The 115,343-nt window shown below is 38.7% G+C and carries 98 protein-coding genes, 1 tRNA gene, 5 pseudogenes and 1 CRISPR repeat array; of the genes and pseudogenes, 39 read left to right on the plus strand and 65 right to left on the minus strand.

The window, feature by feature from the left end; genetic code table 11:
• Positions 1-90: 90 nt before the first annotated feature.
• Both rcbX and ACM03V_RS02635 read right to left on the minus strand, forming a co-directional pair.
• Positions 91-495 carry a RuBisCO chaperone RbcX gene (gene rcbX / locus ACM03V_RS02630; protein ID WP_414619203.1) on the minus strand — a complete coding sequence of 135 codons (405 nt, stop codon included), beginning with the start codon at positions 493-495 and terminating at the stop codon, positions 91-93.
• A gap of 103 nt (positions 496-598) precedes the next feature.
• Positions 599-2,029 (minus strand): form I ribulose bisphosphate carboxylase large subunit, encoded by a 1,431-nt coding sequence (locus ACM03V_RS02635; protein WP_414619204.1) that lies wholly within the window; start codon positions 2,027-2,029, stop codon positions 599-601.
• A 608-nt stretch (positions 2,030-2,637) separates the two neighbouring features.
• Here ACM03V_RS02635 and ACM03V_RS02640 point away from each other — a divergent pair.
• From ACM03V_RS02640 to prmA, 4 genes are all read left to right on the plus strand, one after another.
• A complete protein-coding gene (locus ACM03V_RS02640) occupies positions 2,638-3,717 on the plus strand; it encodes a two-component regulator propeller domain-containing protein (protein ID WP_414619205.1) in 1,080 nt (359 codons plus the stop codon).
• Between the two features lie 91 nt (positions 3,718-3,808).
• Positions 3,809-4,576: a 3-methyl-2-oxobutanoate hydroxymethyltransferase gene (gene panB, locus ACM03V_RS02645; protein WP_414619206.1), complete on the plus strand. Its 768-nt coding sequence runs from the start codon at positions 3,809-3,811 to the stop codon at positions 4,574-4,576.
• Positions 4,577-5,253: 677 nt separating this feature from the next.
• A complete protein-coding gene (gene serA / locus ACM03V_RS02650) occupies positions 5,254-6,834 on the plus strand; it encodes a phosphoglycerate dehydrogenase (protein ID WP_414619207.1) in 1,581 nt (526 codons plus the stop codon).
• A 202-nt stretch (positions 6,835-7,036) separates the two neighbouring features.
• The gene (gene prmA / locus ACM03V_RS02655) at positions 7,037-7,957 is read left to right on the plus strand and encodes a 50S ribosomal protein L11 methyltransferase (protein WP_414619208.1); all 921 of its coding nucleotides are present in this window, start codon (positions 7,037-7,039) and stop codon (positions 7,955-7,957) included.
• Positions 7,958-8,733: 776 nt separating this feature from the next.
• On the opposite strand, the gene trxA is transcribed toward prmA, so the two are convergent.
• Positions 8,734-9,051, minus strand: coding sequence for a thioredoxin (trxA, locus tag ACM03V_RS02660; RefSeq protein WP_414619209.1), 318 nt, complete (start codon positions 9,049-9,051; stop codon positions 8,734-8,736).
• A gap of 133 nt (positions 9,052-9,184) precedes the next feature.
• On the opposite strand from trxA, the gene fabG reads away from it, so the two are divergent.
• Entirely contained in the window at positions 9,185-9,949 is a 765-nt protein-coding gene (gene fabG, locus ACM03V_RS02665; RefSeq protein WP_414619210.1) for a 3-oxoacyl-[acyl-carrier-protein] reductase, read from the plus strand.
• Between the two features lie 190 nt (positions 9,950-10,139).
• Here fabG and ACM03V_RS02670 read toward each other — a convergent pair whose 3' ends face one another.
• Together ACM03V_RS02670 and ACM03V_RS02675 are read right to left on the minus strand one after the other, a co-directional pair.
• A complete protein-coding gene (locus tag ACM03V_RS02670; RefSeq protein ID WP_414619211.1) occupies positions 10,140-11,099 on the minus strand; it encodes a stage II sporulation protein M in 960 nt (319 codons plus the stop codon).
• 278 nt (positions 11,100-11,377) lie between these two features.
• Positions 11,378-12,175 carry a DUF1868 domain-containing protein gene (locus tag ACM03V_RS02675; RefSeq protein WP_414619212.1) on the minus strand — a complete coding sequence of 266 codons (798 nt, stop codon included), beginning with the start codon at positions 12,173-12,175 and terminating at the stop codon, positions 11,378-11,380.
• Positions 12,176-12,388: 213 nt separating this feature from the next.
• Here ACM03V_RS02675 and holA point away from each other — a divergent pair, with 213 nt between their 5' ends.
• Together holA and ACM03V_RS02685 are read left to right on the plus strand one after the other, a co-directional pair.
• Positions 12,389-13,381 carry a DNA polymerase III subunit delta gene (holA, locus tag ACM03V_RS02680; protein ID WP_414619213.1) on the plus strand — a complete coding sequence of 331 codons (993 nt, stop codon included), beginning with the start codon at positions 12,389-12,391 and terminating at the stop codon, positions 13,379-13,381.
• Positions 13,382-13,495: 114 nt separating this feature from the next.
• Entirely contained in the window at positions 13,496-13,975 is a 480-nt protein-coding gene (locus ACM03V_RS02685; protein ID WP_414619214.1) for a DUF4168 domain-containing protein, read from the plus strand.
• A 235-nt stretch (positions 13,976-14,210) separates the two neighbouring features.
• Here the strand turns inward: ACM03V_RS02685 and ACM03V_RS02690 are convergent, their stop codons facing one another.
• From ACM03V_RS02690 to ACM03V_RS02735, 10 genes and pseudogenes are all read right to left on the minus strand, one after another.
• Positions 14,211-14,786, minus strand: coding sequence for a LuxR C-terminal-related transcriptional regulator (locus ACM03V_RS02690; RefSeq protein WP_414619215.1), 576 nt, complete (start codon positions 14,784-14,786; stop codon positions 14,211-14,213).
• A gap of 369 nt (positions 14,787-15,155) precedes the next feature.
• The gene (locus ACM03V_RS02695) at positions 15,156-16,814 is read right to left on the minus strand and encodes an alpha-amylase family glycosyl hydrolase (protein ID WP_414619216.1); all 1,659 of its coding nucleotides are present in this window, start codon (positions 16,812-16,814) and stop codon (positions 15,156-15,158) included.
• 628 nt (positions 16,815-17,442) lie between these two features.
• Positions 17,443-18,342, minus strand: coding sequence for a glycosyltransferase family 4 protein (locus tag ACM03V_RS02700; protein WP_414619217.1), 900 nt, complete (start codon positions 18,340-18,342; stop codon positions 17,443-17,445).
• A 45-nt stretch (positions 18,343-18,387) separates the two neighbouring features.
• Positions 18,388-18,639 (minus strand): hypothetical protein, encoded by a 252-nt coding sequence (locus ACM03V_RS02705; protein ID WP_414619218.1) that lies wholly within the window; start codon positions 18,637-18,639, stop codon positions 18,388-18,390.
• A gap of 34 nt (positions 18,640-18,673) precedes the next feature.
• Positions 18,674-20,017: an oligosaccharide flippase family protein gene (locus ACM03V_RS02710; protein WP_414619219.1), complete on the minus strand. Its 1,344-nt coding sequence runs from the start codon at positions 20,015-20,017 to the stop codon at positions 18,674-18,676.
• Between the two features lie 194 nt (positions 20,018-20,211).
• The gene (locus tag ACM03V_RS02715; RefSeq protein ID WP_414619220.1) at positions 20,212-20,655 is read right to left on the minus strand and encodes an acyltransferase; all 444 of its coding nucleotides are present in this window, start codon (positions 20,653-20,655) and stop codon (positions 20,212-20,214) included.
• 46 nt (positions 20,656-20,701) lie between these two features.
• Positions 20,702-21,070, minus strand: a pseudogene (locus ACM03V_RS02720) (colanic acid biosynthesis glycosyltransferase WcaL); the annotation flags it as partial.
• A gap of 100 nt (positions 21,071-21,170) precedes the next feature.
• Positions 21,171-21,854, minus strand: coding sequence for an NAD-dependent epimerase/dehydratase family protein (locus ACM03V_RS02725; RefSeq protein WP_414619221.1), 684 nt, complete (start codon positions 21,852-21,854; stop codon positions 21,171-21,173).
• Positions 21,855-21,894: 40 nt separating this feature from the next.
• Positions 21,895-22,716, minus strand: a pseudogene (locus ACM03V_RS02730) (GNVR domain-containing protein); the annotation flags it as partial.
• A 219-nt stretch (positions 22,717-22,935) separates the two neighbouring features.
• Entirely contained in the window at positions 22,936-23,724 is a 789-nt protein-coding gene (locus tag ACM03V_RS02735; protein ID WP_414619222.1) for a WecB/TagA/CpsF family glycosyltransferase, read from the minus strand.
• A 1,357-nt stretch (positions 23,725-25,081) separates the two neighbouring features.
• Here ACM03V_RS02735 and ACM03V_RS02740 point away from each other — a divergent pair.
• The 3 genes from ACM03V_RS02740 (at position 25,082) to ACM03V_RS02750 (ending at position 27,718) form a co-directional block, all read left to right on the plus strand.
• Complete coding sequence (locus ACM03V_RS02740; RefSeq protein ID WP_414619223.1) at positions 25,082-25,540, plus strand: Mov34/MPN/PAD-1 family protein; 459 nt, start codon at positions 25,082-25,084, stop codon at positions 25,538-25,540.
• A 233-nt stretch (positions 25,541-25,773) separates the two neighbouring features.
• Entirely contained in the window at positions 25,774-26,946 is a 1,173-nt protein-coding gene (gene moeB, locus ACM03V_RS02745) for a molybdopterin-synthase adenylyltransferase MoeB (RefSeq protein ID WP_414619224.1), read from the plus strand.
• Between the two features lie 82 nt (positions 26,947-27,028).
• Positions 27,029-27,718: an SAM-dependent methyltransferase gene (locus ACM03V_RS02750; RefSeq protein WP_414619225.1), complete on the plus strand. Its 690-nt coding sequence runs from the start codon at positions 27,029-27,031 to the stop codon at positions 27,716-27,718.
• A 199-nt stretch (positions 27,719-27,917) separates the two neighbouring features.
• Here ACM03V_RS02750 and ACM03V_RS02755 read toward each other — a convergent pair whose 3' ends face one another.
• From ACM03V_RS02755 to ACM03V_RS02775, 5 genes are all read right to left on the minus strand, one after another.
• Positions 27,918-28,298, minus strand: coding sequence for a hypothetical protein (locus ACM03V_RS02755; RefSeq protein WP_414619226.1), 381 nt, complete (start codon positions 28,296-28,298; stop codon positions 27,918-27,920).
• 127 nt (positions 28,299-28,425) lie between these two features.
• Complete coding sequence (locus tag ACM03V_RS02760; protein ID WP_414619227.1) at positions 28,426-29,064, minus strand: hypothetical protein; 639 nt, start codon at positions 29,062-29,064, stop codon at positions 28,426-28,428.
• 176 nt (positions 29,065-29,240) lie between these two features.
• On the minus strand, positions 29,241-30,695 hold the full coding sequence (locus ACM03V_RS02765; RefSeq protein WP_414619228.1) for a hypothetical protein: 1,455 nt from the start codon (positions 30,693-30,695) through the stop codon (positions 29,241-29,243).
• Between the two features lie 371 nt (positions 30,696-31,066).
• Positions 31,067-31,282 (minus strand): hypothetical protein, encoded by a 216-nt coding sequence (locus ACM03V_RS02770; RefSeq protein ID WP_414619229.1) that lies wholly within the window; start codon positions 31,280-31,282, stop codon positions 31,067-31,069.
• Positions 31,283-31,356: 74 nt separating this feature from the next.
• Positions 31,357-32,442: an AAA family ATPase gene (locus ACM03V_RS02775; protein WP_414619230.1), complete on the minus strand. Its 1,086-nt coding sequence runs from the start codon at positions 32,440-32,442 to the stop codon at positions 31,357-31,359.
• A 138-nt stretch (positions 32,443-32,580) separates the two neighbouring features.
• Here ACM03V_RS02775 and ACM03V_RS02780 point away from each other — a divergent pair, with 138 nt between their 5' ends.
• Entirely contained in the window at positions 32,581-32,886 is a 306-nt protein-coding gene (locus ACM03V_RS02780) for a TRADD-N-associated membrane domain-containing protein (protein ID WP_414619231.1), read from the plus strand.
• 181 nt (positions 32,887-33,067) lie between these two features.
• On the opposite strand, the gene ACM03V_RS02785 is transcribed toward ACM03V_RS02780, so the two are convergent.
• Positions 33,068-33,895: a phosphodiester glycosidase family protein gene (locus ACM03V_RS02785; protein ID WP_414619232.1), complete on the minus strand. Its 828-nt coding sequence runs from the start codon at positions 33,893-33,895 to the stop codon at positions 33,068-33,070.
• A 441-nt stretch (positions 33,896-34,336) separates the two neighbouring features.
• On the opposite strand from ACM03V_RS02785, the gene pgmB reads away from it, so the two are divergent.
• On the plus strand, positions 34,337-37,312 hold the full coding sequence (pgmB, locus tag ACM03V_RS02790; protein WP_414619233.1) for a beta-phosphoglucomutase: 2,976 nt from the start codon (positions 34,337-34,339) through the stop codon (positions 37,310-37,312).
• Between the two features lie 187 nt (positions 37,313-37,499).
• Here pgmB and gcvP read toward each other — a convergent pair whose 3' ends face one another.
• The 3 genes from gcvP to gcvT form a co-directional block, all read right to left on the minus strand.
• A complete protein-coding gene (gcvP, locus tag ACM03V_RS02795; RefSeq protein WP_414619234.1) occupies positions 37,500-40,385 on the minus strand; it encodes an aminomethyl-transferring glycine dehydrogenase in 2,886 nt (961 codons plus the stop codon).
• A 173-nt stretch (positions 40,386-40,558) separates the two neighbouring features.
• On the minus strand, positions 40,559-40,948 hold the full coding sequence (gene gcvH, locus ACM03V_RS02800; protein ID WP_414619235.1) for a glycine cleavage system protein GcvH: 390 nt from the start codon (positions 40,946-40,948) through the stop codon (positions 40,559-40,561).
• 81 nt (positions 40,949-41,029) lie between these two features.
• A complete protein-coding gene (gene gcvT, locus ACM03V_RS02805) occupies positions 41,030-42,166 on the minus strand; it encodes a glycine cleavage system aminomethyltransferase GcvT (protein ID WP_414619236.1) in 1,137 nt (378 codons plus the stop codon).
• Between the two features lie 287 nt (positions 42,167-42,453).
• Here gcvT and ACM03V_RS02810 point away from each other — a divergent pair, with 287 nt between their 5' ends.
• Complete coding sequence (locus tag ACM03V_RS02810) at positions 42,454-42,948, plus strand: pentapeptide repeat-containing protein (protein WP_414619237.1); 495 nt, start codon at positions 42,454-42,456, stop codon at positions 42,946-42,948.
• Positions 42,949-43,048: 100 nt separating this feature from the next.
• Here ACM03V_RS02810 and mrdA read toward each other — a convergent pair whose 3' ends face one another.
• The gene (mrdA, locus tag ACM03V_RS02815; RefSeq protein WP_414619238.1) at positions 43,049-44,884 is read right to left on the minus strand and encodes a penicillin-binding protein 2; all 1,836 of its coding nucleotides are present in this window, start codon (positions 44,882-44,884) and stop codon (positions 43,049-43,051) included.
• 368 nt (positions 44,885-45,252) lie between these two features.
• On the opposite strand from mrdA, the gene ACM03V_RS02820 reads away from it, so the two are divergent.
• The 4 genes from ACM03V_RS02820 (at position 45,253) to ACM03V_RS02835 (ending at position 51,715) form a co-directional block, all read left to right on the plus strand.
• Complete coding sequence (locus ACM03V_RS02820; protein ID WP_414619412.1) at positions 45,253-46,389, plus strand: ABC transporter ATP-binding protein; 1,137 nt, start codon at positions 45,253-45,255, stop codon at positions 46,387-46,389.
• 135 nt (positions 46,390-46,524) lie between these two features.
• Positions 46,525-47,610 (plus strand): ABC transporter substrate-binding protein, encoded by a 1,086-nt coding sequence (locus ACM03V_RS02825; protein WP_414619239.1) that lies wholly within the window; start codon positions 46,525-46,527, stop codon positions 47,608-47,610.
• 412 nt (positions 47,611-48,022) lie between these two features.
• Positions 48,023-48,928: an ABC transporter permease gene (locus tag ACM03V_RS02830; RefSeq protein WP_414619240.1), complete on the plus strand. Its 906-nt coding sequence runs from the start codon at positions 48,023-48,025 to the stop codon at positions 48,926-48,928.
• Between the two features lie 366 nt (positions 48,929-49,294).
• Complete coding sequence (locus ACM03V_RS02835) at positions 49,295-51,715, plus strand: sucrose synthase (protein ID WP_414619413.1); 2,421 nt, start codon at positions 49,295-49,297, stop codon at positions 51,713-51,715.
• Between the two features lie 8 nt (positions 51,716-51,723).
• On the opposite strand, the gene ACM03V_RS02840 is transcribed toward ACM03V_RS02835, so the two are convergent.
• The 4 genes and pseudogenes from ACM03V_RS02840 to ACM03V_RS02855 all read right to left on the minus strand — a co-directional run bounded on the left by ACM03V_RS02840 (position 51,724) and on the right by ACM03V_RS02855 (position 55,713).
• Entirely contained in the window at positions 51,724-52,452 is a 729-nt protein-coding gene (locus tag ACM03V_RS02840; protein WP_414619241.1) for a peptidoglycan-binding domain-containing protein, read from the minus strand.
• A gap of 145 nt (positions 52,453-52,597) precedes the next feature.
• Positions 52,598-53,314 (minus strand): peptidoglycan-binding domain-containing protein, encoded by a 717-nt coding sequence (locus ACM03V_RS02845; protein WP_414619242.1) that lies wholly within the window; start codon positions 53,312-53,314, stop codon positions 52,598-52,600.
• Positions 53,315-54,342: 1,028 nt separating this feature from the next.
• Positions 54,343-55,182, minus strand: coding sequence for a tetratricopeptide repeat protein (locus ACM03V_RS02850; RefSeq protein WP_414619243.1), 840 nt, complete (start codon positions 55,180-55,182; stop codon positions 54,343-54,345).
• Between the two features lie 230 nt (positions 55,183-55,412).
• Positions 55,413-55,713, minus strand: a pseudogene (locus ACM03V_RS02855) (c-type cytochrome).
• A gap of 481 nt (positions 55,714-56,194) precedes the next feature.
• Between ACM03V_RS02855 and ACM03V_RS02860 the strand changes: the two are divergent.
• The gene (locus ACM03V_RS02860) at positions 56,195-56,929 is read left to right on the plus strand and encodes a glutathione peroxidase (RefSeq protein ID WP_414619244.1); all 735 of its coding nucleotides are present in this window, start codon (positions 56,195-56,197) and stop codon (positions 56,927-56,929) included.
• A 260-nt stretch (positions 56,930-57,189) separates the two neighbouring features.
• Positions 57,190-57,525 carry a hypothetical protein gene (locus ACM03V_RS02865; RefSeq protein ID WP_414619245.1) on the plus strand — a complete coding sequence of 112 codons (336 nt, stop codon included), beginning with the start codon at positions 57,190-57,192 and terminating at the stop codon, positions 57,523-57,525.
• Between the two features lie 133 nt (positions 57,526-57,658).
• On the opposite strand, the gene ACM03V_RS02870 is transcribed toward ACM03V_RS02865, so the two are convergent.
• Both ACM03V_RS02870 and ACM03V_RS02875 read right to left on the minus strand, forming a co-directional pair.
• Positions 57,659-59,020 (minus strand): UDP-N-acetylmuramoyl-tripeptide--D-alanyl-D-alanine ligase, encoded by a 1,362-nt coding sequence (locus tag ACM03V_RS02870; RefSeq protein WP_414619246.1) that lies wholly within the window; start codon positions 59,018-59,020, stop codon positions 57,659-57,661.
• Between the two features lie 481 nt (positions 59,021-59,501).
• Positions 59,502-59,945, minus strand: coding sequence for a tellurite resistance TerB family protein (locus tag ACM03V_RS02875; RefSeq protein WP_414619247.1), 444 nt, complete (start codon positions 59,943-59,945; stop codon positions 59,502-59,504).
• Between the two features lie 873 nt (positions 59,946-60,818).
• On the opposite strand from ACM03V_RS02875, the gene ACM03V_RS02880 reads away from it, so the two are divergent.
• Entirely contained in the window at positions 60,819-61,415 is a 597-nt protein-coding gene (locus tag ACM03V_RS02880; protein ID WP_414619248.1) for a GNAT family N-acetyltransferase, read from the plus strand.
• 54 nt (positions 61,416-61,469) lie between these two features.
• On the opposite strand, the gene ACM03V_RS02885 is transcribed toward ACM03V_RS02880, so the two are convergent.
• Positions 61,470-61,841: a hypothetical protein gene (locus ACM03V_RS02885; protein WP_414619249.1), complete on the minus strand. Its 372-nt coding sequence runs from the start codon at positions 61,839-61,841 to the stop codon at positions 61,470-61,472.
• Positions 61,842-61,931: 90 nt separating this feature from the next.
• Positions 61,932-62,735 (minus strand): potassium channel family protein, encoded by an 804-nt coding sequence (locus ACM03V_RS02890; RefSeq protein WP_414619250.1) that lies wholly within the window; start codon positions 62,733-62,735, stop codon positions 61,932-61,934.
• A 142-nt stretch (positions 62,736-62,877) separates the two neighbouring features.
• Between ACM03V_RS02890 and ACM03V_RS02895 the strand changes: the two genes are divergently transcribed.
• On the plus strand, positions 62,878-63,804 hold the full coding sequence (locus ACM03V_RS02895) for a YihY/virulence factor BrkB family protein (RefSeq protein WP_414619251.1): 927 nt from the start codon (positions 62,878-62,880) through the stop codon (positions 63,802-63,804).
• Between the two features lie 579 nt (positions 63,805-64,383).
• Here ACM03V_RS02895 and ACM03V_RS02900 read toward each other — a convergent pair.
• The 3 genes from ACM03V_RS02900 to folK all read right to left on the minus strand — a co-directional run bounded on the left by ACM03V_RS02900 (position 64,384) and on the right by folK (position 68,085).
• A complete protein-coding gene (locus ACM03V_RS02900; protein WP_414619252.1) occupies positions 64,384-64,518 on the minus strand; it encodes a hypothetical protein in 135 nt (44 codons plus the stop codon).
• A 221-nt stretch (positions 64,519-64,739) separates the two neighbouring features.
• Positions 64,740-66,651: direct repeats of the CRISPR family, unit length 37 nt; unit sequence GTTTCAATCCCTAATAGGGATTAGTGTAAGTTTCAAC.
• A gap of 240 nt (positions 66,652-66,891) precedes the next feature.
• Positions 66,892-67,440, minus strand: a complete 549-nt coding sequence (locus ACM03V_RS02905; RefSeq protein WP_414619253.1) for an NUDIX hydrolase — start codon at positions 67,438-67,440, stop codon at positions 66,892-66,894.
• Positions 67,441-67,599: 159 nt separating this feature from the next.
• Complete coding sequence (gene folK, locus ACM03V_RS02910; RefSeq protein WP_414619254.1) at positions 67,600-68,085, minus strand: 2-amino-4-hydroxy-6-hydroxymethyldihydropteridine diphosphokinase; 486 nt, start codon at positions 68,083-68,085, stop codon at positions 67,600-67,602.
• Between the two features lie 237 nt (positions 68,086-68,322).
• On the opposite strand from folK, the gene ACM03V_RS02915 reads away from it, so the two are divergent.
• Together ACM03V_RS02915 and psb35 are read left to right on the plus strand one after the other, a co-directional pair.
• On the plus strand, positions 68,323-71,007 hold the full coding sequence (locus tag ACM03V_RS02915; RefSeq protein ID WP_414619255.1) for a transglycosylase domain-containing protein: 2,685 nt from the start codon (positions 68,323-68,325) through the stop codon (positions 71,005-71,007).
• Positions 71,008-71,145: 138 nt separating this feature from the next.
• Complete coding sequence (psb35, locus tag ACM03V_RS02920; RefSeq protein ID WP_414619256.1) at positions 71,146-71,370, plus strand: photosystem II assembly protein Psb35; 225 nt, start codon at positions 71,146-71,148, stop codon at positions 71,368-71,370.
• A gap of 168 nt (positions 71,371-71,538) precedes the next feature.
• On the opposite strand, the gene ACM03V_RS02925 is transcribed toward psb35, so the two are convergent.
• The gene (locus tag ACM03V_RS02925) at positions 71,539-72,243 is read right to left on the minus strand and encodes a PEP-CTERM sorting domain-containing protein (RefSeq protein WP_414619257.1); all 705 of its coding nucleotides are present in this window, start codon (positions 72,241-72,243) and stop codon (positions 71,539-71,541) included.
• Between the two features lie 411 nt (positions 72,244-72,654).
• Between ACM03V_RS02925 and ACM03V_RS02930 the strand changes: the two genes are divergently transcribed.
• Positions 72,655-72,966, plus strand: coding sequence for a hypothetical protein (locus tag ACM03V_RS02930; protein WP_414619258.1), 312 nt, complete (start codon positions 72,655-72,657; stop codon positions 72,964-72,966).
• 289 nt (positions 72,967-73,255) lie between these two features.
• Here the strand turns inward: ACM03V_RS02930 and ACM03V_RS02935 are convergent, their stop codons facing one another.
• The 3 genes from ACM03V_RS02935 to ACM03V_RS02945 form a co-directional block, all read right to left on the minus strand.
• Positions 73,256-73,678, minus strand: coding sequence for a TerB family tellurite resistance protein (locus tag ACM03V_RS02935; RefSeq protein WP_414619259.1), 423 nt, complete (start codon positions 73,676-73,678; stop codon positions 73,256-73,258).
• A gap of 47 nt (positions 73,679-73,725) precedes the next feature.
• On the minus strand, positions 73,726-75,138 hold the full coding sequence (locus ACM03V_RS02940) for a 16S rRNA (cytosine(967)-C(5))-methyltransferase (RefSeq protein ID WP_414619260.1): 1,413 nt from the start codon (positions 75,136-75,138) through the stop codon (positions 73,726-73,728).
• 207 nt (positions 75,139-75,345) lie between these two features.
• Positions 75,346-76,782 (minus strand): glycoside hydrolase 100 family protein, encoded by a 1,437-nt coding sequence (locus tag ACM03V_RS02945; protein ID WP_414619261.1) that lies wholly within the window; start codon positions 76,780-76,782, stop codon positions 75,346-75,348.
• Positions 76,783-78,291: 1,509 nt separating this feature from the next.
• Between ACM03V_RS02945 and ACM03V_RS02950 the strand changes: the two genes are divergently transcribed.
• Entirely contained in the window at positions 78,292-79,359 is a 1,068-nt protein-coding gene (locus tag ACM03V_RS02950; protein ID WP_414619262.1) for a hypothetical protein, read from the plus strand.
• A gap of 136 nt (positions 79,360-79,495) precedes the next feature.
• Here ACM03V_RS02950 and ACM03V_RS02955 read toward each other — a convergent pair whose 3' ends face one another.
• The 3 genes from ACM03V_RS02955 to ACM03V_RS02965 form a co-directional block, all read right to left on the minus strand.
• Positions 79,496-80,377, minus strand: coding sequence for a PspA/IM30 family protein (locus ACM03V_RS02955; RefSeq protein WP_414619263.1), 882 nt, complete (start codon positions 80,375-80,377; stop codon positions 79,496-79,498).
• Between the two features lie 342 nt (positions 80,378-80,719).
• Entirely contained in the window at positions 80,720-81,073 is a 354-nt protein-coding gene (locus ACM03V_RS02960) for an HNH endonuclease (RefSeq protein WP_414619264.1), read from the minus strand.
• A 6-nt stretch (positions 81,074-81,079) separates the two neighbouring features.
• A complete protein-coding gene (locus ACM03V_RS02965; RefSeq protein WP_414619265.1) occupies positions 81,080-81,283 on the minus strand; it encodes a hypothetical protein in 204 nt (67 codons plus the stop codon).
• Positions 81,284-81,536: 253 nt separating this feature from the next.
• Here ACM03V_RS02965 and ACM03V_RS02970 point away from each other — a divergent pair, with 253 nt between their 5' ends.
• Complete coding sequence (locus ACM03V_RS02970) at positions 81,537-82,730, plus strand: Coenzyme F420 hydrogenase/dehydrogenase, beta subunit C-terminal domain (RefSeq protein WP_414619266.1); 1,194 nt, start codon at positions 81,537-81,539, stop codon at positions 82,728-82,730.
• An 86-nt stretch (positions 82,731-82,816) separates the two neighbouring features.
• Here ACM03V_RS02970 and ACM03V_RS02975 read toward each other — a convergent pair whose 3' ends face one another.
• Positions 82,817-84,049, minus strand: coding sequence for an aminotransferase class I/II-fold pyridoxal phosphate-dependent enzyme (locus tag ACM03V_RS02975; protein WP_414619267.1), 1,233 nt, complete (start codon positions 84,047-84,049; stop codon positions 82,817-82,819).
• 466 nt (positions 84,050-84,515) lie between these two features.
• On the opposite strand from ACM03V_RS02975, the gene ACM03V_RS02980 reads away from it, so the two are divergent.
• Positions 84,516-85,340: an acyl-CoA desaturase gene (locus ACM03V_RS02980; protein WP_414619268.1), complete on the plus strand. Its 825-nt coding sequence runs from the start codon at positions 84,516-84,518 to the stop codon at positions 85,338-85,340.
• On the opposite strand, the gene ACM03V_RS02985 is transcribed toward ACM03V_RS02980, so the two are convergent.
• Positions 85,312-85,530, minus strand: a complete 219-nt coding sequence (locus tag ACM03V_RS02985) for a hypothetical protein (RefSeq protein ID WP_414619269.1) — start codon at positions 85,528-85,530, stop codon at positions 85,312-85,314. The genes ACM03V_RS02980 and ACM03V_RS02985 overlap by 29 nt on opposite strands.
• A 223-nt stretch (positions 85,531-85,753) precedes the next feature.
• Here ACM03V_RS02985 and ACM03V_RS02990 point away from each other — a divergent pair, with 223 nt between their 5' ends.
• Together ACM03V_RS02990 and ACM03V_RS02995 are read left to right on the plus strand one after the other, a co-directional pair.
• On the plus strand, positions 85,754-86,809 hold the full coding sequence (locus ACM03V_RS02990) for a fatty acid desaturase (protein ID WP_414619270.1): 1,056 nt from the start codon (positions 85,754-85,756) through the stop codon (positions 86,807-86,809).
• Positions 86,810-87,174: 365 nt separating this feature from the next.
• Positions 87,175-88,245 carry a DUF3474 domain-containing protein gene (locus ACM03V_RS02995; RefSeq protein WP_414619271.1) on the plus strand — a complete coding sequence of 357 codons (1,071 nt, stop codon included), beginning with the start codon at positions 87,175-87,177 and terminating at the stop codon, positions 88,243-88,245.
• 113 nt (positions 88,246-88,358) lie between these two features.
• On the opposite strand, the gene ACM03V_RS03000 is transcribed toward ACM03V_RS02995, so the two are convergent.
• From ACM03V_RS03000 to ACM03V_RS03035, 8 genes are all read right to left on the minus strand, one after another.
• The gene (locus ACM03V_RS03000; RefSeq protein WP_414619272.1) at positions 88,359-89,477 is read right to left on the minus strand and encodes a fatty acid desaturase family protein; all 1,119 of its coding nucleotides are present in this window, start codon (positions 89,475-89,477) and stop codon (positions 88,359-88,361) included.
• A gap of 331 nt (positions 89,478-89,808) precedes the next feature.
• The gene (locus tag ACM03V_RS03005) at positions 89,809-91,092 is read right to left on the minus strand and encodes a glutamate-5-semialdehyde dehydrogenase (RefSeq protein ID WP_414619273.1); all 1,284 of its coding nucleotides are present in this window, start codon (positions 91,090-91,092) and stop codon (positions 89,809-89,811) included.
• Positions 91,093-91,108: 16 nt separating this feature from the next.
• Complete coding sequence (locus ACM03V_RS03010) at positions 91,109-91,516, minus strand: hypothetical protein (protein ID WP_414619274.1); 408 nt, start codon at positions 91,514-91,516, stop codon at positions 91,109-91,111.
• A gap of 451 nt (positions 91,517-91,967) precedes the next feature.
• Positions 91,968-92,039, minus strand: a tRNA-Gly gene (locus tag ACM03V_RS03015).
• A gap of 146 nt (positions 92,040-92,185) precedes the next feature.
• Positions 92,186-92,764, minus strand: a complete 579-nt coding sequence (ribH, locus tag ACM03V_RS03020) for a 6,7-dimethyl-8-ribityllumazine synthase (RefSeq protein WP_414619275.1) — start codon at positions 92,762-92,764, stop codon at positions 92,186-92,188.
• A gap of 319 nt (positions 92,765-93,083) precedes the next feature.
• Positions 93,084-93,272, minus strand: a complete 189-nt coding sequence (gene psbZ / locus ACM03V_RS03025) for a photosystem II reaction center protein PsbZ (protein ID WP_414619276.1) — start codon at positions 93,270-93,272, stop codon at positions 93,084-93,086.
• 243 nt (positions 93,273-93,515) lie between these two features.
• Complete coding sequence (locus tag ACM03V_RS03030; protein ID WP_414619277.1) at positions 93,516-94,172, minus strand: Uma2 family endonuclease; 657 nt, start codon at positions 94,170-94,172, stop codon at positions 93,516-93,518.
• A gap of 28 nt (positions 94,173-94,200) precedes the next feature.
• Entirely contained in the window at positions 94,201-94,764 is a 564-nt protein-coding gene (locus ACM03V_RS03035) for a Uma2 family endonuclease (protein ID WP_414619278.1), read from the minus strand.
• A 464-nt stretch (positions 94,765-95,228) separates the two neighbouring features.
• On the opposite strand from ACM03V_RS03035, the gene ACM03V_RS03040 reads away from it, so the two are divergent.
• From ACM03V_RS03040 to ACM03V_RS03050, 3 genes and pseudogenes are all read left to right on the plus strand, one after another.
• Positions 95,229-95,450: a hypothetical protein gene (locus tag ACM03V_RS03040; protein WP_414619279.1), complete on the plus strand. Its 222-nt coding sequence runs from the start codon at positions 95,229-95,231 to the stop codon at positions 95,448-95,450.
• A pseudogene (locus ACM03V_RS03045) lies at positions 95,443-95,856 on the plus strand (hypothetical protein). The gene ACM03V_RS03040 and the pseudogene ACM03V_RS03045 overlap by 8 nt, the downstream one beginning before the upstream one ends.
• A 6-nt stretch (positions 95,857-95,862) precedes the next feature.
• Positions 95,863-96,024 carry a type II toxin-antitoxin system HicB family antitoxin gene (locus ACM03V_RS03050; protein ID WP_414619280.1) on the plus strand — a complete coding sequence of 54 codons (162 nt, stop codon included), beginning with the start codon at positions 95,863-95,865 and terminating at the stop codon, positions 96,022-96,024.
• A gap of 21 nt (positions 96,025-96,045) precedes the next feature.
• Here the strand turns inward: ACM03V_RS03050 and ACM03V_RS03055 are convergent, their stop codons facing one another.
• The 3 genes from ACM03V_RS03055 to ACM03V_RS03065 all read right to left on the minus strand — a co-directional run bounded on the left by ACM03V_RS03055 (position 96,046) and on the right by ACM03V_RS03065 (position 101,751).
• On the minus strand, positions 96,046-96,258 hold the full coding sequence (locus tag ACM03V_RS03055) for a type II toxin-antitoxin system HicB family antitoxin (protein WP_414619281.1): 213 nt from the start codon (positions 96,256-96,258) through the stop codon (positions 96,046-96,048).
• Between the two features lie 467 nt (positions 96,259-96,725).
• Complete coding sequence (locus ACM03V_RS03060; RefSeq protein WP_414619282.1) at positions 96,726-97,610, minus strand: leucine-rich repeat domain-containing protein; 885 nt, start codon at positions 97,608-97,610, stop codon at positions 96,726-96,728.
• A gap of 133 nt (positions 97,611-97,743) precedes the next feature.
• Entirely contained in the window at positions 97,744-101,751 is a 4,008-nt protein-coding gene (locus ACM03V_RS03065) for a magnesium chelatase subunit H (RefSeq protein WP_414619283.1), read from the minus strand.
• Between the two features lie 394 nt (positions 101,752-102,145).
• Here ACM03V_RS03065 and ACM03V_RS03070 point away from each other — a divergent pair, with 394 nt between their 5' ends.
• Complete coding sequence (locus ACM03V_RS03070) at positions 102,146-102,235, plus strand: nuclease A inhibitor family protein (RefSeq protein WP_414619414.1); 90 nt, start codon at positions 102,146-102,148, stop codon at positions 102,233-102,235.
• Between the two features lie 177 nt (positions 102,236-102,412).
• On the opposite strand, the gene ACM03V_RS03075 is transcribed toward ACM03V_RS03070, so the two are convergent.
• Complete coding sequence (locus ACM03V_RS03075; RefSeq protein ID WP_414619284.1) at positions 102,413-103,072, minus strand: Uma2 family endonuclease; 660 nt, start codon at positions 103,070-103,072, stop codon at positions 102,413-102,415.
• Positions 103,073-103,215: 143 nt separating this feature from the next.
• Positions 103,216-103,446, minus strand: a pseudogene (locus ACM03V_RS03080) (hypothetical protein); the annotation flags it as partial.
• Between the two features lie 127 nt (positions 103,447-103,573).
• Here ACM03V_RS03080 and ACM03V_RS03085 point away from each other — a divergent pair.
• Positions 103,574-104,836, plus strand: coding sequence for a lipid-A-disaccharide synthase (locus tag ACM03V_RS03085; RefSeq protein ID WP_414619285.1), 1,263 nt, complete (start codon positions 103,574-103,576; stop codon positions 104,834-104,836).
• Positions 104,837-105,593: 757 nt separating this feature from the next.
• Here the strand turns inward: ACM03V_RS03085 and ACM03V_RS03090 are convergent.
• Positions 105,594-106,463 (minus strand): inositol monophosphatase family protein, encoded by an 870-nt coding sequence (locus ACM03V_RS03090; RefSeq protein WP_414619286.1) that lies wholly within the window; start codon positions 106,461-106,463, stop codon positions 105,594-105,596.
• Positions 106,464-106,497: 34 nt separating this feature from the next.
• Positions 106,498-106,884 (minus strand): hypothetical protein, encoded by a 387-nt coding sequence (locus tag ACM03V_RS03095; RefSeq protein WP_414619287.1) that lies wholly within the window; start codon positions 106,882-106,884, stop codon positions 106,498-106,500.
• Between the two features lie 624 nt (positions 106,885-107,508).
• Between ACM03V_RS03095 and ACM03V_RS03100 the strand changes: the two genes are divergently transcribed.
• Positions 107,509-108,171, plus strand: a complete 663-nt coding sequence (locus ACM03V_RS03100; protein ID WP_414619288.1) for a M23 family metallopeptidase — start codon at positions 107,509-107,511, stop codon at positions 108,169-108,171.
• Positions 108,161-108,385: a hypothetical protein gene (locus tag ACM03V_RS03105; protein ID WP_414619289.1), complete on the plus strand. Its 225-nt coding sequence runs from the start codon at positions 108,161-108,163 to the stop codon at positions 108,383-108,385. The genes ACM03V_RS03100 and ACM03V_RS03105 overlap by 11 nt, the downstream gene beginning before the upstream one ends.
• A gap of 105 nt (positions 108,386-108,490) precedes the next feature.
• On the opposite strand, the gene ftsH is transcribed toward ACM03V_RS03105, so the two are convergent.
• Positions 108,491-110,389: an ATP-dependent zinc metalloprotease FtsH gene (gene ftsH, locus ACM03V_RS03110; protein ID WP_414619290.1), complete on the minus strand. Its 1,899-nt coding sequence runs from the start codon at positions 110,387-110,389 to the stop codon at positions 108,491-108,493.
• 469 nt (positions 110,390-110,858) lie between these two features.
• On the opposite strand from ftsH, the gene ACM03V_RS03115 reads away from it, so the two are divergent.
• Together ACM03V_RS03115 and ACM03V_RS03120 are read left to right on the plus strand one after the other, a co-directional pair.
• The gene (locus tag ACM03V_RS03115; protein WP_414619291.1) at positions 110,859-111,401 is read left to right on the plus strand and encodes an NADPH-dependent FMN reductase; all 543 of its coding nucleotides are present in this window, start codon (positions 110,859-110,861) and stop codon (positions 111,399-111,401) included.
• A 139-nt stretch (positions 111,402-111,540) separates the two neighbouring features.
• Positions 111,541-112,116, plus strand: a complete 576-nt coding sequence (locus ACM03V_RS03120) for a Uma2 family endonuclease (protein ID WP_414619292.1) — start codon at positions 111,541-111,543, stop codon at positions 112,114-112,116.
• Between the two features lie 202 nt (positions 112,117-112,318).
• Here ACM03V_RS03120 and ACM03V_RS03125 read toward each other — a convergent pair whose 3' ends face one another.
• Positions 112,319-112,468, minus strand: coding sequence for a hypothetical protein (locus tag ACM03V_RS03125; RefSeq protein WP_414619293.1), 150 nt, complete (start codon positions 112,466-112,468; stop codon positions 112,319-112,321).
• Between ACM03V_RS03125 and ACM03V_RS03130 the strand changes: the two genes are divergently transcribed.
• A complete protein-coding gene (locus ACM03V_RS03130; RefSeq protein WP_414619294.1) occupies positions 112,459-113,088 on the plus strand; it encodes a type I restriction endonuclease subunit R in 630 nt (209 codons plus the stop codon). The two genes, ACM03V_RS03125 and ACM03V_RS03130, sit on opposite strands and share 10 nt — an antisense overlap.
• Before the next feature lie 98 nt (positions 113,089-113,186).
• Here the strand turns inward: ACM03V_RS03130 and ACM03V_RS03135 are convergent, their stop codons facing one another.
• The 3 genes from ACM03V_RS03135 to ACM03V_RS03145 all read right to left on the minus strand — a co-directional run bounded on the left by ACM03V_RS03135 (position 113,187) and on the right by ACM03V_RS03145 (position 115,257).
• On the minus strand, positions 113,187-113,402 hold the full coding sequence (locus ACM03V_RS03135; RefSeq protein ID WP_414619415.1) for a tyrosine-type recombinase/integrase: 216 nt from the start codon (positions 113,400-113,402) through the stop codon (positions 113,187-113,189).
• Positions 113,403-113,568: 166 nt separating this feature from the next.
• The gene (locus tag ACM03V_RS03140; RefSeq protein ID WP_414619295.1) at positions 113,569-114,708 is read right to left on the minus strand and encodes a cytochrome P450; all 1,140 of its coding nucleotides are present in this window, start codon (positions 114,706-114,708) and stop codon (positions 113,569-113,571) included.
• A 111-nt stretch (positions 114,709-114,819) separates the two neighbouring features.
• Positions 114,820-115,257 carry a small multi-drug export protein gene (locus tag ACM03V_RS03145; RefSeq protein WP_414619296.1) on the minus strand — a complete coding sequence of 146 codons (438 nt, stop codon included), beginning with the start codon at positions 115,255-115,257 and terminating at the stop codon, positions 114,820-114,822.
• Positions 115,258-115,343 lie beyond the last annotated feature (86 nt).

Genomic DNA, 115,343 nt, shown 5'->3' on the forward strand with positions numbered 1-115,343 from the left:
TTAGTTGTTAGTTGTTAGTTGTTAGTTGTTAGTTGTTAGTTGTTAGTTGTTAGTTAAAACTCCTAACTGCTAATTCATAACTCATAACTCCTAACTGTTTTCGTCCGAGCTACTATCTGATGTTGGTTGTTCTTCTGGAGTGCTGGGGTTCGATAAATCTAATTGCGTAATCCGCTCAAGATGCTGACGACGATGTTCCATGTTGGCTTGGATAATTCCAGTGCTAACCATTTCCGGCAAAAATTCAGTCATTTCTTCCGCTAAGTGCTGCCTGACTGTCATTATCCGTAAAGCTAATTCGGGCTTTTCTAGGAATAATTGCTCAATATACGCTTCCCCATTCTGGATTCTTTCTTTTGTGGAAAAGCGATGCAGCCAAGCCGCAACATAAGGATTCGTTTCATTAATTTGAGCCGACACCGTTCTAACTGCCTGATATGTCAAGTAGCTTTGCAGCATCTTGGCTGTGTCTTTAGCAATTTGTTTTATATCCATACTTGAACCCAGCCCATAATAGTTATGAGTTATAAGTTTTGAGTTTTAAATTAAAGAGATTTTAAACTTAAAACCCAAAACAAAACACTCACAACTAATACATTTAGACGGTATCCATTGCCTCGAACTCGAACTTGATTTCTTTCCAAAGTTCGCAAGCTGCTGCTAGTTCGGGGGACCACTTACAAGCTTCGCGAATAATATCGTTACCTTCGCGAGCCAAGCTACGTCCTTCGTTACGTGCTTGAACGCAAGCTTCTAATGCAACGCGGTTTGCAGTCGCACCAGGAGCGTTACCCCAAGGGTGTCCTAATGTACCACCACCAAACTGTAGTACCGAGTCATCGCCGAAGATTTCTAATAGTGCGGGCATATGCCATACGTGAATACCACCAGAAGCAACAGCCATTACTCCGGGCATGGAAGCCCAATCTTGAGTAAAGTAAATACCGCGAGACTTATCTTGCTCAACGTAGTTTTCACGTAATAGGTCAACAAAACCCATTGTGATACCGCGTTCACCTTCAAGTTTACCAACCACAGTACCAGTGTGAATGTGGTCGCCACCAGACATTCTCAAGCACTTAGCCAATACGCGGAAGTGAATACCGTGGTTCTTTTGACGGTCGATTACTGCGTGCATTGCTCTGTGAATGTGCAGTAACAAACCGTTGTCGCGACACCAGTGAGCCAAGGTAGTGTTAGCGGTGAAACCTGCGGTGAGGTAGTCATGCATTACGATGGGCATCTTTAACTCTTTCGCATACTCAGCCCGCTTGAGCATTTCTTCGCAAGTAGGAGCGGTTACGTTAAGGTAGTGACCTTTAATTTCGCCGGTTTCTGCTTGTGCTTTATAGATAGCATCAGCAACGAAGGTAAAGCGATCGCGCCATCTTTGGAAAGGTGCGGAGTTAATGTTTTCGTCGTCTTTGGTGAAGTCCAAACCACCGCGCAAACATTCGTATACAGCGCGTCCGTAGTTCTTAGCGGATAAACCTAACTTAGGCTTAATGGTACAACCCAACAAAGGACGACCATACTTGTTCAACTTATCGCGCTCTACCTGGATACCGTGAGGAGGCCCTTGGAATGTCTTAAGGTAAGCTACAGGAATACGTAAATCTTCCAAACGTAGCGCACGCAAAGCTTTGAAACCAAAAACGTTACCTACAATCGAGGTCAAAACGTTGGTAACAGAACCTTCTTCAAACAAATCCAGAGGATAAGCTACATAACAGATGTACTGATTATCTTCACCGCGAACTGGCTCGATATCGTAACAACGACCTTTGTAGCGGTCTAGGTCGGTGAGCAAGTCAGTCCATACTGTTGTCCAAGTACCTGTAGAAGATTCAGCAGCTACAGCAGCACCAGCTTCTTCTGGGGGAACTCCGGGTTGAGGAGTCATCCGGAAAGCCGCCAAAAGGTCTGTATCTTTTGGAGTGTAGTCGGGGGTGTAATAAGTTAATCTATAATCTTTTACCCCAGCTTCATACCCTGATTTAGACTGAGTTCTCGTTTGAGAGTAAGACATATTTATCCAATCCTAAAAGTCTATCTTTTTGCTTACAAATTGCACTACAGCAGAAATTTAAATCAAATAAATCCCTTCCTTTTTACAGGAAAGATAATTGATTTCTTTTGTTAGAGCTTGCGTATAAAAAGCGGGATTTTTGTTTACCAAAACAAAGAAAACCTTGTCGAGTCCCGATTTTTCGAGCTTCCCTTAATTCTTTGTCCCCTTTTCCAACTCCAAGCGAATCAAAAAAACTTTCTTTATCTGTTTTTCCTACTCCTCTAAACTTTCACCCGCTTACCAATTACGATATGGGCGAAAGCCAAAACTGCGTACTACGCAATCTGTAGCCTGTCTCACAATATATCAAGAATTTGAATCGTTATTATTTGAATCTTTTTAACTTTTATATTTGAATTTCTTATCACTCAATCTTTTTAACATTATATTAAGAAGTCTTTACAGAATGGTCGTTATAATAAATAGATTTTTTGGCGATTGGGCATGGGAAAAGATGGGGAAGAGGGGGAGATTGAAAGTAGCGAGTAACTGATTACTGCTCACTGTTAACTGTTAACTGCCAAAAGGGAACACTGTAATTAGTTGTTTTCGTAGAATTTATCATTGTGGTGTTTATTCGTTCTCGCAGTAGTTTAATAATTTGTTCAATACTAGGTTTAGTGGCTGTTTCGGGTTTTGGCGATCGCGTTTTGGCTCAAAAACTTCTTAACGTCGATCCAGAGGAAGTAACCCCGGCTTATCCTGCTTCACCACCACCACCGCGACGCGAGCCTTTACCAAACCAAAGACGACAAATAGAAAATATTGAAGAAACCGATTTTCGCGTCAAAGCTTTACAGCCAGATTACACGGGGAATCTTTGGGTAGGTTACGGACGTGGTTTGACGCGGATTAATCCCAATACGGGGGAAATTTTAGCTCGTGTTAGTTTACCAAATCGTGCTATTGATGCAATGGTGCAAGATAAAGTTGGGCGCTTGTGGGTTGGCAGCTATGAGGGATTGAAGCGAGTAGATCCCCGCAGTAATGAAATTACAGCCCAGAATTTATTTTTACCTTCCAAAAGAGTATTATCTTTACAAGTTGATCGACGCGGTTATGTTTGGGCGGGTACGGATAACGGTTTGGCTTTGATTAGTCCCGATGAAGGATTAATTATGACTACCTTGAAAAAGCTTCCCGGTGTCAGTGCAAATGCCATGACTTTAGACGCTCAAGGGCATCTTTGGGTTGGTACTTTAGATGGCTTAGTGCGAGTCAACACCGCTAAAGCTACTGTGATGCAGCATATTCAAGAGTTGCCAGGTACAACCGTTCAAACATTAGCTATTGACTCTTTAGGATTAATTTGGGCAGGAACACCGAATAACTTACTAGTTATCAACCCAAAGACTGGTGCAATATTACGTTCTGTAACGCGCTTACGTGGAAAGAATGTTACATCTATAAGTTTTGCTAATGATAAGAGCGTTTGGGTTGGTACCGATAACGGGCTGATGCGATTAAATCCCTATACCGGAGCCGTATTAGATCAAGTAGCCGGACTTCCTTCCAGTAGAATTATTTCCATAGCTCCCGACGTTGGCAATAAACTATGGATTGGTACCAGCGAAGGTTTAGCTTGGTTAATGCCCAAAATGGAAAGAGCCAAGCCGCATTTGGCTTTTACTCGCGCAGTGCAATAATTGATGGGGAGATGGGGGGACAAGGGGACAAGGAGAGAAATAACCAACTCCTAACTCCTAACTCCTAACTCCTAACTCCTAACTAATTGAAATGTCTATTACTATCCAAAAGTTAATTCAATACAAACAACAACAGCGTCCGATTGTGGTGTTGACTGCTTGGGATTATTTAATTGCTCAATTATTGGATGATAGTGGAGTAGATTTAATTTTGGTTGGCGATTCGATGGCTGTGGCTTTGGGTTATCAAAATACTCTACCGATTTCTTTGTCAGAAATGATATACCATGCTAAAGCTGTCAGACGCGGAGTTAAACAAGCTTTGATGGTAGTCGATCTACCATTTATGACTTATCAAGAAAGTGTTGCACAAGCCATGCATTCGGCGGGTAGGGTATTAAAAGAAACGGGAGCTACGGCTGTAAAGTTGGAAGGCGGATATCCAGAAATGGTAGATACCGTTGCTCGTTTGGTACGTGCGGGAATTCCGGTAATGGGGCACGTTGGTTTAACTCCACAGTCAGTAAATCAAATTGGTTTGCGGCAACAAGGTAAAACCCAAGAAGCACGCAACGAAATTTTGCAAGAGGCGATCGCCTTGGAACAAGCGGGTGTATTTTCGATAGTTTTAGAGCATATTCCCGCAGATTTAGCATTAGAAATTACTCAAAAAATTAACATTCCGACTATTGGTATTGGCGCGGGTTCTGATTGCGACGGACAGGTTTTAGTTACTTCCGATTTGCTGGGACTTTCGGAAAAACAGCCGCCATTCGCCAAAGTTTATACAAATTTACGCCAGACAATTACTCAAGCGGTAGGGGAGTTTAGTCAGGAAGTTAGGGAAGGGAAGTTTTGAACAGTGAACAGTGAACAGTTAGGAGTGAGGAGTGAGGAGTTAGGAGTTGATAATATAGTAATTCTGAGCTATTTGAAAAAAATTAAACTTATTCATAGTGCGAGCATCTTGCTCGCTTATAAGTAAGTTCCCATAAAAAAATACAGCTATGTAAGAAAACGTAAATAAATTTCAAAACCTGATTAATTATTACTTATTACTTATTTTTACTGCCTACTCTCCACTGCCCACTCCCTTATTATGATAATTTTCCAATTTTTCCAAATTAATTTTTACAAGTATCTAAGTTTAAATTTATACGATAAATTATTATTTTTAATTTAATGCAGCACTGCAACTTAATTAATGCAGTAAATACTGTTACATCAAGCAACTTTTGCACTATTTTTCGCTTTCTGAATTTTTTATTTTTTTATAATAAGTAGATGAATTGTAAACGCTATTCATGTTATTTGTGGATTATATATTCCCTTTTCCAACGGCATACTTGGCTGATGATGAAAAACGCCACATGGAGCCGGTGGAAGTCTCTGCTAAGCGTCATAGTATAGTTTGGCGTGTCCAGAACATGGGATGATATTAAAAATAGTAATTTGTATACGAATCGCCATATTGTTGGCATTCAAGACCTACAGTTCCCCCCTACAAAAATAAGTAAGCTTTAAGATATTTCTGTTATGTCTAAGGTTCTAGTTTCCGATTCAGTTGACCAAGCAGGGATTGACATCCTTTCCCAAGTTGCTAGTGTCGATGTCAAATTAAATTTAAAACCGGAAGAATTACAGCAAATCATTGGTGAATATGATGCGTTGATGATTCGTTCGGGTACTCGCGTTACTCAAGAAGTTATCGAAGCAGCTACAAATCTTAAAATTATCGGTCGTGCTGGTGTTGGTGTTGATAATGTAGACGTACCCGCAGCTACTCGCCGAGGAATTGTAGTAGTAAATTCCCCTGAAGGTAATACCATTGCCGCAGCCGAACACGCTTTAGCAATGATGATGGCGATGTCTCGCAATATCGCTGATGCAAATGCTTCGGTGAAAAAAGGCGAGTGGAACCGCAAAACTTTTGTCGGTGCTGAGGTTTATAAAAAAACTTTAGGAATTGTCGGTTTAGGTAAAATTGGTTCTCACGTTGCTAGCGTTGCCAGAGCAATGGGAATGAAATTACTGGCTTTCGATCCTTTTATTTCCAATGAAAGAGCCGAACAAATGGGCGTTCAGTTGGTAGATATGGATTTATTGGTTAAGCAAGCCGATTACATTACCCTGCATATTCCTAAAACTCCAGAAACTACTCATTTAATCAACGCCGAAATGTTGGCGAAGATGAAGCCTAACGCTCGCATTATCAACTGCGCTCGCGGTGGAATCATCGATGAGGATGCTTTGGCAGCAGCCCTCAAGGAAGGTAAAATCAAAGGCGCGGCATTGGATGTTTACGAATCCGAACCTTTGGGTGAATCTCCTTTAAAAGCTTTAGGAAAAGAAGTTGTTCTAACACCGCATTTGGGAGCATCGACTGCTGAAGCACAGATAAACGTAGCCATTGACGTAGCCGAACAAATCCGCGATGTACTATTAGGATTGCCAGCACGCTCTGCGGTAAACATTCCCGGACTCAATCCTAATGTCTTGGAAGAACTTAAGCCTTATATGGAGCTAGCAGAAACATTAGGTAACTTAGTCGGACAGCTTGCTGGTGGTAGAGTAGAAGTACTTAACGTCAGCCTGCAAGGAGAACTCGCAACTAACAAAAGTCAGCCTTTAGTTATCGCTTCTATCAAAGGATTGCTTTACCAAGCTTTGCGCGAAAGAGTAAATTACGTTAATGCCAACATTGAAGCCAAAGAAAGAGGAATCCGCGTCATTGAAACACGGGATGATTCAGTTAAAGATTACGCCGGTTCGCTGCATTTAGAAGCTACAGGTAACTTAGGAACTCATTCTGTAACGGGTGCTTTGTTGGGTGGTGGAGAAATTAGGATTACCAGCCTTGATAATTTTCCCATCAACGTACCACCAAATCGTTATATGCTATTTACCGTACACCGCGATATGCCCGGAATTATCGGTAAAATCGGTTCTTTACTCGGTAGCTTTAACGTTAATATTGCCAGTATGCAGGTAGGACGTAAAATTGTTCGCGGTGATGCAGTAATGGTGATAAGTATAGATGACCCATTACCGGACGGAATCTTGAAAGAAATTACCAAAGTACCCGGCATTCGAGATGCATATACGGTAACGCTTTAATCAATTTTGGATTTTGGATTTTGGATTTTGGATTATTGCTATTAGTAAGTTTTTTATTGCCATATCAATAGTTATTAATGGCAGTTAATAATTAGTTACCAGCTTTTTCCCACAATCTAAAATCTAAAATCTGTCTTGGAAACTTTCATGGGAAGAACATCTCCCCCATGAAGTTTCCGCAAAATCTAAAATCTAAAATGTGATGGCAAAAACTTGGTGGGAATTACAAATTCTATGCTCTCCAGAGATTGAAGATTCTGTCTTTTGGCGACTTGAGCAATTTGGCTGTCGGGGAACTGCCAGTCAGAAAAAAGGTAACGTTATTTCAGTACAGGCTTATTTACCGCAATCTCAAGCTCATCTATTGGACTTAGCTGCTTTATCACTGTGGCTGCGTCAAGATTCTCTTTGCTTTGAAACTTCCTTACCTTCCTTGCAGTGGAGGTTAATTGATGAAGAAGATTGGTCGAGTAGCTGGAAACAACATTGGGAACCTCAAGAAATTGGCGATCGCTTTTTAATTAATCCTTCTTGGATACCGGCTCCGGAGAGTACGGAACGCATAATTTTAAAGCTCGATCCCGGTGTCGCTTTTGGTACTGGCGCTCATGCGACAACTCAGCTTTGTTTGGAATCATTGGAAATGCGCTTCAGCGATATTCCAGAATCTTTTGTTGGTTCTCACGAGAAGAAACATGATGTGGTAATTGCCGACATTGGCTGTGGTTCGGGTATCCTTTCTATCGGAGCATTACTATTAGGAGCCAAAAAAGCCTACGCAGTAGATACCGATTCATTAGCAGTAGGTGCAACTACAGAAAACCGCGAAATCAACGGAATTGCTACCGAATGTTTGACAGTAGCGCAGGGTAGCGTAGAAACAATGCAGCAATTGGTTACGGAACCAGTAGATGGTATTGTCTGCAATATTTTAGCTGACATCATAATAGAAATACTTCCTGGTATGAGCGCCATTGTTAAGCCTACGACGTGGGGTATTTTCAGCGGTATTTTATTGGAACAATCCAACGCTGTCACTGAGGTTTTAGAGAAAAACGGCTGGGTAGTTGCGACTTTGTGGAAGCGGAAAGAATGGTGTTGTTTGAATGTGAGAAGACAGTGAGCAGTTAGCAGTTATCAATAAATCTATAAATGCTTCATTCTTGTAGGGTGTGTTACTAGGCTGTTGACTTTGATAAAATTTCCGCGTGCTTCGTTCATACAAGTTTTATGCCGGTAGCAACCATAATCTTTCTCCCTCACCCCGCCCTGAAGGGCACCCCTCTCCCAAACTTGGGAGAGGGGAAAGGGGAGAGGGCAATATCTTGAACACCAACACGTTTTTTGCATGAATTTTTATGCTTAAAAAATGTACAGAGTCAACAGCCTAGTGTGTTACGGCTCGACAAAATATCTTTTAAACTACCAATTATCATAATGCCGTAACGCACCATCAATCACCAATTACCAATCAAAGCTTATACAACTCAACCATTTATGGCCGATCGCGCTTTTGCCCCGCAGAAAGATTATCTGCTGAAGGATTGGCGCTTCTTTTATAAATAACTATCTTATTTTTCAAGCCAAGATGACGCAAATAACCTGCTGCTTCTTCACCTCGTTGTCTACCGATTTGCTTACTAAACTCTGACTCGCCAAAGTTAGATTAAATTATAAATTAGGGGCACTGTGCGCGGTTACGGTAGGGAACAGGGAACAGTTATTTAACTCAGCAGTGGTTAGAGTAAAAAACAAAACCCGGCTTTGTTAAAAACCGAGTTTATCGCATCCCATCTGTTCCCCCTTCGGGTATCTCCTCCGGAGACGCTGAGCTAAAGCCACTTTTCTCTTACTGCGGGAGACGACCCACGAGAAGTGGTCTTACCGTTCCCCGTTGCCTTACATAAACTGTTGTAAGTGCTGAACTAACTGCGGCGCTTGCATTACACCTTCAATTTTGTCTACTGGCTTACCTTCTTTAAACAATACCAACGTAGGTAGAGCATAAATTTCATATTGAGAAGCTAATGCAGGATATTTCTCGGTATCAATTTTAACAACTCGTATTTTTCCCTGGAGTTGAGAATTAACTTGGTCTAAAATTGGTGCCATCATTTGGCAAGGTCCGCACCAGTCAGCGTAAAAATCGACCAGAACTGGTACATCAGCACCAGATAACATTTCCTCAAAGCTGTTGAATTCTTTTTTAGTAGACATATAAAGAAGCCCGTTTTTCTAATGACAGCAGTTTTATGGTAGTGCCTAAAACAAAATTGGCGTAAATCCGATGTACGAATCAGCCTATTATATTTAGCGGGTTGAAATGATGAAATTATATTGAGGAAAACTAATGGAACTGTTGCCAGAAAATTTGCAGAGTTTGCGCGAACAGGTTGCCGTTATAACTGGTGCTTCGCGGGGAATTGGCAAGGCGATCGCACAAGAATTAGCTTCATTAGGGGCAAGCGTAGTTGTTAATTATGCAAATTCCAGTCAAGCTGCCGAAGAATTAGTCTCTGAGATTACCGCAGCCGGAGGAAATGCAGTTGCTCTGCAAGCAGATGTTTCAAAAGAGGAAGAAGTTGATAATCTGCTTAAAACAGTTTTAGAAAAATTTAATAAGATTGATATTTTAGTTAACAATGCCGGAATTACTCGCGATACTTTGCTTTTGCGGATGAAGCCAGAAGATTGGCAAGCTGTAATAAATCTTAATTTAACAGGAGTCTATTTGTGTACTCGTGCTGTTAGTAAAGGAATGTTGAAACAGCGTTCTGGAAGGATTATTAATATTGCTTCAGTAGCCGGACAAATGGGCAATCCTGGGCAAGCAAACTACAGTGCAGCCAAAGCGGGAGTAATTGGTTTAACTAAAACTCTAGCTAAAGAATTCGCTTCTCGCGGCATTACCGTTAATGCAGTTTCTCCAGGCTTTATCGAAACCGACATGACAAGCGAGCTTAAATCGGAAGAAATTCTCAAAGCGATTCCTTTAGGGCGTTATGGCAAGCCAGAAGAAATAGCAGGAATGGTACGTTTCCTCGCCGCAGACACCGCAGCAGCCTATATTACCGGGCAAGTCTTCAACGTCGATGGCGGAATGGTAATGGCGTGAATCAGTGAGCAGTGAACAGTGAGCAGTAACCAGTGAGAAGTGAGCAGTTAATCATAAATCCGGCGCTTTATTACCGCGCCTATACAGGCAAAACCTACCTCCGCAGGTTAAAAAATTAGTCCACGCAGGTGGACTTTGTTTGTGTAGAAGCGGTTTCAACCGCCTGCTGAGAACTGGTAACTGGTAACTGCTAACTGTTAACTGATTTCCGGCTGAAATACATTGCCAAAATTGCAAATAAACATAATCCAGTTAAATATTTAATTGGGTTGGGAATCGTTGGGTTGGAAGAGAAAAAACCTTCTATAATACCGGCAATAATTAACATCGGTACGATACCAAATACCAATTGTATCGCTTGAGAACCATGAAGCTTTATCGCATCGAAACGGCGATATTTGACGGGAAAAAATATTGCTTTACTAATTAATAATCCCGCACCTCCAGCAAGAAGGATAGCGGGTAATTCTAAGGAACCATGTGGAAACACAAACGCCCAAAAAGGATAAGCTAAATTATTTTGACCGACTAAAGTTGCAACAGCACCAATTAATAAGCCATTAAATACCATTATATAAATGGTGAATGCTCCGGCAGTAATTCCACCTGCAACGGCACCCAAAGATACTTTCAAATTGTTAATTGTAATCCCAGGGCATACCAGAGGTTCAACACCTACAATCGAACCCGTCCACAATTCACCATCTTCACGAACTTTAGAAATAATTCTTGATGGTACTACTCGCGACATAAAACTTGGCTCTTGCCAAATACACAACCAAGCGATTAATACCCCTGTCAAAAATAAAGCAGTAGCCAAAGCAATATAAGGAAAAGTCTGCTGTACTATTGCAGGTAAACCCCAACGATAGAATTTTACGACTCCCAAATATTCTTGCCGTCGCGAACCTTTATCAATTTGCTTATAGGCACGAGTTTTTAAAGTATATAAATTTTGTACCAGAGGGTTGCTTAAATTTTGAGTACGAGCGCGTGCTAAATCTGTAACTACAGAACGATACAAACTTGCTAATTCCCCAACTTCGTTTGCTTGGAGAGACTTCAAACCTTTTTTTTCTATTCTTCTCAACAAGAAATCCAAACGTTGCCAATTTAGTTCTCGTCTTGCAATCCAACGTTGAATATTCATAGCTCATACTCGGTGACTCATTAAGAGCGAAGTGCTATCCATTAAATGCATTAATTTCTAGATTATCTTTTAGCAAACAAATCAATCAAGTAGGGAGTAGGGAGTAGGGAGTAGGGAGTAGGGAGTGGGGAGTTAGGAGTTAGGAGTTAGGAGTTAGGAATTAGGAGTTGGGGGTTGGGGGTTGGGGATTATTAAGGTTGAAGGTTAAAGGTTAAACTTCTCCTTGTCTCCTTGTCTCCCCATCCCCCAATCTCCCCATCCCCCCATCTCCCTACTCCTTAGTTACTAAAAACCAAAACCGGGGAGTCTGATTCTCGGTAAAAACGAGTCATGTCGTCGAATTTACGGAGTTCGGCGCGATGCACTGTTAGAGTAGGTAAATCTTCAGTCCATTTTTGATTTAGAGAAGAAAGCGTGGTGGCGAAATTGTCGCGGTTTAAATCGGGCGGAATCTCGCTGAAATAACCTAACGTTATGTGTGCCGTGAAATTGTACTGCTGCTCAATTCCCAATGCCATTAGCTTTGGATTTTGATAAATTGCCCGACGGAAGTTAACAATTTGCTCGTAGCTATCTTTATTCTCAGGTACCAAACAAACCGCTACAGCCCTTGGCATAAGCATTAATCCCAGCATTTGCCATCTTGGAGGATTGTCGGCAATCGCAGATTTTTGATACTGTTGAAAAATATCGCTAAAGCATAATTGTAATTGTGCTTCAAAATCTGGATTAGTTTCGGCTGCGTCGCGATAGGCATTCTCCCAAATTAAATCCGCTAAAGTCAAATGAAAGCTATCGCGAGGTACCGGAATAATAAAATCCGAACCCATCGGTAAGTGTAAAATTTCCTGTTGATAATCCTGCAATTTTGAGTAAAAAGCCGAATTTTTGGAATCTTCTTCCCCAGGAGGCGGGGTAATTAACGTATATCCAGGGAAAGATACAGCCTTTCTTTCTTTTCCTGGATTTAATACAAATTTAGAAGATTCCTTCAGATGCTGAACCCCAGAGGTGTAAGCTTCCGGTAGCGTCATACGCGCCACTCGGTTCATATAAGTTTGATAATTATCGTCCAACCTTGATATTCTCCCGCGCTCATTGGATAAATTGTAGGCAAAATCACTCAATTTAACCAAAATAAATAAGAGTTAGGAATTGATAGTTAGGAGTTAGGAGTTAGGAGTTAGGAGTTAGGAGTTAGGAGTTATGAATGTTTAATTTCTCCTTGTCCCCCTCTCCCCATCTCCCCCTCTCCCCATCTCCCCATCTCCCCATCTCCCCATCCCACCATGCCAATTCACATCTACTGGGGCGAAGATGATTTTGCTATGGAAAAGGCGATCGCCAATTTACGCGACGAAATTCTCGATGCGAATTGGACTTCGTTTAATTACACGACTTTTCCCCCAGATTACAAGAATGCTGCGATTGAAGCCTTAAATCAAGCGATGACACCAGCTTTCGGGGCTGGTGGACGTTTGGTATGGCTGATGAATGCTAATATCACGACTCTATCCGACGATAATGTGTTATCTGAGTTACAGCGCACTTTATCCGTAATCCCTGATAATTCTTATTTACTAATTACTAGTCCTAATAAACCAGATGAAAGACTAAAATCAACAAAATTGTTGAAAAAGTTGGCTCAATTTCGCGAATTTGGATTGATATCGCCCTGGAAAACCGATCTACTCCTTAAATCTGTAAATGATGCTGCTAAATCTTTAGGAATGAGATTAACTCCTAAATGCGCGGAATTTTTAGTTGAGGCTGTAGGTAATGATACTCGCTTACTTTATAATGAACTAGGAAAATTGCAGCTTTACTTACTCGATAGCAATCAACCATTAGATGTTGATACCGCTGCTCAATTAGTCCGAAATTCAACTCAAAATAGCCTACAATTAGCTGGTGCTATTAGAATGGGAGATACGGGCAAAGCATTAAGTTTAGTCGCTGATTTGATCGATGCTTATGAACCTTCTTTGCGAATAGTTGCCACTCTCATTGGTCAATTTCGCACTTGGTTGTGGGTTAGAATAATGATGGAAACTGGCGAACGTTCTTCACAAGCCATTGCTCAAGCTGCTGAAGTTCGCAATCATTATCGCATCAAATATTTACAGCAAGAAGTTCAGTTTCTTTCGGTGCAGCAATTAATATCCTGCTTACCCATATTGCTTGAATTAGAAGTTAATCTCAAACTTGGAGCCGCACAAACTTTAACACTCCAAACTAAAGTTATAGAACTGTGCCAAATCTGCCAAAAAAGCCGACAATGAATATATTTGTTTGATATTTGTGGGATTTTTTCGATTTTTCAAGGGAACATCTCTTGCTTGAAACAATTCAAAGTGATTAACATCTTCTTACTGTAACTAATTATCACAGAGCATATGAAGAGAATTACTCATTCTTCCAAGGAAACTAACGTCGCTCGAATGCTTTATAAGTCTTTTTTCATAGGTTCTTTAGCTGCTGTCGGTTTCTTCGCTAGCAGTATAGTTTCGAGCGCAAAAGTTGATGCTCAAGCTGCTTCATCAGTTGATGATAATGAAATAGTTAAATATTCTAGAGCCTTATTAACAATAGAGCAGAGCAGACTTCAAGCATTTGACGAAATTAAAAAGATTTCTGGGGGCAACGAAGTACCTGAGATTGTCTGTAACAAACCGCAAACTATAGATGCTTTGTCTAAAAAAGCAAGAGATATTGCTAAAAACTACTGTCAGCGCTCTCAGACAATTGTTAAAGATAGCGGGCTGAGCATTCAACGCTTTAACAACATTACGTTGAAACTACGAAATGATGACAGCTTAAAAAAGCAGATTCATAATACATTAATTCGCTTGCAAAAAAAGCCTAATTCTCAATAGATAAAACTTAAACAAAACCGTATTATTTATCGAATGAAAAAAATGGTTCCCTCGGATTCACCGGGGGATTGGAATAATTATTTTATTTAACTTATGAAAAACTCAGTAAGTAGGGAGTAGGGAGTAGTAAGTAAACTACAAATTCTTGTTCTAATCATAAAGTTAGCTGAACAAGCAGCGCTTCTATTCCATACTTACTTTTTAATAATTTCTACTCCCTACTCCCTACTCCTTTTCAAATGGGAAAAAACCTTTGCTGTTTAGCACGAATATTTTTAATATGCTTTTTAACTGTATTGACGGTAATAAAAAGCCGCTCTGCAATCTGTTTATAGCTAGATGCGGCTCGATAGAGACTCCATATTTCCGCTTCACGTTTGGTTAGATGGTATTTATAAGCTTCGGATAAAGCTACATTTTTCAAAGATTGGTAGCGATTTTCAATTGTTACCAACAAATAAGTTTGCTCTAATGATTCTAGATTGAATCGTCTTACCCGTAAACGAAAAATAAGTGACTCACTAACTATAATATCTTCCGACCATATAGTTAAATTGTCGCAGTCAAATTGATTTTGTATTAATGATTTGCAACGATTCCAAATCAGAGATGGCACAGAAGTTAAATCAAAACTGCATGGATTAATTTGACTACAAATACCTTTGGCACTGGTATTGCTGTGAATTAATTCGCCAGTTTCAGTTAAAATTAGAATACCATCTTCTAAATTTTCTAATATTTTTTGTAAAAAACATAGTTGTTCGTTAAGCTCTTCTTCTGCTTCAGTTGTTATTTGGATGGAATTATTCATATTTTTTATTAGTATATTCAAAACGGACAAAGGATATTAGTAATGACTGCAATGAGCGTGCGTCACCTAACATAAGCTAAGCTATAAAAGCAAATTTTGAAAGTTGATTCTAAGGCCTTTAGGCGTTATATTTTTTGATACAGCTTGAGTGTGATGTATTTCGGATTTTGTTCGTAGTAGCGCTGTCTAGCCTACGGCACGCCTGAAGGCGAACGCCTCATAATTCAAGATTGGAGGCGCTGTTAGCGTAGCGTGCCCGCCAGGGCATAGCGCTACTACAAACCAATAAACCCGGCTTTTTAGAAAAACCGGGTTGATGAAAAAGTGTAAGTTTTATTAAACGAAGAGAAGTCGCTTCCGCCGATGAAATTAGCCCCAAACGAATACTTTGGCCTCATTTGGGCCTAAATCGGTCATAATACCGTTATCGCCAGCTTCTACATCATAATTAGCCGTCCATTCGTGCCATTTACCAGCTTCTGGGAAATTATCAACTTGATAACCAGCCAAGAAATTTTCGGAGAAGTTAGCTACAACTACTACACGGGAACCTTGATCGTTCCAACGAGTGAATGCTAATACTTTACCTTCAGGATTTTCGTGGATAAATTCAATATTTTCTGTATACAAAGCATGATTATTTTTACGCAGGTTAATTAAACCTTTGTAATATTCAAATAATCCGCGATTTTGGTCATTTTCTAACAATCCCCATTCGATTTTAGATGATTCTTGAGTCTGGGGTTTATACTCTCCAAATTCTTGTCCCATCCACAACATCGGTACACCCACTGCTGTCATTAAAATCGCTGCTGCAAACTTTAACCGACGAAACGCTGCTTCATCTAAAATTTCGCGATCGCCCAACTCTACCATCATCCGATTATGGTCGTGGTTGGTAATATAATTGACTACATTTGTCGCACCCATGAAGCCTTGACGCTTGGGATCGATGACATCTTTAAGTTGTTCTAAATCAAATTTTTCACCAGAAATATGCTCTTTTATGCAATGATAAAAACTATCGTGCCAACAAGCATCCATCGGACCATCTGCATTGGTAATGCTGGTAGTTTCGGGAATATGTTCGGCAATATTATAAAAAGGTTTTGCACCAGCGGTTTTTTTGGCTTCATCTACTATCCAATGCATGAAATCATAGTTAGCAATTTGCCGCGCTGCATCGTAACGAATACCGTCAATATGATACTCTTCAATCCAAAAGCGTATCGTATCGCCAACAAATTTTCGTGCAGGATAAGTATCTAAATTATCATCATATTTTTCATAATTAAATTCCGGTCCCCAGTTATTATCGGGGTCGCGAGGTTCGTGGTGATACCAGTAATCGTGGTCAATTTGTGTTAAGGGAGATGATGATTCTGAATGGTTAAAAATACCATCCATCAAAACACGAATTCCTTTACCATGACATTCATCAACTAGCTTTTTTAAATCCGCAGTTTCACCATAGCTGGTTTCGGTTGCAAAGAAGTGACGCGGATTATATCCCCAGCTATAATCGCCAGGATATTCTTTAATTGGCATTAACTCAATGGCGTTAATTCCCAACTCTGTTAAATAATCTAACTTTTCAATAACGTGTTGATATTTTCCACGTGCATACTTATCATCTTCCCCACCGGAAAAGTCAGCAACGTGCAGTTCGTAAATGACTAATTCATTATCTGGAGGAAGAGGTTTATCGTCATGATGCCAAACATAAGTATCAACAATTCTTTGCCCATCTTTAACGCGGACAACTCCATTTTCATAGCCACCTAATGCATCAATATTAGTTGCGTAAGGGTCGGTTACATCTACCCATTCATCTTTTTCAAAAAACCAAGACTTTGAGCGAAGTTTAAATTTATATTTATAAACACCATCTTCTAAATCAACTTTGACGCGGAAATAGCCATCTTCGCCTTTTTCCATATCAATTGATTCCCAGTCTAAAAAGGAACCAAGTAAAGCTGCTTCTTTGTTATAAGGAGCAAAGAGCTTGAATTCAATGGGCTTTGCCATATATTTGTTTAAAACCTAAAAAGTATAGAACTAGGTTTAGGAAATGAACATACTTTGCTCTTACTGCTTTTAGCTAATAGTTTATTTATTGATAGCAATCAGCAGTTGTCGAGTAAGAAGTATTGTTTAATTACTCGTACCTTGTAATAATTATTTAGCACTTTAAGGTTTGTAAATAAATCTTTCGTCAGGAATAATTTAGGTAAATGCAGCTATTTCTCAGGAAGTATGGAACAGGGAATAGAGCAAAAAGGCGATATTAGTTATTTTTATGAGCTTTTTTGGATTAGAATCCTTGTATAGTAAATATTTTAAAGCTTTTACCGAAACTTTAGCTTTGCTTACTACCCCCTAATCCCCCTAAGTCCCTATTTCCTTTCAATTAAAATAATTGTTCAATGGGCAATCCAAACCCTAAGCTATAGCGAATAAATACAAGTAAAGCCAGAATACCGATAAAAAAGGCAGTAGTTTGAAAATCTTGAGCCAAACAAAAAAGCTTTTCGGGCCAAAGTCTGTAAAGATTAACTATCTATAAAGGTAAATCGCTGAAGCTTTAGTCTAAACTCCAGTTGAATTATGGAACCAATTTCTTCAGAAGAGATTAATTGTCTGAAATTTTCTAATATCAGACAAAGCTTTTGAGTTTGGATTGATTATACAAACCTGACGATAAAGTGCGATCGCTTAACCATTTTTGATTGACTGGTGAGTCGAATAGCCAATTTGTAATTAAATCTCCCCATTTGACGGGTATTTGTAAATGCTCCCATGAGGCTTTACTGTTGAGGGATATTCGATGGTATAACTCTTTGGAGGCAAATAATTCCTGGATGCATTGAGCGAGTAACTTTGGTTTGCGCTCTGGAAATATCATTGCATTTTGACGATGTATTAAATTGCCGCGAAACATGGGATGATCGGAAGCAATAATCGGAGTATGAGTACATAAGGATTCATAAATTGTAAATGGACATGCTTCTGGATAGTTATGCCAGCTAGGAACAACAACTGCATCAGCATCACACATTAATTCGATTACCCGTTTTTGAGATATTAGCCCTAAAAATTTGACTTGTTTGCTTATTTGCAATTCTTTTGCACGATGCTGAAATTTTTCAATCTGTCCACTACCAGCTATTTTTAAATTTATTACTTGGATATGACGGAGTTTTGCTACTGCTGTGAGAATATCACCCACACCTTTAGTATCTTTAATCAACCCTACATAAACTAAGTTTCTAGGTGATAAATTTGGTCTTAACTTCTTAACATTAAATGTTTGTGGAGTAATTGTATGAGGGAAATCCCAGGGAATAATTTTGTCAGGATTTACTCCTATTTTTTGTAAAGAATAACAAGCGTTTAATCCATGATTAGCTACCCAATCAACTTGTTGGTGATTGAATAGTTTTGCTTGATGATACTTTTTTATCCGGTACTTCCAATTGATTCGTAAAAAACAATCTGCAAATAATGCAATCATTTTCACTTGATGTTTGATTGCCCAAATAAAAATATCTGACATTGGGAAATGAATTATCAAGTGAGTGGGTTGTGATTGTTGTATAATTTATAAGATTTTACTGCTATCTCTATAGGGTTCAACTCCCGCGCCAATAACTCTTAAACCGGGTTCTATTTCTTGATTGTATGCTTCTTCCGTGTTACAACAAAGTAATATAACTTCGTCAATTTGCTTAATAATATTAGTAACAGTATCAATTACATATTTTTGAGAATTATATGTTTCAATACCTTTATTCCTTACCAGATGGAAGGTTTTCCTGTAATCGCCGCCATACTGAGCTATTAAAAGACGCATTTCTTACAGCCTATTATACAACTTTAAAAATTGATCAGACCAATTTTTCTATTGGAAATCCGAAACCTAAACTATTCCGAAGAAATAATAATAAAGCCAGAATAATAATGAAAAAGACAGTAGTTTGAACATCTTGAGCAAAGCAAAATAATTTTTCCTGCCAAAGTCCGTAAAGATTAACAATATATAAAGGTACATCGCTAAATGCAATAACGCCAATAGCACCTATTATGCCAAAGCTTTGATGTGCTATAGGTACGGCTAAGATAATGATTATGAATCGAGCAAAATTACTTTGTGCTGAATATAGAGGTTTTCCAATTGCTAAAAGTGCAGGGCTAATTGTATAAAACAACAAAGAAAACCACATTCCACAGCATAAAATAGGCATCATCCAAGTAGCTGCAATATATCTTTGGTCGTACAGCAAACTAATAATTAAATCGCCAACAGTTACTAATGCAGCTAATATTATTGCACATCCTAATAATATTAACCGTCGTTGCTTAAGAATTTTAACTCTTAAAATGCTTCTTGGTAAATCTCGCTGTTGAGAAATAGTCGGAAAAATAACTTTATAACTTAGTTGTCGAATTACTTCCTTGGGAATACTTGCTAAAGTATAAGCTATTGTATAAACACCTAATAATTTGAATGATAATAACTTAGCTAAAACCAAACGATCTGCTTGTTCGGCTGCAAACATTAATCCAGATGCAGCAAACATCCATTTACCGAAGGACAAAATTTCTTTAACTGCTTCTTTATCCCATGCGAACTTGTTAGTATAACCCGGTATTAACCAAAAGCTACTGACTAATTTGTATATACCTCCAATGGCAGTTCCAATTGCTAAAGACCAAATAGTTGGATAAAAGTAAACCAATGCAATTAAGGTACCGACAAAACTTACTTGCAATGCAAATTCGTATATTGAAATCTTACCTAATTCCATGCGTTTGTGAAGAGAATGAATGCTAGTAGAACTAAAGCCTTCAAAAACCGAAGACAGCACAGAAATCGGAATTAATATTAATAAGCGTTTGTCGTCATAGAAATATGATGCTGGATAAGTAATAAATATTACGCAAATCAGCCAAATAATTACACCACGAATTGCTTGTAAACTCCAAGCAGTATTCAAAAAAACTGGGTCGTCACCTCGTTTACTATTAACTATATTTTGAGAAATACCAATATCTGAAAATAATTCTAAACCCATTCTAAAGGTTGTAACTAAAGCCATTAAACCAAAAAACTCTGGTTGTAGCAGTCGAGTCAAAACCAAATTATTCCCAAATCTGAGAATATATTTCCCTCCAAAACCCACAGTAGTCCAAATTGCGCCACGAATGGCACGTGTTTTTAAAGAAGTCATTTGATTTTAGATTTTAGATTTTGGATTACAAGAATTAACAATTAAGAGTTACTAGTTAGGAGTTAGTTATTCTTATTCTTATTCTTCTCCTTCTCCCCTTGTTCCCCAGTTCCCTACCTCAAGCTGCACCATTTTTACTGCGTTTGATCGCCTTTGCGGGTACTCCAACTGCGATGGAATCAGGAGGAATATTTTTAGTCACAACAGCCCCCAGCACCAATTACACTTCCTCTACCGATAGTTACTCCATCTAATATCCGGACTCCGCTACCTATCCAACAGTTATCCTCAATTTTAATTCCTTCACGGCTTAATCCATAATCTCGATGATTGTTAGCAGAAACACCAGAGTGTGAAGCAATTTGACAGTTTTTACCAATATTAATGTTACCTGGCCCAGCCATACATACATAAGGTCCAATGTAAGAATTTTCGCCAATTTCAATCCAGCAATCGGAACCCGCAGTCCGGATATCGACACCGCGATCTAAACAAACTCTGTTGCCAAGATATATAAAGCTGTTGATATCTCTAATTTCTAAACGAGTATCTCGAAGAATTTTAACATTATTGCCAATCTCCATTGCGCTAGCACCAAGAAGTTCAACACCTTGAGAAATACATACTTTTTGACCCATACGAGCTAATGTAAAAGGATAAATCAGCTTTCGCAATAGGCTGCTCAATCTGTCTTTCTTTTACTTGTTTAGCGACAATACCAGCTTCCAAAAAATAGAAAAATTGATAGAAAGTACCCTTTAATCCCGGTTGGCTGGTAGTGAATGCAAGTTTAATTGTTTCTAAGTATTTTTTAGGAGAAACTAATAGTAAACTTAAATGCGCTACAACTAAATTGATGATATTCGGAGGAAGAATATAAAAAGTGCGATCGCGCTCTATTTTTTGTTCTTCTCCAACAATATGTTCATCACTCGTGCGACGAATTGAGAATGTATGTACATCAGCACCCATCGAGCGTAAATTGGCAACTTCTCGCTGAATAAAAGTGTCAGTCGCTCTCGGATATTCCCCAGTTAAATAAGCAATACGCATAATCAGTTATCAGTTATCAGTGAACAGTTAGTAGTTAGTAGTTGAAATTCCATAATTCCTAACTCTCAACTCTTAAATCTCAACTCCTAACTTCTAATTCTTAATTCCCACTCCCTATAATTAACAACTCTTCAACGGTTTTAGTTGACTGCTCTACCTGCAATAGTTCTTCGTTACTGCAACTGCGTTCTATTGCTGTATCGAGTGAATATTTTGGCTTCCAGTTTAAAATCTTTCTGGCACGGATGTTATTGAAGCGAAAATGCTTAAATCTAGCATCTAGAATTATCGGATTTGCTATACCGGGTAATCTTGCTTGTCCTTTTAGTACCACTTTGTTGTATTTCCAAAATGTCCAAGCTATTGCTCGCATTAACTTCCAATTAATAGGAATCATCTTGGGTAGGGGATACTTAAATTCTTTTAATTTTTTCACATAAGTTCTTTGATTTGGTAAGTTGTCATCAACAATATTGATTGTTTGATTAATTGCTTGGGAACTTTCCGCAGCAAGAACAATTGCTTCCGCACAATTTTCGACATATGTTAATGGCATTGTGGCATAACCGCCAATTCGCAACCATAGATTATTCGTTAATTGTCCACCGAGTAAGGTACTCCATAGGTTATCTCTTCCGTAGACTAATCCGGGACGAACAATTGTCACTTGAGCGTTATGATTTTGTTCAAACTCGCGGACTAATTCTTCCTGAAGAAGTTTGGTTTGAGCGTATTCATCGCGTTCTAAAGGGTCGCTTTCAATAAGTGATTCTTCTGTAATCATTGTTTCCAATGGGCTGCGTAAATAATCATACACCGAGAAGGTACCTTGGCAATAAATTTTGAATTAAAGTATTCATCCTTCCCGAATCGATTAAAGCCGATGGGCTTGGAGGTTGGACTCCCGCACTTAATACAGATAAATACTTGGTGACTTGATGATGGCATTGGGAAAATTCATCTTGTCCGACAATCATATTACTTAAACCACCACCATTGATTAAACCCCATAAATGATGCTGCATTGGTTGACGCATATCTGCATCTACCAGTAAAACTCGTTTTCCGCTTTGAGCGAGTATTGCGGCTAAATTAGCAGAAACTTCAGATTTACCTTCACCTGCAACAGAACTTGTAACTACAATTGTTCGGACTTCTTTATGGCTGATAAACTTGAGATTTGCCTGAAGCATTTGATAAGCTTCATGAATCATCGTCCGAGGAGAAGAAGCAACAATTATTCTGGGTGAAATCTTATCGACAATTGAGTTGGAATCAGAAGATTTACTATTACTTTCAAACTTAGGGATTAGTCCAATTAAGGTATAGCCGAAAAATGTCTCAACTTCCTTAACGGTTTTCAAAGACCTATCAATTAAGTCTACTATAAATGCAGCAGCTATACCGAATAACAAGCCAACAAATACACCTCCTCCTGCTAACAAAAGAGTCATTTTAGAAACGACTGTTTTCTTCGGAATACCCGCCGATTGAATGATTCTAAAATTACCAATAGTTTGCTTTTCTGCTAGTTCAATCTCTTGCTGTCTGGTAATAAGATTTTCGTAATCAGTTTGCGCTACCGATAATCTTTGCTGTAACTCTTGCTGCTTTTTCTCTAAGTTAGGTAAAATTGCTAATTTCTTGATTTTAGAGTTGCTACCCGCAACAATCTTATGATTAAACCTTTTTGTAATCTAGCACCTCTCGCAGACCTCAAATCTAATTTATAGTTTTCAACTGGTAAAGTTCTGTAATCTACCATAGTTTCTACCTTTATCTCAAGTTATTTTGCTAGTAACAGAACTGAACTCTCGTTTCTAATTATTTGATTGCAGTCATATTGGAACACATAAAAAATCAAATCAATATCGTGAAGTCGCTCGGACACGTTTCTGAAATCGCTTTTTTAACAACTGTAAAAATACACGTGAAAAAAACAATGGATTACCAACTACATAACGTTCCCACAAACGTTGTGGTTCTGTAAAAAATCTTGTCAACCACTCCAAACCATTATCAGTCATCCAACCCGGACCTCTATACACCGCACCAGTATAAAAATCGAGACAGGCACCTAAAGGTAGAAAAACTTTTGCTTCTATTGTGTCTATGTTTTGACGAATCCAATTTTCTTGCATGGGCATTCCAAAGCCAATGTATAGAACATCTGGCTTAAATTCATTGATTTTTTGAATAACCAATTCATTCTCTTTACCCGACTTATCAAAATAACCGTGGTGTCCCTCAATTATTAGGTTCGGTGCAATTCTTTTTAGCTTCGTAATAGCCTTATCTACAATACCTGGTTTACCAGCTAATAGAAACAAAGAAACATTTTCTCTTTCACAAGCTAATGCCAAATTTTCAATATAGTCCGGACAAGTCATCCGATGAGATGAATTAATTTGACAACCACATATTTTCGCTCCCAACAACACGCCGAAACCATCACAAAAAACTAAATCCGATTTATTCAGGAATTCTCTATACCAAGGCAGTTTACAAGCATAATTCATTCCCCTAACATTAACATTACTTACGGTTGTTTTTTTTTCCAGTTTTGCCGATTTGACAATGTAATCAATCAGTTGATAAACTTTTAGCTTATGAAATCTAGTTCCTAATAGTTTGACTTCATCAAATTGATTCACTCGAATGCCTCATATTTTTAACTTATGTACTTTGTTACCGTTAAAAAAATTTGTTTGAATTTATTTCTAATCATTTCAAATCTTGATTTTGGCTGCACAAAATTAATTGTATTAATGAAAATACAACTTTACTTAACTTATTTGGAGCAAGAAATTTAATTCATATCTTATATAGCTGCATAAAAATAATGCAGATAAACATGAATCATCAATGTAGAGGTATACGAGAACACACTTTTACCGCAATGCTTATCTATCTATAAAATAGTTTGCCTATATCTATGACATTTGAATATGTCACAAGGCTAACTTCTTTTTGAACAAGAATATTATAGTCAAAAAAATATTCTTTACTACATTCAAAATCAAATACTCAGTTGTTTAAAAAAGAGAATTGTGTTTTGTTGGAGACGTATTATCAATTTAGATTTACTTCAATAATCTCCAAAATCTATCGCTTAGTAATAGAATTTTCACTTATTGCTGGTGGAGCCAAATTCAACAGGAAAATTTTTTCCGTTGCTTGGCAATTCATTACTAGTAAACCTTACACCCTGTAAATATTCTCTAAATTAATCGCAGTCACTAATGCATAAAAGTTTTATGATTTCCAATAGAAAAGCAATAATTCAGTTTCTCAAACTCAATGTATTATCACAATCAACTAAGTATCATTTACTACCTTTTGTTCTAACGAAATATTAGCATTCGCTATATTCTTTTACAACTTATTTTTGCTTCTTCATCAAAATTTTATATTAGGATAATCTTTTTTAAGAATTAATTAGTTATAGATAAACAGTTATTTATCTAAATGAAAATAGAATTTTTTGCTCTAACTGTATAGATAATGATAATCGCTAAAGAGTTTTTTTATAAATTTGTGAAATATATTGCATTATCAGACATAGTTCTTGTATATTAATAATTTTTTCCCTTCACAAAACAGATAAAAACCTGATTCTACCGCTTTGTTTTAGGAGTATTTCAATTTGGTACTATTCATAAAAAACGTTTTCTAAATATCATCCTAAAAAATAAATTAATTTTAGTAAACAATTATTAAAGTAGGTAATAATGACTATTCGTTCAGATTTGCAAGTTTATATTAATTTTTGGTCAGTATACATGATATATTTTTATTCGGCAGCAAGAAAATATATCCGCTGAATAAATTGTTTAGTTATTGTAAAATTTATTATTCAAAAAGAATAAACAATTTCATTTCAGCAAATAAAAATATGCTTGTATCTTGATAGACATTCCTAAATGGTTATTAAGTTATAAAAGCTTTTTTAAAATAAGGAAAATAAAACAAATATTGTTATTTGTCAAGTAAAACTTTAAATATACTAACATGATTCAACTTAACAAACAAAACTTACAAATAATATTTAGTCATGCCGAAAGCACTTATCCGGAAGAATGTTGTGGAGTGATATTAGGTCATTTAGACAGCGATCGCAAAACTGTGGTTGAAATTATCCCGACTCAAAACGCTTGGAATCGTGAAACAGCAGGTGATTTCCAAGATAGCGATATCGAGAGTAGCAGAAAACGCAGATATACCATAGCACCCCGTGAAATGTTGCAGTTGCAAAAATCTTCCAGGGACAAAAATTTGAGTATAATTGGTATTTTTCATTCCCATCCCGATTATCCAGCTACTCCTTCAGAATTTGACCGTAATTGTGCTTGGCAAGAGTATTCCTATATCATCGTTTCCGTACAAAAAGGTAGAGCAGGGGATATGAATAGTTGGATGCTTGATGATAATTCTCAATTTCAGCAAGAGGAAGTTTTGGTGATGGGGTAGAAAAGGGGACAAGGGGATGGGGAGACAAGGGGACATTTTAAAGTAATTCCTTCGGGATTGAACAGGTTTTACTTGCTACTTACTACTCTAAACTCGCTACTCCGACTTACCACCTAACTCCTAACTCCTAACTCCTAACTCCCAATATTTAATTACGAATTACGAATTACGAATTACAAATAATCCCATTATTCGGTAGGATAAAAATTCTGTTCCTCCAATCCCGCCTGGTTATGCTTAATCCCAACTTGGATGAAATCCAACTGACGAAGGACGATTACGAACGCTATTCCCGCCACCTGATTTTACCTGAAGTTGGGCTGGAGGGACAAAAGCGTTTGAAGGCTGCTGCTGTTTTATGTATTGGTACTGGTGGACTGGGTTCGCCGTTACTTTTATACTTGGCTGCGGCTGGTATCGGACGAATCGGTATTGTTGATTTCGATGTTGTCGATCATTCTAATTTGCAGCGTCAGGTGATTCACGGTACTTCTTGGGTGGGTAAACCCAAGATTGAATCTGCAAAAAACCGCATTCACGAAATAAACCCCGATTGTCAGGTTGATTTGTACGAAACTCGCATTAGTAGCGAAAATGCTCTCGATATCCTTAAACCTTATGATGTAGTGGTGGATGGTACTGATAATTTTCCTACCCGGTATTTAGTAAACGATGCTTGCGTACTATTAGATAAACCCAACGTTTACGGTTCAATTTTCCGTTTTGAAGGACAAGCCACGGTATTTAACTACGAAGGTGGCCCCAACTATCGCGATTTATACCCAGAACCACCACCGCCGGGAATGGTTCCTTCCTGTGCTGAGGGTGGAGTTTTGGGCGTTTTGTGCGGAATTATTGGCACTATTCAAGCAACGGAAACGGTAAAAATTATTCTAGGTCAAGGTAACACCCTCAGCGGACGTTTGATGTTATACAATGCCCTTGAGATGAGTTTCCGGGAATTAAAATTACGTCCGAATCCCGTGCGTCCGGTGATCGAAAAACTGATAGACTACGAACAGTTCTGCGGTATTCCTCAAGCAAAAGCACAAGAGGCTCAAGAGCAAATGGATATTTCAGAGATGACTGTCAAGGATTTGAAAGAATTGATTGATAGCGGTGCAAAAGACTATGTACTGCTAGATGTTCGCAATCCCCATGAATACGAAATTGGTAAAATTCCCGGTTCCGTTTTAATACCTTTATCGGAAATCGAAAATGGCCCAGGGGTTGATAAAGTTAAAGAAATGCTCAACGGGCATCGTTTAATAGCTCATTGTAAAATGGGTGGACGTTCCGCGAAAGCTTTAGGAATTCTCAAACAAGCGGGAATTGAAGGCACCAACGTTAAAGGTGGCATCACAGCTTGGAGTAAAGAAGTCGATTCCTCGGTGCCAACTTATTAAGTCAGTTAGCAGTGAACAGTGAACAGTTATCAGCTAAAGATTTTCTGGCTGCTCACTGCTAACTACTAACTGTTAATTGATTATGATGAAGCTTGAAAATGTGGTTCCTTGGGGACGCAGTTTTGATGAGTACGTCAAGATGTTTGATTTAACGTCTGACGAACTTAAGTTAAATATACTTGATTGCGGTGGGGGACCTTCGAGTTTTAATGCTGAGATGATGCAGCTTGGTTGTAATATTAGTGGTAATATCACATCTTGCGACCCTATTTATCAGTTCACCGTTGAAGAAATTCAAAACCGCATTCAACAAACTTACTCGAAGATAATTGCAGCAGTAAAAGAAACTCCGGAAAATTTTGTTTGGCAAGATATTACTTCTCCCGATGAATTAGGGGAAGTAAGAATGGTTGCTATGAAAAAGTTTCTCGCCGATCTTTCACAAGGTATTTCACAAAAGCGCTACGTTAAATCGGAATTACCAAATCTTCCCTTCACCAACGGTAAATTCGATTTAGCTTTATGCAGTCATCTTTTGTTTACTTATTCCAATATATTGTCCGCAGATTTTCACGTTGACTCAATTGTGGAAATGCGACGAGTTGCTTCCGAGGTGCGAGTTTTTCCTCTAGTAACTCAATTCAGCGGTGAAATTTCTCCCCATCTCGAAGCTGTAATTAATCAGTTAACTGCTCGTGGATTGCAAGTTGAAATCAGGAAGGTTGATTACGAATTTCAGAAAGGTGGTAATCAAATGCTTTGGGTAAGGTAAATATTGGTTTTGGTTGATTTTTAGCGGTTAATTGTTTAGAAAATAGACCATATATAGGCGCACCTATTTCCATTATATTTTTATAGTATCATGTTTTGGTAAAAAGGGAACAGGAAAATTTGGATCAAAAAGCCCCCCTTTTTAAGGGGGGTTGGGGGGATCTAATATTTGGTTAACATTACTAATTAAAATTTTCCAACTAATCATCATAACTAAAATTCAAAGCCACAAAATTATTAGAACCAGGAACTTGACATAATACTTCCTTTCTTCTCGATCGCTCATCTCTGACACAACTTACCTGACGTTTAAAAGCTGTCAAATTATTCTTATATCTACCGGGATCTATACGAAGTCTTCTGCGAAATTGTCCCCAAGTGACATCGAGAATTTTATCCCCGCAAACCATTTCAACTTCCCCCCGCTCAACATCAACATCACCGATATCAACTTCAACTTCAGCATCTTCGATTTCAATAATATTGCAGGCTTCCATCGTGGTACGATTTCCACAAGCAGATAAGATTGCGATCGCGCTGAGTGTAAATCCGGTTGTACAGATGATTGGGAATAGTTTCATTTGAATAAATTGGTGATTATATTTTATCCGGCGGTTGAAACCGCTGCTACACAAGCAAAACCCACCTTCGTGGGTTAGATTCTTCGTATTTTTTTATAGAAATTGTATAACAATAAATTAGTTTTTTCTATTCCCCGTTCCCCGTTCCCTGTTCCCCATTCTCTAACTGCAATTCGCACTGTTGAAAAACATAATTAATTGCAGCAAATAATTTTTCCAATTCTTGAATTGTATAGAAAATTTTGTTTTGTGTAAAAACATCTACATTTAATTTACCAAACTGCCATATTAATCCATTAGAAACAATACCAAATATAGTTTGTTCTGGCATTTGATTCAACCGCTGTACGGCTATCATTTCAGCCAAACATTGACCCCAGCCTTCACTAAAATCGCTCTCTTTCTTGGCTTCAACTAAAACGAAATAAGGTTTGTCAAATACTACAGAACCTAAAGGAGAACGCCTTGCTAAAACATAATCGGGAACTCCACACAATTTATCGTCATAATTTAGTGCTTGGTGACTCCAAAGTAGAAAATTACTGCGATAAACTTTCCAGACTTCTTTTAAAATAGGATAAATAATATTTTCGCAAATTGCGCTTTCGGAATTATCCACAACTCCTTCATTGAAAACTAATTCTAATTCTTGACGAAAAATCTCGCTAATTGTAAATTCGGTTTCTGTAATAAAGTTATCTCGGATATATTGAATCTGAAATTCTTTAGCTACAGTACCGATGTTTTTGTAACTGCTGTAAGGCATTTTGAATCACCTGGCGAATGTAATTCGCGGCTACACAAGCAAAACCCACCTCCGTGGGTTAAATAAAGCATATCTTTTTATAGAAATTGTATAACAGTAAATTAGTAAGTTATTTATTTTAATCTTAGTAAATTATGCTATCTGAGAACCAAGTTATTTGAAACCCAAGCATAAATTTAATTGTTCTTTTCAAACCACAGCCGAATTAATTCAACTTGAAAACAATAACCATCTTCTACTTCCTCAATCAACTCTCGTTGCAATAACAATGTTATAGAGCTAAAGTAATCTATATTCTCAAACTCTAGCGCTAAATTTTGTTTAGTAACTACTGCTTCTTCTCCCTTAGCTGCGATAAAACTAAGAATTTCTAAACCCGTTGCATCAACTTGATTATTTTGAATATCGGCGAAAAAGAAACTACCTCTACTTAAAGCTTCTGGAATTGCTGCTTCTACATCATTTAAAGTCGCCAATCGCCGCACAGAAGGATCTTGTTCGTTTTTCAGTGCAACCAGTTCTTGACACATTAACTGTACTAAATAAGGATGACAGCGCGTCAGTTCTAATATTCGTTCTACGGCATCCGGTTTGTAACGTAGGGTAAAATCTTCGATAGGATTTTCTATTAATTTACGGGCTTCGTGTTCAAGTAAATAACTGATGCCAACAACCTGTACATTAATTAGATAATTAGCCCAACGCTGATATTCTTCGATGGTATGGGAACCTGCTATTAACACCTTGAATTTGGGACGATGCTGTATTAAATGACGCAGCATTCCTAAAATATCTTCTTCATCAAAACGTCCTTTACTAATAGCGCTATCTAACACTTCAAACTCATCTAGCATTAGTAAAGCGGTGTTTTGTTCTAAGGTTTCTTCTACCTTATCTAACCATTCATAAAAGTTAGTAAAAGGGTCATTTTCTAAAATTTCGCGGTTCAGGGGTGGTAGATTTAAAGCACTTTGACGTTTGGCTGAAATTATCATCTGCTTAGCAAGGTTGAAGAGAAAACCTGTAGAATCTGTTGCTGATGAAGGTGCGCCTTGTAAGTCTACAAACATGGGAATAATCGAATTAGGTAATAGCCTTCCCAGGTTGTTGAAGAGCGAAGTTTTACCCATACGTCGCTGTCCGTAGAGTAATAAAGGTGGACGACGACGATCTAAAAGTAGTTGTTCGATGCGGGTTCCGATGTCATCGCGTCCAGTGAATATTTGCTGTTGAAGTGTTAGGGGTACGCCGATGATATACGGGGAGTCGATTTCTTGGCGGAGTTCGGTTTCTTCGGCGAGTTCTTCTATATAATTGCTGATAATATCGCGCCACTTTGTAGCAATAGGATAGAAACGAGGAGCATATTTATTATCGTTACAGCGAAGTCCTTTAATTTGTGGTTCCAGTTTTTCACAAATATTTATAAGTACTAGCCTTTGATTGTAATTGCTAGTTTGATTCAGTGCTGCTCTTGTATCTTCACTGATGCACTTGAAAATATTTAAAATGTTGTTAATATTACTTTCTGATGAAAGTTTAGAGTCTAAAGAAATTTTAGCAATATTAATAACGCTTCGGCAATTTTTTAAAGGATTTATATATTTTGAATACCTGAAATCAAATTCCAATTTTGACCACAGATTAATGACTCCCCTTATTCCCTGGTACGTTAAGTAAACTCCCCCCACTAAGGTGGATATTAAAAATGCGGCCCCGAAGATAGCTTGCTTATAATACCTGCTTTTTTTCCCCACGTTTACTCCCACGAAGAATACCGATCCATAAGCTAAACCATCACATCTAATGACACGCCATAAGTCAAGTATGTAAAAATTCAAATTAAAGATATTGCTTCTTGCAATGTAATGGTATACCTAATTTTACTAGTAAAAACAAAATAGCTAAGTGTTTTATACCAAAAGTTCTTTCTCCCTCTGCTTCCTCCGCTCCCCTTGTATGCCTTCACCCGGCAATTTCAATGTGGTCGAATACTAGTTCATTACAGCGCTTCCCAATCTTCTGGAGGTACAGCAGGTTCAAATGGCTGTTCGTATCGAATGACTGTGCCTTTTAAGGTGTGCGGATTTGCTTGTTTTTGGGAAGATTGATTTTCCAAAATGATTATTTCCACAGATTCTCCAGCCCGAAAAGGTAAGTCTTTTGGATTTGAAGCACCGTTTTCAGTTAAAGTTACTTCTACGCGATGAGCTTTCATATGTGACTCTTTGCTAATTCTTCTTTTAATTTACCGTTAAGCTTAAAATCTTGACTTTTCCAAAAGTCGGAAAACTATTTCAATAAATGAATAAACGGCTTCATCTGCAACAACCCCTGTTCTTTCCATTCCTCCCCATCATCTCCTTCTTCTAAACTAAACAATCTTTCGCGACACAAAATTTGCAATAGAAGCGGTACGCAATGACTTTCCTGCAAAATCCATTCCACATCTTTTTCAGGAAAAGCTATCGGTGAACTCGCTATCAATTCCCGCGCTTCTGTTTCCGTAAAATTTCCGAGATATGCTGTATAACCAAAAATATTAAAAAACGGCGAACTATGCCCCGTACTTCTTGCTAATTCAGTTGGTGATTCGTGAGTAGCTAAAATAAACGCGAGATTTCCCCCGGTATGATTAGTTGCTAAAGAGCGCAAACTTTCCCAAAATTCATCATCTAATTCTTCACAGCGTTGCAAACCTACACCTATTTCATCAAGCAATATAACGGTAGGATTTTGTAAGTTGTCGCTGACTGCATTCATAAAGTTATCTAAATCGCATGGTGTAGGTATTTGTAAATTCAAATTTTCTAAAATGTGAGTTAAAAAATTTTCCCTACTAGCCATGCGTGAATCTTGAAAGTCTACAAATATCCACTTATAAATTTCTGGATGTGGTAGCCAATCGGATTTTTGTCCCTCTCGTAATTCTTCTTTGGGTGTAGCGGTGATATTTTTCAGGTAATGCAGCAGAGATGTTTTACCGATGCGTCGTTTCCCGATAATTGCGGCATTTTGTAAAGGATGGCGTTTGAGTATCTGAAATAAGCGTTTGAGTTCTTTTTGTCGTCCAAAAAATCTGCTCGGATGTTTGATAGGGGAACCTGTAATGAAGGGTGAGGTTTCCTTGATGGGTGGGTTGCTATCCGTTGCTAATGTCTCTTTTTCTGATATCTCTTGCCAATCTAAACCTAGTTTTTCGCAAATTTCGACGAAATTCAAATAATCAATTGATTTACCCTTGAGAAAATTTTTGACTGTAGATAAGGATAAGCCAACATCGCTAGCCAAAGACTGCTGACTGGGATAGCTGTTACGCTGCAATGCGGAATTTACTTTTTGCAGATACTCAGGGGCTACTTTTTGCGATCGCGCCATTAATTAAAACTAAAAACTGTTTAGATTTTACCTATTTTTGATACCAGCGCGAATAATTCACCCAAATATCACCTAAAAGTTGTCCACAACTCAACTACTGCTCAACCGATATCTCAACCACTGCCCGATTTTAATCAAATGGTAAGGTTAATTTCACGGGTAAGAGAGATGAAAAATCAAAATCAAATCGTAAAACAAACTCAAGAATCTAACAGTATCTATCAAGAGCGTCTTCGACAAGCACGTGCAACATTCAACTTAACATTAAACTTACTTAAGTTAAGCGTTATCGCTAGTTTCGCCAGCATTCTATTAATATATTCGGGAAATGTACCATCTGAAAAGGTTGAAACAACGCTAAGAGTTATTAACGGAATAGTTTCACTAACTCTTAAATTTACTAAAGATGCCAACAATAGGTTAGATGACGATAATAAAGATTAAAAATTCGGCATTGCTTATAAATATAGATTATTACAGACAATTACAGTCCTCTTAAGAGGACTTTCGCTGTTAGACAGGGAATTGATTCCCTGGCGGATTTGTGGACTTAATTAATAATTTCATTAGCGCAAGATGTTGTATATAACCGAAAACCTTGTAGAGACGCGAAACCCTTGAGTCTCTACATTTTTTCATAAACCCCGATCGCATGAGGAATCTTACGTGGGGTATCTATCAACGGTTTCCCATCTACAATAATTCCGGTACTTCCACCACCATCTAACATTGCACTCGCATTTGCACCGAAGCACATTAATGCATTTCTCGCATCTACCTGACGCGCATAATTACTCGAATAAAAAATCACTGTTTCGTTTAAATTATCGCCGTTATCGTCTCGCACTCCTACAAAGGTTCTCGGTAAGTATTTTGTTGCTGCTTTATTGGCTTTTGCGCCAAGTGCGCCAATTACTTCCGGAAAACGTCGAAATGATTCTGTAGTATAAGGTTGGATGCTGGCAAAACCAGCTTGAGGATTGAACGAAAACGTGCGAATTTCTCCCGGATATTCATTGGCGATGCCGTATCCGTAGGTAATCATGTTACCACGGGCTTTTAAACCAAAAGCAATTCCTGTGGGTTCTTGTTTTGTAGAAAAAAATGTCCCGTTAATGACAACTCTTGCTTTTTGAGTTGATGTATTATTACTTACGGCATCTTGCCAAAATTGAGAAAGTGGTTTTTTACTGACTCTACTTGCAGGAATCTTAAATATAGTACCAGTTAAGTTGTCTATTTTCGCTTGTGTAGTCTGAATTACAGTTATATATTCTTTTTTGCTACTTTGGTGATTTTTATAGTAGACTTTTACTCCAGTGGCTTTTAAAATTGGTTGAAAGCCGCAAGTCGCTGGTATCGCTTTTACTGAGTATTCTATACTGGTAAAAGTCAAGTTAATAGCAATGCTTAGGATATATATTTTCTGGAGTTTGATTACTTGTTTATACATTTTGTTCGCAATTAATAGACAAAGATTTTAAAAGTATTTGTCAGTAAATTAAGTTTTTTGTCGAGTAAAGTCAAAAGTACTCGAAAATATGGCTCAGAAATACCCGCTGATCAACAGTAAAAAAATTCCGGTTAGTTAATCCAGATACTGGAAAAATATGACAAATTGTATCCGAAACGTGTAGTTTTGTACGTTTGGTAACAAAATGTGTCAATTCATCTCTTTTCTTGCATTTCCCGGTTTAAGGACAAACTCTTAAGCAAATCTATCTATAGGGGGATATGCAGTTTAAGGCTTTATGTTCAATGCCGCTTCTAAGCATTTTTGCTGCATTCAACTAAAATGGCGAGCCGTCAACAGGAAATCGCCGCAAATATTTCTGGTAAATCCAATTAAATCCCATCCCAGCACAGTACAAGGCGCAGCGAGGCTATATAAATAATGTTAAGTTTATCAATTAATAATTCTCAGCAATCCCAGCAAGTCAATGATTCCAAGGGCTGGGAGATTATAGAAACAAGTTTTAATCCGAACGAATTACATCATAAAGAAACAGTTTTTACTTTAGGTAATGGTTATTTGGGAGTGCGGGGTAGTTTTGAGGAAGGATACACCCATGAGCATTCCGGAACAATTATTAATGGGGTTTACGATGATGTGGCTATAGCTGCAACTGAAATTGTAAATTGCCCTAACTGGCTACCTTTAACAATTAAGGTGGCTGGGAAAACTTTTCGGATGGATGAAGGTGAGATACTCGCATACAAACGCTCTCTTGATATGCGTTTGGGTATTTTAACTCGCGATGTCTGTTGGAAGTCACCATCGGGATATACTTTAGATTTGCATTTTGAGCGGTTTGTTTCTTTAGCTAGTCAGCATTTTTTAGCGATTCATTGTGAAATTACTTCTTTAGATTATGCGGGTGAAATCGAAGTCACTGCTGGCTTTGAGGCTGAACCTCATACCTTGGGGATCGAACATTGGCAGACTGTTAAAGAAGGTGGCACGGATAAAATCATTTGGCTGCACGGTAAAACTTTGCACTCAGAAATTGAATTGGGTATGGCTGCAAAGTTAATCGTAGAAAATGAAGCCGATAACTTTGCTCGTGAATTTGAATGCAGTTCCCAACTAACAAAAAGCTTTCAGATACATCCGGGGGAAACCGTAAGTGTAGAAAAGATTGCCACGGTTTACACTTCGCGTGAAACTTCGACTCCCGCAGAAATTGCCTTAATTGATTTGGTGGAAGCACCCAGCTACAGCACTTTATTAGCAACTCATATTGCAGCGTGGGAAAGAGTATGGCTTGATAGCGATGTAATTATTGAGGGTGATGAAAAAGCACAGTTAAGCGTTCGTTACAATATCTTCCAAATCCTGGCTGCAACACCGCGTCACGACGATAAAGTCAGCATTCCGCCCAAAACTCTTTCCGGTTTTGAATATCGCGGACATATTTTTTGGGATACGGAAATTTTTATTCTGCCCCTACTTACTTTTACTCAACCAGCATTAGCTCGCAATCTGCTCAACTACCGCTACCATACTCTACCGGGGGCAAGACGCAAAGCCGAGAAACTTGGTTACAAAGGAGCAATGTTTGCTTGGGAAAGTGCGGCTACCGGAGACGAAGTAACTCCTTCATGGGTTCCCGATCCCAACGGTAAATTAGTCCGTATTTGGTGCGGGGATCTTGAAATTCACATCAATGCAGATATTGCCTACGCAAGTTGGAATTATTGGCAGCATACCGGCGATAATCAATGGATGCGCGACTATGGCGCAGAAATGATTTTAGATACCGCTAGTTTCTGGGAAAGTCGGGTTTCCTGGAACGAACAACGTCAAAGTTATGACATTCTTAACGTTATCGGGCCAGATGAGAATCACGAGCAGGTTGATAACAATGCCTTTACTAATGTCATGGTGCAGTGGCATTTACATACTGTAGGGAAATTATGGGAATGGTTAACGAAAAATTATCCCGAAAAAGCCACGCAGTTAGCAGTAAAACTAAATATAAATCCCCAAAAGTTAGAAAATTTCGCTTTTATTGCCGATAATATCTACTTAAATCAAGATGCTCAAACAGGTTTAATCGAGCAGTTTGATGGCTTCTATGATTTAGAATACGTCAACTTTGACGATTACGAACCGCGCAATAAATCAATGCAGGGTGTTTTGGGAGTTGAAGAAACCCAAGCCAAGCAGATACTCAAACAGCCAGATGTATTGATGCTGTTTTACTTGATGCGCGATCGCTTTGATTTAAAAACTATTGCAAACAACTGGGTTTATTATACACCCCGCACCGACCACGTTTATGGTTCTTCCTTGGGTCCGGCAATCAATGCCATTATTGCTTGCGACCTTAATAACCCTACTGAAGCTTACACTCATTTTATGCGTGCGGCTTTGGTAGATTTAGATAACGTTCGTGGTAATGCAACTCAGGGAATTCACGCAGCAAGTGCGGGTGGAGTATGGCAAGCTGTAGTCTTTGGGTTTGCGGGAATTAGAGTTACAGAAAATGGAATTATTACCGCTCATCCCAATCTTCCCGCACACTGGAAACGTTTAAAATTCCGCTTGCAATGGCGTTCGGAGTGGTATCAAGTTGATTTAACTGCTTCTCAAGAAGATGACAACAAGGAAGTTGAAATCATTCCCGTTTCTGCCACTCCAATAATTTCTACCTCCCCCGAAACTTCTGCTTCTGATTCTAGTTCCATCAAAGGAATTATCTTCGACTTAGACGGAGTAATTACCGATACTTCCGAATTCCATTACTTAGCTTGGAAAAAGCTAGCAGATGAAGAAGGCATTCCCTTTGACAGAGAAGCCAACGAAGGCTTGCGAGGTATACCGCGTAGAGAATCATTGATGGCTATTTTGCAAGGTCGTTCTGCAAGTGAATCACAGATTCAGGATATGATGGAGCGTAAAAATAAATACTACATCGAACTGATGCAGAGTATTACACCCAACGACTTGCTTCCCGGAGCAGCTGACTTACTAGAAGAATTGCAAGCAGCAGGAATTAAAATAGCTTTGGGTTCCTCCAGTAAAAACGCTCGCACCGTAATCCAACGCTTGGGAATTGCAGATAAATTTGTGGCGATCGCCGACGGTTACAGTGTAGCGAAATCCAAGCCAGCACCAGATTTGTTCCTCTTCGCAGCCCAAAAGTTAGGAGTGTCACCACATAACTGTATAGTTGTAGAAGACGCAACGGCAGGAATCGAAGCAGGGCTTGCTGCCGGGATGAAAGTAGTAGGATTAGGGCCAAACGAGCGAGTCGGTAAAGCTCATATCGTATTGCCTAGTTTAGAAGGCGTTACTTGGAAAGATTTGCAACAGCATTTAGCTAATTACGATACACAGGTTGGACGGATAAAAGCGAAAATCTAATAATTGAAAGAAATTAGACTTCGCATATCGCATTATTGGAATTTGAGGATGTTTCTGTAGATGGTTTAGCCATCTGAGAAACATCTTTTTTTTATAATATTAGTAGTTGACAGCATGAATTATGAATGGTTCGTTTTTCTCGCAACTGTGTAAAGACGTAGCATTGCTACGTCTCTACATTTTTAATTTATTCGGAATAATTTTCCATCGAAGGGCAAGAACAAATCAAATTCCTGTCACCGAAAGCGGCATCAATGCGCCCTACAGCAACCCAAAATTTATGTTCTCGCGTCCACGGTGCGGGGTAAGCGGCTTGTTCGCGGGTGTAAGGATGATTCCATTCACCTACAATTAAACTTTGGGCGGTGTGTGGTGCGTTTTTCAAAACATTGTCTTGAGCATCCACTTTACCCGCTTCAATTTCAGCTACTTCCTCGCGAATAGAAATCATCGCATCGCAGAATCTATCTAATTCCTCAAGGGATTCGCTTTCAGTTGGTTCTACCATTACGGTACCTGCTACGGGCCAAGATACTGTAGGAGCGTGGAAACCATAGTCCATCAAGCGTTTGGCGATATCATCAATTTCGATATTCGCCGATTTCTTCAAGGAACGTAAATCCAAGATGCATTCGTGAGCGACTAAGCCATTTTTGCCTGCATACAGCACGGGATAATGTTTTTTTAACCTTTTAGCCATGTAATTGGCATTAAGAATAGCCACCTTGGTTGCTTCAGTTAAACCATCTGCACCCATCATGGCAATATACATCCAAGAAATTACCAAAATACTGGCACTACCCCAAGGTGCGGCAGAAACCGAACCATTTGAAGAATCCGCTACTGGATTTCCGGGGAGGAAGGGAATTAAATGAGCGGCTACGCCAATTGGTCCCATGCCCGGACCGCCGCCACCGTGGGGAATACAGAAGGTTTTGTGTAAATTTAGGTGACATACATCTGCACCAAAATCACCTGGACGACAAATACCAACTTGGGCGTTCATATTCGCACCATCCATGTAAACTTGACCACCGTGGGTATGGACAATTTCACAGATTTCTTTGATTCCTTCTTCAAATACCCCGTGAGTTGAAGGGTATGTCACCATCAAAGCAGCAAGTTCGTTTGCGTGTTTCTGCGCCTTTTCTTTCAGGTCATTGATATCAATATTACCTTCAGAGTCGCAAGCAACAGCAACAACTTTCATACCGCACATTACCGCACTCGCCGGGTTTGTACCGTGAGCAGAAGTAGGAATTAAGCAGATATTACGATGTGCTTCAGATCGGCTTTCGTGATATCTCCGAATCGATAAAAGCCCTGCATATTCTCCTTGAGAACCGGCGTTAGGTTGCAGAGAAATTCCCGCAAAACCCGTTATTTCTCCCAACCATTTTTCAAGTTGCTCAAATAGCAGCGAATAACCTTGCACCTGTGATAAAGGAGCAAACGGGTGAATTTTACCAAACTCCGCCCAGCTTACGGGTATCATTTCCGCAGTAGCGTTGAGCTTCATCGTACAGGAACCCAAAGGAATCATCGAAGTAGTTAACGATAAATCCTTGGCTTCGAGTTGATGCAGATAGCGCAATAATTCCGTTTCCGAATGATAGCGGTTGAAAATTGGGTGAGTCAGGAAGTCGGATTTGCGAGGGAGCGGGAGATAGGGGGAGAGGGGGGGAGGGGGAGAGGGGGGGAGGTTTTCTAAAGAGAAAATTTCTAGTAAATCTTCTACATCTTCTTCCGTGGTGGTTTCATCTAAGGAAATTCCGACGGAATTATCGTCGAAAATGCGGAGGTTGATTTTCTTGTTTTGACAACGTTCCAAAATCTCTTTTTTACTGCGCTTTCCTAAATTAACTCGCAGCGTATCGAAGAAATATTCATTTTCAATGCTGTAATCAATTTGCTTCAATCCTTCAGCTAAATTAGCAGTTAAAAAATGAATCTTTTGAGCAATCTTCTTGATTCCATCTGGTCCATGATAAACCGCATACATACTTGCCATCACGGCTAACAAGACTTGTGCGGTACAAATATTGCTGGTTGCTTTTTCGCGCCGAATGTGCTGTTCGCGGGTTTGTAATGCCAAACGCAATGCGGGTTTACCTTGAACATCCTTTGATAAACCAACAATTCGTCCCGGCACCTGCCGCTTATACTTCTCCTTCGTTGCAAAATACGCCGCATGAGGTCCCCCAAACCCCAACGGAATACCAAAGCGTTGAGTACTGCCAACAGCAATATCAGCGTCAAATTCCCCCGGTGGAGTCAACAAAGTTAAACTCAAAGGATCGGCAGCTACAGTTACCAAACCACCCGATTCATGAACCTTAGCGACAAAATCGGCATAATCATAAATCGCGCCGTCGGTAGCAGGATATTGAACAATAGCTCCAAAAATTGGTTGAGAAAAATCAAAAGTTTGGTGGTTCCCAACAACAATATTAATTCCCAAAGGTTCTGCCCGTGTCCGCAACACGGCGATTGTTTGGGGATGACATTCTTGAGAAACAAAAAAGGTATTAGCTTTGTTTTTGCAAACACCATAACTCATACTCATTGCTTCCGCTGCTGCCGTAGCTTCATCAAGCAGCGAAGCATTAGCAATTTCCAAACCCGTTAAATCGGTAATCAAAGTTTGGAAATTCAACAAAGCCTCAAGTCTTCCTTGAGCAATTTCCGGTTGATAAGGAGTATAAGCAGTATACCAACCAGGATTTTCCAAAATATTTCTTTGAATTACCCCTGGAGTAATACAGTCGTAATACCCCATACCGATAAACGAACGAAAAACTTGATTTTTTTCAGCAATTTCCTTCAAAGTTGTTAATGCAGCATATTCGCTTTGTGCTGACGGTAAATTCAAACTACCATCAGTGCGAATCGTTTGCGGAACCGCTTTATCGATCAATTGCTCCAGGCTATCAAAACCCAAAACCTTCAACATTTTAGTGACATCATCAGAACTTGGCCCGATATGTCTTTGGGCAAAAGAAGTCACAGAGTGAGATTCTTGTGCGATCGCTTGCTCATTATTAAACGAATTACGAGGGGCATAAATTACCACTAACTGATTTCTCTCCACACGTTACTACTTAATATTCTGCAACAATTATGTGAACAGTGAACAGTGAACAGTGAGCAGTGAGCAGTTAGGAAGAAAGGTTAAAGGTTAAATGTCCCCTTGTCCCCTTGTCCCCTTGTCCCCCCTCTACCCATCTCCCCATCTCCCCATCTCCCCTACTTCCCTTCCACTTTAGAACTATACTCAGCCGCGCTCATTGCGTCATCAATATCGCCGGGGTTTTCAACTTTGACTTTTATCAACCAACCTTTACCGTAGGGTTCATCTGCTAAATTTTCCGGAGCGTCAACCATTGCGTCATTACATTCGGTGACGGTACCAGTTACGGGTGAATTCAAGTCTTCTACAGCTTTTACAGATTCAACCGTACCAAAAGTTTCTCCTTTAGTAATGCGATCGCCAACTCCGGGTAATTCTAAAAATACGATATCTCCCAACTGATCTATAGCAAAAGCACTAATTCCAATAGTCGCATTTTCACCTTCAAGACGCACGTATTCGTGACTATCTAAGTATTTCAAATCTTCTGGATATTCAAAAGCCATGTTATTCTCCCCAGTTATCAGTTATCAGTTATCAGTTATCAATTACCAGTTATTCTTTGATAATTGTTCATTGTTAATTGTTCATTTACTAACGCGACTTGTTGACTTATAAAACGGACGCTTCACTACAGTTGCGGGATAAGTTTTACCGCGAATCTCTACTTCTAATTGGTTATCGACTTTTGCTAGCTCTGTAGTTACATATGCTAAAGCGATGGGATAACCAAGTGTCGGCGATAATGTACCGCTGGTGATTTCTCCGACTTTTTTACCTGCGGATAATACGGGATAGCCATGACGGGCAATATTGCGTCCTTGCATTTGCAGACGTACCACTTTACGTTGAACCCCGTTTGCTTTTTGCTGTTCTAATGCTTTACGTCCGATAAAATCGCCTTTCGTGTCTAGATGAACCAACCAACCCAAACCAGCTTCTAAAGGAGTAGTGGTATCATCAATATCTTGTCCGTAAAGCGCCATAGCGGCTTCCAGTCTCAAAGTGTCTCTGGCACCCAATCCTGCCGGAATTACGCCCGCTTCAATCAACTTTTGCCAAAGCTCGATTCCTACACTTGGTTCAACCATTACCTCAAAACCATCTTCTCCGGTATAGCCAGTGCGAGCCAGAAAAGCAGGTTTACCAAGTACTGTTGCATCCAAATGACCGTATGCTTTGACAGGTGTCAAATCTTCTTCTACAAATTTTTGCAGAATTTCTGTAGCTTTTGGCCCTTGAATCGCTACTAAAACCTTTTCCGTCGATAAATCTTGGAATTCTATCTGCTGAGTATCGAGGTGTTCGAGCAACCATGCTTTATCTTTAGCCGTAGTTGCAGCGTTAACTATAATAAATCCCTTTTGTAAACCAGTATTATCTTCGCCTTGATAATAAAAAATTATGTCATCAATAATCCCACCTTTCGGATTCAATAACACAGTGTATTGCGCTTGACTTGGTTGCAGACGGCTTAAATCCGAAGGAACCAAACCTTGAAGTTGAGAAACTAAGTTTTTACCTTGTAAACTAAATTTTCCCATGTGGGAGATATCGAACATCCCACTCTCTCTTCTAACAGCCTCATGTTCTTTAGTAATACCAGAAAACTGAACAGGCATTTCCCAACCGCCAAAACTGGTAAGCCGCGCGTTCAATTCTTGTACAGCCGTAAATAAAGGCGTTCGCGCCAAAGTCAAAGCGATTTCTTCTTTATTAGCCACAAACAACTTCGCTTTTTCTAGTCAACAACATATTTACATATCCTACGACGATGTTGTAGTTAGTAGTTAGTTGTTAGGGATTGGTAATTGATAATTGGTAATTAGACGCGGTTGCAAAAAAAAAGGGAGCGAGACGCTCCCACTACAAATATTTTCCTAACTCCTAACTTATCGCTCTCCCCCTCTCCCCATCCCCCCCTCTCCTCATCTCCTCATCCTCTTCGTTGCCAAGTATGATTAAATGTGGGTGTATTGAGTTTTATTAAGTAGAAATTTAGAGATAGATTATGAAATTTTGGCAAGTATTAACTGGCTTTGTCTTGGCTATTGTGGTGCTTTTCTATTCTTTGTCGGCTGAAGCTGCAAGTTCTTCTAGTATTTCTCGTGCGGCTGGAAATGAATTATCTGGTAAAGATTTATCAGGTCAAAATTTAGTCGGAGAAGAATATACTACTGTCAGTTTACAAGATACTAATTTTAGCAACGCTGATATGCGCGGTGCTGTTTTTAACGGTTCATTATTGCAAAACTCAAATTTTCACGGTGTTGATTTCAGTGATGGTATAGCTTATTTAACAAGCTTTACTGATGACGACCTCAGTGATGGAATTTTTACCAATGCAATGATGTTACGTACTATTTTTCGTAATGTTGATGTTACCGGCGCTGATTTTAGCGGTGCAATTTTAGACCGCGTAGAAATTCAAAAACTTTGCGAAAACGCCAGTGGTGTTAATTCAAAAACCGGCGTTTCTACTCGCGCTTCTTTGGAATGTAAGTAGAGGTGATGGGGAGATGGGGGGACAAGGGGACAAGGAGAATTTTGACCTTTGACCTTTAACCTTAGTAACTCCTAACTCCTCACTGTTAACTGTTAACTGTTCACTGAGCCTTCTTCTCTTCAACTTCAGCTTGCTTATATTTACCTGGATATTTACGACTGAAGTATTCTTCCATGACTTGTTTTGCCATTGGTGCGGCGACGCTACCTCCACCACCTCCGGAGTGTTCGGCGAATGCTAATATAACTACTTCGGGTTTGTCTACGGGCGCATATCCGCCATACCAAGCATGATTTGCTTTGACACGACTTGGTAACCATGCTTCTGCGGTTCCGGTTTTACCCGCATTTGGGGGAAGCGTTGGCGAATTCATTAACTTAGCGGTACCGTCTGTAATTACTTCTCGCAATCCTCTTTGAATCATTTTTGTGGTTGAAGGCTTCATCCCGATGTTTTCCCGCCATTTCTTTTTCTCTTCGTTGTCTTTAAGAACGTGAGGCTTGACTAAATAGCCGCCGTTTGCTGGGATGGCGAACATTCTTGCTACTTGTAAAGGTGTAGTTAGTAATGCTCCTTGCCCGATGGACATATTCACTGAATCGCCTACCGTCCAATCGCGTTTCCACAATTTTCGTTGATAAGCGTTATCGGGTACAAAGCCTCTTGATTCGCTGAAGGAAAATTCTGAGCCTGTTTGTAAGCCGAATCCGAATTTTTTAGTCCATTTTATTAATTGCTCACCCCCGACTCTTGCCCCTACTTGATAAAAGAATGTGTCGCTACTCCAAGCTAAAGCTCCTGAAAAATTCAAGGGGCCAAATCCAGCATGGTTCCATTCGTTAAAACGGTGTCCGCCAAAAACTCGATAACCGTAGGTTTGCAGTACTGTATTTGGATTAAATTTACCCGATTCCAAACCAGCTGCCATAGTAACAACTTTAAAAGTACTTGCAGGAGGATAAGCTCTGAAAGCACGATTGAGCATGGGATGCTGTTTACCTAAAAGTATTGCCTGCAACTCTTTTTGTGAAGGATTTTGTTTGGAAAATACGTTGGGATCGAATGCGGGATAGGACACCATTGCTAAAATCCCACCGTTGTTGGGATCTAAAGCAACAATTGTGCCGGTACGTCCTTGCAAAGCTTTGTAAGCAGCTTTTTGTAAATCCAAATCTATGGTTAATGCGATATCTTGACCGGCTTTTGCTTGCTTTACTCCTAATACTTTGAGCGGACGACCTTTACCGTCAACTTCCACTTGTTGACCGCCCCATTCTCCTCGTAAGGTAGTTTCAAAGGCTCTTTCTACACCCATCTGTCCGATTACGTCTCCGAGACGGTAGCCATCTTTCTTTTTCTCGGCTAATTGTTCTGCGGTTAGTTCGCGGGTATAACCGAGTAAGTGAGCTAGTTGTGCGCCATGAGGATAGTAGCGAACGGCTTCTCGGTTAATTTCTACATCCGGTAGTTCGCTTTCATACTCTTTTAAAGCCGTAATTTGAGCTAGATTGATATCGCGAGCAATCCTTACCAAAGAACTGGAATTCGGACCTGCTTTTTCTACTTGTTCTTGAATTTGTTTTTCGGGTATACCGAGAATTTGAGATAAACGCGGAGCTACTGTTTCCCAAGACTCTTTTTTATGAGCCATAGGCCACAAATATACGGAGTGAGGATAGCGAGTTGTAGCTAAAAGTTTACCGTTTCGATCAAAAACATTTCCTCGTTCTGGCTGTCGCAAAATTAAACGAATGCGATTTTCTTCTGCTCGCTTACTAAAGCTTTCTCCCTTAACTACTTGTAAATATGCTAATCGACTTAGAATTCCGCTTGTCAAAAACAAGGTAAATAATATTAAGAATATCGATTGGAAGCCTTTTCCTACAGTACGCGCATCTTTTTTCTTGCCGATTGATGGTAATTGTAATAAGCTCATAAAACAAAAAATATAGAGAAAATAGCTTTATCTGTATACAATTGTGCCTCCGTAAAAACCGGGAGACGACCGTTAAATATTTGGAAGATTATATTATGTTTTGGTGTATTTTTAGCTACGCCGGTGTTAGTTCGTAAAGAACCATATCAATTTTAGATTATGTCTACGGGTAAATCCGGGGATTCATCCAAAACTGAGCAGCGATGAATCGTTGATGAGACGAATGACTGACTTTATACTTCCAGAGGCAGCGCTTTGTAGCAAGTAATTTGTTTTTGACGTATACAATAAACCAAAGTGCCTATAATAGTTAGCGATTATAGACTATATATATTGGCGCAAATACGTACAAATACGCGGATCTAAACATAACTATGTCTCAAACGATAACCCAGCAGCAACAGGGTGTGACGACTTTTGAGTCGCTTGATGTCGAACTGTCTGGTGTATTCAAATTTTTCAACAAAGAACCGGCATTGCACGGAATAGATTTAGATGTCAGACAAGGAGAATTTTTTAGTATTCTCGGTCCTTCCGGTTGTGGAAAGACTACTATCTTGCGCTTGATTGCTGGTTTTGAAAGAGCGGACGCAGGAACGGTGTTTATTCAAGGTCGTCCAATGGCTAAAGTTGCCCCTCACCGCAGACCAGTTAATACGGTGTTTCAAAGTTATGCTTTATTCTCGCATCTCAATGTATGGGATAACATCGCTTTTGGCTTAAGGTTAAAGAAACTACGCAAAGCCGAAATTAACAATCGAGTCAAAGAAGCTTTGGAACTCGTGAAAATGGAAAGTTTGCGATCGCGATTTCCCAATCAGCTTTCTGGCGGTCAACAGCAACGGGTAGCATTAGCACGGGCTTTAGTCAATCGTCCTGCGGTTATATTGTTAGATGAACCGTTGGGGGCGTTAGATTTAAAGCTACGCAAAGAGATGCAGGTTGAGTTATTAAATTTACATCAAAATTTAGGCTTAACTTTTATTATGGTAACGCACGACCAAGAGGAAGCGTTGTCATTATCCCAACGTATTGCGGTAATGAACCAAGGTCATATCGAGCAGATTGGCACCCCTAACGATATTTACGAGCAACCACTCTCACCATTTGTAGCAGATTTTATTGGCGATACAAATTTGTTGGAAGGGCAAATAGTTGATGTAGACGCAGCCAATATTGAGGTTATTACCAAAGCCGGACTAAAAATCATTGTTCAACGCGATTCACATACCCCAACTGGCGTATCCCAAGATGTAGTATTGAGCGTGCGTCCCGAAAAAATACAGCTTTCTTTGTACAAGCCTAGCGTACAAAATAACTGTTTTGAAGGACGTTTGGTTAACATCATGTATTTGGGAACTCACGTTAATTATGTTGTTGAATTAACGCCTGTTTTACATATTGTTGTGATGCAGCCCAGTACATTTGGAATGTTGCCAGATCCCGAAACTCCAATTTATGCTTGGTGGGCAGAAAATGATTGTCTAGCTTTACTTAATAATTAATCTAGGAATTTATCGTAAATGTTTAAAAAATTTGTTTTGATAGAGAACAGGGAACAGTGAACAGTAACAACAATATTTTTAATAAAATATTTGTCTTGATATATCTGAAGGAAAAATAGAAAAAATCTAAAATAGATGATTAGAAGAAGAGAACTTTTGACAGGGTTAGCTGCACTTTCTGGATTAATAACTGCAAGTTGCGGTTGGAGATTGGGTAACGTAAGAGCCACTTCTCAAGAAGCTGGTGCGCTTGATGAATTGCATCTTTATACTTGGACTCAATACACAGATAATCAATTATTAAAAACTTTTAGCGCTCAAACTGGGATCAAAGTACTCGCAGATGTATACGATGCTAATGAGGTCATGCTTGCTAAATTACAAGCAAGTGGTGGTGGTACTTACAGCCTGATTTATCCATCCGACTACGTAGTACAAAAGATGGTAGATAAAGGATTATTAAAGCAAATCGAACCCAAGCGTTTAATGGGCTTAGATAATTTGTTTGCCCGGTTTCAAAATCCCGAATACGACCAAAATAATACTTATAGCGTCCCCATGAGTTGGGGTACTACAGGCTTTATTTACAATTCCGAAAAATTAGAAACAGCACCGGAAGATTGGGATTATCTTTGGCAAAATCAACAAAAACTTTCTAAAAGAATCACTTTACTTAATGATGCGCGAGAAGTGATTGGTGGAGTTTTAAAAATGTTGGGTTATTCTTATAATTCAAAAAATGAAAAGCACATCGAAGAAGCTTACGAAAAGCTGCAAATATTAAAACCCGATCTAGCTGCTTTCAGTACCGATGCATGGCGAAATCAAATCATGTCCGGGGATTTACTTTTAGCAATGTGTTATTCATCAGATGCTTTTCAGATAACTAGAGAAAACCCCAAACTCAAATATATAACACCTAAAAGTGGTTCATCTTTATGGACGGATACAATTGCAATTCCCACAACCACCAGTAATATAGATGGTGCCTACGAATGGATTAACTTTATGTTAAAACCAGAAGTAGCAGCCCGCATGAGTCAACGTTTAGGTGTTGCAACTCCAAACCGCGCCGGTTTTGAATTATTGCCCGAAAAAATCCAGAATAATCCAACTTTATTTCCACCAGAAGAAGTGTTAGAAAAATGCGAACGTCTTAGCCCCGTTGGTGAATTTGAAGAAGTTTACCAGCGCTATTGGACTAAATTAACAAGCGGTTGATGTGAGTTAGGAATGTAGAGACGTAGCAGTGCTACGTCTGTTGGGAGTTAGGTATAGTTATACTTTGACGGATTGTATTTTAATATTGGTTGTTGAAATTTTAGGACTTGTTATCTTTTGTCGTTTATAATCAAAACCCGCCAAGGACTGCAAGTCCCTGGCTAATAGCTCAAGTCCATTAAAATGGACAAAAATCTCAACGATCAAATTCTCTGAAATTTAGGATTTACGAAAAGCCCCCCTTAACAAAGGGGGGTTGGGGGGATCTTAACGTTAGGAATACCAAATTTAACGTTGTGGTTGCCTAAGTGCTGAAACTTAGATTCGTTTTTCCAATTTTAATAACTCTTAACTCCTAACAGACGTAGCACTGCTACGTCTCTACATTCCTAATTCCTAACTCTTACATTCCATGACTACCAAAATCCAAACTTCCCAACCAAATGATTACCAGAAAATTAAAACCCGAAAATCGTCACAAAATTGGTTTCAAGCTTTAGTATTATTGGCACCTGCTGCCCTAACGCTTTTATTATTATTAGTTTTACCAACGCTGATAATTATTGAATTAAGCTTTGTACCGGGAATTAGACCTGGAGATATTGTAAATCCAAGTGGTTTTGAAAATTATTTACGCATTTTAGATCCTCTTTATTTACAGGTAATTAAACGCTCTTTACTTTTAGCTTTAGCTACTACAGGTATTTGTTTAGTTATAGGTTTTCCGGTTGCCTTTTGGATTGCACGGATGGCTCCAAAACGATGGCGAAATCTGCTACTTTTAGCTTTTATTCTACCTTTATGGACTTCCTCGCTACTTCGTTCTTATGCTTGGATTACAATTTTACGTCCCACAGGTTTACTTAATACTGTATTAGCAGATTTCAATTTACCAACTTTAGATTTACTTAACAGTACTCAAGCTGTATTAATTGGTATGAGCTACAATTTGCTGCCTTACATGGTGTTAATTTTATATGCTTCCTTGGAAAGACTAGATCAACGCTTGCTCGAAGCAGCATCCGATTTAGGAGCAAATTCCATACAGGTGTTCGCGAGAGTTACCGTACCTCAAGTTTTGCCCGGTATTGCTGCTGCTTCGATGCTGGTATTTATCACTGGTTTAGGAGATTACGTTAATCCCGAATTACTCGGTGGTGCAGCTAGCATGACAGCCGCACGGTTAATTTACAATCAATTTCTTGGTACCGCTCAAAATTGGGGTTTTGGTTCCGCCTTGAGTACCGTGTTGATTTTGCTGGTGAGTTTGGCGATCGCCTTTTTAATCAAGTTTGGTGAGGGCGCACCCGAAAGATAATTTTTTTCATATACAAGGTAAGTCTAATAAAGCAGCAGATATATTTTCATAGGATGATTTTTAGCCATCTATTCTATTAATTTAAAGGGGCTTGTAGTAGCACTTCAGTGCATCCAAATTCGGAGGCGCTGAAGCGCTACTACGAACTTTAATTATCTTTATATGATAAAGATAATCGAATTGTTAGCTCAAAATTATTAATTAATATTACTTCTTTTCTCTTAAGATTGTACGTCTTTAGTTAGAGTGCAAAAATAAATTAATACGCTATCTCTAAAAGAGTAAAAGGTAATAAAGCAGATTTAAAGCTTTTCCTTTTGCTAATTAGCCATGCAAAAAAACAACATTAAACTTATCGGAGCTACCATGTCAGAATTAATTAAATCTGTTTTAGATAGTGCAGAAAAAAGTGATTTCCGGTCTTTTTTAAGCGATTTACGACAGCAAGAAAATAGCTATTTACTGCGTAACGATATACTTAATGCTTATAGCGATTATTGTTCTAAATATAAAAAATCTGAAGAGTTTTATACGGGTTCTAACTTAAGTAAATTAATTTACTATACTCAAGAAATTATTCGAGAAGAATCAAGCTTTTGTTTTATTATTCGTCCCAAAATAGCTTCTCAAGAAGTCTTTCGCTTAACGTCTGACTTAAATATTGAGAATATGACGACAAAAGAATTATTGAATGTACGCGACCGTTTTGTCAATAAATATAATCCGCAAGAAGGCGATCTATTAGAGCTAGATTTTGCTCCTTTTTATGACTACTCTCCACAGATTCGCGATCCGAAAAATATTGGTAAAGGAGTAGAATTTCTTAACCGCTATCTCTCAAGTAAGTTATTTGCAGACTCCAAACAATGGTTAGAAAGTTTATTCAACTTCCTACAACTGCATGAATATAACGGCGTTCAACTGCTAATTAATAGTGGTATAAAATCTCAACAGCATCTTTCTCAACAACTTAAAAATGCGATAGATTTTGTCGGAAATCGTTCACAAGAGGAATCTTACGAAAGTTTTCGCTTTCAGTTGCAAACGATGGGCTTTGAACCAGGTTGGGGTAATACATCTGCTCGCGTTTTAGAGACTCTAAATATTCTTGACGAATTAATGGATTCTCCAGATCCTCAAACCTTGGAAGCGTTTATTTCCCGGATTCCGATGATTTTTAAAATTGTCCTGGTGTCTTCTCACGGTTGGTTTGCCCAAGAAGGAGTTTTAGGTCGTCCAGATACTGGCGGGCAGGTAGTTTACGTTTTAGATCAAGCTAAGACTCTGGAAATACAACTCCAAGAAGATGCACAATTAGCAGGTTTAGAAACATTAAATGTTGAGCCAAAAGTCATTATTTTAACTCGTCTGATTCCTAATAGTGACGGTACTCTTTGTAACCAACGTTTAGAAAAAGTCCACAGTACCCAAAATGCCTGGATTTTACGGGTTCCGTTTCGGGGATACAATCCTAATATGACTCAAAACTGGATTTCCCGGTTTGAAATTTGGCCTTATCTAGAAACTTTTGCTATTGATGCGGAAAAAGAACTATTAGCAGAGTTTCAAGGCAGACCAGATTTTATTGTTGGCAACTATACAGATGGTAATTTAGTTGCATTTTTATTGTCGCGTCGTCTGAAGGTAACTCAATGTAACGTAGCCCACGCTTTGGAAAAATCTAAATATCTATTTAGTAACTTATACTGGCAAGATTTAGAAGATAAGTATCATTTTTCATTGCAATATACCGCCGACTTAATTGCAATGAATGCAGCAAACTTTGTTATTAGCAGCACCTATCAAGAAATTGTCGGAACAACCGATAGCGTCGGACAGTATGAATCTTATCAATGCTTTACCATGCCAGATTTGTATCATGTGGTAAATGGTATTGAGCTGTTTAGTCCCAAATTTAATGTAGTACCTCCAGGAGTTAATGAAAATTGCTTTTTCCCTTATTCGCGAAAAGAAGAACGGGTTGAAAATGATTCCCAAAGATTGTCAGAATTGCTCTTCACTTTAGAAGATCCAACTCAGGTATTTGGCAAACTTGACGAGCCAAATAAACGCCCATTATTTTCAATGGCGCGTTTGGATAGAATTAAAAACCTTACGGGTTTAGCAGAATGTTTCGGTCAAAGTAAGGAATTACAGGAGCGTTGTAATTTAATCTTAGTAGCAGGTAAATTGCGCGTTGAGGAATCGGGAGATAACGAAGAACGCGATGAAATTATTAAACTTTATGATGCTATCGAAAAATATAACCTTCACGGTAAAATCCGCTGGCTGGGAGTACGTTTGTCTAAAGCTGATTCAGGTGAAGTTTACCGAGTCATAGCCGATCGTAAAGGAATATTTGTTCAACCTGCTTTATTTGAAGCTTTTGGTTTAACAATTTTAGAAGCTATGGTTTCAGGAGTGCCAACTTTTGGCACCCAATTCGGCGGACCTTTAGAAATTATTCAAGATAAAGTAAATGGTTTTTACATTAATCCGACAAACTTAGAAGAGACAGCCAGCAAAATATTGGATTTTGATGCCCAATGCCTTAAAAATCCTAACTATTGGAATGAAATTTCTCAGGCTGGTATAGATAGAGTTTACAGTACTTATACTTGGAAAATTCACGTTAATAAATTGCTGACATTAGCGCGAATTTATGGTTTCTGGAACTTTACTTCTAAAGAACAAAGAGAAGACTTGCTGCGCTACCTCGAATCATTATTTTACTTAATCTATAAACCAAGAGCGCAACAACAATTAGAACAGCATCAATATCGCTAAATATATAGTTAAATACTTACGCCCTCCTCGGCGAAATTGCCGCCTTCGCTTCTTTGCCAAGGATAAATTGGGCGATCGCCAAGCATGGGGATTTCCATCGAGTCTTTTTTTGTATGCAATGCTGCATATCTTGTCAATTCTCGCCAAGTCCGAGATCCAACTATCCCATCAGCGCTCAACCGTCGATTCGCTTGAAAGGCTTTTACCGCTGTCTCTGTAAGTACATCAAACCTTCCATTTATACTCACGCCGTAACGATTATAAGTCAACAGCGTTTGCAATACTCGGACAGCATTCCCACTATTGCCATAACGTAAAACTGGTAGCTGTTGACCTTGATAATATTGCGCTAGTAAACGCTCTTCTGCATCATATAGGGGCTTTTGTGGCATATCCCATTCTTTCCTCACATATGGGATTTTGTTTAACAAAGGCTCGGCATTCATAGAATATTTTGATCCAGGAGAAAAAGTAGCTTTTCTCTGATGCTTCTCTATTGAATTATCAAAACCCAGTCGAGAAATTTTGCTTGAAGCAATTGGAAGTCTTTTTTGATACTTTATTGTAGACGCGGACAAGTTGGATCGAGATCCGTTACGAAAAACAAAAGTAGACAAGTGCTGACTAGATAAGCCTTGATAAACTTTTTCCGGTTGAACGTTAACTAGAGAAAATGTAGGCAGAAACGGTTGCCCCTGCGTTACAAAGCTTGCCACCAGCAAACCCAGTACGGTCATCTATTTGACCTCCTAATACCTACACTACTTATGACAGCACCATAAGTTTACATCCGGAAAAACTCTTAGAGCAAATGTATTATAGAACACTCCCACCAACATTTTTTTTAAGGTATGATTCAAAGTATTCTCTTCTACATTGTTATTACCTTGTTAATTCTTGCCAAGTTTGTTGTCCAACTACACCGTCTACAGTCAAATTCCGGTTGCTTTGGAAAGCTTTTACGGCAATTTCTGTAAGTGCGCCAAAATTTCCATCAACTCTAATACGATAACCATTGGCTATTAGCAGTCGCTGTAAAACTCTGACGGATAGCCCGGAAGTACCGAAACTCAAATTAGGCAATCTTTGATCGTAGCTGACAAAAAACTTTCCTGAGTTCGTTTGTCTGGGATTAGGACTTCCTGCAAAAGTCTGTTGCAATTGAGGAGTAACATAGGGAGTATTTTCGATAGCGTCTGTCAAACTAGGTGGAGAAGTTGAAGGCAATATAATCTCTCCCTTTGTTGAAATTGAATTGTCTAGCGAGGAAGTTTCTAAAATAATTGGCTTTTGCTTTTTTGTTACAGAAATAACCTTACTCGCCAACCGACAACAATCAACGGAGTAAATTCTATTTCTAATTTTTCTAAGTACATCCTCATTCTTTTTAGAAAAAACTGTTGAGGCTATCTGAATTCCATTTGGCCCAATAAATTCTGGTGGTGTTATGCGAGCAAGAGTACAATTACCAGCTGATTGAATCAGATTTGATTCTTTAACGCCTAAATTAAGCTCAACTGCTGTTTCATTAAATAAATAGGGCACAGATGGATGTCCTCTTGTAAGGGCGCTTGCTATCAGCAATCCAATATCATTCATGGTATTTCATTTTACTAATACCCATATTTTCTTTACACAGAGTTTCATACTGTTCTTCCGGAAAACTGCGTACTTATACTTAAAAAAAAATATTATTGGCAAAAATAGAAGTATGTAGATGCGAGCGCGGATATTTTTCAAACATTTTTCTTTATATTGAGAATAGGGAACATCCCTTTAAGGTAAACACAAATAGTAACGCCCTTGAGATATTCCTTTTTGATGAATATTTCTTCGTTTTTGATTCAATCTGTGAACTTTATTTGTATTTGTGCAATTGTAATCTGCAACTAAATTATAGAACTGTAATTACTGTTACCCACTACAAAATCTGTCACAATATATCTTGAATTTAAAAAAAAAAGTGCTTTTTAATATCTTTTATACTTGCATTCAATTTTTAATCGGGAAATAATCCATAATATAATCCGAAAGTATTAGGCAAAAAAACTTACTGCTAAGTATATAGATGTAATTAATATAAATTAGTGCCTGAAATTAATATATACATCAAACTAAAGATTAGATTTAACTACAATCAAGCATAATTAAACTTACTTAGATTATTGATTAGTATTTCATTTAACAGGAAATTGCAATTAGATAACTGTAAATACTACTTAGTGGTAGTTATCCATGAACATTGTTGTTTAAAATTGTGGTTGTAAAAAGATTGAGTTTTTTAGATTACCTTGAACAACCGTGTTATTCGCATTAAATATAGAGTATTAGGCATCACAAAGTCATAAATCCTTGATATTAACTAAGCTCTTCTCAAAAAAACGGATTCAGTCGGGGGAGCAAGACGCTTCCACCACGAAAACCCCTCATATTTAATATGGTGGGTAGTATTCCTTTGCATTAGTTTTAAAGGGTTTGTAGTAAGTCCTTAAGAAGGATAAATCGCTTACTACGAACCTTATCAAGGGTTTATTGTATGTAAACACCAAAAATTCTTTTCTCCCCCCTCTCCCCCTCTTCCTCCTCTTCCCCTGCCTACTCCCTACTCCCTACTCTCTGCTCCTGATTTAAGTTAATAAAGCTTTAGATGTAAAAGGAGAGTCACGACGCAATATTTTGATTAAATAAATAATTTGATGGAATTGCTGCATTTTTCCATAATCGCGAAAATATTCGGCAGCTTGAAGAAAATCAATATGTGCTTCAGAGTGTCTACCACTTTTATACAAAGCAAAACCTCTGCCAACATAGGCTGCACCTTGTTTGCGATTTAGTCGAATTGATTCGGTAAAGTCATCGATCGCTAATAAATATTTGTTTAGCTGACGAAAAGCATAACCCCGATTGCAATAATAGTTTGCATCTTCCATACCTAAAGCAATTGCCCTGCTAAAATCTTCAATAGCCAACTCAAAGTTTTTTAACTGTAGGTAGGTTTCGCCTCTATCGTTATGTATGGCTACTTGTAACTGAGTATTATTTTCAGATATTAATTCTAATGCTCTGTTATAGTCACTGAGTGCTTTTTGATAACTTCTTTGCTCGAAATATACTAAACCCCTGTCATAGTAAGCCCGGAAGTCATTTGGATTAGTTGTCAGAAAATAATTAAAATCGGCGATCGCGGCTACGGGTAATTGTAATTTATAATACGCTAATCCCCGATTTAGATAAGCTTCAAAAAAATCTGGGTTTTGCTCTAAAGCCGTATTACAGTCTGCGATGGCGTGCTGGTAATCTGATGAATGCAAGAAAGCTAAACAGCGGTTGTAATAAGCTTTAGTATAATTGGGATTAATCTCAATTGCCCGATTAAAATTTTCAATCGCTGCGGCGTATTGATCGCTTTCGAGTCGATCGATCGCTAATTCAAATAAGTCTTGCGAGCTATCCTGGTTTGATGCCAAAGCCCCACCCGGAAAGGAAAATAGCATTAGTACAATAACCATCACCAAACTGAGAGAGATTTGGTAAAACCGCATGAGTATTAGTAAAAAGATAATGGTTTACAAGAGAACTGTTAATACATAATAATTAGTGGCTTATAATTATTTTTGTCGTAGTTATCTATACGAAAAAACAAATATTAACCACTAAATTTTCGAGCTAGTTACTCTTAGAATTTCAAGTTAAACTTTTACCAACCTTTGTCAGCTTGAGCCAAAACATATTCTGCAAGGCTTTCTATCTGCTCGGAAGATAAACGTTTTCCCGCCCTCAGGCATTGCATTTTTACCATTAACTACTTGGTAAACAATTGCATCTTTAGAATACATATCGTATTTCTCAAGAGCATCTTTTTTCAAAGTTTTCTGTGCATTAACTAAATTTCCTCCACCTGCATGACAAGCCGCACAATTTTGTTTAAACAGCTTAGCGGCTTCCTCGTGAGAAGCAGCCATAGCCACGGGTTTAAATACGGTTTCTTCTTTAGAAATTACTTCAACAGATTTAGCAGCTGTTGCAGTTTCAACAGGTTCGGTAACTGTCTTAGTTTTCTCAACCATCTTTGTTACTTCTACAGGAGCAACTGTAGCTTGAATTTCCTCACCACAAGCGTAAGTGACAAACAATAAAGGTATCACCAAAAACACAATATACAGTATTCTTTTCATAGATATTTTTGCTGTAATTAACCGCTGTAAAGCAATTTGCACGCTCAAGCTTATCGCTAAATATGCGGTTATTAAATGACAGAAATATACAAATAGGAAAAGAGTCAATGAGGAGTTAGGAGTTAGGAGTTAAGAGTTAGGAGTGAGAAATTTTGGATTTTAGATTTTAGATTTTAGATTAGGAATTATCTTCCCCTTGTCTCCTTGTCTCCCCATCCCCCCATCACCCCATCTTCAAATGGTTGACAAATGTACTCATAACGACTACGCTTAAGAAGTTGTATTTATCATCAGAGTTTTATTTATGCTGCCTAATAAAGAAGGTCAAAAAGTTCCTAACGTTACTTTTCGGGTTCGCGAGAACAATGATTGGAAGGATATCACCACTTCGGAATTATTCAAAGGTAAAACTGTGGCTGTGTTTTCTTTACCTGGAGCGTTTACTCCAACTTGTTCTTCAACGCATTTACCAGGATACAACGAACTGGCTCCAGCTTTTAAAGAAAATGGCGTGGATGACATCATTTGTATTTCGGTAAACGATTCCTTCGTAATGAACGAATGGGCGAAAAATCAAGAAGCAGAAAATGTGACATTAATTCCCGATGGTAACGGTGAATTTTCGGAAGGCATGGGGATGTTAGTTGATAAAACCGATTTAGGGTTTGGTAAGCGTTCTTGGCGCTATTCAATGCTTGTGAAGGATGGCGTAATCGATAAAATGTTTATCGAGCCAGAAGAACCCGGCGATCCATTTAAAGTATCCGATGCAGATACAATGCTTAAGTATATTAATCCTCAAGCTGCAAAACCCCAGAGTCTTTTCATGTTTGCTAAAGAAGGTTGTCCTTTCTGCGCTCGTGCCAAAGAGATACTCAAACAACAAGGTTTAAGTTACGAAGAAATTACCTTGAACAAAGATTTTACTACTCGTGGTTTAAGAGCAGCTACAGGTGCAACCACAGTTCCTCAATTGTTTATCGATGGTAAATTAATCGGGGATTCCGAAGCGATCGCCGCTCACTTTGGCGCTAAGTGAACTTTGGCGCTTGTTATTCAAAAAAATTGAAATATACGGGAAAATATACGGAGACGTTGCACTGCAACGTCTCTACATAAATCATTTGATAATATAAATTGAAACCTAAAAATGATTTTTAATATTTTGATATTTTGATATTTTGTAATTAATCTTAATTTTTTATTAATTAAGTCAGAAATATATATTTGAACACATTTAGTTTTTTCACTAAAATATTACATAAAATGGTAGCAAGTGGAAAATATTAATAAAAATTGATGCTTGATATTAACACCATCGCAGAGTTTTCTCGCAACAACTGCGTAACAATTTGTGCCTTCTTGGTTCCAGCGAATTTAATCGCCACAACATCCACAATGATTCTTGCTGCACTTCATCGTCCGTTGTCTCAAGTTTCGCAATCAGTGGCTGTTGCTGGTTTTTTCGCAGCAATAATGATACTGCACGTTTACACCTGGTTTGCAATCGGTATCGTTGCCATTCCTACTTATATTTTATTGTGGTTAGCAATTACCTGTTTATTTACAAATTTGGGCGCGTTTTTATTTCAAAGACGTTACATTCGGACTTACTTTTTAATTGGCGATAGATGATTGGGCATTGGAGGGGAGATGCGGAGATAAGGGGACAAGGGGACAAGGGGAACTTTAACCTTTAACCTTTGACCTTACTTGCTCCTAACCCCTAACTCCTAACTCCTAACTGTTCACTGTTAACTGTTCACTGTTAAGAGTTCCCGCTTAAGTCTTCGCGCAATTGACTTACGACTTTATCGAGTCCGACTGAATGGGCTGCTTTGAATAAGATGCGATCGCCATCTTGGATGTATTGTTTTAAGCTGTTTGCTAGTTCGTCGTGGGTAGAATAGCACTGGATAGGGATGCCCATGCCACTTTTGGCTATGGCTTGTGCGTCGGTACAGTCAGCTAATACCATCAAACTATCTAAGTTTAGAGAGCTTGCTGTTTTACCTACGAGTTGATGCAAATATAAGGATTTATCGCCAAGTTCTTTCATTGCGCCTAATACGGCAATGCGTCTCTTTCCTGGTGTTTCAGCTAATAAATTCAATGCTGCAACCATTGCTTCTGGTGCAGCATTATAAGTTTCATCTAAGATTACCACGTCGTTGAGTAAGGTAAATTGCTGGGAACGTCCACCTGGCATATCTACCGCGACACCGTTTTTGAAACAATTCCAATCAATGCCTAATACTTGTGCAACTCCTAAAGCTGCCATGTAGTTGGCTGCAATATGTCTTCCCGGCATCGGTAAAGGTAAACGTAAACCGGCTATTTCCAAAGTATAGTTATCAATCAATTTACCGTGAATATCTCCCCCAGTGAAACCGAAAGTAATAACTTCGCCTTGCCAAGCTTTTGCAGCAGTTTCCATCAATAGAGGATTGTCGTAGTTGAGGATAGCTACCCCATCCGAAGGCATTTCTGCCAATAATTCACATTTTGCTTGGGCTATGGCTTCCTCCGACTTGAGTAACTCGATGTGCGCGGTTCCCACATTCGTAATTACGGCAATTGTCGGACGAGTTATTTGAGTAAGTTCGGCAATTTGTCCCAGCCCCCGCATCGCCATTTCGATCACGGCGTAATCATGCTCGGCAACTAAATCTAAAAGAGTTTTTGGTACGCCAATTTCATTATTAAAATTCGCATAAGTTTTGTGAACTTTTCCCTGAGTACCTAGAACCCCAGCAATTAACTCTTTGGTTGTGGTTTTACCCACCGAACCCGTTACCCCAATTACGGGTATTGAAAATTGATTGCGCCACCATTGACCAATTTTTTGATAAGCTTCCAAAGTATTTGTGACTTGCAATACGGGAAATTGCGGATTTTCGTATTCAAAATCAACAATTGCTGCACAAGCCCCTTTTTCGATTGTTGTAGCGACAAACTTATGTCCATCAAACTTTTCACCACGAAAAGCTACAAATACTTCTCCCGGATTAATAATTCGACTGTCTGTTTCTATACCAACAAAAGATTGTGCGAGTGCTGTTTCTGAAAGATTTACGCTTTTAGCACCAAGCAATTCAACTAGCTGTTTGAGAGTGGCAGAACAAGGCATAATACCGGGTATTTAGGATAATGATGCGTTAATTGATTCAGTTCACAGAATTGTTGAAATTACGAGGAGCAACCCTCGCAAACAAAGTCCTCTAATCCTATAGTTCTTTTAGGGAAAACATAAAGTACCGAATTTAACATTTTTACATATTGTTGTCACATCGAATCAAAAAAAGATGGGGAATTGGGAGTTAGGAACGTTTATATTTTCTCCCCCCTCTACCCCCTCTACCCCCTCTACCCCCTCTACCCCTACATTCATCCCCAGCAAAATGTACCACCACGAGTTGAGACTCATGATGGCACATTTCAAAAACATAGTTAGTTATTCAATTTTATTTATCGAGTTATGGTATTTGGAAGCAACTATTAAGTAAAAAATACAACATTAAGGTTTAATACAGTACTTTTCGATTTTCTATATCGCTTCTACCGATGCACTGCGGATGGAAAAATATTAAATTTTAACTCTGTCGTAGCTACTATCCCCGATTTTTGATCAACATCACTTCGATGATTTTTTGACCTATTTCACTGCGAATCCGTAAAGCTTGGTACAACTCAGTCAAGAAGTCTTCTTCTTCGGCAAGGATACCATCAGCCAAAACTAAATCGGTGGCGATCGCAAAAGCTGTTTCTCTTAAATCTTCCTGTATGGAGTCTTTGGCAGTATCAAATAGACTATTTACACCTTCGTGTCTAATAATACCTGACAATTGGTCAAGCATTGATTGCATCTCATCTTTAGAGTGCCTGTTTAACATCTTTAAATTAGACAAGGCTTGATAAATGTCGCTTGCTTGCTTTTGTGAAGGATTGCCGTCTGAAGCAACTGCAATTAAAGCAATAGCAGTAAAAGCTTCTGCCTGACTGAGTGCATTTTGTACTCCACCTTGAGAACCGGACGCTTTATCGAATAGACTCATTACAACTTATTCCTTAAATAGGGTCTTCGTAGCAGTGTATATACTTATTTTTTTTATTTTTAAGTAAATAAAGCTACCGAATAACTGTATAAGTATATTGTGCCCAAGATTAGTCCAAAGCGAACACTTGCACTCAGTTTTTTGATGAATTATTATTCTTTTTCCGTAGTTTTAATGAAAATGCTTGGGATAGGAATTGCCTCGGCTTTCTTTTTCTATTGTCTCAACAACTGCCAACCCGATTCCAGATATCGTAAGTAGCAACATTATTGAAGCCAAGAAAGCTTTTACGAATATGTATAGGGCTTCATCGAAGAAAATATAGGTGGTCATAACTTGTATACCTGAACTCTGTAGTAACTAACGCTCTGGCAGTTCTCCAATAGGTTGGCGTTGTATTTCCGCCAAGAAAACTTGCTTTACTGGTATCTTAACAAAACTTTAGCTTTCCAAGTGGTATCGTTATAACATTTTCTTTTAAAGTAATATGATTTTTATATGAAATTTAATTAATGCTGGTTTTATCGAGATTTGATTGTTTCAGAATATTGCTATTAAGTTAGATAAAAATATAATTAAATACAAGTTAAATTAGTTACAAGGGTATGATGTTATTTAATTTAATTCTTTTTTAATTCTTTCTTACTTTTTTTACAGTTTTTAATAGTCGAGGACTTACGCCATCGCAATGATTAAGTAAGTATTCCCAATAATATTCCCCCCAACACCCGCTAATTTGGCGACTTTGGGTAAGTTCTACAGTCTTCGAGAGGTAACAACAAAAAGGGAACATCTAATAGGAAACCAAAATATAATATTCGTTCCCGATACGATCGCGACCATTACTATATAACAAAATTGGGAGTATAAAAAATGGAATTAGCTTCCTACCTAATTAGTAAAATATTTCAAGAACGGGTGCAAACCGATCGCTCTTTATTGAATATAGAAATAGAGTGCGCTCGCCTTTTACTAAAATCTATATCTTTGGCATATAAAAAACCGATTTTCGACACTTTTACCGAAGAAATTACGACGTATATGTATCCTCGTCCAGCTAAAAACATAGCTGAGACAGCATCATTTATCAAAAATTCTTTAGAAGGGATGAAAAACGAACACGAATTAATATTAGTAATTTTAAAAAAAGATTCCCAAGAATTTTTAGGTTGTGCTGGAATTCATCGCATCAATAGCAAACACCCAGAATTTGGTATTTGGTTGAAAAAGACAGCCCATCATCACGGTTATGGCTTAGAAACAGTTACAGCCATGAAAAACTGGTGTGAAGAAAACCTAGATTGCGAATATTTTACTTACCCAGTGGATGAAGAGAATTATCCCAGTCGCAGAATACCAGAAAAATTGGGCGGGGAAATTGTGAGAACTTATCAAAAAAGAAACCTTAGCGGTAGGATTTTGAATCTGGTTGAATACAAGATACAGTTATCAGCGAACAGTGAACAGTGAACAATTATCAATCTTAACTCCCCATCTCCCCATCTCCCCATCTCCCCATCTTGCTTAGGAGCGTGAAAGAACTAATAGAAAGCATATTAATAGCAAGCCAAATATCATCAATAAACCTTGATTGCGTCTTATCCAATTATTGATACTTACATTCAAACTGGGTTTTTGATTTTTCTGCTGTAATTCTAATTTGCGTTCTTCTTCATTTTGATAAAGAGTACATTCTTTAGCGTGGGGACGTTTGGGATAATTACAAGTATCGTCAATATGGTAGGTACAGGTTTCGCAAAGATACTCATCCCCCGCAGCGCGATGTAATGGAATACCGGGATGTCCGTAAGCTTTAAGCTCAGTACGACAAAAAGGACAGGTAACTGCCTGAGAGTTTATAGTTTGTTTGCAGCGAGGGCAAGTTGTAGTGTCCACAGCCGATACCAAATGTTGTGTTTGAATATTCCGATTTTAACCGAACGGCGAACGGTTATCAGTTACCAATTACCAATTACCAATTACCAATTAATTATTTTTCATTTCTCGAATTTCCGCTCTCAATGCTTTGATTTCTTCGTGTAAAGCAATAATCGATTTGGAACTGGCTACTGATGCTTCTTCGTCTTCGGCATCTCTACCGATGAAAAACGTAGCTATTGATGCTGTAAAATAACCAAATACGGTGAAGGCATAGAGAGCTAAGATAAAACATAATACTCTTCCTTGGGGAGTTTGCGGGGAATAATCGCCTCCGTAAGTTATCATCAACATTGCCGTCCACCACAAGGCATCAAGGTAACTTTTGAATCCTTCTCCATCAGGAAGATTGCTTTCAAATGCATATATTCCCGCAGCACCTACGAAAGTCACGATTAGAGTTAGTCCTAAAACATAACCAAAGTTTCGCCGATTCATGGTAGCTCTCAAGGCTCGCATTCCGCGATTGAGGGAGCCGACTATCCGTAATAAACGTAGGGAACGTGTAGCGCGAGCAACTCTGGCTAAACGTAACACTCGCACAAATCTGAAAATTCTTAATGCTGGAACTAACAGGGAAATACCTATGAGCCAGTTATTTTTTAAATACTTAAGTTTGCGTGGAGATATGCTAAATGTAAATAGAAAATCAAAAATAAATATAATCCAGATAGTTGTAGAAACGGCATCGAGAAACGGATTTGTCCCCGAGATTAGTTCCACAACTAATAGCGCTAGCCATACAAAGCCCAGCACTATCATCGGTATTTCTAGCCAGTCGTCGACTTGTTGAACAAAATCAGTTAATTCTCGATCTAACTCGTATTTTTCAGTTTGATTTATTTGTGACATCGGTTGGTACTGTACTGTAAATTATTTTGCAATTCTTCCTCAAGAAAGCGATACAAATACCTTTGGGAAGATGCCTTTAGATAGATATTTTTAGTATTAATGAATAATTAAGCAGCCACATCCCGCTACAAGGAGAATTTTGATGAGTGTAAAGCAAATTTGGAGGTTATTAAAGGAAACCTTTAAAGAATGGAACGATGATAAAGCTTCTCGATTGGCTGCTGCTTTGTCGTATTACACGATTTTTTCTTTAGCACCATTGTTGATTATTGCGATCGCGATCGCGGGGGCTGTATTTGGGGATGAAGCGGCTAGTGGCGAGATTGTACGCCAGATTCAAGGTTTGGTAGGTAAAGCTGGTGCGGAAGTGATTCAAACGGCTCTGCAAAATGCTCAAAAGCCAGATACCCGCAATTTCGCTTCAATTATCAGTATTGCGGTTTTATTATTTGGTGCAAGTAACGTTTTTGCTCAAATCCAAGATGCACTCAACACGATTTGGGAAGTTGAACCAAAGCCAGGAAGAAGTATTTGGCAAACGCTTCGCAAACGTTTTTTATCTTTTGCAATGGTTGGTGGTGTAGGCTTTTTATTAATGATGTCGCTGATTGTCAATGCTGTTTTAACTGGAATGGTTAACTACTTTGGCAGTTTAATTCCGGGTTTTGATTTCTTGTGGCAATTTGCTAACTTTGCGATTTCTTTTGCAGTCATCACTTTACTGTTCGCTTTAATTTACAAATTTATACCAGATGCCAAAATTGCTTGGAATGATGTCTGGGTTGGTTCAGCTATGACTTCATTATTATTCGTAATTGGTAAATCTCTCTTAGAATTATATTTAGGTAGCGGTAGTTTCGGTTCGGCTTACGGTGCAGCAGGTTCGTTGATAGTTCTTTTAGCCTGGATTAACTACGCTGCTCAAATTATTTTCTTTGGTGCCGAGTTTACCCAAGTTTATGCCAGTAAATATGGTTCTCACATCGTTCCAGATGAAAATTCAAGGAGAGTACCTCAAGCAGATAAAGCAAAGCAAGGAATGAAGCGCAGAAATTCCTCTCAAGAATAATTTATAAGTTAGGCATTTCAGACGTTTAGATCCCCCCAACCCCCCTTAAAAAGGGGGGCTTTTCGTAAGTCCTATATTATACAAAAATTTAGAAACCCGGTTTTTTTGAACAGCCGGGTTTTTCTGTGTGTATCAAAATATATCAAAGATTTTTTAATTCTCATTTTTCTCAGAAAAACCTTACCAAAACCTTAGCTACCCATCATCAGCGACTAAGAGTCATCCTCGATAATCAATATCAGCAACCAAGAGATGTGCATAAATCATTTGCACTCATCCCTAGATAATTAATGTTCTAGCAAATCAATCAAAATCAACTTTGGAGATATCAAATCATGGAATTCATCAAAAATTGGGCTTTGTTCGTATTTATCTACTTTGCAATTTTATTTAGTGCTGATAGAGGTACAGCTAAGGAGTTTTTTGAATATATTTTTGTTTATGACTAAATTGTATGAAGCCGCGAAATTTAACTTCGCGTCTTTAACATTTAATTGCAAATTGATTTATCATCAATGCACCAATATAAAATTCCGATTAGTTTTTCTAAAGTCGTAGGTTGGGTTAGACGCACCACAATCAAAAATGATTAACCAGTTGATGTCCGATTGCGTCGTAACCCAACATCGGTGTTTTAATTTTATCGGAAATTCCCAACATACATTTATGGATGAAGTCGTAGGTTGGGTTAGACGCAGCTTCATATTTAATCATCAACCAATTAATTAGATTGCGTCGTAACCCAACATCGGTGTTTTAATTTCACACGGAATTTCCAACATACATATATAGATGAAGCGCCTTGTTTGCGGAAGGTTGTTTAATATTGTTTTAGGTTAAATTATTTGGTTTCGTTTTCCAAGTTATGTTGGGTTTCGTTCCTCAACCCAACCTACGAACTTTTTAAGATAGTTACAGACAAAGATATTGTCCGCGTTTCAATCCCTAATAGGGATTAGTGTAAGTTTCAACCTTCCCTACGGTACTATATTTTGGCTATATGGTAGGGTTTCAATCCCTAATAGGGATTAGTGTAAGTTTCAACCTCTTGAATTACATTTTTAGTAGATAGTAGGGTGTTATAGGCGGTTTCAATCCCTAATAGGGATTAGTGTAAGTTTCAACGATAATCTTATTCGCAATCTAGTAGTATTTTGATTGTTTCAATCCCTAATAGGGATTAGTGTAAGTTTCAACTTTGATTTGTGTAATAGCTCTTTTGAGCAGTCCTGTTTCAATCCCTAATAGGGATTAGTGTAAGTTTCAACCTTCGGATGCTTGACTAATATTGTCATCGGAATTAGTTTCAATCCCTAATAGGGATTAGTGTAAGTTTCAACTGATGTAGAAATAATCGAAAGGGTAAATGCTATTGGTTTCAATCCCTAATAGGGATTAGTGTAAGTTTCAACCGAATATTTGCAGCAGTATTTGAGTAAAGTAAAGTTTCAATCCCTAATAGGGATTAGTGTAAGTTTCAACCTTGCATCTTTACTTCCCATGAAGGGTAAATCATTGTTTCAATCCCTAATAGGGATTAGTGTAAGTTTCAACTATGTATCCAGATTTCTTTGCCCAAAATGTAGAAGTTTCAATCCCTAATAGGGATTAGTGTAAGTTTCAACCTCAGCACTAACAGGAATAGCTACTGAGTCATAGTTTCAATCCCTAATAGGGATTAGTGTAAGTTTCAACTTACCACCAAAAATCACTCATCAGCAAGGGCATGTTTCAATCCCTAATAGGGATTAGTGTAAGTTTCAACCTCCCCGGATTCCTTGCTCTCCTTGAATTCCTTGCTCTCGTTTCAATCCCTAATAGGGATTAGTGTAAGTTTCAACTTCCTCTTCTGGAGTAGGCATTCTGGTTTCTGTTGCGTTTCAATCCCTAATAGGGATTAGTGTAAGTTTCAACTTCACTCAAACTCTTTTCACCAAGAATTAGTAGCAGTTTCAATCCCTAATAGGGATTAGTGTAAGTTTCAACGATTCCGGTTTCATTCTTTCATCTTTTTCAGTGTGTGTTTCAATCCCTAATAGGGATTAGTGTAAGTTTCAACTAAAATGCCAGTGGCATTTTAAAACTTATGGGTATGTTTCAATCCCTAATAGGGATTAGTGTAAGTTTCAACAGAAACTTTGCAAGTCTTAGGCTTAATATCCTAAGTTTCAATCCCTAATAGGGATTAGTGTAAGTTTCAACCCCGTGTCATTGCCGTAGCTACTAATGGGTACCCCCGGTTTCAATCCCTAATAGGGATTAGTGTAAGTTTCAACTCAGCAGAATTAGTCGCTGTTGCTGTCAGATTTGTTTCAATCCCTAATAGGGATTAGTGTAAGTTTCAACAACAAAGGGAATCTGCCAAAAAGGAGCAGTTAAATGTTTCAATCCCTAATAGGGATTAGTGTAAGTTTCAACACCTAAGTCATTGCTCAGGCACGTAAATAATTCAGTTTCAATCCCTAATAGGGATTAGTGTAAGTTTCAACTAGCAACTAGAACCGTGGTTAGATATTGGTGTTGCAAGTTTCAATCCCTAATAGGGATTAGTGTAAGTTTCAACGATAGTGGGATTTTTGCGGAATTCGCGATCGTTAGTTTCAATCCCTAATAGGGATTAGTGTAAGTTTCAACCGGCGGTGACTTACTATCAAGCTGGAAAACTATTGTTTCAATCCCTAATAGGGATTAGTGTAAGTTTCAACGTAGTAGAAGTTTGCGGGTTAAAAATAAAAATAGTTTCAATCCCTAATAGGGATTAGTGTAAGTTTCAACTCCCTCGTAAGATATGAGTTTTTCCACCCCGCTAAGTTTCAATCCCTAATAGGGATTAGTGTAAGTTTCAACTGCTAGAGTTTGAAAGCCTTTGCATATGGAGTTTTCAAGGTTCGGTTTCGCGGATGGGGTAATCATAACACAAAAAATAGCGATCGCCCTCAACGAAAAACGCTGAAACTCGCTCTGTATACGGTTCGCGGATGGGTGCTGATTCATAAATGCTTTAAACGCTTGCCAGTAGGTTGATTCAGAGATTTTTTGCTCAGCTTGGTTTTGCAGAGCCTACCATCCGCGAAAAAAATAATTATTTCAACTCAAATAAGGACGAGCTAACATAAAACTCGAAATTGATTTAGAATCTACTGGCTCTCCTTCTAAAATCGCTTTTTCCAACTCTGCGGGAGTGACATATAAAACTTCTATATCTTCATCTTCATCTAAGTTGAGCGGTTCTTCCAATTTTTCTAAATCTTCAGCTAGATATGCATAGATAATCTCGTCTGAATAGCCTGGTGCTAAGTAAAATTTTCCTAAATTCTGCCATTTTCCGGCACGATAACCCGTTTCTTCCTGTATTTCTCGTTGAATTGTTTCAAAAGGACTTTCGTTTTCTTCTACTGTACCGGCAGGAAATTCCAACAATCTTCCACCAACTGCGAAACGATATTGACGCAAAAGTATTAATTTACCTTCTGATGTTACGGGTACGGCTAAAGCACCGCCAGGATGACGAATGCATTCCCAGTCTCCTTGTGACTTATTAGGTAGTCGCAAGCGATTTACTTCAAAATTAAATTTTCGCCCTTCGTAAAATAAACGCTGCTTTAATAGCTGCGGCAATTCTCTATCTAATGCCATAGTAATCGTTTAATTTTGTTCAACAACTAATCATTTCCACAAAAAACTTGATTTTTTATCAACTCTGTTGTATATTTTGACCGTCTTTGTACAGATACAAAAATTTTAAATTAAAATATACTCCGACTTTAGGAGGAAGATAATCCAAAATCTAAAATCTTAATTGTCCGTTAATAAATATACATCCGAACAGTCCACTTCTTTTACTAGTTCTTTTATCAGACGTTTGCTAACTGGCTCTACCCAATCTGGAGCTATTTCGGCTAAAGGTACCAGTACAAAAGCCCGCTGCGTCATTCGCGGATGAGGAATTTGTAGAGTTGGGGTATGTAATATAAAGTCATCGTATAATAACAAATCTAAATCTAAAGTACGCGCTCCCCAACGTTGTTTTCGTTCGCGTCCAAATTGATTTTCTATTTCTAATAAAATTTCTAACAGCTTGAAAGGTTCGAGATCGACGGATATAGTGACGCAGCCGTTGATATAATCTGGTTGTGCTGGCCCAACAGCTTTGGTTCTATACCAACTAGATTTCATCTTATATGTAATACCGGGTACTTTATGTAGAGTTTTTACAGCTGCATTTAAAATTGTCGTTGAATCCCCTATATTACTACCAAGGGCAATAACGCTATCATGCAATTTAATATATCTCCCAAATACAAAGAATTGCCTTGATATTATGATAAGTTACTTGATATTACTGATAAAAATGTGTTTTAAGATACAAATTGTTGGAAGGAAATCTAAAGAAAAGTTTCTAAAAGAGTAAATCTATTTAAAAATTTATAGGATATTATACTAACACGAGTATGGGGCAACAATCTAGAACGCTTTTCGTGGTGGTTAGACTGCAATTAGTCGAAGGGAGGAACTAACGTGGCGAAGTTGACCTCTTGGTTCAAGCAAAGAGCAAATAGCTTGAGTAACGGACTTAAGAATAAGCCGAGTTTAAAATCGGATCGAGTTGATAATAATTCTGAACAAATTACGCAAGAAACGCTCCCAAGCGAGTTGGTGGGAGCGAGGAAAGATGGAGATGATTCGCCTTCTACACAGTTAATTACTAAAAAATTATCGCCTCCTCCTCATTGGGTGGAGATAGAGGGCGATGCGGTACCTACTGAAGAATCACCAGAATCACCACCAAAAACTTTAAAGGGAAAAGCCAAGTTATTTTTAGGTAACACAAAGCATTTTTTGGGTGAAGCGAAAAAAGTTTCAAATAAAGTGCTTGATAAACTTCCCGGCAAGGGAAAACCGCTTTATCGTCGCTACTGGTTTTGGACTACTTTAGGTGTCAGTGGCGGGATAATGGCTGTCAGTTATGGTGTATGGTCGATAGATAAAACTTTACCTTCCAAAGACCAATTGACTGCTGCTTCCAGAGAAAAGACTTTGACAATTAAAGCTGGTAACGGTGCAATTTTGTATCAGCAGGGGGAAGCAACAAGGGAAAAACTGAAGATAAAGCAGATTCCCGATAGATTGCAAAAAGCTTTTATTGCTTCCGAAGACAGAAGATTTACCGAACATAATGGCATCGATGCCAAAGGAATTTTGCGGGCTGCTACTAGTAACTTGCGATCGCAAGATGTGGTGCAAGGTGGAAGTACCATTACGCAACAGTTAGCGCGGATTCTATTTCTGAATCGCAATAAGACGGTAAATCGCAAACTGCAAGAAATTCGTTTGGCTCAGAAATTAGAGCAAGAGTTAACTAAAGACGAGATTTTAGAACGGTATTTGAATTTAGTATATTTAGGCTCTGGTGCTTATGGTGTAGCGGATGCGGCTTGGGTTTATTTCTCAAAGCCTGTGGGTGATTTAACTTTGAGCGAAATGGCGACAATTGCTGGTTTGGCTCCTGCTCCCAACGTGTTCTCACCTGCGGAAAATCCAGAGGCTGCCAAACGGCGGCGCAATTTAGTATTACAAAGGATGCTAGAAGATGGATTTATTACAAAAGATGAGAAGCAAACAGCAGTATCGGAACCTTTAACTGTTAAAGCTAGTTTGCCCAAAAGATACAAAGTACAAGCGCCGTATTTTATCTCTTATATTCAAAAAGAATTACCAAAATACGTAGAAAAAGATGTATTAGAAGCGGGGGGATTAGTAGTAGAAACTACTTTAAATCCAACTTGGCAGGAAAAAGCAGAAGAAGCAGTAGACAAAACCTTGCGAAATCAAGGGCGCTGGCAGCGATTTAAACAAGCTGCAATGGTTTCCATAGATCCGCGCAACGGCGAAATTAAAGCAATGGTTGGCGGTAAGGACTTTGGTAAAAACAAGTTTAATCGCGTTACCCAAGCCCAAAGACAACCAGGTTCGACATTCAAAGGATTTGTTTATGCAGCAGCAGTAGCAGCCGGAAAAAATCCTATGGATGGTTATTTGGATGCACCAATAGTAGTTGATGGTTACGAACCGAAAAACTACGATGAAGGCTTCCGGGGCTGGATAAATATGAGAGATGCTCTCACTAGGTCAATTAATATTGTCGCGGTGAGAATATTAATGAAAGTAGGATATCAACCAACCATTGACTTAGCGCACAACATGGGGATTGAATCCGAAATCAAACCCGTTATTTCTATGGCTCTTGGTTCCAATGAAGTCAATTTATTAGAATTAACCAGCGCTTACGGTACGTTTGCCAATAAGGGAATGCATATAAAACCTCACGGTATTACCCGCGTTCTTAGTCGTAACGGTGAAGTAGTTTGGTCGGCAGATTTTAAAGGAAAACGAGGATTAGATGCTGATAGCTCGGCGATTACGACCTGGATGTTGCGAAACGTAGTCACATCCGGAACAGCTACCCGCGCTCAAATAGATCGTCCCGCAGCAGGTAAAACGGGCACCACCGACGAAGCTAGAGATTTATGGTTTGTCGGCTTTATTCCTCAATTAGTAACGGGTGTATGGCTGGGTAACGACAACAACAAACCCACCAATGGCGATAGCACCACCGCTGCTTACACTTGGCAACAGTTTATGAAAGAAGCTACCGATGGAATGCCCGTCGAGAAGTTTCCCGAACGACCTAAGTTAACTGGAAGAAAAGCTACTATCAAAGCACAGCCAATTAAACCCAGACGATTTATTACTAAGTCAGTACCTTCCTCAGACGATTCCGACGACGATACAGAAACCACAACTAATAGAAATTCTTCACGACGCAGAAGTACAAGAAGAAGTACTACTAATAGCAGTTCCCGAAGCAGTAGCAATCGTCGAACTAGGAGTACAAGAACTCGTCGCAGAAGAAGCACTCCTCAAACCCAACAAAAACCAACTACTAGGACGCGCCGTCGTCGCAGTAATACTAGTTCTGGTTCATCCAATAGAAATTCTTCAAATCCATCTCGCACTCAAAGACGCACGAGAAGTAAACCAACTTCCACAACAAGAAACAGAAGCTCATCACCACCAGTAAGGAGAAAACGTTCCTCGGCTCCTAAACCTAAGAAACAATCGGCACCAGCACCAAAGAAAAAATCAGCACCAAGTTCATCGGGTTCATGGCGTGAGAGGCTCAAGCCAGGGAGTTCACAGTGATGAGTTAGGAGTTAGGAATTAGGAATTAGGAATTATAAATTTTCTCCCCCCTCTCCCCATCTCCCCATCTCCCCCAAAATGGTACGCTGTATTTAATACATTCATAGGTAATGTTGCCTGTTTTAGGAGAAGAAATTCATGCCTTTATTAATGCAAGCTGCCACTCAAACAGGGGCTGAAAGTCCTTTTCAGTTTCCTTTGGCTTTCACGCTGGTTTATGTAGTTGGGTTTATAGCAGCTGTCAGTATTGGTTCGATCGCCTGGTACAATTCTAAGCGCCCTGCTGGTTGGGAAAGTAAAAAGCGTCCTGATTTTGTACCTGAAGTTGAAAAAGAAGATAATCCTGGTTTAGGTGGCAATTAGTTTAAGTACTTAATTTAAGTAAAAATAAAAAAATAAGCCGGAGAGTTGCTTCCTCCGACTTTATTTATGTAAAAGGTAATAGAAAATGGGTAACAGCGAACAGTGGGAAGAGATTTATTTCAAACTATAATTCCCTGAATCCCAAATAATCCAAAATCTAAAATAATATTACGCAGCAGCTTTCTGTTTGATTTTTTTGCTTGCACGTTTACGACGAGTTGCTACTAATCCAATTCCTACAACTCCAATCCCGAATATTGTAGTTGGTTCTGGAACTGATTTAGATGTAGTTGTAAGGCTTACCTTGCCACCTTGATTAAAAGCAATATTGAATAAACCTTCTGCTTGTTGAGCATTAACCGAAGGTAGAAAAGCAGATATTAATGAAGACAAATTATATTCATCTGCAATTCCTGAAAATTCTTGTGCTGTGAATTCTTTGATGAAATCATCTGGTGGAAAATCACCATCACCTACATAATTAGAATTATCTCCTGCTAATACGCTTGGTAAAATATTTTGATATTTATCTGGTACAAAAGCCTGGTTGACTGCAAGGAAAGGATTTGGGTTTGCTTTTACATCGTTCAAGCTTAAACTCTTACTAAAACCTAAAGCTCCGAAAGATGAATTAAAATCTGTTAGCTTGTAGCTGAATAAACCAGAATCCGCTCCTGTTTTTTCAGTTTTGGTGAAAGAAAATTTTCCCGTTGCTACTTCAGTCTTTAAGCTATTTGAGGTGATGCTAAATTCGGAAGTGTAAGACATAGTTGCAGCTTGCGCTGAATTCGCCATCATGGTTCCGGTTAAAGCAACCCCTGCAACAGTACTAGCTCCAAATAAAGCTGCTTTTTGAAAGATATTTGAAAACATATTGACGATTCCTAAAATTTTATACAGGTGATGATTAAACTGTTTGCAGCCTAACATCAACACTTTCAAAGTTTCCAGAGGAATCGTTACTTCTTCATCAAAGAAATAATTACATCTTCAAATAGCGGTATTTTTACCTGTAATAATGTTAGTTGACAACAATAATGTTAGTTGACAACCATTTCGGTGCGTTACGCTTTTCCCGTAACCCTCCGGAGACGTAAAATTTTACGTCTCTACAACCTGTCGGAATTAATGAAATTAATGTGGTTATCAAGATTGATAGATTCACAAAAAATAAGCCGAAGAGATAATCCCTCCGACTTGATTGAAATATTGATTACAGTTTTTTAGCTCAATTTATAACCAGAAGTCGTTTACTTCTTAGGTGGGTTAGTAGCGGGAACAGGTTTGTTATTATTTGTTCTTTCGCCAGCGGGTTTAGTAACGGTAACAGGTTTGTTGTTATCTGTTTTCTTACAAGCCTTAACCCTACCTGGTTTACAAATAACCATACCTCTTTTAAGACTTATTACCTTGGTTCCTTCTGTTTGCGATTGGCTAAAAGATGAATTTCCGGTTTCAACTTTGGTATTTAAAATATTTGAAGTTAGAGTTAATTCGGAACGATTAGAAGTTGCTGCTTGTGCTGAATTCGTTGTAAGGGTTCCAGTTACGGCAAAACTTGTTAGAGTTGCAATTCCAATTAAGGTTGCTTTTTGAAAGATTTTTGAAAACATATTTATTGTTTATAAAAAAATATTACTAAGCTGTACTGATATAACCTACAGCTTAACCACAAGGATTCCCACGATTTTCGGCAGTGCGATCGCATCTTTAATTAAGCTATAAATTTGTATTTATAACTAGTGTTTTTACTTAGACGAAGGGGTAGGAATTAGGGAGCAGTAAACAGGTAACAGTAAATGTGTTTATTCTATTTTCAAGTAAAGGATTTTAACCTTTAACCTTCATAACTCCTAACTCCTAACTCCTAATTCCTAACTCTTTCTCAATTCTGCACTTCAACCCAACGACGGTACATTTTTTGCACCTGTTTGAGGATGAGATTTGAACGTTTGTGGTTTGATTCGCTTTTATTAGACAAGTCTTGTATTTTAGCTAGTAACTTAGCTTCTTCAGTGGCTACCTCACCATCGCTATAAATTAAACCACCAATCTCTTGAATTAAATTTTGACAATCTTCGGCGCTGGGAGAATTGCCTAAATATTCTTTAACCCATTGGTAACATTCATCTGGTTTGACGGGAACTAATCCGTACAGCCAAGGTTTAATTTCTGGGTCGGTTGCAATATCTTGTTCTTGAGCTATTTGCTGAAGATACTGCCTTTCTTCCGGCTGAATCTTACCATCAAGCCAAGCTGCTGCAATTAAAATTTTTAACAACTGTTTGATATCAGGCTTACGTACCATCGTTTCCACCTCCTTTCATAAATTTACCTTAACAAAATCTTACAATTTTAATTATGCTTTTTTCTGTTCTTTTTTCTTAAACGCACCATAAAAAAACCATCCATATTGTGTTTATGGGGTAATACTTTAATCCAACCTTCAGAAGTTGAATATTTATGAATGGGTGAATTAATATCGGGAGGTTCGATTTCCCAATTAGGATGCGATTCTAAAAAAGCCTTGATAACACCTTCGTTTTCCGCTGGATGCAGCGTACAAGTAGAATAAACTAACGAGCCACTATCCTTGACGAAACTTGAAGTATGTAATAGAAGTTCTCCTTGTAGTATAGAAAGTTCCTTTATATTTTGTGGAGTTTGTCTAAAACGTGCATCAGCATGACGGTGGAGAGTTCCCAAACCGGAGCAAGGAACATCAAGCAATACTTTATCGGCTGAATCCTTAAATTGATTTATCTCGCGACTATCACCCACGCAAATTTCGATTGATTTTAAATTGAGTCGTTGAGTATTTTGTTGCAGCTTACGCAGACGCGATTCAGTGCGATCGCAAGCCCAAATTTTCCCTGTATCTCCCATCATTTCTGCAATGTGGGTTGTTTTGCCTCCAGGAGCAGCGCAAGCATCAATTACTACTTCATTCGCTTGAGGATCGAGTAAATAACTCACTAATTGAGCGCTGCTATCTTGTACAGTCCACCATCCTTGATTAAAACCAGGTAAATTTTTAATTGCACCACTAGAGCTTAATAAACGTAAAGCCTGCGGTAAATTAGCAACCCGTTGAGATAAAACACCTCGATTTTGTAACGCTGCTTCAACTTTCTCTACAGAAGAACAAAGTTGGTTAACTCGCAAATCAATACTTGGAGTTCGATTCATCCATTCACATAATTTCTCCGTTTCCGAAAAACCGAACTGTTCTATCCATACATTTACAATCCAGTCGGGAAAACTATATAAAATACCCAATCTTTCTACAGCGTTTTCAGGTAATGCGATCGGAATTATTTTATTTTTTTTACTCTCTTCTCCTTCTACCCCCTCTTCTCCCTCTCCCCCCTCTCTCTCCCCTTCCCCAAGCCGAATATACTTTCGCAACAAACCATTAACAAAACCAGAAAGACCAGAAAAACCGTTATCTTTAGCTAATTGAACCGTAGTATTAACCGCAGCGCTGGGAGGAATTCGCTCTTGAAATTGCAGTTGATATAAACCTAAATGTAAAATGCTGCGGAGTAATAAAGGTTGCTGATGGGATTTCTTTTTGGCTAAGGAGTCAATAATGAAGTCAAGAGTTCGCTGTCTTCTAACGCTACCGTAAAGTAATTCCGTCACCAAACGGCGCTCGTTATCGGGTAAATCAACTTTTCTTATAGCTCTATCTAATGCTACGTCGGCATAAGCCCCCTTATGAACATCTCGCAGGGCTATTAAAGCTTGTTGACGGGAAGAAGTCATAGGGAGATGGGGGGACAAGGGGCAAGTTAGGAGTTAGGAGTTAGGAGTTATAGATTTAACTATTAATGAATTACATTGATTAGTGTTTAGCAATCACCAATCACCAATTACCAATTACCAAAAAAATAATCCTCCTCACTTTATCTTACATCTGTGAGAAGGATTACAAAAAATGATTTATTACTATTTCCTGTTAACTGTTAACTGTTAAGCATCAAAGCTATCAATTTCAAATTCGCAAGCTCTTGAAGCCTCTTCCAGAGTAAATGGCTCGAAATTAAGTAATGATAAATGAGATGGTTCTTTAATCATTTCTTTTGCTAGTAGCAATCCGGCAACTGTCCAAGTTTGATATTTTCTGGATTGCTTACCAATCAATCTTCCTCGCTTACCATCATAATATTCTGGCCATTCATCTTCTTGAAGACGTGACTGAGCAATATGAATCGCTCTTTCAGCAATACATATTCTATTTGTTTTGATTGCCGCAGCCGCTAACATCCACATCAAAACTGGCCAGTTTCCACCATTATGATAAGACCAAGGAATATTCTTAGGGTCGCATCCAGTGATGATTTTATATTCATTATTTTCTAATGCAGGAAATGTAATCTTCATGGGCATATCTCCCACTAAATCTTCCCATCTTTTTTCAATGAGATTCATAATGGCTTCAGACTGTTCTTCACTTGCTAAATCGCAAATAATCGCCATTAAGTTTCCTAAAGAAAAGAAACGAGTATCCATTTGTGAAGGGCCAATATTACCTGCTAAATAACCACCTTTTTTGGGCAACCATTTAGCTAAATCATTGTAAGGTAGCGAATCTACATATACGTTAAATTCGTTGACAGCTTCTTTACCGTATTCTTCACCTTTGTAACGATAAATAGCGTTCAAACGTTTAATATCTATCCAATAATGTTTGCGAATATGAGCGCGTAAAATAGGTAAACGATTATCAATTGCAATCACCCAATCTTGATTGCCATGACAAATCAACATTTCTCGTGCCGCACGCAATGCTGCATAAAATAAAGATTGAATTTCTAAAGGATGCCCGTAAATACCCAAACGTCTATCAATCATGCAGGCTCCATCGGGAACCAACAGCGTTGGATACATATCAAAGCGAGTTGCCAAACAGAGTTCCAAAATTAGCCCAATACCTGTTTGGAATTCGGGTTGATATACCAGCGAATAATCTTTGGTTGCAACTACATAAGCACGTAATATAATCAGCCACCACAAGCAAGAATCAATTGGTGTTACTCTTGCGATCGCGTGTTCGCCAAAATCCGCTTCTAAATATTCTTCTCCATTCTTAGACACTACTTTGAAACTAGCTGGCATTAAGCCTTGCCCTGGTTTATAAGCATCCAACTGATTATCTTTTGGCTGCAATTTCAAAGTTTCTTCTAGAAAGTTACGGACTATATCCGTTTCTCCTTTAATTAGAAAAAAGAGAGCAGATGAAACAAAATCTCGGACAAAACACTGATCGTAGTTTAATGAGTCAATACTTCCATCTAAAGCCGCTACCGTACCAATAGGACGACCTTTAAAGTAAATAATTGTCTTCTGGAGTTGCTCTAGTCCTTCTTTTTCTATTTTGTCAATTGCTGCCAAATCTTCTAATTGCATATCTAGTAAAACTCCTTTGTACGGTTAATATAATTAGTACGAGATATTTATAGATTCCCCTACCCTTTTTTTGATCGGGTAATTTATGAAAAAATCTTATAGCGCATGATATTTATCAAAAAATAAAATACTCATAATAAATCAGTTGATTACTGATTCTTTCACACTATTTAGCTCACCAAGTAAACACCTTTTAATTACCACTTATTTACTTGAAAATAATCTAAATATCTTTGAATACTAATACTTAAAGCTGATATTTTTTGAGATTTATCTCTGCACCTGCATTATTCATAATTATAACAAGTTTTTATTTTGTTCAACAATATTTTCAGCTTTTTATGTAGGTGTCTTATGGTCGATAAATATTAGTAAGCTCTTATTCAAATAATTCCTTTGCTAATAATCACCAAAATAAATTTACTCATAAAATAAAGCAAATAACTATCATTTATATGATATTAAGTTTTAATCAAATATTTAAGTATTTTTAGTTAAAATACAATAAAGGCTCAATTAAGTAAGCTGAATATGTTTATAGTAACAATATTTACTATAGGCTAAAATATAACTAAGTTTGTTACTGCTATTTCGACTTGATAATATTTAATATAATCGCTAATTAACTTAATTCGCTAATAATTGCAACTATAAAAAAAACTATAATATTTAACTGTATATAAAACTACAAAACTAGTTACCAGCCTCATAACCTAGATCAACAGTTGTAGATACATATATTCTTTTGATTGTCTAATTTTTCAGATATAGACTGTTGATTTGAGTAAAAGATTAAATAAATTTCTTGCAATAAAGTTCGACCTCGATAATAAGAACAAGTGTATTAATGCTCTGGTCTGTTTACTCAATATAAAGCAACCGGCTAGCAATCGAGCTTCCCATCTAACGCGCTCACGGTAGCAACAAACGATAAAACAACGGCATTCTGTAACCGTTGCTACAGAAATTATATCAAATCTTAAAGACTCTTCAAGTTTTTGTTCTCTCAAATATACAAAGAATTGGTAAAGTAAGATAAAAATCTGATAAAGTTTTGATAAAGCTTCCATCGTAAAAAAATGTTTGGAATAATACATTTACTCTTGTTGCTGTATAAGTATACAATTCATTCTTTAAAAGATTTTTGTTGACAAAACTACGGTTTGACAAGCACAGTTTATACTGAGATATATCCACAGGCTCCAGTATTTATACAGGATATAATATTCGCCAGTCACAGCTATTCAGTAAAACTACTATTTATATTCGATTGTAGGAGCAAATATTGATTACGATAAAAATACTTACATAAAAAGTTTTGAAGCATTCTAAAAATATTAAGACAAGATATTTTCATCAAACTTAGCTAACAATTACTAATAATTTAATTCTTTTTACTTGTATTATATTTACACTATATTTAAGATACATTTTATACGACATATAAAAATCTAAGTATTTTAGTCCAGCCATTATTATCCATCACATAAAAATACAAAGGAAAAATAAATGTTAAAAACCTCTAAAATTGTGAAAACGCCTTCAGCCGAACGCTTGCTTAATCTTTGGGCGCGACGTTATACACCTGAAATATCGCCTCTGTTAGTAAATAGTTCATCATGCGATGAATTATTGAAAGCATCAACACCAAAAGGTAGAGCTTTAACTGCTGATAAGTTAAAAGAAAAAATGCTAGATGTAAATTGTCAGATGGGGTGGATACAAACCAAAAATCTCTACAGCTATATTCCTAACGTTTTAGATTTAAGCGAAGCAAGACGAATTACGAAATTCGCTTTCCGTGTTTATAAAAAATTAATAGAAATTTATCAGCAGCAATCGCCAAAAATAGAAGTAGAAAATAACACTCTTTCTCAATGGGTGATACCGGCAGTTGAAGAACTTGCATATGCTTTAGAACCCATATTAATTGTATTTCAGGAGCAGCACGTAGCATCCAAAGATTGGCGAAGCCTTGGTTTTATGACTTCGCAATTGAATTTTTCTAATAAATTAATGATGAAAAGGTTGACAACAGCCGAAAAAGTATTGCTATCTCCTTATTTGAAATTTGTCGAGGAACAAGTAGCAATGCCTTGGCAAAGAGTTTGTGCTAATGCTGCTAATTATCAATTAGATTCGCCGGAATTGAAGCTTGTAGAACAAATGATGCCAGCTTCATCAGAAATAGCCCAGTCAGTTTATTGCAAACTAATTGAATTGTTACCTAACAATCGTAGTAGAAGAGGAAAATTAGCAGATAGCAATATATCTCATTCTTGTTTGCGTGACTTGAATATGTTCCAGGCTTATATGCTATTATGCTTTTTAGAAAAAAATATGGCACCAATCGAACAAGAATTAATTCCTTTATGCGCGATGGTTGTAGAAGGAGTGGAAATTAAATGGGAATTAACTCAAAAGTGGTGTGAAGTATTAGCCTCCGAAATGGAGAGCCGTTTAGATTCCGAACAAAAGGATTTATTGCTGCCTTATACCCAAGCAATGAAACAGATGTTTTTTAAAGAGCGTAAAAGTTTAGGTTGTAAAGAAGAAATGGCAGCAGAGATTGTTTGATTTTCAAAGTATTTTTAAACATCAAAATATTTAAGTTCGTCTGGGACTGCAAGTCCCAGCCTAATAGCAAAAGTCATCTAAAAGATGACTAAAAAAGTCTACTTTTAGCTATATTAAAACCAGTGAATTTCATTTTCTAGTATAGACCGTTTAAAAGTTGTTTTTTAAGCGTTTGTAATTCGTCTTCAATTTCAAGCGTTGCAAATTGTGGATTCAAATCTTTGCCAGATAGAAATTCTTGTAATTCCTGTTTCGCAGCAGTATAAAAATCCATCTCCAATATTTTTTCTTCCATCCGCTCGAAAGCCTGGATTGGAGTTTCGCCTATTGCTGGAGCCTTACTTGTTGATGTTTTGCTCAACATTTTCGCAACACCATAAGCAGCAAGCCCAACAACTCCACCGACAGCTGCCATCGGTATCGTACCAATCCCAACAGCCAATCCTATTTTTGGCGCAACTAATCCCATAGTTCCGATTAAACTAGAAACACCTGCTCCACCTACACTACCGATGGCGATCGCACTTATTGCAACCCTATCTCCTTCAATTGCACTCATTGCACCATAAGCTGCTGCACCAGTAATAGCTCCAGCACAAACTACATGGGCTGCCCCGATTCCGATGCCTCCGAAACTTCCAACTAAACCCATTCCGCCAATTGTCGGGGAAAGATTAGCACCTGCAATAGTTCCAGCAGCAATAAAAGCGGCTCCCGTAGTAATATTCTTTCGTGTTTCAGAAATTTGATTCTGGTAATAGCTAAAATTTGTCTTGACTTGATCTAATTGTGATGCTTGCTCGTTAATAATATTTTTTAATCTACTGGCAATTTCTTCACAGCGTTGTTTTTTATATGCAGCGCGAGAAATTAAGTCATCTCGATTTGATTTAAGAGCAAGTTGATGTACCTTAGCCCATTCTTTTGCTTTAGCTTGAGCTTTTTCAAAATCTTTTTGAGTAGCGCGTAGTTTTTCCAATTTATCCTGCTGTACGTTCATTTGATTGTAGTGTTTCATGATTTCCCCATCTTTATACTGGTTAAACCAAGCTTAAGCGGATAAAACTTGCTGTAACCTCAGAATAATTTAGGAAATATTACAATTTATTCGTAAAGTTTGTTTGAAGTGTTGTATTAGGCTACTTTGACTTTTTACTTCCTTGCCGATCTTACGATTGCTGGTAAAAAAAACCGCAGAGGCGAGGCAGCTTGTAGGTTGGGTTAGACACGAAAAAGAAATTATATTAATAAAAACAATATTTGTTCATCGTGTCGTAACCCAACATCAGTTTTTAAGGACTAGAAAACAGTAAAAATCCTTCAGCTAATTTAGCGAAGGATTTTAAGTAGTATTAAAGTTTTATTTTAAATTCCGCGCTCCTTTACCCCGATTACAGTTTATACATAATGTTTGCAAATTGCTAAGGTCGTTACTACCACCTTTGGAAAAAGGAATAATATGGTCAACTTCTAGCTGAACTTGCTTTGCACTTCTACCGCAGAAAACACATTTATTATTGTCTCTGTGTAAAACTGAAACGCGAACAGAAGCCGGAATATAGCGCGAACGTTTATTTTGAGGCTTGGTTATAGCTAGTTTTTTAGTCGCTGACTTTTCTGATTTATCAGGCTTTTGATTGTTAGCTTGGTTTATCAAGTCCCTAATTACACCACGTACAAGTTTTTGTAATGGGTTGTGAGACTTCTTTGCCATTTATATTTAACCAAAAACTTTTTTCAAACCATAAGCAGCAAGTCCTACAACTGTACCTGCTGCTACAACTGGAGCCGCACCAATAGCAACAGCAGTTCCACCAACAGCTAAACCCATTCCTCCAACTGTTGCAGCAACTCCAGCACCTGCTGCTGCTCCACCTGCTGCGAAGCCCGCAGCTTCCATAAAATCATCATCTTTTTTAGACATTGTTTTTTAATCCCGATTTATTAACTTCTATAAAAAAAGTAACAGAAGCTTTTCTAAAACTCTATTTGTGGTATTACTGAACTTGTATTTTAAGTTGCCGTGAAGTTTACGAATTACTAAGAGACGATATAAATAATTTCCGAAGCATTCTATAAAGAATTAATATTATGTATTAATTTGAAGAAATAATTAAGTACTGATTTCTGGCATATTAAGAAATAAGTAATTAGAGTTTTATATTGATTTATTTTTAATGACTTCTACCCTCCCTCACAAAAAAGCCAAAGCCCTCAAACCCGGAAGCCCTCGCCCTGCAAAGGAATTATGCAGCGAATGCGGGCTGTGCGATACATATTACGTCCACTACGTCAAAGAAGCTTGTGCTTTTCTTAATCAACAAATAAAGGAACTTGAAGAACAAAGTCATTCGCGATCGCGCAATCTTGAAAACTCCGATGAACTTTATTTCGGGGTACAGCAAGAGATGATGGCGGCGCGGAAAAAAGAACCAATTCCCGGTGCCCAATGGACGGGAATTGTTAGTTCTATTGCTATTAAAATGCTCGAAAGTGGCATTGTCGAAGGCGTTGTTTGCGTGCAAAATACCAAGGAAGACAGGTTTCAACCAATGCCGGTTATTGCTCGCACGGCAGAGGAAATACTGGCAGCTAAAGTAAATAAACCAACATTATCTCCAAATCTTTCTGTATTAGAACAAATTGAAAAATCGGGAATGAAGCGCTTATTGGTAATTGGTGTTGGCTGTCAAATCCAAGCATTACGCGCTGTCGAAAAACAGCTTGGTTTGGAAAAGCTTTATGTGTTGGGTACCCCTTGCGTTGATAACGTTACTCGCGCTGGATTGCAAAAGTTTCTCGAAACTACCAGTAAATCGCCGGATACAGTAGTGCATTACGAATTTATGCAAGATTTTCGAGTACATTTCAAGCATGAGGATGGCTCTGTTGAAACCGTACCTTTCTTTGGTTTGAAGACAAATAAACTCAAAGACGTATTTGCTCCTTCCTGCATGAGTTGCTTTGACTACGTAAATTCACTAGCAGATATCGTAGTTGGGTATATGGGCGCACCCTTAGGCTGGCAGTGGATTGTAGTTAGAAACGAGCGCGGTAAAGAAATGCTGGATTTAGTCAAAGACCAAATTGATACTCAACCAGTCATGTCTCAAGGAAATCGTCAAGCCGCCGTACAGCAAAGCATTCCTGCTTATGATAAAGGCGTGACTTTACCCATGTGGGCAGCGAAATTGATGGGCGTAGTAATTGAAAAAATTGGGCCAAAGGGTTTGGAATATGCAAGATTTTCCATAGATTCTCACTTTACACGCAATTATTTATATACAAAGCGCAACCACCCAGAGAAATTAGAAGAACACGTTCCCGAATTTGCCAAGCGGATTGTTGAGCAGTATGAATTGCCGGAATAGGAGATGGGGAGATGGGGGGACAAGGAGAACTTTAACCTTTAACCTGAATTACTCCTAACTATCCCCAATGCCCCATGCCCTATGCCCTATGCCCCATTCCCAATTGCTTCAATCGCTGCTTCTAGGGCGATCGCCACATGAGTCCAGTGAGTTCCCCCCTGACAGTAAGCTATGTAAGGTTCTCGTAATGGCCCGTCGGCGGAGAATTCTGAGGTGCTGCCTTCGATAAATGTACCTCCAGCCATGACTACTTTGCTTTCGTATCCCGGCATTTCGTCGGGTATGGGATCGAGATAGGAACCGATGGGTGAATTTTGCTGTATGGCTTTGCAAAATGCCAGCAGTTTTTCTGGAGAACCTAGTTTAATTGCTTGAATTACATCGCCGCGAGGTGCAAAAGGTGCGGGTTTTACTTCATAGCCTAGCTTGTCAAAAACATAGCCAGTTAGATGGGTTCCTTTCATTGCTTCTCCTACCATTTGCGGGGCTAAGAATAATCCCTGATATAGCAGGCGAAGCTGGTCAAATGTGGCACCTCCTTCTCGACCGATTCCCGGAGCCGTTAAGCGACAAGCTGCTGCTTCTACTAAGTCCTCGCGTCCGGCAATGTAGCCTCCAGCAGTAACAATAGTTCCTCCTGGGTTTTTGATTAAGGAACCGGCGATTAAATCCGCACCCACATGGGTGGGTTCTTGGGTTTCGATAAATTCGCCGTAGCAGTTATCTACAAAACATACCGTGTTGGGATTTTGCTGCTTAACCGAATGAACTATTTTTTCTATTTCGGCAATTGAGAGGCTAGAGCGCCAGGAATAGCCGCAGGAGCGCTGAATTAATACTAAACGAGTCTTATCCTCTATCGCATGGCTCAAGGCTTGCCAATCCACGGTTCCTTCTGGAGTAAGATTCAATTGACGGTAGCTTATGCCAAACTCGATTAGCGAACCTTGATTTTTACCTCTTAAACCAATGACTTCCTCAAGAGTATCGTAGGGTGCGCCTGCCACTGCCAACATTTCATCGCCGGGACGAAGAACGCCGAATAAAGCACAGGCTATTGCATGGGTTCCAGAAACAAACTGTACCCTTACAGCCGCGCTTTCTGCCCCCATTATTTGGGCAAAAACTCGATCTAAAGTGTCCCTGCCTAAATCATCATGACCGTATCCCGATACACCTGCGAAATGGTGTGCCCCTACTCTATGATGGCGAAAGGCAGTAAGTACTCGTTGAAGATTTTGCTTGACCTTATGGTCAATTCCAGAAAAAATCGTTAACAGTGCTTGTTCTGCTTCTTGCATCTGTTGCAAGCTGTTCATAATTCGTGAAAGTAGCTTGGAAACTCAGATTTTTTTAATCTGAGATGAAAAGCACACAGGTACTTTTAAGTACCGTGTTTAAATTGCAAGTTTTTTAAATGGATATAATCCCAGGAAACTTGCCTAAAACCCGTAAAATGTCTCCTCGCCCACTACTGTTAAGATGTCCACCTTTTAGATGAGCTTTGCAACTAAAGCTTGTAGATAATCCAAACTGGAGAAGTATTTGGAAGTACTTACCGAACAGTAGCTAAAAAGGGCTAGTCAAGGTTTAAGCTTTGGATAGTTGCCCGAAGCCCCTTCCCTTTAAGGGAGGGGTGCTGACTAGTAAAACCGTTCTTAAAATAATTATACGGATTGTGGCGCTATGGGCGCTACCAAAAGCGTGAGAACCACGCAAAAAGCCCTGAAACGGGCATAAAGGACGCGCAGATAATCGCAAATCAATTCTCAAACAGGTTACCGCATGACAATTGCTTCATCAACAACTAAAGGACCATTAAATTGGCTGCACATTACATTTTTCGTCGGTTTACATTTTGGAATTTTACTTGCCCTATTCCCCGCTTTTTTTAGCTGGAAAGCTATTGGTGTCGCTTTACTGCTTTACTGGGTGACTGGAGGCTTGGGTATTACTCTAGGATTTCACCGTCTGATCACTCATCGCAGTTTTGAAACTCCTAAGTGGCTGGAGTATTTCTTAGCATTTTGCGGGACACTTGCTTGTCAAGGAGGCCCAATTGCATGGGTTGGAATGCATCGCATACACCATTTACATTCCGATCAAGAGTTAGATCCACATGATTCCAATAAAGGTTTTTTTTGGAGTCATTTACGTTGGATGTTTTACCATTCCCCAGCTTTTGCTGATGTTCCCCGCTTTACTAAAGACATCAAAGATGACCCATTTTATCAATTTTTAGAAAAGTATATGCTACCAATCCAGTTTGCTCTGGGTGGATTACTTTTACTTTGGGGTGGATGGTCTTTTGTGGTTTGGGGTGTTTTCGTTCGTCTTATTTTTGTATGGCACTGTACTTGGTTTGTCAATAGTGCAACTCATAAGTTTGGTTATCAGACATACGATGCGAAAGACCATTCCACAAACTGCTGGTGGGTAGCTTTACTAACCTATGGTGAAGGCTGGCACAACAATCACCACGCTTTCCAATATTCTGCTCGTCACGGGTTGAAATGGTGGGAAATTGACCTTACCTGGATGACTATCCAAGTACTGCAATTCTTAGGGCTGGCTACGAATGTCAAACTCGCACCTGTTGAGCAGCGGTAATCTCTGCTGGGATTTTGGGATGTAGGGATTTTAGGTTCAGATGGCGAATCACCTGTCCCATTAGTTGTAGAGACGTGTTAACGTTCACCGATAGGTGCCGCTCAGTGTGCCCTTCGGGGGCATTATATCGCGTCTCTACATTGTTTTGAGCAAACCAACCAATCGGAATTTGCACAATCTGAAATCCCATTTAATGCGTGGATTAAATTAACATTTATTTACCTCTCCTAATAAATTCTTATTTAAGGAATAAGCGGGGGCATCGCTTCTTTTGAGAACAAAATCGAGCTTTTTCTTGCGGAAGTGGTGTTAATAAATTGATATAATCCGAGACGCGAACGTTACGAAACTTCGCAAAAAGCGACTATGCTAGTTGCTTGTATGCGGAATTTTTCTATTTATAAAATTCATTCATGACAACATCAGCAGTAAACACATACAATTCACAGCCTTCTTCACCCACTGACTCCCAACTAAAGCTGACAGACATTATCAAAACTCTCCCTGATGAGTGTTTTGTACAAGATGCTCGCAAAGCTTGGTTTAGTGTCATCAGCAATGTTTTAGCCGTTATTTTAGGCTACTTTTTTTTGGCGATCGCACCTTGGTATCTTTTACCGTTAGCGTGGATATATACAGGTACTGCTGCTACGGGATTTTTTGTCATCGGACATGATTGTGCCCATCGTTCATTTGCCAAGCGTCGTTGGGTGAATGATGTAGTAGGGCATTTATTTATGATGCCGTTGATTTACCCCTTCCACGGTTGGCGGATTATGCATAATTATCACCATACTCACACCAATAAGCGGCTGGTAGATAATGCTTGGCAGCCAGTAGGTAAGGATGTTTATGACAATAGTGGAATAGTCCTAAAGTGGCTTTTTAAAAGATTTTTGTACAACCGTTTGTGGTGGATAGGCTCAATTGTACATTGGGCGATGCATCATTTTAATTGGAATGAATTCCGCAAGCAAGATCGAGCTGATGTCAAGCTTTCCGTGGCTGTAGTGACTGTGTTTGCAGTTGTATGCTTTCCTACTTTAATTGCAACAACTGGTATTTGGGGATTGATTAAATTCTGGTTTATCCCTTGGATGGTGTACCATTTCTGGATGAGTACTTTTACTTATATTCACCATACCGCTCCAGATATCGCTTTTGTACCCGCAGATAAATGGGATGCAGTAACAGCACAGCTATCCGGTACGGTTCACTGTAATTACCCTAAATGGGTAGAATTCTTGTGTCACGACATCAACGTACACGTGCCCCATCATATTTCCACAGCAATTCCTTCTTATAACCTGCGTCTGGCTTATAAAAGTTTGCAAGAGAATTGGGGAAATCACTTGTATCCCGAATGTACGTTCTCTGTATCTTTGCTGAAGTACATAACTGACAGATGTCACTTATATACTCCAGAGAATGAATATATATCCTTCAAGGATTATTACGCACAGCAATAATACAGCACTTTGCAGGTAAACAAGGTACCTCTTGCCCTCACCCTGTCCTATTCGGACATCCCTCTCCCAAGCTTGGGAGAGGGAAAGAGGGAGAGGGATTAGCATTCTGTACCTCACTAACTTGAAATCTACTGTAAGTTCTGACTTTTTGAAAGACTTACATATTTAACCCCCAAAAATGTATATTAATTGGGGGTTAAGAATAAACAACAATATAGTCGTGAAATTGAAAGTAAGAGATTATTTTTTTAGGGCATTACTATTTTTTTATAATGCCTAATTTTAAAAATTTAGTCTTTTATACAAATAGATTTTACTGATTTTGGTTTGCTCAAAGTTCACTTTATATCCGGTAACGTAGCTCAGTGACATCTTCTACAATTAATACAGGCAATATTCCTCAAGATGTATCATCATCTGAGGAAATAACCAAACTTCCCTTTACTCTTGGGGATGTAAAAGCAGCAATTCCAGCAGAATGCTTTCAGCCTCAAGTGTGGAAATCTCTGTTTTACTTCTTCCAAGACATATTAATTATTGCCGGACTTTATGCTTTAGCTCATTATCTAGATTCGTGGTTATTCTTTCCCATTTTCTGGGTAATGCAGGGAACAATGTTCTGGGCTTTATTTGTAGTTGGACATGATTGCGGACATCAATCATTTTCTCGTCACAAATGGTTGAACGATTTGATCGGACATTTATCTCATACACCAATACTTGTTCCCTATCATGGATGGCGGATTAGTCACCGAACTCATCATAAGAATACTGGTAGTTTGGAAAATGATGAAAGCTGGTATCCAATATCGGAAAAGGCTTACAACGAGATGGATATAGTTGAAAAAGTCGGCAGACACTACCTGTTTTTACTGGCTTATCCGGTATATTTATTTAAACGCTCCCCAGGAAAAACAGGTTCTCACTTTTCACCTAGCAGCCCCTTATTTAAACCCTCGGAAAAATGGGATGTAATTACCAGTACCGTACTTTGGAGTGCAATGGTTGGTTTACTGGCATTCCTTACTTATCAATGGGGTTTCATATGGTTTCTTAAGTACTACGCTGCCCCATACATAGTTTTTGTAATTTGGCTGGATTTAGTAACATTTTTACATCACACCGAGCCAGATATTCCTTGGTATCGCGATGGAGAATGGACTTTTCTAAAAGGCGCTCTTTCCAGCGTCGATCGCGATTATGGTTTTATCAATCATATCCACCACGATATCGGTACTCATGTTGCTCACCACATTTTCTTGAATATTCCTCATTACAATTTGAAGAAAGCAACTGAAGCAATTAAGCCGGTTATAGGGGAGTACTATCATAAAACTGACGAACCGATTTTAACTTCTCTTTGGAATTCCTTTAGAAAATGCCACTTTGTTCCAAATGAAGGGAAAAAGGTTTATTACACTTATCGCATGAAATAGGTGTAATTAACTTTTTTTGTAGCATTAATTGATTCGTGAACCTCAAACCCGGTTTTTTGGAAAAACCGGGTTTTTGAATATATTAATTCTTAGTCAAATATTACAGTTGAAGTTTATAAAACTTGAGGTGTAACTGTATTTATTTCCGGAGGATTGCCCATTATTTTTAACCAACGATAGTTAGCGGCAATTGCTTTTGTGAAAGTTGGATATACATTGTACTGCACGTTGTATTCTTTACAGACTTGCGCTAATATCGGAGCAATTTTTGGATAATGTATGTGACAAATTTGGGGAAATAAATGGTGAACCGTTTGATAATTAAGTCCGCCAAGATACCAGTTTAAAAACTTGTTTTCTGGAGCAAAGTCAACTGTTGTTTTAACTTGAGCAATTGCCCATTCATCATCAACTGTATTATCTGCTAAATTAGGTTCAATAAACTCTGCTGGTTCTAACACGTGAGCAAGCATAAACACATTGCAAATAAGCACGCCGTAGACCATATTTACAATGCACAATCCGATAATTATTTCAATAGGACTGTATCCCAAAGCAAATGGTATACCTGCATAAAGCCCCAACCAAACAAATTTTGCACCGATTAAAGTTAATAATTCCAAGGTATTAGGTTTGGGAATATTATGTTCGTGATATTTACGTTTGAATAAAATCAAATTTACATCAGCAAAAGACCAATAAAATGGAATTATTGCATATATAAAGTTAATCAACAAATGCTGAAATCGATGGTACGATTTATGCTCTCTGCCCGGAGACATTCTTACTAAACCATCACCATCAATTTCTACATCATGACCTAATATATTTGTATAGGTATGATGCAAATAATTATGACGAAATTTCCATAGATAGCTCGAAAGTCCTATAACAAAATCATAAGTCAAACCAATTGTATTATTAACCCATTTCTTCTTAGAATAACCGCCGTGGTTGGCATCGTGCCCTACACTAAAACCAACACCAGCGAAACCCATTCCCAACATGATGCAGCCAAGTATTTTCATCCACATTACTGGGGGAGAAAAAAGAATTAATATCCACGAAAAAAATACCCACCCTAAAATAATTGCACTTTTGAAGTACATCGCCGCATTATCTCTGGGAGTAAGATTCTCAGATTTAAAATAAGCATCGACTCGTTTATTTAGTTCTTTTCTAAAGCCAATATTTTTGGCAAAAGTTACTCTAGCAGCTTGAGTTTGGATCATGAAGAATATTTTTTCGCTTGAATTGGAGATTGTACATTTTGACGCTCAAGAATGTTCAAACTAGAAGATTTACAAAATATCGTCTTATAGTTCGTTTACTTGAAAATTGCACTAAGGACATCTTACACTCTCAATTCAAAAAGTCCCAAAAATCACCTTTTTTAATCAATCATTAAACTAAAAACTAATTTGATTGCCAATTTTTGAAAACCTTTTTTTGATTTTTCCCTTCTGATATGACATAAAAAAATACACCTTACTTGCAATCGAAATTCTAAGGTGCAATATTAAATAATTACATTTGTCAAGAGCGCTTAAACGTTCCTCAATTTCAAAACCTTCCATTTCCTTGAACAATATGTTTAAGCGTAGTCAAACTTTCCAAACCAATCAATCCCCTACGATGCCCTTTTTGATTCGACATTCCTAAAAACACCGCATCTCCCCATAATGGATTTCGGCTAAAACGCGGGGAAGCATTTATGTATGTAGAAGCGCTATTTACGCCAAGAGCAAATTGCCTGCTTTCTTGATAAGATTCAGTCACAATACAGTCGGCGTGTCCACTACTATATCGATTAATCCAATTAATTGCTGAATCTAAACTTTCTACAAGTTTGAATGCAACCGTCTTGGTGAAATAAGCACTTCCCCATTCACTATCTTTGACTGGTTGTAATTGAGGAAATGATTCTCTTAACTCGTCATCTCCCCTTAATAAAAAACCTTTTTCCTGCAAACTTTTTAATAAAGTACCGAATGAAGACGATAAAGTTTGCCGGTTAATTAATACCTTTTCAATCGCATTTACCGGATCTGGAGAACTTGCATGACTTTCAATAATCATCCAGCGCACCATATCCACCAAGTTACCATTTGGCGACCAGTATAGATAGCAATTACCCATAGCCGATTTTAAAACTGGTACTGTAGATTGACGCACTACCCGCTGAATTAAACTATTACGTCCGTAAGGAATCACTAAATTCAAATAATGTTCTTGACTAACTAATTCCTGGATTAAAGTACCATGTTCTGCCGTTACCAATTCGATTGAGCCAACAGGTAATCCTGCTTCGGCAACAGCCATTTGTAGTACTTCAGCAATGGCTGCATTAGAATGACTTGCTTCTGTGCTTCCCTTGAGAATAATACTATTGCCAGTTTTGATACACAAACCTGCGGCAATGGCTCCTAACTCTGGGAATGCTTCATAAATAAATGCTATTACCCCCAGAGGTGTTGATTGAGAATAACTTTGTTCTTCACCAAGCTGGTAATCAGCAGTTCTCATTCGCCGCAGTGGATCTGATAACCCCTCCAAGCGTTGCAAAATTTTTACCGTCGAATCCAAACGTTCGGGAGTTAACTTCAACCAATCCAAGATTAAATCTGGTACCGCCATTTCCCGGCAAGCTTCCAAGTCCAGAGTATTAGCTTCTAAAATATCGTCAAACGAGCGCTCTAACGCCTCAGCCATCGCCATTAAAGCGCGACTGCGCTGCGCTCCTTTAGTGATGCCCAATTTTAAAGCAGCACCATGCGCCCGTTTGGCGATACGCAAAGCGTCGCCTTCTATCGCAATCGGTTGGAAATTTTCAGCAAAAGCATCCACAGTAATAATTAGCGCCTTAACGTCTGTAAGTCAGCCAAACCATAAGTGCTGGCAAAATAGCCAATAACACCGCTACCAGTGCCCAAGTAATAATGCCAGGCCCACTGGCTAAACGCAATGCTAACGGTAGCCATATAATCACTAGCACGAAAATAATACCTAGCGCTACTGGTAAATAACTTTCTCCCAGACGTGGATGAACAACTTTCCATCCAGAACCCGTCCAGCGCCAAGCTCGTTTATAAGGATAAGTAGTAGAAAGCTGCTCTAAAACGCGAGCATTCTCCTCCACCACGAATATCTGCTGACAGCGATCGCAACCGAAGGCTTCTGTCAGGGTAATCGGAATTAACTGTCCCCGACGGCGACAGGGACAGGGGTATTCATTGTTGAAATCGATTTTTTCGGGCTTTTGTGGTTGCACTATACGGCTCTTTTTTCGTTGAGCTAGTTTACGGGGGAGGAATATTTTTAATACTCCCTATAATTTACTATGAGCGAGAAAACTGTTTGATACCGCAATTCTCTCTTCATAAATAATTTTAAATAAGCGAGCAGTTTACCCACTAAAATTTCTTTATATCATCAACTGCTGAAAGGATTACTCTTTCTATATACAGATTTTTCATAACACAAAAATAATTGTTTAACTTTTGCTCGTACAAACCATATTCAAACCCGATTGCGCCCTATGCTTTTACCATCATCCAGTGTAATCCATCCCACTAAAAACAGAACGTTTATTTTTAATAAATATAAATTTGTTTAATTTTCAATTTCCAAAAATTAAACAATATTTACAAAATATTTACAAACAAACTAAAAGATGCAGAAAAATTTTGTTTTCCTGCATCTTTTTAATGATTATTTTTTTAAGCGGGTGACGCGATTCGAACGCGCGACATTCACCTTGGCAAGGTGACGCTCTACCACTGAGCTACACCCGCATTTCATTGCTAAATATCAATATCTCATATGTAATTACATTTGTCAATACATTTTTTAGAGAGGGGGATGGGGAGATGGGGAGATGGGGGGATGGGGGGAAATCCAATTACCAATTACCAATTACCAATGCCCCATGCCCCACGCCCTATGCCTTCTCTTCAGACTGAGCGGGTAAATTGTTTAAGGTTGCGCTTTTGAGAGAACCATGCAAGGCTCCAGAGTTGGATGAATATTGCTGTTGCATACTGGGACGTAATTGACGCATTAAGCTAGCCATTTCTAAGGCATTCATTGCGTAATCCCAGCCATGATTGCTTTTGATTCCCGCTCTTTCTAAGGCTTGCTGCATGGTGTCGGCTGTTAAAACACCGAAGATTACTGGTACCCCCGTCTGAAAAGCTGCGGCGGCAATTCCTTTGGCAACTTCTGCCGATACGTAGTCAAAATGTGGCGTTTGTCCTTTAATCACCGCACCCAAGCAAATTATCGCGTCGTAACTACCCGAAAGTGCTAACTGGCGAGCTACCAACGGTACTTCAAAGCTTCCAGGCACCCAAACGTAATCCACTTGAGAGCCGTGGGGGTTAGTATCAATACCGTGACGCTTCAAACAATCTTGACATCCTTCCACCAGCTTCGTGGTGACTAAATCGTTAAATCTACCAATTACTAATGCAAAACGTAGGGGTTCTGTTTGAGCAAAAGTTCCCTCGAATACTGCCATAATTACCTCTTTATATATAATCAGTTATCAGTTAGTAGTGACCAGTATTTACCTAAAAATAGGGTTTGTCAGTCAACAGTAAACAGTAGTTTAGAGTTTTCGTTCCTGGCGCAGAATTTTCAATGTAGAATAAAACCCTCTTGTTGGTTCGCATTACTAATAAACTTTATTAATATAAATGAAGAAGGTAAAAGTTAATACACTATTTTGGGAATTTTTGGTCACTGATTACTGGTAACTGAAAAAGAGCAGAAGATTACCTACTCTGCAAGCGGTATTCCTCTGCTCCTATAGAATTGTTTAGAGAGATGATTGTTGCTTAAACTACGAAAAAGTTTAAAATTCCAACTACGACTACCAAACCAAACCAAGCCGCAGAGCCAATCCAGAGGAATCTCTTGGATTCAACCCAGGTTTGAGGAGTAGCATAAGCAACGGGAACACCAACTACCATGACGAAAGATAAAGCAACTAGAGCTATTAAAGCAATTTGGAATAAAATGGTCATTTTTCTTTTCTCTTAGACGGAAAGTTCTAAAATTCTATATTCACTACAACCAATGTACATTATTGGTGTTAGATTCCAGACACTCTACTAGTTTAGATTTTTTGCGCTACTTGCTGCAAGGGGATGAGGAAGGATTTGGATTTTTATTATCTGGCGGTTGAAACCGCACGCCATTTGCTACAACGCGCTTGTTCCCGCGCAACGCAATGGCTTATCTACACAGCCAAAACCCACCTGCGTGGGTTACGGATAACTGTTACCTACACTTTGCACCCATTTCCTAAATTCTCTAATCCTGGCGTTTTCTCCTTTTTGCGAATCTAACTGCATAAATCTTGCTAACTCTTTTACCGGAAACGAACCAAAAGCCAAACTCGTTTCTGACTCTACATAACCCGTGTCTGTAAGAATATTGATTGTTAACTTACCTTCTGAGTATCGCCAAATTTCCGGGACTTTTAATTTAAAATAAACCGCCATTTTATCAATTGATGAACTAGTTAAATCAATTTCAATTGCTAAATCGGGTGGAGGATCGATTTTTAAGTCAATATTTAATTTATCGCGTACTGCGGCTTCATTTTGTATATAAAAACATTCATCAGCCTCTTTACCAACAGCTTTCGGTTTTGAACGCCAAGTTGATGATTTTAAACCTCTAATTTCTAAGCCGAATTCTTCAGTCATTACCGCTATTAATCTACCAAGAGTCCAGCTATAAGTTTCATGTTCTGGTAGCGGTGTCATTAGTTCTAAAGTACCTTGATAATAAGTGATGCGAAGCTTGGGATGCTCTGCAAAAACTGATAAAAGTATTTCGTAAGTTTCCCAACTGACACCATAAAGAACAAGATGAGAACCTTCAACTGGTGGTGTGGGTGCAGCTAAAATTTGAGTCATGATGCTAGAAGTTAAATTACCAAATCATCTATAAATCCAACACGAAACCGGGTAGAACATCCTCACCTGACAAACTATCGGGATTCTCTAAAACTTCTACTTCCTTACCAATGCGATAAATCTCAACTTGCCTATTTTTACGATTAATTAACCAACCCAAACGCACGCCATTACTTTTATATTCTGACATCTTGTTCTGAGTCGTTTTCAAACTATCGCTCTTGTAAAGCAACTCAATGACAAAATCGGGAGAAAGTGGTAAAAATTTAGTTTTCTGTTCTGGTGTTAATTCATTCCACCGTGATAATTTTACCCATGAAGCATCGGGAGAGCGATCGGCACTATTGGGAAGTTTGAAACCACCAGAAGAATCAAAGACAATTCCCAGGTTGTTTTGTTGATTCCATATCCATAATTGAGCAGTTAATCCTGCATTACGATTGCTGCTTTCCCCTCCAACTGGTGGCATAATTACGATTTCCCCGGTAGCATTGCGTTCAAATCTTAAGTTTTGATTTGTTTGACATAGCAAGAAAAATTGCTCGTCTGTTAAATCAAGAATGGAATTGAAATCTACTGTTAAAGCTTGCATGATATTAAATAAATAGATTATATGTATATTTTCATTGTAGGTTGGGTTCGATTTCCCCTGATTGCATATCTCGTAATTAACGAAAACGCCCGCAGATTGGAAACCTGGGGCTACAGCAACAAAGCCCGTCTGAGCAGCAGCTTCGCTGAACACGGGCTAAGATTATTTTAGTGCAGGGTGCGTTATGGATTTAGCAATTACGCGCCGTTAATGATAAATATTTAAAAATTACAATCTTCATGACAATTAATAAGTCATCGGTAAAAAATAATAACAACACTCAAATTGCCGGACATCCTCTAGCAAAACTTACGCGTAAGTTTAAAGGAGAATTTTGGGAGAAAACTGTATTGGAATATTCAAGAATTTAGAAAGAGAGAAAAACAAGAAACGAACGAAGCGTTAGAAAATGAATGATTATATTATATAATCAAATTAAGTAACCATTTATTTATAATAATTTAATGCCTCTCACCGAACTTTTACCTCATTTAAAAGATTTATCCCAAGCCGATAAACTCTTGCTATTGCATTTCTTAGTTAGCGAAATGTTGAATGAATCAGGTTTGGTTCCATTAGATACTCAAAATAAAACAGCAAACTCTGGTTTACATGATTCTTTTGAAGCTGCTGCTGTTTTAGCACAAGCTTTAGCAGAAGCGAAAAAAGCACCAACAAATGGTTGATAAAGTTAGATTTCCGTTCATTCAAGCAAATCCGGAATTGGGAGAATTAAGCACATTTCCTTATCTTCCTTTGACTTTAAGCTATCAAAATCAATCTTTTAATGTATTGGGTTTATTAGATACAGGTTCGAGCGTTAATGTCTTACCCTATGAAATCTGATTGAGATTGGGAGCTATTTGGGAACGTCAAACAATGTCCGTTCCTTTAGGAGGTAATTTATCTCGATTTGAAGCAAGAGCCTTGGTTGTAATCGCAACAGTAGAATCATTCTCTCCTGTAGAATTAGCTTTTGCTTGGACAAAAGACAGAAATGCTCCTTTGATTTTAGGACAGATGAATTTTTTCTTAGAATTTGATGTGTGTTTTTATCGTGCTGATTTAACGTTTGAGATTAGTAAAAAATAAATAGCAATGAAGATTAAAGCGGTAATCTGGCAAGAAGATGATGTATGGTGCGCTTCTGTAACATCTTTACCTGGGTGTCACACTTGGGGCAATAGTTACGAACATTTATTAGAAATGCTAGAAGATGCTATCCAAGGTTGGTTGGAAGTTGCAAGTTTAGCTGAATAAATTAAGTAATTAAAAATCGCATCAAGCTGACATGAAACCTCGTTTCGGTTGAGGAATATTACGTCCCAATTCTTGAGCAGTTTCAATCCACTCTTGCATAACAATTTCTACATTTTGCAATGCTTCTTGATAACTTTCACCATCAGCAGCGCAACCGGGTAATTCTGGTACTTCTGCGATAAATGCTTGGTCTTCTTGACTCCAATAAAGGATGATTTTGTAGCGGAGTTTCATATATATTGTAGGTTGGGTTAGGTGCAGGAAGAAAATAATTTTTAACTCAGAATTGATATTGCGCCGTAACCCAACATCTTCATTATCGGTGTTATACAATATTTTTTATTTTAAGAAGAATAATATTGTTTATTTAAAAATAGTGATGTTGGGTTACGACACGATAAATAGATTCTCGTTTCAAGTCAAATTTAATTTCGTGTCTAACCCAACCTACAACTACGGTAATAGTACTTCTGAGATTGTAGATTGTAGGTTGGGTTAGGTGCTAGAAGAAAATAATTTTTAACTCAGAATTGATATTGCACCGTAACCCAACATCTTCATTATCGGTGTTATACAATATCTTACATTTGAGGAAGAAAAATTTTGTTTGTTCACAACCGTGATGTTGGGTTACGACACAAGGGGATAAATTCTCGTTTCAAGTTCAATTTGATTTTCGTGTCTAACCCAACCTACTTAATTCAATATAAAATTTCAACTTGTAATTTAGACGCACTTTCAGGAAGCCCATTTAAAGGATTATCATAAGCATCAATATCAGATTTGAGTCCGCTTAAATTACCAATACTTTCTGGTAATTGAGTTAATTGATTGCTAATAAGGTTTAAATGTTCTAAATTTCTGAGATTGCCAATGCTTTCTGGTAGGTATTCTAATTGATTATTACTTACATTCAAATAATTTAGATTCCTTAATTGACCAATACTTTCTGGTAAAATCTTTACATATCCTCCTTCAAGGTTTAGTTCAACTAATTTATGCAATTTACCAATACTATGAGGTAATTGATATAAGTGATTGTTGTCGCTAATGATTAAATGTTTTAGATTAATTAGGTTCCCTAAGCTTTCAGGTAATGAATGAATCGCTGTAGCATTAATCATGAGATGCTTTAAAGAAGTAAGCTGTCCGATGTTATCAGATAATTTTTCTAATTTAGCAAGACTACCTCTGCAACCATTAAGCACGAGTTCATCAAGATTTTTGAGTTTACCAATACTATCCGGTATCTCTTTTAAATTTCGTAAGTCAACTAATTGTAACTCTTCTAAATTTTTAAGATTACCGATACTGTCAGGTAGATATTCTAAACTACAATCATAAATTCTAAGCTCTTTCAAGTTACATAATTTGCCGAGAGTTGCTGGAATTTCTTCAATATAAATAATAGCAAGTGATTCATTTAAAATTGCTAATTTTTCTAAGCTGCATATATCTCCTATAGATTCGGGAATTATATAACTTTTATGAGATGAAAAATTTAAGGTTAGTTCCCTATCTTTAGACTCTATAGCATTTTTAATAACAAGCTCCAGTTGTTCTATGCTTTCTATACGATAATTCATAATTAAATTCAAATAAATTACATTCTAACCACCTCATTATCCCCTCCGCGCAAACCTCCGCGCCCCTCTGCGTTAAAAACAAAAAAACCCGCACAAACGGCGGGTTAAAAAAAACTAAAAATTAGATTTCTACCTACTCAATCCCCTCAATTTTATCCTCAACTTGCTGATACAATTCCCGCAACTTATCCAAGTTACTTTCATCTGTATCCCAGTAACCTCTACCATTGGCTTCCAACAGTGAAGTCACCATTTTTCTAAAGGAATGCGGATTTAAGTTCAACAACCTTTCCTGCATTTCCTTATCTTTCATAAAGGTTTCGTTGGTATCTTCATAAACCCAGTTATCAACTGCATCCGCTGTCGCACTCCAACCCACAGTATTAACCAACCGCTTAGATAACTCCCTCACACCTTCGTAACCGTGAGATAACATCCCTTCATACCACTTCGGATTCAATAATTTAGTCCGAGAATCCAAGCGCACGGTTTCTGACAAAGTACGTACCTGAGCATTTGCTGTAGTAGTATCTGCCATATACGCAACTGGCTTTTTACCATCTTTCCGCAAGCTGGCTACTACTTTTGTCGGATCGGAGTCGTAGTAGTGGGAAACGTCGGTTAAGCTAATTTCCGAAGAATCTAAATTTTGGAAGGTGACATCAGCGGTTTGTAAGGCACTTTCAAAGATTTCCCGTGAGTTTTCCATCATTCCGGGATTATCTGCGGTGAATGCAAAGGATTTCCGCTTCAAGTACATTTCCTGCAATTCACTTTCTTCTTCCCAGGTGCTGTTTTCTACGGCTAAGTTGATGTTGGAAGAATATGAACCACTTGCATTTGAAAATACTCTTGTAGCAGCTTGACGCAGGTTAATACCCATTTCTTCCGCTTGCTTCAAAGCGTGTTTCCTCACAAAGTTCATTTCTAAGGGTTCGTCGGCTTCTGCTGCCATTTTCACGCCTTGATCTAACAGGTTCATTTGGTTAACAAACAAGTCGCGGAATACCCCAGAACAATTAATTACAACATCAATTCTCGGTCTGCCCAACTCTTCCAAAGGTACTAATTCTAACTTGTTCACCCTTCCCAATGCATCGGGAACCGGACGCACGCCTACCATCCACATTATCTGTGCTAGTGATTCCCCGTAGGTTTTAATATTGTCGGTTCCCCATAATACACAGGCTATAGTTTCGGGATATTCGCCGCCGTTTTCCCGCATTTGTCTATCTAACAATCTATCGACAACGACTTTCGCGGATTTAACCGCTGCCATTGTGGGGATTGATTGCGGATCTAAAGCGTGGATATTTTTACCTGTAGGTAAAACGTCGGGGTTGCGAATTGGATCTCCTCCTGGCCCCGGTAAAACGTATTCTCCTTCTAATCCTTTGAGTAATGCACCTAATTCGTTATCGGCGCAAACTTGTTTTAGGCAGAATTCCAAGTATTCAAATAACGGTTTGAGGGCTTCCTTATCAACTTTGGGATAACCTGCTTGATGCAAAGCTTCTACCCAAGGTTCTTTTTTGCCCATGTTGAAGAAATTCAACTTGGAAACTAGGGATACTCTACCTTCTGCGTCGATTTGGGCTTGAACTAATGCGGTAACGGTTTCGCGGGTAGTTAAGGTGATGTGTTGTAGCAATTCCACATCTTGTAATATACCTTTGTCGCTGTTGCGGTAAATTTCTTCGATGTCGCGATTGATACTAGTAGCAATTATCCTGGGTAAGCTAATTAGTTCTGATTCTTCTCGGTCTAACTCAGCTATATTAACCAAAGTAGCGATTGCTTCCTCTGCTGTGGGAGGTTTTCCGACAACGTGTAATCCACATGGCAACAGTCGCGATTCTATCTCCATCAATCGACGGTAGACGCTACCAACGATGTTATCGCGCTCCTCTGCGGACATTTCCTTGCAACTATCAGGTAAATCGATATCTTGATCAAGGTTTACCATCCGGGCTTTATCCATGATGGTATCGACGATCGCAACTCCCCTTCCAGTATCTTTGAGGGTTTGGTATGAACCAATTAGTTCGCTTAATTCTTTCAAACCTTTATATAAACCGGCGTTTTCTGCGGGGGGTGTTAGATAAGAAATCGTTTCCGCGTAGCTGCGACGTTTGGCAATTGTGGCTTCACTAGGGTTGTTGGCAGCGTAATAATACAGGTTGGGAATCGTACCAATTAAACTATCGGGATAACAATCACCCGACATTCCCATCTGCTTTCCGGGCATAAATTCCAAGGAGCCGTGAGTACCGAAGTGCAGTACCGCATCAGCACCCCAAATTTTTTCCAGGTAAGTATAGTAAGCAGCAAAACCGTGGTGGGGACTTGCAGAGCGGGAGAATAACAACCGCATCGGATCGCCTTCATAACCAAATGTCGGCTGTACACCAATAAATAAGTTACCGAAATGCTTCCCGTATACTAATAAATTCTGTCCGTCGCTGTTCAAATTTCCTGGAGGTGGCCCCCAATTTTCTTCCAAACGGTGAGAATATGGTGTTAATTCTTCATATTCGGGAACCGACATCCGATAAGCAACATTTAGCTCAGGGCTTGCATACTGTGCTTGTACGTCGTGGATGACTTGTTCCATCAACTCTTTGGCGCTGCCGGGTAATTCGGGTAAATCGTAACCATTACTTTGTAAGGCTTTCATTACCTCGTAGATCGAACCGAATACATCTAAATATGCTGCGGTTCCGACGTTACCTTTATCTGGTGGGAAGCTAAATACAGTAATCGCCACCTTCTTATTTAACTTGGGCTTGCGGCGCAAATTCGCCCATTTCATTGCTCGTTTTGCAACTGCTTCAACTCTATCTTGCAGAGCGATCGCCTTTCCGGTTGCGCCATCTTTACCAGATAAAATTATCGGCTCGATCGCACCATCTAATTCGGGTATGGCAATTTGTAAAGCCACCTGAATCGGATGCAATCCCAAATCGCTTTCCATCCATTCTTCGGTAGTTTGGAATACCAAAGGCAAGGCAACCATATACGGACGATTTAACCGCTTCAACGACTCAATCGCCTTCGGGTGGTCTTGTCTGGCGGGGCCACCAACTAAAGCAAATCCTGTCAAAGATACTACAGCATCGATTAAAGTAGTACCTTGCTTATCACCTTTATTTAACGTAGAAGTTTCATAAAAATAAGCATCTACTGGCTTAGAAAAGTCCAAACCGCCAGCAAAAACCGGAATTACCCTAGCTCCCATCGCTTCCAATTCCTGGACAATTGCCACATAATGTGCATCATCACCAGTTACCAAATGCGTGCGCTGCAATACTAAACCAATGCAAGGCGCTAAGGGATCTTTTAAATCGTCAGAAATATCTTTGCGGCTGCTATACCAGTTGAGATACTCCTTCACATCCTCAAACATCGTTGTCGCTAAAGGATGCCAAACTCCCATATCGGGATACACAACCGGCGCGTGATACTCTTCTACAGACTTAAAGTTGCTTTTATCTACATCTTTTAAAACATATTTATCAGCCAGCATTAACAGGAAGTTTTCCAAATTATCGGCAGAGCCTCCCAACCAATACTGAAAACTCAACATGAAATTACGAGCATCTTGAGCCTTTTCAACCGGCAAATACTTTAATACAGAAGGCAAAGTCCGCAGCAGCTTTAACATACCATCTTGAAAAGAGGCACCGGATTTCTCCTTGCGCTTCTTCATAAAGCTCGCGATCGCACTTTTGGACTGTCCCAAATTCGCCAAGGAAAAACTACCCATCTTATTCAGACGCATAACTTCCGGCATCGAAGGGAAACATACAGCCACATCAAACTTATGGCGATGGGGCTGCACCGCTGCAACTACCTTCTGAGCTAAATCTTCAATAAAAATAAGTGAAGCGATAAAAACATTCGCAGTTTCTACATCCTTCTGGAATTGTTCGTAATTCTCTGGCGAACGAAGTTCCTCAATCAAATAACCGCTGATTTCAATAGCAATATTGGGGTGATTATCGTTTATAGTCCGTACCGCTTGCGATAAAGCACTTTGATACTGGGACTCTAACACGACATAGACCACCTTAATTAAATGTCGCCCTTCGAGGTTATCAGGCTTGATATGTCTAATGGTGGACTTGACGTGAGTAAACATACGTTTCCTCGCTCCTATGATGCGTGTTCTCTGGATTCGGCATTAAGCATTAAATGTTTTTTATCAGAAATTGCCTTCTTATGGGCGTTTTATCGTCCATCTGACACAATTCGATAAATTTAAACAATTTTAGCTTTACATTACTTTACGTTTTTTTGGTGTGCTTACTCACATTTAGTAAACTATTTGTAATATTGTTGGTTGGTTATTTGGTTATTGATGAATATATTTTTTAACGCAAAGGGGCGCGGAGGTTGGCGCAAAGGGGTGAGGAGGTTTCTTTGGAGAAGATTGTCGGGAATACAAGGAAATTTCTTATGAAAGATATAGAAAAATTCTTCTGAAATTATCCAATATAGTTAAAACTCGTTTCAAAGAGACTAAAATTTATTGAATTGGTGATGGTGAGATTGATGTTTATATAGTTGGGAAAATTAAAACCAGGGATTGGATTGGTATTCGTAGTCGGTTGATGCATACGTGATGAAATTCGTTAATTGAATTAAACCTGGCGATTGAAATCGCGGCTACACAAACGAAACCCACCTGAGCCGCACCGCGAGCGGTGAACGTGGGTTATCAAATTCATTAATCCACGCAGGTGGATTTTGCCTATGTAGATGCGGTTTCAACCGCCGGATATTATAAAATTATCTTTAATCTAAACCGTATCTGGATCTACACCCAATTCCTTCAATTTATCTTTCAACCTTTCGGCTTTTTCTTCACTTTCTTTAAGTGCTTGCGCTAATTCGCTTGGTGCTAGTAATTTCTCTCCGGTATCTTCTCTATAAAAAGCAATTAATTCCGATTCAACTTTTAATTTAAGTTGCAAAGGTTCGCTTCTGCTATCGGTAATTTCTTCGTAAACTTCTTTCTTTAAACGATAACCTTTTAATTTATTTTCAATCCACTCCCCTTTCGGGTCGAACAACCAATATTCTTTAACACCCAATTGTTCATAAAGCGTTTTTTTGTAACCCGTATCTTTTTCCTTGGTTCCTTCCGAGGTAATTTCAAATATCACCGCAGGTACTTGTTTTTCTTCCCAAATTTTATAATTATCCCTACCCCCAAAAGCAACGTTGAAAATTACCATTACATCAGGTGCTACTCTGAGTCTAGGAAAACCTTGAGCGTAATATAAAAATTGGTCAGCTAAAACAGTGGCTTGCTGTCCCTGCAAATACTGCTTTAATATTTCTAAGGTTACAAGAATTGCATATAAATGAGCGTAGGTTTCTGCCAAAGGTTTACCGTCAGAGCTTGGGTAGATGATTTCAATATCGCTTTGTTGGTTTGCTGATGCGAGAGATGTCATGGTTTCACCAGCGGATAGTAATGTAGTTTAATTTTAATATAGGAATTTAGTTCGATAATCACTGCTATAGATTAGAAAACTTTTCTACCCCCTCTACCCCTTCTCCCCCTCCCTAACTTTACCCATAAATTTTAAATTTACGACTACCCTTCCCTCACCATCCAAACCAACATTCCCAAAATCACTTCCACCGGGGGAACCGGATAATCCTGTAAATCAATATTTAATATCTGCCCTGACAATTTAAGAAACCTCCAAGCAGTACCACTAGTAACGCTTCCATATATAGTAGTAATCGGAATACTATTTTGTTGATTGAATATCTGTGCTGCTACCATTTCCGCCGCACATTGTCCCAAACCCGACTTTAAATCGCCGTCACAAACCCTACAAGAATAAAGGTTTTAATATTTGTAGTGCGAGCAAGAATACCATCTCGCAAACTTCTATTGATAATTGATCATTGATAACTGATAACTGCTCACTACTCACTGAAAACTGATGTTTGATATTCTTATTCTTTCCAATGGCCCCGGAGAAATCACAACTTGGGTACGTCCTGTAGTAAAATCGTTACGCGATAAACTCGGTAATAACCGCGACAAAATACGCATTTCCGTTGTTTTATCCCCTTGTGCCAACGCTAGCGGTAAGGAAGCTGGCATTGCTCTTTCTTATCCTGAAGTTGATAGAGTCCAATCTGCTAAAAATTTCTTTCCTTTTCTACTCACCGGGAAAACTGCCGATAATTGGGATTGGAGAGAAAAAGGTGTTGTTCTATTCTTAGGTGGAGATCAATTTTTCCCCGTAGTAATTGGTAAAAGGTTGGGTTATCGTACTGTAATTTACGCTGAATGGGAAGCACGATGGCATTCTTTAATTAATAGATTCGGGGTGATGAAACCGGAAGTCGCTGCCAAGGTTAATCCAAAATATGCTGATAAATTTACCGTTGTTGGTGATTTGATGGCGGAAGTTTCTGCCAGAGAGGGGGGAGAGGGGGGAGAGGGGGGAGAGGGGGGAGAGGGGGAAGAATTAATTGGAATTTTACCTGGTTCTAAAGCTGCTAAATTAGCTCAGGGTGTACCTTTGAGTTTGGCGATCGCACAACAGATTCACAACAAACTCCCACAAACAAAGTTCTTCATCCCTGTAGCGCCAACTCTAGATTTACAAACTTTGGCTAGTTTCGCCGATGCACAAAAAAATCCAATGTCACAATACTTTGAAAATACATCGGCAAAGTTAATAGATATAGATTCCAAACAACCATTATTAGAAACTACCACGGGTTTACAAGTAAAACTATTATTAGAACACCCGGCTTACGATCTGTTATCTAAATGCAGTCTTTGTTTAACTACCGTCGGCGCTAACACTGCCGAACTTGGTTCTTTAGCTGTACCGATGATTGTTTTACTGCCTACTCAGCAATTGGATGCAATGCGCTCTTGGGATGGTATACCTGGATTACTCGCTAATTTACCTTTATTTGGTACTAGTTTCGCGAAGTTGATAAATTGGTATTTTCTTAAACGTAAAGGTTTGCTTGCATGGCCGAATATATGGGCGCAAAAAGAAATTGTCCCGGAATTAGTAGGAAAATTACAACCGTCGGAAGTCGCCGATATTGCGATCAATTATTTGCAAAATCCCGAAAAATTAGCTGAAATACGCGATAATTTGAGAAGTGCTAGAGGTGAAGCTGGTGCTGCTGCTAAGTTAACTCAGTTGGTATTTGAAGAGTTAAATCACCAATTATAATTACCTAATAGATATTCAATTTACTCAAAGCTGTTTGAAACAACTTTGAAAATTCCTTTATATTCGATAATCCATCGTTCGCTATTCCCGTATAATCGAAATACTTATTATCGGTAAAATACAGCTTTATTTAAACAACCTTCCACCTTATATATACAGAAACTGTTTTAAACGACTTTGAAAACTCCTCATATTCGATCATCTATCGTTCTCTATTTCCGTATAAAAGAACATTGTTTGCGGTACAATACAACTCTAATAATTTTGATGCAACTAAATAAAGCCAATAATCCGATTTTCAAATATTATTCTTGCGATTGATAAGAATAACAAAAGCTAAAACTGTAAATTTGGTCAAATATTCCTGACATTTGAAAAACGCGGTTACGATTTGACAAGGGTTTCAGACTACGGTAAATTAATAATATGTGGCGACGTATGTCTAAAAATTTCACCAAGCTTATAACCTTTATAAACTCGTTGGTTAAATTAAGGTTGAAACAGACATTTACGGCCAACTTAATATAAACATGATTTGCCATTTTTCTTACGGTTGACATAAAGTTTAAAAGATGGAATCAATAAAAAATATCTTTAGTGAATCCTTTAGATAAATTGCGATTGTTAAGATTAGATGCTTTGAGAATATTGCAAGCGTCATCTTAAGCAGCGAGGTTTCTAGTTAAGTTTTAGCGCTAAACACAAGCACTTATAAAACATATTTAGATATTTCCGTATAATAGAAGTATATTACCAATTACCAACTACCAGAATCATTCTGAATCGCTTCGAGTAAATCTTGATGAACAGATTCGGAAGTTGCGATGATTAATCCCGGTAATTTGTAATCTTCGCAGGTATTTAGTGCAGGTAAAGCAGAACCATCTAAACTAGTAACAATACAACCTGCTTCTCTAGCAAGAAAAGCTAAAGCACCACCATCGATAAATTGACCAAATCTTTTGACAGCACCACTAATTCCACCAGAGAAAATAGAATTGAGATTGGGCATTTGTATAGAGCTAGAATAATCTTCGACTGCATTAATTACCTGATATTTATCAACTAATGCAGTAGTGAGAGAATTCATTGACGAACCTAATAGTATTGTAGGTTTAGCTATCGAATCAACTTTTAATGGAGTGCATTGTGATAAATCCATATCTAAAGTACCTTTAAAAGCACCTTGATTTCTGAGAGCGTAGAAATAAGTATTTTGGTTAGGGGAGATAGCAATTACAGCTTCATAATCATCTGTATTTAAGATACTGAGAATAATTTGATAATTAGAATGTCCATCTATATAGTATTTTGTGCCATCAATGGGATCGAGAGTAACTAAATAATCATCTTTCTCGCCAAAATCAACAGCACGAAAATATTTTGTATTGGGAGAGCTTTTATATTCTTCCCCGTAAAAACGAATATCTGGGAAATTGCCTAATAAAGCAACTTCTACAAAATTTTGAATTGCCAAATCCGCTTCAGTCAAAGCAGCAGAAAAAAAGCTTTCCCCACCATCTTTGTCAGGAAGTGCTGCGATTTTCGGTTGCAGAAAACGAGCATAACCCGCTGCTGCTTTTAAATGTGGTAGTAAAGTTTCTACAATAATCCGAGGTGATGCCATAGAAGGTAATTGGTAATTGGTAACTGATAACTGTTCACTGTTCGCTGTTTTCCCCGTCTCGTCTGCCTAATTCATAAACTCCGCAACTCATACAGGCTAGAATTCCGGTACTGATACCCCAACTACCTCCCAAACTGATTTCTATAATCCAGTTAGATAAGGCACCAAATATTAAAAACGGGATGATACTAAAAATTGAAGCATAGAAAGCATTTTGTGATTCTCTTGCTTTGCGAGTTTTTTCAAATTCAGTCTCACTGGTATACATAAATCGCTCGGCAAAGTTAAACCAGCGGTTTAGCTGCTTTGTTACCCATTCGCTAAGCGGGGAAAAACCAAGGTACAGTGCCAAAGACCATAAAGTCGCTCCAGCAATGGCTACTGTATTTATGTCGAACCTGAAAGGGAATATATCTAACATGGTTTGGGAAAATGCTCGAAATTATTTAATTAACTTGCAAGCCTAATATTATCGGCCATAATAATTCTTTTTAAAGATAAATTTTACAGTATTTGTGGCGATTGGTAAAACTTCTCTGATAAACCCAGTGGGAAGGATTTAGTCCAAATTGTGCGGATACCCCGAATGTTGTTAGACGTACTTTTTTAAACTGTTTGTGTGGATGGGGAACTTTACTGCTGCTGATTAATACTTAGTTATAGGTTAGTCCACAGAAATATCAAGGGTTATACGTAAAAATGCATAAACATTTTTCTCTAGAATACGCTGCACCTTAATTACACTCATGAAGTCAGCGATTGCTTTTTAATTCTTGCGTATTATCCCTTTCAAATATCATTTTTAGCCAAGAATTATCAAGATATTTTTGAGCATTTTTACTGAAGACAATTATATCTAAAAAACTTTCAAAAAAGCATAAAAATAGTTACTTGACATTGGTATATCCACAAGTAGGATAATGCAAATATTGGGATGTATATACAGAAAATACAGTTTAAAACTAAATTTATAGTAGTTTTGAATTTGACCGCAATATTACTATTGACTAAGTAAATTTATAAGTACAATTAGAAGTATCAAAATATGAATAAACGAATACTCAATCTCAAAGTTTTAGGATTTATTCTTGTAAGTTTAACAACGATATTACCTAGCTCAAATACGGTGAAAGCTGTAGAGAAAAACTCTACATTATACGCTACAAATAACGTCTGGTCATCAGCTTCTTTCCCCGTCGAACGTTTTCAAGCTTACACATCCCCTTTCGGATATCGTCGTAGGGGTAGTCGTGTGGAGTTTCACAACGGTTTAGATATTGCCGCGCCTCAAGGTAGCTACATCCGCAATTGGTGGGCAGGTACGGTGATTCAAGTAGGCGATCGCGGTGCTTGCGGTACCCATATCATCGTTCAGTCGGGTAACTGGAAACACAGCTACTGTCATATGAAAGGAAGGGTAGAAAAATCAAACGGTACTCTTTATATGGTTGACCGCGCTGGTGGTATTAAAATTGCTCAAGGTCAGCAAATACCCGCAGGATTTAGAATTGGACGTATCGGAATGACTGGACGCACTACAGGTCCTCATCTTCACTGGGTACTCAGATACGATCAAAATTATATTGACCCAGCACAGGTTCTTCAAGCCATGTATTCCAAGCAGCAACTCACCAACACATCAAATATTAATAGCTCTCAACGCTATCAAATCAAACTTGAAGAATCGAAAGCGATCAATGAACAGTAATCAGTTATCAGTTAACAGGGAACAGTTATCAGGTAGGAATAATCTTGCAATAGACATCTTCGGAAATGAAAAAAACCTCTCTCCAAACCTCTCTCCTACAAGGAGAGAGGCTTTAAAACCCCCCTTCCCTGCTCCGGGAAGGGGGGCAGGGGGGTTAGGTCAATCTGTAAATTTAAAACCATATAAATGTTTTCCGGAGATGTCTAATGAATAAATCGCAAAAATGAATAATTATAGAAACCCGGCTTTTCCAATAAAAAACCGGGTTTCTAATTTACTACTAACAATTAACAACTAACAACTAACCACTAACTACTAACTACTTAGTACTAATCACCAATTTACTTGCTGGTAACTCGGTATATTCAGAAACTATTTTACGAAACTGTTCGCCTTCTATAGTCTCTTGTTCAATTAGTAAATCAACAAGACGATCTAATAATGCCCGGTTTTCTCGCATAATTTGACGGGCTTCTTGATAGCAGGAAAGAGCAATTTCTCGCACTTTTTTATCGATTTGGGTAGCCATGTCTTCGGAATACTCGTTGCGATTCCCCCAATCTCCACCCAAAAATACGTCTCGATTCTGACTTTCTAAGGCTACTAGTCCTAAATTGGACATTCCAAACATTGTGACCATTTTCCTCGCGAGATTTGTCACCTGTTTCAAATCATTACTAGCACCACCCGTAATTTCTTTATCACCAAAGACTTCGGCTTCTGATGCCCTTCCTCCCAGCGTCATGGTAATATTATCTTTGAGCCAAGCTTTACTATATAAACCGCTATCAATTATCTCTTCATTAGGTGTCTGTTGGGAAAAACCACCAACTCCACCGGAACGAGGAATAATTGTCACTTTATTTAACGGATCTGCGTTTTTCAAAAGTGTCGCTAGTAAAGCGTGTCCAACTTCGTGATAAGCAATTAACCGCTTTTTCTTACTATCCAACAGCGGATTTAAAGTTAAGCCAATAGTTAACCTGTCAATCGCATCGTCAATCTCTATTTGTGTAATTGTTTCCTTGCGTCTTCTTGCAGTTAAAATCGCTGCTTCATTAAGAAGGTTGGCTAAATCTGCTCCGGTAAAACCCGGAGTGCGACGAGCTACAACATCTAAAGAAACTGAAGGGTCAAGTTTCTTATTACGAGCGTGAACCTGTAAAATTGACAAACGTCCTTTTCGATCCGGTGCATCAACTATCACCTGTCTGTCAAAACGTCCGGGACGTAAAAGCGCTGCATCCAGTACGTCAGGGCGGTTTGTCGCTGCAATAATGATGATACCGTTGTTACCTTCAAAACCATCCATCTCCGTAAGTAGCTGGTTTAAAGTTTGCTCGCGCTCGTCATTACCACCACCGATACCGGCTCCCCGCTGTCTTCCCACAGCGTCAATTTCGTCAATAAATATCAAGCAAGGAGCGTTTTCTTTGGCTTTCTTAAATAAATCTCGAACGCGGGAAGCACCAACACCCACGAACATCTCCACAAATTCCGAACCGGAAATACTAAAGAAAGGTACTCCCGCTTCTCCAGCGATCGCCTTTGCAAGTAAAGTTTTACCAGTACCCGGAGGGCCAACCAATAATACACCTTTGGGAATTCTTGCGCCAACAGCAGTAAATTTCTCTGGCTGCTTAAGGAAAGTCACAACTTCACCAAGTTCTTCCTTGGCTTCTTCTATCCCCGCTACATCATCAAACATAATCCCAGTTTTGGCTTCTATCTGAAAACGAGCTTTGGATTTACCAAAATTCATCGCTTGAGAAGAAGCATTGGTTGTACGACGCAAAAACAGCAGCATCAAAGCAACCAAAGGCAAAATCCACATTAAGTTGAATAACAAAGAAACAGCCACCCTGCTATTCTCAGAGTTGGTTTCTCCAAAATCAACTTTCTTTTCTACTAGTTGATTAATTAACTCGCGGTTGTCATCCAAAAGCTTAACTTGTCTGGGTTTGTCCGCATCTTCTTCCGCTAAATATACCTTAGCTATCCGCTCAGTTTCATCAATCTCTACTCGCTTAACTTCACCCTGCTCAACTTTGGAAAGCAATTCGCCGTAACTAAGTTGGTTGTCCTTCTTCTGCTGAGCTAAGGCTTGCGTTCCACCCAAAGCCCCAGACAACAGCAAACTGGCTGAGAGCAACCCACTAAGAACTTTACTCTTAAGAGCCGAATTTTTAGTTAACGCTTTTTTGTCAAAATTAATCATAGATAGTTGCCCTTTGTCTGTTGCCGTAAAATTGGGTTAATTTTTATTGTGGTCTTCAACAATTCAAATAATTGTATTCTCAATAATAAAAGTGTAGCTTCTACAAAAAAAATACGTTTCCCATTTTTTTCATCCGATCGCTAACTTTTCGGGACGCATACTTTAAACTTTTATAATCAATACATCTTAATAGTAACTATTTTTACACATTTTCGACCCATAACCACCGTCCCCATAGCATCCAATTGTCATAAAAACAACTATTTGACACTATAAATCATTAATCGTTAAGATAATCATAGTCGTAATGACTTCAAGTTAATTATAACTATCAGCTTTTCTGTTGGCAATTGGATGGGGATTTAAACCCCAATTGCGGCGATGGGGTATTTAACCCGCTCTTCCGCTAAAAGCTAAAAGCTAAAAGCTGGATAAAGTATTTAAGTAAATTGGGAGTTAGAGAGAAAACATGGTGAAGATAGTTGGAATTGCCGGAAGTTTGAGAGCCGAATCTAATACTCATCAAGCATTGGCTATAGCAGTGCAAAGAGTAGAGGCTTTGGGTGCCGAGGTAGAAATTCTGGATTTAAGGCAAATGAACTTACCATTTTGTGATGGGGGAGACGAGTATCCAGAATATCCAGACGTGAAGCGATTGCAGTCAACGGTAAAGCAAGCCGACGGGTTAATATTAGCAACACCAGAATACCACGGTGGAATGAGCGGAGTGTTGAAAAACGCTTTAGATTTAATGAGCTTTGAAGAATTGTCCGATAAAGTAGTGGGAAATATCAGTATTTTAGGCGGGCAATCGAATAGTAACTCACTCAATCAAATGCGTATTGTCATGCGCTGGGTACACGCTTGGGTAATTCCCGAACAAATTGCCATTGGGCAAGCTTGGAAAGAATTTGACAAAGAAGGTAAACTTTTAGACGAAAAATTGTCCCAACGTCTGGATAAATTTGCCCAGAGTTTAGTTGAGAATACTCGGAAATTGCGCGGAGTTTAGTAAGAGGGGGAGAGGGGGGAGATGGGGAGATGGGGAGATGATGATTTTTATTAATTCCTTACTCCTAACTACTAACTCCTAACTTTCCCCTTCCCAATTCCTTAAAATAAAAGAACCACGCACTGGTAATTTAAATAATATGAATACTACTTTTGAATTAGACCTTCATAACATCAACTTAACTGACGAGCAATTTTTTCAACTTTGTCAGAATAATCCAGATGTAAGGTTTGAGCGCACAGCTTCGGGGGAATTAATTATTATGCCACCAACGGGAAGTATTACCAGCGACAGAAATGCCGATTTAACTTGTCAGTTAAGGAATTGGAATCAGAAATATAAATTAGGAAAATCTTTCGACTCTTCTGGTGGTTTCAAACTTCCTAACGGTGCAGAGCGATCGCCGGATGCGTCTTGGGTGAAAATGGAAAGATGGGATGTTTTGACAGAAGAAGAGCAAGAAAGATTTGCTCCCCTATGTCCCGATTTTATAGTTGAATTAATGTCTCCTAGCGACACTTTGGAGAAAACCAGAGCCAAAATGAGGGAATATATGGAAAATGGCGCTTCTTTAGGATGGTTAATTAATCGCAAGCAGAAGCAAATAGAAATTTATCGTTTGAATAAAAAAGTTGAAATTTTAGAATCACCACAAACACTTTCCGGAGAAGATGTTTTACCAGGGTTTGTGTTGGATTTGGCAGAAATTTGGTAATTTTTAACTCTTAACTCCATGTCCTAACGGACACGCTTTGCGAACACTCCTAAGCATTCCCAAAAATAAAAGAATATCCCCGTTATTTTTTGCTTGATAAGTTGTGAGATTCTCAATCGTCTTGGCTCTTCTGGGTCTAGGGGGATGACCATAGATAAGTAGTCTTGCGTCGATTCGTGTTCCATACAAAATGGAAAAGCTATCAACCCAAAATTCCTAGAGGTGCCAACATGACTATTATCACTCCTGATGGGTTCGTCGTGGAGGAAAGCCCTTCTCGCGCCATGCACGAACCCAATCTTACACTCTGGATCAGCGAAGCAGGAGGGCTGACCCACTTCGGTGCGTTCATCTGGCATTACCAAAGCAATTACCAATCTGACACAAGCCCATGCGAAGCTGGATGTTTCGCCTAGTTCAGATGCTAATTTTTTTACCGAGTGGAAAGAGCCATTGCCCACCTTGAGCGATGCGGAAAAAGCCAAACTCGAACTCCTCAAGCGGAGATATCTTTACTACGCTGATAGTGGTGCAATTACGGAAGGTACTATTAACTTAATTCTACTCTCGCCCTTGCTAGAAACCCTCGGCTTTTTCGATCAACCGTACCAAGTCCGAAGTGAAAAATATATCCGTTTTGAAATTGAAGATGGGGATACCCAACTCGACGGGTTAATTGATGCCTTGGTAATCCGTGACAGTCTGTGGTTGATTGTGATTGAAAGTAAGCGTTACGGTTTTAGTGTTCGGCAAGCAATTCCCCAAACCCTTGCCTACATGATTGGTGCAAATACATCTCCCGTGTTTGCGTTGATTACGACGGGAGAGGATTATTTGTTTATTAAATGCGATCGTGGCGGCGTTCATGATTCCGCTCACTATGCTTTGTCGGATAAATTTACTCTCAGTACGGCTAAGGGGAATCAATTGTATACAGTTGCACAAATTTTAAAGCAGTTGGTCAGTGTGTAATTATTTTGTTTGATGAAAAACTGTAATTACTGTCAGCACTAGTGTTTTGGAGGCGACCGCCCTACAGGCTAGTAGGTCAAATCTGGCTATATCATAGTTTACCCATCCAAAGGACTAGAAACAGCTTTACCACGACGGTTAAGAGCGTGGGTATAAATCATGGTGGTTTTTACGTCTTTGTGTCCGAGTAATTCCTGAACGGTGCGGATGTCGTAGCCATTTTGTAATAAATGGGTTGCGAAACTGTGGCGAAATGTGTGACAACCCACCTTTTTTGAATTTTTGCGGCTCGCACTCGTAATCCGATGAGCGATTACCATTGGTCAAACCTTTGAAAATCGCTCAAAGTGTTTTGTCAGATTACTGGCTTAACCGCGTTTGCAACATTAAGAAGTTCACGCTCCCATTTATTGGTTGCCGAGCGATCGCATCTATCTGTGGCAAGGATAACGGTATATCAGATAGCTTAGCCTCTGATGGTTAAAGCAGAACAGGCAAGGACTTAAGGCCATGCACCCCCGTTGAGGGAATAAATTCCAGCGTGACGTTTGGGTCAATGCGTAGATTGGGCAGGCGTTTTAGCACAGCACTCAGCACGATTTTGCCTTGTAGACGAGCCAAGGGCGCACCCAAACAAAAGTGAATGCCATTACCAAAGGACAGATGTGGATTGGGATCGCGATCGACCACAAATTCATCTGGGCGATCAAACTGAGTCTCATCCCGATTGGCTGACCCCATCCAAACGATTACCATTTGTCCTGCTGGAATTGTCTGTCCCGCCAGTTGAGTTTCGACTTTGGTAAACCGTTCCATCCCCTGGACTGATGAGCGATAGCGCAATACTTCCTCGATCGCCAATGGTAGCAATTGAGGTTCCTGCTTCAGCCGCTCAAAGGCTTCTGGATATTCGTTAATGCAAAGAATGGCATTCCCCAGCAGGTTGGTTGTGGTTTCATTGCCAGCTATTAGCAGCAGCATACAGAAATCGACCAATTCTTGAGCCGTCAGGGTTTCACCAGCTTCGTGAGCGGCAATTAAATCACTAATCAAGTCTTTGCCAGGATTTTGTCGCCGTTGACCTAGCAGATGTCGGAAGTAATCAGCCATTGCTTTCGGTGCGCTCGGATCATACAGTACAACGCCATCTGACCAGCGTTTGAAGTCCTGCCGATCTTCAATGGGAACACCCAAAATTTCAGCGATCGCAATGATTGGCAGTGGAATTGCCAAGTCATGCATGAAGTCCATCCGCTCTTGACCATGAACTTTATCGATCAATTCATGGGTAAGTTGAGTCATGCGCGGTGCTAATTCTTCTACCCGACGAGCAGTGAATACTTTTGCAACGAGCGATCGCAGCGATTGATGCTTAGGTGGGTCAGTGTAGTTTAGACTTTGGGTCAAGTTCGTTTGCTCTGGTGGATGGGGAATTTTCGAGGAAAACGTCTGCCAGTCTGAAAATACTCGTTTCACATCCTCATAGCGAAACACCATCCAGCTTTGCTGCTCTGTGTCATAGAATACGGGCGATTCTCCGCGCATCTTGGCGTAGTAAGGAAACGGATTGCTAAAAAGTTCAGAGTTTGGCATTACACCCGATTGCTGATTTGTTTGCATGATGAATCTCCTTGTATATGAACAAAAATTTGCAGATTGAACCGAGCCAGATTCTTGCGATCTGACAGATGGGTGACAAACAAGTTAGAAACTGAATCTTGGAGTTGGAGCTTAATGGTGCGTGAACCAGCTCACGCCAGAGGCGATTACCACAGCCGTAAGCACGCCATAGAGAGTGATGCCAATCAATGAAAATAGGAGTATTCCTCTGGGATGAATACCGAATATCGGGGCAACAACGGCGATCGTCCAACTGCCAAGAATTGGGGTCATAAGAATCAGAAACCAGGTTCCATAGCGATCAAAGGCACGTTTTACTCTTTGTCCACCCCGTTTTTCCATCTGCAAAAACCAGAGGCGTAATCGAGGTATACGCATCAGGCGGCTATAGCCCCATAGCAGCAGAGGGATGGGCGTAAAGTTGCCAAATACTCCCCAAACCACAGATGAAACCGCATCCAGTTTCATTGCCATCCCCGCTGCAACTGCGGCGTAAACCTCAAAATAGGGAAAAAACCCAACTGACCAGGTTGTGAGTGCTTTGGTCATGTACTGAACTATCAGCATGATGAGTAGGTGATTTAAGGTGGTAAATCGTGAAAAACTTGCAGGACAAATTGACTGAGTGGACTGGA

It is taken from the genome of Calothrix sp. CCY 0018 (assembly GCF_963920925.1).
Classification (GTDB): domain Bacteria; phylum Cyanobacteriota; class Cyanobacteriia; order Cyanobacteriales; family Nostocaceae; genus Rivularia.

Coding starts and splice junctions, on each gene's coding strand:
- rcbX (WP_414619203.1), bottom strand. CDS start 495: ATGGATATAAAACAAATTGCTAAAGACACAGCCAAGATGCTGCAAAGC.
- ACM03V_RS02635 (WP_414619204.1), bottom strand. CDS start 2,029: ATGTCTTACTCTCAAACGAGAACTCAGTCTAAATCAGGGTATGAAGCT.
- panB (WP_414619206.1), top strand. CDS start 3,809: ATGTCTATTACTATCCAAAAGTTAATTCAATACAAACAACAACAGCGT.
- serA (WP_414619207.1), top strand. CDS start 5,254: ATGTCTAAGGTTCTAGTTTCCGATTCAGTTGACCAAGCAGGGATTGAC.
- prmA (WP_414619208.1), top strand. CDS start 7,037: ATGGCAAAAACTTGGTGGGAATTACAAATTCTATGCTCTCCAGAGATT.
- trxA (WP_414619209.1), bottom strand. CDS start 9,051: ATGTCTACTAAAAAAGAATTCAACAGCTTTGAGGAAATGTTATCTGGT.
- fabG (WP_414619210.1), top strand. CDS start 9,185: ATGGAACTGTTGCCAGAAAATTTGCAGAGTTTGCGCGAACAGGTTGCC.
- ACM03V_RS02670 (WP_414619211.1), bottom strand. CDS start 11,099: ATGAATATTCAACGTTGGATTGCAAGACGAGAACTAAATTGGCAACGT.
- holA (WP_414619213.1), top strand. CDS start 12,389: ATGCCAATTCACATCTACTGGGGCGAAGATGATTTTGCTATGGAAAAG.
- ACM03V_RS02685 (WP_414619214.1), top strand. CDS start 13,496: ATGAAGAGAATTACTCATTCTTCCAAGGAAACTAACGTCGCTCGAATG.
- ACM03V_RS02690 (WP_414619215.1), bottom strand. CDS start 14,786: ATGAATAATTCCATCCAAATAACAACTGAAGCAGAAGAAGAGCTTAAC.
- ACM03V_RS02695 (WP_414619216.1), bottom strand. CDS start 16,814: ATGGCAAAGCCCATTGAATTCAAGCTCTTTGCTCCTTATAACAAAGAA.
- ACM03V_RS02700 (WP_414619217.1), bottom strand. CDS start 18,342: ATGTCAGATATTTTTATTTGGGCAATCAAACATCAAGTGAAAATGATT.
- ACM03V_RS02705 (WP_414619218.1), bottom strand. CDS start 18,639: ATGCGTCTTTTAATAGCTCAGTATGGCGGCGATTACAGGAAAACCTTC.
- ACM03V_RS02710 (WP_414619219.1), bottom strand. CDS start 20,017: ATGACTTCTTTAAAAACACGTGCCATTCGTGGCGCAATTTGGACTACT.
- ACM03V_RS02715 (WP_414619220.1), bottom strand. CDS start 20,655: ATGGGTCAAAAAGTATGTATTTCTCAAGGTGTTGAACTTCTTGGTGCT.
- ACM03V_RS02725 (WP_414619221.1), bottom strand. CDS start 21,854: ATGATTACAGAAGAATCACTTATTGAAAGCGACCCTTTAGAACGCGAT.
- ACM03V_RS02740 (WP_414619223.1), top strand. CDS start 25,082: ATGATTCAACTTAACAAACAAAACTTACAAATAATATTTAGTCATGCC.
- moeB (WP_414619224.1), top strand. CDS start 25,774: ATGCTTAATCCCAACTTGGATGAAATCCAACTGACGAAGGACGATTAC.
- ACM03V_RS02750 (WP_414619225.1), top strand. CDS start 27,029: ATGATGAAGCTTGAAAATGTGGTTCCTTGGGGACGCAGTTTTGATGAG.
- ACM03V_RS02755 (WP_414619226.1), bottom strand. CDS start 28,298: ATGAAACTATTCCCAATCATCTGTACAACCGGATTTACACTCAGCGCG.
- ACM03V_RS02760 (WP_414619227.1), bottom strand. CDS start 29,064: ATGCCTTACAGCAGTTACAAAAACATCGGTACTGTAGCTAAAGAATTT.
- ACM03V_RS02770 (WP_414619229.1), bottom strand. CDS start 31,282: ATGAAAGCTCATCGCGTAGAAGTAACTTTAACTGAAAACGGTGCTTCA.
- ACM03V_RS02775 (WP_414619230.1), bottom strand. CDS start 32,442: ATGGCGCGATCGCAAAAAGTAGCCCCTGAGTATCTGCAAAAAGTAAAT.
- ACM03V_RS02780 (WP_414619231.1), top strand. CDS start 32,581: ATGGTAAGGTTAATTTCACGGGTAAGAGAGATGAAAAATCAAAATCAA.
- ACM03V_RS02785 (WP_414619232.1), bottom strand. CDS start 33,895: ATGTATAAACAAGTAATCAAACTCCAGAAAATATATATCCTAAGCATT.
- pgmB (WP_414619233.1), top strand. CDS start 34,337: ATGTTAAGTTTATCAATTAATAATTCTCAGCAATCCCAGCAAGTCAAT.
- gcvH (WP_414619235.1), bottom strand. CDS start 40,948: ATGGCTTTTGAATATCCAGAAGATTTGAAATACTTAGATAGTCACGAA.
- ACM03V_RS02810 (WP_414619237.1), top strand. CDS start 42,454: ATGAAATTTTGGCAAGTATTAACTGGCTTTGTCTTGGCTATTGTGGTG.
- mrdA (WP_414619238.1), bottom strand. CDS start 44,884: ATGAGCTTATTACAATTACCATCAATCGGCAAGAAAAAAGATGCGCGT.
- ACM03V_RS02825 (WP_414619239.1), top strand. CDS start 46,525: ATGATTAGAAGAAGAGAACTTTTGACAGGGTTAGCTGCACTTTCTGGA.
- ACM03V_RS02830 (WP_414619240.1), top strand. CDS start 48,023: ATGACTACCAAAATCCAAACTTCCCAACCAAATGATTACCAGAAAATT.
- ACM03V_RS02835 (WP_414619413.1), top strand. CDS start 49,295: ATGTCAGAATTAATTAAATCTGTTTTAGATAGTGCAGAAAAAAGTGAT.
- ACM03V_RS02840 (WP_414619241.1), bottom strand. CDS start 52,452: ATGACCGTACTGGGTTTGCTGGTGGCAAGCTTTGTAACGCAGGGGCAA.
- ACM03V_RS02845 (WP_414619242.1), bottom strand. CDS start 53,314: ATGAATGATATTGGATTGCTGATAGCAAGCGCCCTTACAAGAGGACAT.
- ACM03V_RS02860 (WP_414619244.1), top strand. CDS start 56,195: ATGCTGCCTAATAAAGAAGGTCAAAAAGTTCCTAACGTTACTTTTCGG.
- ACM03V_RS02865 (WP_414619245.1), top strand. CDS start 57,190: ATGCTTGATATTAACACCATCGCAGAGTTTTCTCGCAACAACTGCGTA.
- ACM03V_RS02870 (WP_414619246.1), bottom strand. CDS start 59,020: ATGCCTTGTTCTGCCACTCTCAAACAGCTAGTTGAATTGCTTGGTGCT.
- ACM03V_RS02875 (WP_414619247.1), bottom strand. CDS start 59,945: ATGAGTCTATTCGATAAAGCGTCCGGTTCTCAAGGTGGAGTACAAAAT.
- ACM03V_RS02880 (WP_414619248.1), top strand. CDS start 60,819: ATGGAATTAGCTTCCTACCTAATTAGTAAAATATTTCAAGAACGGGTG.
- ACM03V_RS02890 (WP_414619250.1), bottom strand. CDS start 62,735: ATGTCACAAATAAATCAAACTGAAAAATACGAGTTAGATCGAGAATTA.
- ACM03V_RS02895 (WP_414619251.1), top strand. CDS start 62,878: ATGAGTGTAAAGCAAATTTGGAGGTTATTAAAGGAAACCTTTAAAGAA.
- ACM03V_RS02900 (WP_414619252.1), bottom strand. CDS start 64,518: ATGATTAAATATGAAGCTGCGTCTAACCCAACCTACGACTTCATCCAT.
- ACM03V_RS02905 (WP_414619253.1), bottom strand. CDS start 67,440: ATGGCATTAGATAGAGAATTGCCGCAGCTATTAAAGCAGCGTTTATTT.
- psb35 (WP_414619256.1), top strand. CDS start 71,146: ATGCCTTTATTAATGCAAGCTGCCACTCAAACAGGGGCTGAAAGTCCT.
- ACM03V_RS02925 (WP_414619257.1), bottom strand. CDS start 72,243: ATGTTTTCAAATATCTTTCAAAAAGCAGCTTTATTTGGAGCTAGTACT.
- ACM03V_RS02935 (WP_414619259.1), bottom strand. CDS start 73,678: ATGGTACGTAAGCCTGATATCAAACAGTTGTTAAAAATTTTAATTGCA.
- ACM03V_RS02940 (WP_414619260.1), bottom strand. CDS start 75,138: ATGACTTCTTCCCGTCAACAAGCTTTAATAGCCCTGCGAGATGTTCAT.
- ACM03V_RS02945 (WP_414619261.1), bottom strand. CDS start 76,782: ATGCAATTAGAAGATTTGGCAGCAATTGACAAAATAGAAAAAGAAGGA.
- ACM03V_RS02950 (WP_414619262.1), top strand. CDS start 78,292: ATGTTAAAAACCTCTAAAATTGTGAAAACGCCTTCAGCCGAACGCTTG.
- ACM03V_RS02955 (WP_414619263.1), bottom strand. CDS start 80,377: ATGAAACACTACAATCAAATGAACGTACAGCAGGATAAATTGGAAAAA.
- ACM03V_RS02960 (WP_414619264.1), bottom strand. CDS start 81,073: ATGGCAAAGAAGTCTCACAACCCATTACAAAAACTTGTACGTGGTGTA.
- ACM03V_RS02965 (WP_414619265.1), bottom strand. CDS start 81,283: ATGTCTAAAAAAGATGATGATTTTATGGAAGCTGCGGGCTTCGCAGCA.
- ACM03V_RS02970 (WP_414619266.1), top strand. CDS start 81,537: ATGACTTCTACCCTCCCTCACAAAAAAGCCAAAGCCCTCAAACCCGGA.
- ACM03V_RS02975 (WP_414619267.1), bottom strand. CDS start 84,049: ATGAACAGCTTGCAACAGATGCAAGAAGCAGAACAAGCACTGTTAACG.
- ACM03V_RS02980 (WP_414619268.1), top strand. CDS start 84,516: ATGACAATTGCTTCATCAACAACTAAAGGACCATTAAATTGGCTGCAC.
- ACM03V_RS02985 (WP_414619269.1), bottom strand. CDS start 85,530: ATGGGATTTCAGATTGTGCAAATTCCGATTGGTTGGTTTGCTCAAAAC.
- ACM03V_RS02990 (WP_414619270.1), top strand. CDS start 85,754: ATGACAACATCAGCAGTAAACACATACAATTCACAGCCTTCTTCACCC.
- ACM03V_RS03000 (WP_414619272.1), bottom strand. CDS start 89,477: ATGATCCAAACTCAAGCTGCTAGAGTAACTTTTGCCAAAAATATTGGC.
- ribH (WP_414619275.1), bottom strand. CDS start 92,764: ATGGCAGTATTCGAGGGAACTTTTGCTCAAACAGAACCCCTACGTTTT.
- psbZ (WP_414619276.1), bottom strand. CDS start 93,272: ATGACCATTTTATTCCAAATTGCTTTAATAGCTCTAGTTGCTTTATCT.
- ACM03V_RS03030 (WP_414619277.1), bottom strand. CDS start 94,172: ATGACTCAAATTTTAGCTGCACCCACACCACCAGTTGAAGGTTCTCAT.
- ACM03V_RS03035 (WP_414619278.1), bottom strand. CDS start 94,764: ATGCAAGCTTTAACAGTAGATTTCAATTCCATTCTTGATTTAACAGAC.
- ACM03V_RS03040 (WP_414619279.1), top strand. CDS start 95,229: ATGCCTCTCACCGAACTTTTACCTCATTTAAAAGATTTATCCCAAGCC.
- ACM03V_RS03050 (WP_414619280.1), top strand. CDS start 95,863: ATGAAGATTAAAGCGGTAATCTGGCAAGAAGATGATGTATGGTGCGCT.
- ACM03V_RS03055 (WP_414619281.1), bottom strand. CDS start 96,258: ATGAAACTCCGCTACAAAATCATCCTTTATTGGAGTCAAGAAGACCAA.
- ACM03V_RS03060 (WP_414619282.1), bottom strand. CDS start 97,610: ATGAATTATCGTATAGAAAGCATAGAACAACTGGAGCTTGTTATTAAA.
- ACM03V_RS03065 (WP_414619283.1), bottom strand. CDS start 101,751: ATGTTTACTCACGTCAAGTCCACCATTAGACATATCAAGCCTGATAAC.
- ACM03V_RS03075 (WP_414619284.1), bottom strand. CDS start 103,072: ATGACATCTCTCGCATCAGCAAACCAACAAAGCGATATTGAAATCATC.
- ACM03V_RS03085 (WP_414619285.1), top strand. CDS start 103,574: ATGTTTGATATTCTTATTCTTTCCAATGGCCCCGGAGAAATCACAACT.
- ACM03V_RS03090 (WP_414619286.1), bottom strand. CDS start 106,463: ATGGCATCACCTCGGATTATTGTAGAAACTTTACTACCACATTTAAAA.
- ACM03V_RS03095 (WP_414619287.1), bottom strand. CDS start 106,884: ATGTTAGATATATTCCCTTTCAGGTTCGACATAAATACAGTAGCCATT.
- ACM03V_RS03100 (WP_414619288.1), top strand. CDS start 107,509: ATGAATAAACGAATACTCAATCTCAAAGTTTTAGGATTTATTCTTGTA.
- ACM03V_RS03105 (WP_414619289.1), top strand. CDS start 108,161: ATGAACAGTAATCAGTTATCAGTTAACAGGGAACAGTTATCAGGTAGG.
- ftsH (WP_414619290.1), bottom strand. CDS start 110,389: ATGATTAATTTTGACAAAAAAGCGTTAACTAAAAATTCGGCTCTTAAG.
- ACM03V_RS03115 (WP_414619291.1), top strand. CDS start 110,859: ATGGTGAAGATAGTTGGAATTGCCGGAAGTTTGAGAGCCGAATCTAAT.
- ACM03V_RS03120 (WP_414619292.1), top strand. CDS start 111,541: ATGAATACTACTTTTGAATTAGACCTTCATAACATCAACTTAACTGAC.
- ACM03V_RS03125 (WP_414619293.1), bottom strand. CDS start 112,468: ATGAACGCACCGAAGTGGGTCAGCCCTCCTGCTTCGCTGATCCAGAGT.
- ACM03V_RS03140 (WP_414619295.1), bottom strand. CDS start 114,708: ATGCAAACAAATCAGCAATCGGGTGTAATGCCAAACTCTGAACTTTTT.
- ACM03V_RS03145 (WP_414619296.1), bottom strand. CDS start 115,257: ATGACCAAAGCACTCACAACCTGGTCAGTTGGGTTTTTTCCCTATTTT.